This window comes from Cupriavidus basilensis (assembly GCF_008801925.2).
Lineage (GTDB): Bacteria > Pseudomonadota > Gammaproteobacteria > Burkholderiales > Burkholderiaceae > Cupriavidus > Cupriavidus basilensis.
The window spans coordinates 2664068-2777505 of sequence record NZ_CP062803.1 but is presented as its reverse complement, the minus strand read 5'-3'; the positions used below and the strand labels follow the sequence as shown (position 1 = coordinate 2777505).

The 113438-nt window shown below is 64.0% G+C and carries 108 protein-coding genes, 5 tRNA genes, 1 other RNA gene and 1 pseudogene (1 of these 115 cut by a window edge); 90 read left to right on the top strand and 25 right to left on the bottom strand.

Features of this window, described 5'->3' with window-relative positions; translation table 11 throughout:
* Position 1 precedes the first annotated feature (1 nt).
* From F7R26_RS12620 to F7R26_RS12580, 9 genes are all read right to left on the bottom strand, one after another.
* The gene (locus tag F7R26_RS12620; protein ID WP_150983256.1) at positions 2 to 241 is read right to left on the bottom strand and encodes a hypothetical protein; all 240 of its coding nucleotides are present in this window, start codon (positions 239 to 241) and stop codon (positions 2 to 4) included.
* The gene (locus tag F7R26_RS12615; RefSeq protein WP_150983257.1) at positions 238 to 801 is read right to left on the bottom strand and encodes an eS19 family ribosomal protein; all 564 of its coding nucleotides are present in this window, start codon (positions 799 to 801) and stop codon (positions 238 to 240) included. Before F7R26_RS12615 ends, F7R26_RS12620 begins: the two co-directional genes overlap by 4 nt.
* Positions 798 to 1082 (bottom strand): hypothetical protein, encoded by a 285-nt coding sequence (locus F7R26_RS12610; RefSeq protein ID WP_150983258.1) that lies wholly within the window; start codon positions 1080 to 1082, stop codon positions 798 to 800. The genes F7R26_RS12615 and F7R26_RS12610 overlap by 4 nt, the downstream gene beginning before the upstream one ends.
* Positions 1083 to 1209: 127 nt before the next feature.
* Positions 1210 to 1380: a hypothetical protein gene (locus tag F7R26_RS12605; RefSeq protein WP_170301720.1), complete on the bottom strand. Its 171-nt coding sequence runs from the start codon at positions 1378 to 1380 to the stop codon at positions 1210 to 1212.
* Entirely contained in the window at positions 1377 to 1526 is a 150-nt protein-coding gene (locus F7R26_RS12600; RefSeq protein WP_170301721.1) for a hypothetical protein, read from the bottom strand. The genes F7R26_RS12605 and F7R26_RS12600 overlap by 4 nt, the downstream gene beginning before the upstream one ends.
* Before the next feature lies 1 nt (position 1527).
* Entirely contained in the window at positions 1528 to 1761 is a 234-nt protein-coding gene (locus F7R26_RS12595) for a hypothetical protein (RefSeq protein WP_150983259.1), read from the bottom strand.
* 25 nt (positions 1762 to 1786) lie between these two features.
* Positions 1787 to 2170, bottom strand: coding sequence for a hypothetical protein (locus F7R26_RS12590; RefSeq protein ID WP_150983260.1), 384 nt, complete (start codon positions 2168 to 2170; stop codon positions 1787 to 1789).
* Positions 2171 to 2701: 531 nt separating this feature from the next.
* A complete protein-coding gene (locus tag F7R26_RS12585; protein WP_150983261.1) occupies positions 2702 to 3544 on the bottom strand; it encodes a hypothetical protein in 843 nt (280 codons plus the stop codon).
* Positions 3545 to 3622: 78 nt separating this feature from the next.
* Complete coding sequence (locus tag F7R26_RS12580) at positions 3623 to 4138, bottom strand: hypothetical protein (RefSeq protein ID WP_150983262.1); 516 nt, start codon at positions 4136 to 4138, stop codon at positions 3623 to 3625.
* A gap of 81 nt (positions 4139 to 4219) precedes the next feature.
* Between F7R26_RS12580 and F7R26_RS12575 the strand changes: the two genes are divergently transcribed.
* The 42 genes and pseudogenes from F7R26_RS12575 to F7R26_RS12375 all read left to right on the top strand — a co-directional run bounded on the left by F7R26_RS12575 (position 4220) and on the right by F7R26_RS12375 (position 37049).
* Positions 4220 to 4453 carry a transcriptional regulator gene (locus tag F7R26_RS12575; protein ID WP_150983263.1) on the top strand — a complete coding sequence of 78 codons (234 nt, stop codon included), beginning with the start codon at positions 4220 to 4222 and terminating at the stop codon, positions 4451 to 4453.
* A 523-nt stretch (positions 4454 to 4976) separates the two neighbouring features.
* On the top strand, positions 4977 to 5375 hold the full coding sequence (locus F7R26_RS12570) for an XRE family transcriptional regulator (protein WP_150983264.1): 399 nt from the start codon (positions 4977 to 4979) through the stop codon (positions 5373 to 5375).
* Positions 5368 to 5556 (top strand): hypothetical protein, encoded by a 189-nt coding sequence (locus F7R26_RS12565; RefSeq protein WP_150983265.1) that lies wholly within the window; start codon positions 5368 to 5370, stop codon positions 5554 to 5556. The genes F7R26_RS12570 and F7R26_RS12565 overlap by 8 nt, the downstream gene beginning before the upstream one ends.
* A 195-nt stretch (positions 5557 to 5751) precedes the next feature.
* The gene (locus F7R26_RS12560; RefSeq protein ID WP_150983266.1) at positions 5752 to 6048 is read left to right on the top strand and encodes a hypothetical protein; all 297 of its coding nucleotides are present in this window, start codon (positions 5752 to 5754) and stop codon (positions 6046 to 6048) included.
* A 2-nt stretch (positions 6049 to 6050) separates the two neighbouring features.
* A complete protein-coding gene (locus F7R26_RS12555; RefSeq protein ID WP_241754314.1) occupies positions 6051 to 6515 on the top strand; it encodes a nuclease domain-containing protein in 465 nt (154 codons plus the stop codon).
* On the top strand, positions 6515 to 7450 hold the full coding sequence (locus tag F7R26_RS12550; protein ID WP_150983267.1) for a hypothetical protein: 936 nt from the start codon (positions 6515 to 6517) through the stop codon (positions 7448 to 7450). The genes F7R26_RS12555 and F7R26_RS12550 overlap by 1 nt, the downstream gene beginning before the upstream one ends.
* 15 nt (positions 7451 to 7465) lie before the next feature.
* Positions 7466 to 7672, top strand: a complete 207-nt coding sequence (locus tag F7R26_RS41950; RefSeq protein WP_463675064.1) for a DUF7696 family protein — start codon at positions 7466 to 7468, stop codon at positions 7670 to 7672.
* Positions 7648 to 7959: pseudogene (locus tag F7R26_RS41945) on the top strand (DUF1064 domain-containing protein); the annotation flags it as partial. The gene F7R26_RS41950 and the pseudogene F7R26_RS41945, both read left to right, overlap by 25 nt.
* Entirely contained in the window at positions 7959 to 8240 is a 282-nt protein-coding gene (locus tag F7R26_RS12540; protein ID WP_150983269.1) for a hypothetical protein, read from the top strand. The pseudogene F7R26_RS41945 and the gene F7R26_RS12540, both read left to right, overlap by 1 nt.
* Before the next feature lie 2 nt (positions 8241 to 8242).
* Positions 8243 to 8704: a hypothetical protein gene (locus F7R26_RS12535; RefSeq protein ID WP_150983270.1), complete on the top strand. Its 462-nt coding sequence runs from the start codon at positions 8243 to 8245 to the stop codon at positions 8702 to 8704.
* Between the two features lie 295 nt (positions 8705 to 8999).
* Positions 9000 to 9623, top strand: coding sequence for a hypothetical protein (locus F7R26_RS12530; protein ID WP_150983271.1), 624 nt, complete (start codon positions 9000 to 9002; stop codon positions 9621 to 9623).
* Positions 9624 to 9719: 96 nt separating this feature from the next.
* Positions 9720 to 10319 (top strand): hypothetical protein, encoded by a 600-nt coding sequence (locus F7R26_RS12525; protein ID WP_150983272.1) that lies wholly within the window; start codon positions 9720 to 9722, stop codon positions 10317 to 10319.
* Positions 10255 to 12417, top strand: coding sequence for a phage terminase large subunit family protein (locus tag F7R26_RS12520; RefSeq protein ID WP_150983273.1), 2163 nt, complete (start codon positions 10255 to 10257; stop codon positions 12415 to 12417). The genes F7R26_RS12525 and F7R26_RS12520 overlap by 65 nt, the downstream gene beginning before the upstream one ends.
* A gap of 25 nt (positions 12418 to 12442) precedes the next feature.
* Positions 12443 to 12670 carry a gpW family protein gene (gene gpW, locus F7R26_RS12515; RefSeq protein ID WP_241754312.1) on the top strand — a complete coding sequence of 76 codons (228 nt, stop codon included), beginning with the start codon at positions 12443 to 12445 and terminating at the stop codon, positions 12668 to 12670.
* Positions 12670 to 14331, top strand: coding sequence for a phage portal protein (locus F7R26_RS12510; RefSeq protein ID WP_150983275.1), 1662 nt, complete (start codon positions 12670 to 12672; stop codon positions 14329 to 14331). The genes gpW and F7R26_RS12510 overlap by 1 nt, the downstream gene beginning before the upstream one ends.
* The gene (locus F7R26_RS12505) at positions 14328 to 15206 is read left to right on the top strand and encodes a S49 family peptidase (protein WP_150983276.1); all 879 of its coding nucleotides are present in this window, start codon (positions 14328 to 14330) and stop codon (positions 15204 to 15206) included. Before F7R26_RS12510 ends, F7R26_RS12505 begins: the two co-directional genes overlap by 4 nt.
* Positions 15207 to 15232: 26 nt before the next feature.
* Entirely contained in the window at positions 15233 to 15853 is a 621-nt protein-coding gene (locus F7R26_RS12500) for a hypothetical protein (protein WP_150983277.1), read from the top strand.
* Positions 15854 to 15880: 27 nt separating this feature from the next.
* Complete coding sequence (locus tag F7R26_RS12495; protein ID WP_150983278.1) at positions 15881 to 16813, top strand: head decoration protein; 933 nt, start codon at positions 15881 to 15883, stop codon at positions 16811 to 16813.
* A gap of 107 nt (positions 16814 to 16920) precedes the next feature.
* On the top strand, positions 16921 to 17985 hold the full coding sequence (locus tag F7R26_RS12490) for a major capsid protein (protein WP_150983279.1): 1065 nt from the start codon (positions 16921 to 16923) through the stop codon (positions 17983 to 17985).
* Positions 17985 to 18317 (top strand): head-tail joining protein, encoded by a 333-nt coding sequence (locus F7R26_RS12485; protein WP_150983280.1) that lies wholly within the window; start codon positions 17985 to 17987, stop codon positions 18315 to 18317. The genes F7R26_RS12490 and F7R26_RS12485 overlap by 1 nt, the downstream gene beginning before the upstream one ends.
* Entirely contained in the window at positions 18314 to 19024 is a 711-nt protein-coding gene (locus F7R26_RS12480; protein ID WP_150983281.1) for an ABC transporter permease, read from the top strand. The genes F7R26_RS12485 and F7R26_RS12480 overlap by 4 nt, the downstream gene beginning before the upstream one ends.
* A gap of 9 nt (positions 19025 to 19033) precedes the next feature.
* A complete protein-coding gene (locus tag F7R26_RS12475) occupies positions 19034 to 19228 on the top strand; it encodes a DUF2635 domain-containing protein (protein ID WP_150983282.1) in 195 nt (64 codons plus the stop codon).
* The gene (locus F7R26_RS12470; protein ID WP_150983283.1) at positions 19225 to 20715 is read left to right on the top strand and encodes a phage tail sheath subtilisin-like domain-containing protein; all 1491 of its coding nucleotides are present in this window, start codon (positions 19225 to 19227) and stop codon (positions 20713 to 20715) included. Before F7R26_RS12475 ends, F7R26_RS12470 begins: the two co-directional genes overlap by 4 nt.
* Before the next feature lie 29 nt (positions 20716 to 20744).
* Positions 20745 to 21113 (top strand): phage tail tube protein, encoded by a 369-nt coding sequence (locus F7R26_RS12465; RefSeq protein WP_150983284.1) that lies wholly within the window; start codon positions 20745 to 20747, stop codon positions 21111 to 21113.
* Position 21114: 1 nt separating this feature from the next.
* A complete protein-coding gene (locus tag F7R26_RS12460; RefSeq protein ID WP_150983285.1) occupies positions 21115 to 21408 on the top strand; it encodes a phage tail assembly protein in 294 nt (97 codons plus the stop codon).
* A 112-nt stretch (positions 21409 to 21520) separates the two neighbouring features.
* Positions 21521 to 23542, top strand: a complete 2022-nt coding sequence (locus F7R26_RS12455) for a transglycosylase SLT domain-containing protein (RefSeq protein ID WP_150983286.1) — start codon at positions 21521 to 21523, stop codon at positions 23540 to 23542.
* Positions 23543 to 23562: 20 nt separating this feature from the next.
* The gene (locus F7R26_RS12450; protein ID WP_241754310.1) at positions 23563 to 24978 is read left to right on the top strand and encodes a DNA circularization protein; all 1416 of its coding nucleotides are present in this window, start codon (positions 23563 to 23565) and stop codon (positions 24976 to 24978) included.
* An 11-nt stretch (positions 24979 to 24989) separates the two neighbouring features.
* On the top strand, positions 24990 to 26090 hold the full coding sequence (locus F7R26_RS12445) for a phage baseplate assembly protein (RefSeq protein ID WP_150983288.1): 1101 nt from the start codon (positions 24990 to 24992) through the stop codon (positions 26088 to 26090).
* Positions 26087 to 26674, top strand: a complete 588-nt coding sequence (locus tag F7R26_RS12440) for a phage baseplate assembly protein V (protein ID WP_150983289.1) — start codon at positions 26087 to 26089, stop codon at positions 26672 to 26674. Before F7R26_RS12445 ends, F7R26_RS12440 begins: the two co-directional genes overlap by 4 nt.
* Positions 26671 to 27117 carry a phage GP46 family protein gene (locus F7R26_RS12435; RefSeq protein ID WP_150983290.1) on the top strand — a complete coding sequence of 149 codons (447 nt, stop codon included), beginning with the start codon at positions 26671 to 26673 and terminating at the stop codon, positions 27115 to 27117. The genes F7R26_RS12440 and F7R26_RS12435 overlap by 4 nt, the downstream gene beginning before the upstream one ends.
* A gap of 1 nt (position 27118) precedes the next feature.
* Entirely contained in the window at positions 27119 to 28231 is a 1113-nt protein-coding gene (locus F7R26_RS12430; protein ID WP_150983291.1) for a baseplate J/gp47 family protein, read from the top strand.
* Between the two features lie 7 nt (positions 28232 to 28238).
* The gene (locus F7R26_RS12425) at positions 28239 to 28907 is read left to right on the top strand and encodes a YmfQ family protein (protein ID WP_150983292.1); all 669 of its coding nucleotides are present in this window, start codon (positions 28239 to 28241) and stop codon (positions 28905 to 28907) included.
* Positions 28908 to 28945: 38 nt separating this feature from the next.
* Positions 28946 to 29941, top strand: coding sequence for a gp53-like domain-containing protein (locus tag F7R26_RS12420; protein WP_150983293.1), 996 nt, complete (start codon positions 28946 to 28948; stop codon positions 29939 to 29941).
* Between the two features lie 11 nt (positions 29942 to 29952).
* Positions 29953 to 30348, top strand: coding sequence for a tail fiber assembly protein (locus tag F7R26_RS12415; RefSeq protein ID WP_150983294.1), 396 nt, complete (start codon positions 29953 to 29955; stop codon positions 30346 to 30348).
* 54 nt (positions 30349 to 30402) lie between these two features.
* Complete coding sequence (locus tag F7R26_RS12410; protein WP_150983295.1) at positions 30403 to 33246, top strand: hypothetical protein; 2844 nt, start codon at positions 30403 to 30405, stop codon at positions 33244 to 33246.
* 113 nt (positions 33247 to 33359) lie between these two features.
* A complete protein-coding gene (locus F7R26_RS12405) occupies positions 33360 to 34088 on the top strand; it encodes an FkbM family methyltransferase (protein ID WP_150983296.1) in 729 nt (242 codons plus the stop codon).
* Between the two features lie 394 nt (positions 34089 to 34482).
* On the top strand, positions 34483 to 34893 hold the full coding sequence (locus F7R26_RS12400) for a hypothetical protein (protein ID WP_170301722.1): 411 nt from the start codon (positions 34483 to 34485) through the stop codon (positions 34891 to 34893).
* Positions 34886 to 35434 (top strand): glycoside hydrolase family 19 protein, encoded by a 549-nt coding sequence (locus F7R26_RS12395; RefSeq protein WP_150983297.1) that lies wholly within the window; start codon positions 34886 to 34888, stop codon positions 35432 to 35434. The genes F7R26_RS12400 and F7R26_RS12395 overlap by 8 nt, the downstream gene beginning before the upstream one ends.
* On the top strand, positions 35431 to 35817 hold the full coding sequence (locus F7R26_RS12390) for a ubiquitination-like system serine protease family protein (RefSeq protein WP_150983298.1): 387 nt from the start codon (positions 35431 to 35433) through the stop codon (positions 35815 to 35817). Before F7R26_RS12395 ends, F7R26_RS12390 begins: the two co-directional genes overlap by 4 nt.
* Positions 35818 to 35897: 80 nt before the next feature.
* Positions 35898 to 36389 (top strand): hypothetical protein, encoded by a 492-nt coding sequence (locus F7R26_RS12385; RefSeq protein WP_150983299.1) that lies wholly within the window; start codon positions 35898 to 35900, stop codon positions 36387 to 36389.
* A complete protein-coding gene (locus F7R26_RS12380; RefSeq protein ID WP_150983300.1) occupies positions 36376 to 36795 on the top strand; it encodes a hypothetical protein in 420 nt (139 codons plus the stop codon). The genes F7R26_RS12385 and F7R26_RS12380 overlap by 14 nt, the downstream gene beginning before the upstream one ends.
* A complete protein-coding gene (locus F7R26_RS12375) occupies positions 36792 to 37049 on the top strand; it encodes a hypothetical protein (protein ID WP_150983301.1) in 258 nt (85 codons plus the stop codon). Before F7R26_RS12380 ends, F7R26_RS12375 begins: the two co-directional genes overlap by 4 nt.
* A 1-nt stretch (position 37050) precedes the next feature.
* On the opposite strand, the gene F7R26_RS12370 is transcribed toward F7R26_RS12375, so the two are convergent.
* Positions 37051 to 37347, bottom strand: coding sequence for a hypothetical protein (locus tag F7R26_RS12370; RefSeq protein WP_150983302.1), 297 nt, complete (start codon positions 37345 to 37347; stop codon positions 37051 to 37053).
* Between the two features lie 216 nt (positions 37348 to 37563).
* Here F7R26_RS12370 and gloB point away from each other — a divergent pair, with 216 nt between their 5' ends.
* The 15 genes from gloB to F7R26_RS12295 all read left to right on the top strand — a co-directional run bounded on the left by gloB (position 37564) and on the right by F7R26_RS12295 (position 57309).
* The gene (gene gloB / locus F7R26_RS12365) at positions 37564 to 38367 is read left to right on the top strand and encodes a hydroxyacylglutathione hydrolase (RefSeq protein ID WP_150983303.1); all 804 of its coding nucleotides are present in this window, start codon (positions 37564 to 37566) and stop codon (positions 38365 to 38367) included.
* A 192-nt stretch (positions 38368 to 38559) separates the two neighbouring features.
* Complete coding sequence (locus F7R26_RS12360) at positions 38560 to 40251, top strand: transglycosylase SLT domain-containing protein (protein ID WP_150983304.1); 1692 nt, start codon at positions 38560 to 38562, stop codon at positions 40249 to 40251.
* A gap of 197 nt (positions 40252 to 40448) precedes the next feature.
* Positions 40449 to 42386 carry a propionate--CoA ligase gene (locus tag F7R26_RS12355; protein ID WP_150983360.1) on the top strand — a complete coding sequence of 646 codons (1938 nt, stop codon included), beginning with the start codon at positions 40449 to 40451 and terminating at the stop codon, positions 42384 to 42386.
* A 198-nt stretch (positions 42387 to 42584) separates the two neighbouring features.
* Entirely contained in the window at positions 42585 to 44975 is a 2391-nt protein-coding gene (locus tag F7R26_RS12350; protein WP_150983305.1) for a bifunctional salicylyl-CoA 5-hydroxylase/oxidoreductase, read from the top strand.
* Positions 44976 to 44977: 2 nt separating this feature from the next.
* A complete protein-coding gene (locus tag F7R26_RS12345; protein WP_150983306.1) occupies positions 44978 to 45778 on the top strand; it encodes an SDR family NAD(P)-dependent oxidoreductase in 801 nt (266 codons plus the stop codon).
* A gap of 64 nt (positions 45779 to 45842) precedes the next feature.
* Positions 45843 to 46694, top strand: a complete 852-nt coding sequence (locus F7R26_RS12340) for an enoyl-CoA hydratase family protein (protein ID WP_150983307.1) — start codon at positions 45843 to 45845, stop codon at positions 46692 to 46694.
* 15 nt (positions 46695 to 46709) lie between these two features.
* Positions 46710 to 47873 (top strand): acyl-CoA dehydrogenase family protein, encoded by a 1164-nt coding sequence (locus tag F7R26_RS12335; RefSeq protein ID WP_150983308.1) that lies wholly within the window; start codon positions 46710 to 46712, stop codon positions 47871 to 47873.
* A 63-nt stretch (positions 47874 to 47936) separates the two neighbouring features.
* On the top strand, positions 47937 to 49610 hold the full coding sequence (locus F7R26_RS12330) for an AMP-binding protein (RefSeq protein WP_150983309.1): 1674 nt from the start codon (positions 47937 to 47939) through the stop codon (positions 49608 to 49610).
* Positions 49607 to 50065 carry an acyl-CoA thioesterase gene (locus F7R26_RS12325; RefSeq protein ID WP_150983310.1) on the top strand — a complete coding sequence of 153 codons (459 nt, stop codon included), beginning with the start codon at positions 49607 to 49609 and terminating at the stop codon, positions 50063 to 50065. The genes F7R26_RS12330 and F7R26_RS12325 overlap by 4 nt, the downstream gene beginning before the upstream one ends.
* Before the next feature lie 76 nt (positions 50066 to 50141).
* A complete protein-coding gene (locus F7R26_RS12320; protein WP_150983311.1) occupies positions 50142 to 50552 on the top strand; it encodes a RidA family protein in 411 nt (136 codons plus the stop codon).
* Positions 50553 to 50909: 357 nt separating this feature from the next.
* Positions 50910 to 52046: a glutamine-hydrolyzing carbamoyl-phosphate synthase small subunit gene (gene carA / locus F7R26_RS12315; RefSeq protein WP_043347616.1), complete on the top strand. Its 1137-nt coding sequence runs from the start codon at positions 50910 to 50912 to the stop codon at positions 52044 to 52046.
* 56 nt (positions 52047 to 52102) lie between these two features.
* Positions 52103 to 52783 carry a leucine efflux protein LeuE gene (leuE, locus tag F7R26_RS12310; protein WP_150983312.1) on the top strand — a complete coding sequence of 227 codons (681 nt, stop codon included), beginning with the start codon at positions 52103 to 52105 and terminating at the stop codon, positions 52781 to 52783.
* A 65-nt stretch (positions 52784 to 52848) separates the two neighbouring features.
* The gene (gene carB / locus F7R26_RS12305; protein WP_150983313.1) at positions 52849 to 56097 is read left to right on the top strand and encodes a carbamoyl-phosphate synthase large subunit; all 3249 of its coding nucleotides are present in this window, start codon (positions 52849 to 52851) and stop codon (positions 56095 to 56097) included.
* 224 nt (positions 56098 to 56321) lie between these two features.
* On the top strand, positions 56322 to 56795 hold the full coding sequence (gene greA, locus F7R26_RS12300) for a transcription elongation factor GreA (protein WP_043352072.1): 474 nt from the start codon (positions 56322 to 56324) through the stop codon (positions 56793 to 56795).
* A gap of 10 nt (positions 56796 to 56805) precedes the next feature.
* Complete coding sequence (locus F7R26_RS12295; RefSeq protein ID WP_043419067.1) at positions 56806 to 57309, top strand: DUF4149 domain-containing protein; 504 nt, start codon at positions 56806 to 56808, stop codon at positions 57307 to 57309.
* 77 nt (positions 57310 to 57386) lie between these two features.
* On the opposite strand, the gene F7R26_RS12290 is transcribed toward F7R26_RS12295, so the two are convergent.
* Complete coding sequence (locus F7R26_RS12290; protein ID WP_043347609.1) at positions 57387 to 57884, bottom strand: YhbY family RNA-binding protein; 498 nt, start codon at positions 57882 to 57884, stop codon at positions 57387 to 57389.
* Between the two features lie 195 nt (positions 57885 to 58079).
* Between F7R26_RS12290 and F7R26_RS12285 the strand changes: the two genes are divergently transcribed.
* The 11 genes from F7R26_RS12285 (at position 58080) to phoR (ending at position 70461) form a co-directional block, all read left to right on the top strand.
* Positions 58080 to 58745: an RlmE family RNA methyltransferase gene (locus tag F7R26_RS12285; RefSeq protein ID WP_150983314.1), complete on the top strand. Its 666-nt coding sequence runs from the start codon at positions 58080 to 58082 to the stop codon at positions 58743 to 58745.
* Positions 58746 to 58849: 104 nt separating this feature from the next.
* Positions 58850 to 60733 carry an ATP-dependent zinc metalloprotease FtsH gene (ftsH, locus tag F7R26_RS12280; protein WP_150983315.1) on the top strand — a complete coding sequence of 628 codons (1884 nt, stop codon included), beginning with the start codon at positions 58850 to 58852 and terminating at the stop codon, positions 60731 to 60733.
* Between the two features lie 260 nt (positions 60734 to 60993).
* The gene (gene folP, locus F7R26_RS12275; protein WP_241754533.1) at positions 60994 to 61791 is read left to right on the top strand and encodes a dihydropteroate synthase; all 798 of its coding nucleotides are present in this window, start codon (positions 60994 to 60996) and stop codon (positions 61789 to 61791) included.
* A gap of 88 nt (positions 61792 to 61879) precedes the next feature.
* A complete protein-coding gene (gene glmM, locus F7R26_RS12270; protein ID WP_150983316.1) occupies positions 61880 to 63226 on the top strand; it encodes a phosphoglucosamine mutase in 1347 nt (448 codons plus the stop codon).
* Positions 63227 to 63510: 284 nt separating this feature from the next.
* Positions 63511 to 64545, top strand: coding sequence for a phosphate ABC transporter substrate-binding protein PstS (gene pstS, locus F7R26_RS12265; protein WP_150983317.1), 1035 nt, complete (start codon positions 63511 to 63513; stop codon positions 64543 to 64545).
* A gap of 259 nt (positions 64546 to 64804) precedes the next feature.
* Complete coding sequence (gene pstC, locus F7R26_RS12260) at positions 64805 to 65770, top strand: phosphate ABC transporter permease PstC (protein ID WP_043347594.1); 966 nt, start codon at positions 64805 to 64807, stop codon at positions 65768 to 65770.
* 11 nt (positions 65771 to 65781) lie between these two features.
* Positions 65782 to 66669: a phosphate ABC transporter permease PstA gene (gene pstA, locus F7R26_RS12255; protein ID WP_370565407.1), complete on the top strand. Its 888-nt coding sequence runs from the start codon at positions 65782 to 65784 to the stop codon at positions 66667 to 66669.
* Between the two features lie 53 nt (positions 66670 to 66722).
* Complete coding sequence (gene pstB / locus F7R26_RS12250) at positions 66723 to 67511, top strand: phosphate ABC transporter ATP-binding protein PstB (protein ID WP_043347586.1); 789 nt, start codon at positions 66723 to 66725, stop codon at positions 67509 to 67511.
* A gap of 55 nt (positions 67512 to 67566) precedes the next feature.
* A complete protein-coding gene (gene phoU, locus F7R26_RS12245) occupies positions 67567 to 68271 on the top strand; it encodes a phosphate signaling complex protein PhoU (RefSeq protein ID WP_150983319.1) in 705 nt (234 codons plus the stop codon).
* Between the two features lie 23 nt (positions 68272 to 68294).
* A complete protein-coding gene (gene phoB / locus F7R26_RS12240; protein WP_043347578.1) occupies positions 68295 to 69002 on the top strand; it encodes a phosphate regulon transcriptional regulator PhoB in 708 nt (235 codons plus the stop codon).
* 115 nt (positions 69003 to 69117) lie between these two features.
* Positions 69118 to 70461 carry a phosphate regulon sensor histidine kinase PhoR gene (gene phoR / locus F7R26_RS12235; protein ID WP_150983320.1) on the top strand — a complete coding sequence of 448 codons (1344 nt, stop codon included), beginning with the start codon at positions 69118 to 69120 and terminating at the stop codon, positions 70459 to 70461.
* 75 nt (positions 70462 to 70536) lie between these two features.
* Here phoR and ppk1 read toward each other — a convergent pair whose 3' ends face one another.
* Positions 70537 to 72660: a polyphosphate kinase 1 gene (gene ppk1 / locus F7R26_RS12230; RefSeq protein WP_150983321.1), complete on the bottom strand. Its 2124-nt coding sequence runs from the start codon at positions 72658 to 72660 to the stop codon at positions 70537 to 70539.
* A 145-nt stretch (positions 72661 to 72805) separates the two neighbouring features.
* On the opposite strand from ppk1, the gene ppx reads away from it, so the two are divergent.
* Positions 72806 to 74338, top strand: a complete 1533-nt coding sequence (gene ppx / locus F7R26_RS12225; protein WP_150983322.1) for an exopolyphosphatase — start codon at positions 72806 to 72808, stop codon at positions 74336 to 74338.
* An 84-nt stretch (positions 74339 to 74422) separates the two neighbouring features.
* Here the strand turns inward: ppx and F7R26_RS12220 are convergent, their stop codons facing one another.
* The 4 genes from F7R26_RS12220 to F7R26_RS12205 form a co-directional block, all read right to left on the bottom strand.
* Positions 74423 to 75277, bottom strand: coding sequence for a GNAT family N-acetyltransferase (locus F7R26_RS12220; protein ID WP_082054896.1), 855 nt, complete (start codon positions 75275 to 75277; stop codon positions 74423 to 74425).
* Positions 75278 to 75414: 137 nt separating this feature from the next.
* Positions 75415 to 75891, bottom strand: a complete 477-nt coding sequence (locus tag F7R26_RS12215; protein ID WP_150983323.1) for a SixA phosphatase family protein — start codon at positions 75889 to 75891, stop codon at positions 75415 to 75417.
* A gap of 423 nt (positions 75892 to 76314) precedes the next feature.
* Entirely contained in the window at positions 76315 to 76536 is a 222-nt protein-coding gene (gene infA, locus F7R26_RS12210; RefSeq protein ID WP_006157708.1) for a translation initiation factor IF-1, read from the bottom strand.
* 757 nt (positions 76537 to 77293) lie between these two features.
* A tRNA-Pro gene (locus F7R26_RS12205) sits at positions 77294 to 77370 on the bottom strand.
* 397 nt (positions 77371 to 77767) lie between these two features.
* Between F7R26_RS12205 and F7R26_RS12200 the strand changes: the two genes are divergently transcribed.
* From F7R26_RS12200 to F7R26_RS12190, 3 genes are all read left to right on the top strand, one after another.
* A complete protein-coding gene (locus F7R26_RS12200; RefSeq protein WP_150983324.1) occupies positions 77768 to 78985 on the top strand; it encodes a GGDEF domain-containing protein in 1218 nt (405 codons plus the stop codon).
* Between the two features lie 140 nt (positions 78986 to 79125).
* Positions 79126 to 79202: transfer RNA gene (locus F7R26_RS12195), tRNA-Arg, on the top strand.
* A 163-nt stretch (positions 79203 to 79365) separates the two neighbouring features.
* Positions 79366 to 80253, top strand: coding sequence for an alpha/beta hydrolase (locus F7R26_RS12190; protein ID WP_150983325.1), 888 nt, complete (start codon positions 79366 to 79368; stop codon positions 80251 to 80253).
* A gap of 105 nt (positions 80254 to 80358) precedes the next feature.
* Here the strand turns inward: F7R26_RS12190 and fabI are convergent, their stop codons facing one another.
* Positions 80359 to 81147 (bottom strand): enoyl-ACP reductase FabI, encoded by a 789-nt coding sequence (fabI, locus tag F7R26_RS12185; RefSeq protein WP_150983326.1) that lies wholly within the window; start codon positions 81145 to 81147, stop codon positions 80359 to 80361.
* Positions 81148 to 81385: 238 nt separating this feature from the next.
* On the opposite strand from fabI, the gene F7R26_RS12180 reads away from it, so the two are divergent.
* From F7R26_RS12180 to F7R26_RS12160, 5 genes are all read left to right on the top strand, one after another.
* Positions 81386 to 83266 carry an extracellular solute-binding protein gene (locus tag F7R26_RS12180; RefSeq protein ID WP_150983327.1) on the top strand — a complete coding sequence of 627 codons (1881 nt, stop codon included), beginning with the start codon at positions 81386 to 81388 and terminating at the stop codon, positions 83264 to 83266.
* An 18-nt stretch (positions 83267 to 83284) separates the two neighbouring features.
* Entirely contained in the window at positions 83285 to 84337 is a 1053-nt protein-coding gene (locus F7R26_RS12175) for a microcin C ABC transporter permease YejB (RefSeq protein WP_150983328.1), read from the top strand.
* A complete protein-coding gene (locus F7R26_RS12170; RefSeq protein WP_150983329.1) occupies positions 84334 to 85461 on the top strand; it encodes an ABC transporter permease in 1128 nt (375 codons plus the stop codon). The genes F7R26_RS12175 and F7R26_RS12170 overlap by 4 nt, the downstream gene beginning before the upstream one ends.
* Positions 85462 to 85562: 101 nt before the next feature.
* Entirely contained in the window at positions 85563 to 87203 is a 1641-nt protein-coding gene (locus F7R26_RS12165; protein ID WP_150983362.1) for an ABC transporter ATP-binding protein, read from the top strand.
* Positions 87204 to 87489: 286 nt separating this feature from the next.
* Positions 87490 to 88176 (top strand): C40 family peptidase, encoded by a 687-nt coding sequence (locus F7R26_RS12160; RefSeq protein ID WP_150983330.1) that lies wholly within the window; start codon positions 87490 to 87492, stop codon positions 88174 to 88176.
* A gap of 78 nt (positions 88177 to 88254) precedes the next feature.
* Here F7R26_RS12160 and F7R26_RS12155 read toward each other — a convergent pair whose 3' ends face one another.
* Complete coding sequence (locus F7R26_RS12155) at positions 88255 to 89205, bottom strand: patatin-like phospholipase family protein (RefSeq protein ID WP_150983331.1); 951 nt, start codon at positions 89203 to 89205, stop codon at positions 88255 to 88257.
* Positions 89206 to 89454: 249 nt separating this feature from the next.
* Between F7R26_RS12155 and gltX the strand changes: the two genes are divergently transcribed.
* From gltX to F7R26_RS12135, 4 genes are all read left to right on the top strand, one after another.
* Positions 89455 to 90861 carry a glutamate--tRNA ligase gene (gene gltX, locus F7R26_RS12150; RefSeq protein ID WP_150983332.1) on the top strand — a complete coding sequence of 469 codons (1407 nt, stop codon included), beginning with the start codon at positions 89455 to 89457 and terminating at the stop codon, positions 90859 to 90861.
* A 281-nt stretch (positions 90862 to 91142) separates the two neighbouring features.
* Positions 91143 to 91218: transfer RNA gene (locus tag F7R26_RS12145), tRNA-Ala, on the top strand.
* A gap of 109 nt (positions 91219 to 91327) precedes the next feature.
* Positions 91328 to 91403, top strand: a tRNA-Glu gene (locus tag F7R26_RS12140).
* Between the two features lie 68 nt (positions 91404 to 91471).
* Positions 91472 to 91548, top strand: a tRNA-Asp gene (locus F7R26_RS12135).
* Positions 91549 to 91799: 251 nt separating this feature from the next.
* Here the strand turns inward: F7R26_RS12135 and F7R26_RS12130 are convergent.
* The 6 genes from F7R26_RS12130 to trxA all read right to left on the bottom strand — a co-directional run bounded on the left by F7R26_RS12130 (position 91800) and on the right by trxA (position 98395).
* Positions 91800 to 93152 carry an MATE family efflux transporter gene (locus F7R26_RS12130; RefSeq protein WP_150983333.1) on the bottom strand — a complete coding sequence of 451 codons (1353 nt, stop codon included), beginning with the start codon at positions 93150 to 93152 and terminating at the stop codon, positions 91800 to 91802.
* A 24-nt stretch (positions 93153 to 93176) separates the two neighbouring features.
* Positions 93177 to 94964 (bottom strand): ArnT family glycosyltransferase, encoded by a 1788-nt coding sequence (locus F7R26_RS12125; protein ID WP_150983334.1) that lies wholly within the window; start codon positions 94962 to 94964, stop codon positions 93177 to 93179.
* Positions 94965 to 95151: 187 nt separating this feature from the next.
* A complete protein-coding gene (locus F7R26_RS12120) occupies positions 95152 to 95415 on the bottom strand; it encodes a type B 50S ribosomal protein L31 (protein WP_006157720.1) in 264 nt (87 codons plus the stop codon).
* A gap of 243 nt (positions 95416 to 95658) precedes the next feature.
* On the bottom strand, positions 95659 to 96513 hold the full coding sequence (locus F7R26_RS12115) for a M90 family metallopeptidase (protein WP_150983335.1): 855 nt from the start codon (positions 96511 to 96513) through the stop codon (positions 95659 to 95661).
* 104 nt (positions 96514 to 96617) lie between these two features.
* Positions 96618 to 97880, bottom strand: a complete 1263-nt coding sequence (gene rho, locus F7R26_RS12110) for a transcription termination factor Rho (RefSeq protein WP_043347534.1) — start codon at positions 97878 to 97880, stop codon at positions 96618 to 96620.
* Positions 97881 to 98068: 188 nt separating this feature from the next.
* Positions 98069 to 98395: a thioredoxin TrxA gene (gene trxA / locus F7R26_RS12105; RefSeq protein WP_010814265.1), complete on the bottom strand. Its 327-nt coding sequence runs from the start codon at positions 98393 to 98395 to the stop codon at positions 98069 to 98071.
* Between the two features lie 531 nt (positions 98396 to 98926).
* On the opposite strand from trxA, the gene F7R26_RS12100 reads away from it, so the two are divergent.
* The 3 genes from F7R26_RS12100 (at position 98927) to F7R26_RS12090 (ending at position 105846) form a co-directional block, all read left to right on the top strand.
* On the top strand, positions 98927 to 99193 hold the full coding sequence (locus F7R26_RS12100) for a hypothetical protein (RefSeq protein ID WP_150983336.1): 267 nt from the start codon (positions 98927 to 98929) through the stop codon (positions 99191 to 99193).
* A 117-nt stretch (positions 99194 to 99310) separates the two neighbouring features.
* Positions 99311 to 102232, top strand: coding sequence for a PD-(D/E)XK nuclease family protein (locus F7R26_RS12095; RefSeq protein WP_150983337.1), 2922 nt, complete (start codon positions 99311 to 99313; stop codon positions 102230 to 102232).
* Entirely contained in the window at positions 102229 to 105846 is a 3618-nt protein-coding gene (locus F7R26_RS12090) for a UvrD-helicase domain-containing protein (protein WP_150983338.1), read from the top strand. The genes F7R26_RS12095 and F7R26_RS12090 overlap by 4 nt, the downstream gene beginning before the upstream one ends.
* A 197-nt stretch (positions 105847 to 106043) precedes the next feature.
* Here F7R26_RS12090 and ffs read toward each other — a convergent pair.
* An RNA gene (gene ffs, locus F7R26_RS12085) (signal recognition particle sRNA small type) lies at positions 106044 to 106142 on the bottom strand.
* Positions 106143 to 106258: 116 nt separating this feature from the next.
* Here ffs and F7R26_RS12080 point away from each other — a divergent pair.
* The 6 genes from F7R26_RS12080 to F7R26_RS12055 all read left to right on the top strand — a co-directional run.
* Entirely contained in the window at positions 106259 to 108769 is a 2511-nt protein-coding gene (locus tag F7R26_RS12080) for an adenosylcobalamin-dependent ribonucleoside-diphosphate reductase (protein ID WP_150983339.1), read from the top strand.
* A 93-nt stretch (positions 108770 to 108862) separates the two neighbouring features.
* Complete coding sequence (locus F7R26_RS12075) at positions 108863 to 111172, top strand: DNA polymerase III subunit gamma/tau (protein WP_193692069.1); 2310 nt, start codon at positions 108863 to 108865, stop codon at positions 111170 to 111172.
* An 82-nt stretch (positions 111173 to 111254) separates the two neighbouring features.
* On the top strand, positions 111255 to 111587 hold the full coding sequence (locus F7R26_RS12070) for a YbaB/EbfC family nucleoid-associated protein (protein WP_006157727.1): 333 nt from the start codon (positions 111255 to 111257) through the stop codon (positions 111585 to 111587).
* An 18-nt stretch (positions 111588 to 111605) separates the two neighbouring features.
* Positions 111606 to 111923 (top strand): antibiotic biosynthesis monooxygenase family protein, encoded by a 318-nt coding sequence (locus tag F7R26_RS12065; RefSeq protein WP_150993103.1) that lies wholly within the window; start codon positions 111606 to 111608, stop codon positions 111921 to 111923.
* On the top strand, positions 111920 to 112534 hold the full coding sequence (gene recR, locus F7R26_RS12060) for a recombination mediator RecR (RefSeq protein WP_150993105.1): 615 nt from the start codon (positions 111920 to 111922) through the stop codon (positions 112532 to 112534). Before F7R26_RS12065 ends, recR begins: the two co-directional genes overlap by 4 nt.
* A 52-nt stretch (positions 112535 to 112586) precedes the next feature.
* Positions 112587 to 113438: the 5' portion of a LysR family transcriptional regulator gene (locus F7R26_RS12055; protein WP_043347514.1), read on the top strand. 54 nt of this gene lie beyond the right edge of the window; 852 of the gene's 906 nt are visible here — the first part of the coding sequence; the start codon lies at positions 112587 to 112589; its stop codon lies off the right edge, out of view.

The following is a 113438-nucleotide window of genomic DNA, read 5'->3' as shown; positions in this document are numbered from 1 at the left end:
TTCACTTTCCGTTCGGTGATTCCGCTGCAGCGGATAGCTGGTCGCGGAGGATGGTCAGGCCGGTGAGCGCGTCTTGCGCTGCCTGGGTGTAGAAAGAACCGTGCTTGATGGCAAGGTCGATGGCGCGGGCCATGTCCTGTGGCGTTTCGTAGGTCTGCTGCTGGGTTGGCACCAGGCGCGAGCGCTTCATGAGCTCAAGGTTCGCGGCGAGCGTGCGGGCGCGGAAGTCGGGGAGGCTCATGCTGGACACCCTTCCACGGCCGCGCGCTCAGCCTGTTGGCGAGTCTTCAGCGCGGCCTTGTAGCTGGCCTTGGCCTCCTTCTTGGTCGCCGCCCATTCGCCTTGCACATCACGGTCGCCCGGGATGCCGTAGTGCCGATCCCACGTTAGGCGGAACATTCGGTACTGGCGCAACGACTTCCATTCGCCATAGGGGCGGTGGCAGCGCTCCTCGAACTCAGGCAGACGGATGCCACACAGGAACTCGCCAAACGAGTTGCCCGCGCAGCCGTCTGCCCGCAAATATTCCTCGTAGCGCGTCCGCTTCTTCGGCTCGGGCAGCGCGGCGATCGCAAGCGCGCGGCCAGCATCGGTCACGTGAAACACCACGTCATCGGCAGGCAGAAAGCTCGGCGACCGACCGCGCTCCATGAGGCCGGCGGCTTCCAACTGTTCGAGGTGATCCCGGTCGTGGTGGCCACGGCCGGCGACGAAGTGGTTGCGATACGGCTCGCGCCGGAACTGGCTCACGCCAATCGTGTGTTGCAGCAGGCTGATCTGGTAAGAGCTCGCCGTGGTCATGCTGCTCCTCCGGTAGCTTGGGCGATGACGGCGCGCAGATCGTTCTCCCACAGGTTCATGCCGATGGTCGGATGGTCTTCGTACTCGGCCAGCATCTTGCGGAATAGCGCCAGCATGTCCGGGGCGGCGACGATCAGATCCATGTTGGCCTCGATCTCTGCCTCGGACATGCCTTGGGTCTTCACCGCGGCGACGTGCGTGTTGCGGCCGGCGAAGACAACGTTGTATTTGCTGGCCGGCTTGATGTTCCGGTGCCACGGTCCGGGCGTGTGCGCGCTCATACTCGCTTCACCTGAACGTTAATGGCACCACGGAGGGCGGCTCGATTGAGAGCGCTTTCAAGCGCATCCCACCAGGTCGAAAAGGGGCCGGTGTGGACCGGCTCGTGGTTGATGAAGATGCGGAAGGTCAAGATTGCACCCGATAGGAAGCAGGGTGAATTGAGGCGCCGTCGTCATCGAGGTACGTGGCAAAGCCCGAGGCGGCGACCATGGCCATAGCGATCAGGCAGGCGACGAGCAGGCGGCGGCTCTTGCGTGCCTGACGCTCCAGCCGATCCAGGCGGTTGTTCACGTTCATGCTGCCCTCCAAGCCGACGGGCGTTGCTTCGGCATGTCCTGCTGCTGGTCGAGGTAGGTCTGCAGGTTGAGCAGCGCGACGACGCCCATGGCAACGGCGAACCAGCGGGCTATTCCAATGACGACGGATATGGCGAACTTACGCATATCAGCACTCACCCGTAGCGTTGAAGATGGCCACGGCGCGCTCGTGGAAGCGGGAAGCGCCCTCGCCGGGAACACCGCGCGACTTGTTTGCCGCTGCCCACAGAAGCTTCTGCCCCGGCGTCATGATGGCGGCGGCGGCAAGAATGACCTGGTGGGCGTACTGCAGCTCGCACAGCAGTACCTGCTGCTGGTTGTCGTGAGCGGCTTTGCGCTCGACGGCTTCATCTATGGTCATGAGATTCTCCAAGGGGCCGCTAGTGTTAGGAGGCTTGCCAGTGGTCGAGCCACATGTTGCATTCGTCCTGCATGGCGCAGAACTCCTTGTCCGACGCGAAGTCTCGGATGGAGATGGCGGCGCGGATGGCCGACTCGATGGCGTCGAGCCACTCCGTGAGGAGGGAAAACTCCTCGAGCGTGTTGATGGGGCGGCCTACAGCCCGACAGAAGAATGTGGTGACCTCGTTGGCGAGGTTGCGAGCCTTGCTGTAGGCGGCAATGGCCTGTTGCAGCTCCATCCCGCCATCTGCCAGTGTCAGCACGCCAGGGAGCACCACGTGCACAGGTCCGCGATCCTTGCCTACCGTGCCGGTAAGCACATCAAAGATGCTGGGCTGTTCGTTGGCTTGTCGCGGCTGAATGACCATCTCGTGCTCCATCTGTGCTGCACCGGGTGGTGCGTCGATGGAGGCAGTCTACAAAAGAATTTGTAGATACGCAAGCGCGATGTACAAATGAATTTGTAATTTAGGGAAAGCGCATCTTACGAGCGACCTCCGAGGCGAGATCACTAGCGTGCTCAACGACCAACAAGGGGGATGACGCATAAGCGCCAGAGAGGTGCGCTATGTAGGTTCCGCCATCCATTCTGCGAATGAGAATCGTGTCTTCCTCATCCGTAAGCTCGGGGGGCGAGCGTTGCTCCTGACGCCGACCATCCCTATAGGCATCCAAATACACTACCTTTGTCATACTGACCCCGGGGGTTGCCGCCGGATGTGCCCCCGACGATCTATGGAGTCATTGAGATAGCATTTAAGTTTCCGCTTAATAACCCCGCTGAAGAGGGATGCAGTCGGCTCTGCATGCAGGTGGCAGAGAGGCCTGTCGAGAAAACAGTCCAAAAAAATAAAAAAGCCCACCATTTAGGTGGGCGGTCCGCAGTCTAGATGATTAGTCTATTTTTGCTCAATAACGTCTGCCATTGACCTTGCTTCTCCGCCATTGGCCTTATACTCCTTCCAAAAACGTGGCATCGAGGCTTCGCAGCTCGCAATCATTGAACCATAGTTATAGAGGGAAGCCTTATTTATAACACCTGAGATCCTGCCGATTTGTTGCTCACGCTCTATGCCCTTCCTGGCATATACGATGTTGTTAGCACAACTCCGCATTGAATTTGCTGCCGCGTCAGCCTTGTAGCGTGGGTTTTGCTTGCTCGCTTCCTCCGCGGCGCGTTTCTCATTTTTTTGCTGCTCAGCTCGCCGCAGGAGAATAGGTGCGTCAAGCTTTCGGAAGAATTCTTGTGCCGCCGCAGAACCCGGGCTCGCCGTCTTTACGGCACCATCCAGTTGCCGCCTAACGAAATCCGGCACCTCTGCATCGTCCACGCGACTCGCGCCTGGCGTGAATGCAGTGGTGGAAAACACGACGGGGAATGCACTCAGATAGGACTGCTCTTCGGAGGTCTTACGCTCTACCAAGATCAGGGCTGAGCGGTAGCTGCGCCCTACCAAGCCATCCACCGTTCCTGTGTCCGCCTTATACATGGGCATCGGTTGACGGGTTCCGGCTAACACCTTTTCCCATATTTTTCCGCTGTCATATGCATTATCTGATATTTGCTTTGCGGATTCGTCGTCCACAGTAATGCAGGCGATGCCATCTATCGGAAGCGACTCATTACATAATTGGGTAACCTTGGCAGCGCTCTCTAAGATGATCTTTTCCGCATTGACTGCCGCAATCGCGGTTTGATGGGCAAAGAAAAGTGCCGATGTAACTACAATTGTTTTTTTCATGCAATCATTATCCCGCCCAACCCGCTATGTTAACCCCGCATGCAAATAATGCTTTCCCGAACGTGTTTCGACTATTTATTAGCCGTTTGATTTGTTTTTCGATGGGGGCGCCGGATCCGGCTTTCCCCCTTCTATGACAATAGTTCGCCCTGATTGATTTGGCTCGTCTTCTTGTCGTTCCTCAATGTCCTGGAGCAATGCCAGCGCCCTAGTAAGCAACGACCCGGACAGACCGGCCACGATGGCATGCGCGCGTTGTCGCTGAGCATCCTCAAGATCAATGGCTGTGGGTTTGACCTCGGCCAAGAAGAGCGTTTGGCTTTTTTCGTCAAACGCAACAAAGTCTGGTTCGCTGTCGGCCTCCGGCCGCGGGCCGGTCTCATACGAAAGCCACTGCGGATCAATCCTGAGTACATCAGCAATTCGTGAAGAGTATTTGCTGAACTTGGCGTTTTTGTTGGGATCCAGCAGGTGCTGGATGTTCTGTGGCTTGCAGCCCATCCCAACTCTCCGCGCCAGCTCGCTCTGGTCGGTGTGGGGATTCAGGCCGCGCACGGTCATCGCCAGTGCAAGGCGTTCTGAGTAAGTTGACATACAAAGCATTTTGTTATGTCGCCTTGCAAAAAGGTTTGTAACGTGCTACAAATGAATTTGTAGACATCAGCGAGCAGACCAATGCAAGAAAGCCCGTGGCAAAAGGCCGTCCGACTGGCGCATTCGCAGGAGAAGCTGGGGGCGTTGTTGGGCGTGACTCAGCAGACGATCTCGTACCACCTGGAGAAAGGCGGCCCCATCCCGACCAAGTACTGGCGCGCCATCGAGACTTCGCTTGGCCTGCAACGCCAGGAGCAGCGCCCGGATGACTGGCAAGAGCACTGGCCAGAGCTGGCGGCGCCTGTCAATGCATGACCGGCCATGAAGCTCAATTCCCGTTCTGACTCTCGTCAAGCGCCTGCACGATCCGTTCAAGCTGGGCGAGTAGTACGCGGGTGGTGCGGATGCACTCTCGCAGCGCCGGCCTCTGATCAACAGCTGGTCGCCTTGTCCGACTCGGCTTCCCTTTCCCTGTTGCGAGCCACTGAGAAGACACCCCAAGTGCACGTGCGATTTCGTCCGTGTACCGGCTTCCCTTTGCGTTCCGGTTCGGATCGGCCAGGTACTGGATCGATTGATATTCGACGCCGACACGCTGTGCAAGGGCGCGCCGAGAGGTCGGCGGCTCCGTTTGTTGCATTGCCCAGCGGAGGCGTTCTGCGTACGTGTACATGCGGTGAAGTTTGGCATTGGGCCTATGCAGATGTGTTTGTCATTTGCCGGCAGAACCTTCTGCCAGGCCGGGCGGAACTCGCCGCTCGGTAAAAAAATTTTCGGCTTTCCCCAACTGTGGATTCAACCGTGGAACCGATGAAATTTCTCTATAAGGACAAAGAAAATGAGGACCGCCGACCAGCTTGAAAGCCGCGCCGGTATTGGGATAGCGGCGATTCCCACGGCCGCCGGCACCCCGCCGGCGCTCTTTTTGCCGGACAGCCTGATTGCGCGGTGCGTGACATTCCGTGACGCATGCGCATTGGCCTGGGAATACCGCGCCAACCAGGCACTGACCAAGCAGGTGCTGGCGGTTCACGCGGACCTGTACCCGTCCCACTCCAGCGATTACTTCCATCGAGAGAAGCACAACGCCAACGGCAAGGCGCGTCGCGACCTGCCGGCGGAGAAGATCGCGGACGACGAACGGGTGTTGGGCAACCGGGCTATCAGCCAGTACCTGGCTCGCCGCGGGATGCTCACTCTCATGGAAGAAGTGATTTCTGCGAGGACTCATGGATGAAAGCGATGCGCTCTGCGATGCCCGGGGGGCGGTGCACGACGCGATGAAGAGGCAGGGAGACGATAAGGAACAAGCGATCCAAGAGCTGCATGCGATGGCCAATAAGGATCCGCAATTTTTCGAAGCGCTGCGCGCCGTGGGGCTTATGGACCTCCAGGCGGAGCAGGCGGTAAAGCACTGAAAGGACCCCCGTGATTCACGAACTCATGCCCAGAGAGCACGTCCGGGCCGCCGGCGCCGAGGCCTTCCGCCGCGGGCAGAAGCCTGACGACAACCCGCACTGGCCGCCGGGCACCGACGCACACGTTGAGTGGAACTCGGGGTTCAAAGGCGAGCAGTACCGGGACGCGAAGCCCGTCAATGCATAGGAGGACGCATGCAGACCGCAGTAGCAGACACAAGCATTCGTGCATACCGCCAGGCCAAGAAGGCTGGCGAGATGGAGCCGCGCCAGCGGCAGATCCTGGCTGTGATGGCGCCGTACCCGGCTGACTATTCGCTGCAGGAGTTGAAGAAGCTGACCGGCCTGGAGGTGAACGTGCTCAGCGCACGCGTCAACGAGCTGCGCGAGGAGCTTTGCAAGGTTGAGCGTGGCCCGGCGCGCGCCTGCAAGGTCACGGGCAAGACGATCCGCCCGCATCGCCTACCGCACCCGCAAGGGGCCCTGTTCTGACGATGCTGACCAGACGCAGCCCCATGAAGCGTGGCGCGCAGCTGCAGCGCCGCACTTCGCTCCAATCGAACACCTGGCTGAAGCAGGTGGCTGGCTTGGTGCCGAGCCCCTTCAAGAAGAAGCGGGCAAAGCGCCGGCCGATCGCGCAGCGCCGGTTTGCCGAGGCTTGCCGCGGCGAGCCGTGCTACCTGCTGATTGCCGGCGCCCCGGCGCATCCCCTGGAATCTGTCGTGGCCTGCCACTCGAATCAGCAGATCCACGGCAAGGGAATGGGCCTCAAGGCCGACGACGAGAAGACCGTGCCGGGCTGCGGCTGGTGCCACGACCAGATCGACCAGGGCAATCGCCTGAGCAAGGACGAGCGCCGTGCCTATTGGGACGCTGCATATGCCCGTTGGGCACCCGTGCGAGCGATCAAGCTGGCGAAGCAGGGCGGCGCCGCGCTGCCAGCCGGGGAGGGCGCCTGATGTCCAACCCGTGGTTCCGGATGTATTCCGAGTTCGCAACGGACGCGAAAGTGCAAAGCATGTCCGAGCCGATGCAGCGTCGCCTCATGATGCTGTTCTGCCTCCGTTGCAGCAACGCTCTTGCAACGTTGCAAGAAGATGAATTGGCGTTCGCCCTCCGTCTCAGCGACGAGGAACTAGCGGAAACCAAGGCGCTTTTTGTGCGTAAGGGGTTTGTTGACGAGGGGTGGAACCTGTGCAACTGGGATAAGCGCCAATTCGTCTCAGACTCAAGCACAGGGCGGTCTCGCAAGCATCGGGAGGGGAAGAAGAAGGACGTGCAACAGCCATGCAACGTTGCAGCAACGCCCCCAGATACAGATACAGAAGCAGATACAGATACAGAAACCTCAGTGGTTCATGAGGGTGAGAGCGGGTCGGCTCCGCCACCCGCCGCCACCGGAAAGGCGACACGTCTCCCGAAAGGCTGGGTACTGCCCAAGCCATGGGGCGAATGGGCGCTGACCGAGCACCCGAGTTGGACGGCCGACCACACCCGCAAGGTGGCCGAGATGTTCCGGGACCACTGGCACGCTGCCGGCGGCGCCAATGCGCGCAAGGCCGACTGGGAAGCCACCTGGCGCAACTGGGTCCGGCGCGAAGGGCCGATGGCCGGCTCCGGTGCTGCCGGTGGTGCCACGGCCACGACGAATTCGGGTTCGCAGTGGTGGCGCAGCAACGAGGCCATCGAAGCCGAAGGCGCAAAGCACCGGGTCGTCTGGAAAAGGGCCCAGGGCGAGCATTTCCCCGACTTCAAGGTGCGAGTTTTCAAGGCCGCCGGCGAGGGCCCCTGGCGCGACGAGCTCATGGCCGATCTGTTGCGCACCAAGAGCTCGCGCTATGCCGAGATCCACCAGTACATCTACGGCCATCCGCCGATCGGGGATGCGGAATGACCAAGCGAGGGAGTCGTGGTGCGAGCGGATCCGGACTACCGATACGAGTGCGAGGTGCGCTGGCTGGCGCGGCGCCCGGGGCAGGAGATAGCGGCGTACCTGGAAAAGGTGGAGAAGCACCGCGGGCGGCCGGCGGCGGAAAAACTTCTCTCCGACGTCCGCGCGGTCCGGCAGGCGCCCCGGGGAAGTACGGCAACCAGCGGATCGACTACCAGGGCATGACCTTCGACAGCAAGCGCGAGTTTGCCCGGTATCTGGAACGGGCCCTGCACGAGAAGGTTGGCCAGATCAGCGAACTGCGGCGCCAGGTGGCTTTCGAGCTTGCGCCGGCGGTGGTGATCCAGGGCCGGAAGCGGCCGGCACTGCGGTACGTGGCGGATTTTGTGTATCGGGAGGCCGGCGCCGCGGCGCTGACCATCGAAGACGTTAAGGGCGCCGTAACCGATGTCTATCGCATCAAGCGGCATTTGATGGCTGTGCTTGGGTTTGAGATCAAGGAGACCCGGTAATGAATGGCGAACTGAGCTGTGAGGTGGTGGGCGACGAGCTGGTGATCAGAGTGCCGGTGAGCGCATTGGCGAAGGCGACGGAGATCATGCTGCCCGATCTGCTGATGATCGATCCGGATCTGGTCGAGGTGACGGATCCCCTGGAATGGGCCGAAGCGGTGGTGGATGCCCTGACGGAAGAGGAAGAGGACGGCACCACGCGCATCAATCGGATGTTCGATGACGCTTTCAAGCACGCCAGCGAGCAGGGCGCCGAAGGCATCGAAATCGAGGGGGCGTAGCCATGAAGCTGATCCGCAATCTCCTCGCGCGTATCTTCGGCAACGGCCGCTCGGAGGCCGAAGCTGCGTCCCGCCGAGAAATCGCAATCTCTGCACCCGTCATCAATCTGGCTTCCCGCCTGAATCCGCAGGCGCCGCCGCGCCGCAATCCCACGGCGCCATCACCCCGCGCTGTGGCCGCTGCATCCGTCCCGCGCCGCGCGCCGGCCGCCTCGGCTTCTCGCTCGAGCACGACCGATGACGGGATGTCCATGCTCCCGGCGGCGATGCTGCTCTCCAGCCACTCGGACGATGGGATTGCCGCGGACTCTGGCTCGTTCGGCAACAGCTGGTCGGCGCCGGTGAGCCGGGGCGGATCCTTCGACGGCGGCGGCGCCTCGGGAAACTGGGATAGCGGGTCGAGTTCGTCCTCGGATAGCTGTTCTTCCTCGGACAGCGGCAGTTCATCCTGCAGCTCTGACTGAGGGGAATGACATGGACGTTCCCGCTTTCATTTGGTTTGCGCTGGTGGTGGTGATCGTCGGCGCTCTGGTTGTCTGGGAGAAACGGCGATGACCTGCACCAATTGCGGAGGCAACACCCATACCGCGCCGCATTGCCCCATCGAAGAGGCAGATTTTGGCTTGGCTGGGGCGCGCGCCATTGTGTCGGTGACGGCCTTCCCGCCCGGTGCGCCATCTCGCATGATGCATGACGTGCCCTTGTTCGAGAAGGAGCCGCCGGCCGAGGTGATCCCTGCTGCGTGGTTTAAGGCTTAGCGTGATCAACATCTCTGTCCGCTTCGATGTCAAGGCGCTGCAGCGCAGCCTCGACAACTTCGCGCGTAAGCAGGTGCCGTTCGCTACGGCCCAGGCGCTGAACGTGGTGGCGAAGCAGGTTCAGGCTGCAGAGCGGGCGAACATGGCGAAGGTGCTGGACAAGCCAACACCATTCACCTTGAACTCCGTCGGTGTGAAGTTGGCCACCAAGAGCAGCTTGACTGCAACGGTGTACGTCAAGGACATCGCTGCCGCCTACCTTGAGCCGTACGAGAAGGGGGGCAGCAACAAGCTCAATGCCCGCGCATTGATCAAGCCTGTGGGGCAGAAGGTGAACCAATACGGCAACCTGCCACGCACTACCGTCAAGCGCCTGGCGGCAAAGAAGAATGTCTTTGTCGGCAAAGTCAAGACCAAGGCAGGAGAGGTCGATGGTGTGTGGCAGAGAACGAAGGCGGTCCGCGGCAAGAGCGCCGGGCTGAAGCTATTGGTCAAGTTCCAAGACGCGCACCAGGTGCATCAGCGCCTTGGTTACGTGGACCTTGCCCGCAAGGTGGTTGCGAGCTCGTTCCGTCGGGAGCTAGGCGCGACCCTGGCGCGCGCCCTCGCCAATGCGAGGAAGTGACGAAAGCGCACGGGTCCTTCCCCCTCCTTAATACGGCGGGGGCAATTGCGCACCGCGACTTCCCCCCAGCTATGAATCTTGAAAGGGGTTCGCACCTTGCCCGCTGGCATTTCCCTCCGCGAGTTCGCGCGGCGAGACGGCTGCTCTGACACGCTAGTCCGAAAAGCTCTGAAAGCCAACAGGCTCAAGGCTTTTGAGGATGGCTCGCTTGATCCTGCGCTGGTCGGAACGGCCTGGCGCGAAGCGAATGCGAAGGGTGCGAACCCTGCGAACCCCAGTGCGAACAGTTCGCACCCGGTTCGCAGTTCGCAGCCAGTTCGCAGCGAGCCGGTGATTTCTGACGGTGAGAGCCTGCAGGACGCAGCGAAGCGGCTTGCCGATTCTGGCGCGGTCAAGATGACCTACGCCGAGGCGCTCGAGAAGAAAGAAACATACCTGGCGTTGCTGCGCCAGCTCGAGTACGAGCAGAAATCTGGGGCGCTTGTCGAATTCGACACCGCGCAAGCCATCCTTTTTGAGGAGTTCCGTGCGCAGCGTGATGCATGGCTGAACTGGCCGACGCGGGTAGGCCCGCTCTTGGCCGCTGACCTCGGTCTCGAAGCAGATAAGGTTACCGAGGCCCTCACCGCGTATGTCCACAAGCAAATCACCGACCTCGGTGAGCCGGAGGCCAACTTCACCGAGCGAGAAGGCTGATCGGCTGCGGCTGGCCTGCCGGCGGGCATGGACCCCTCCGCCGCGCATCAGCGTGCCGGCATGGTCGGACAAGTACCGCAAGCTGGCGAAGGAGGCTGGCAGCACGTCTGGCAACTGGTCGACGGCGACAGTGGAGATCGCCCGCGGCCCCATGCTGGCTGTCACGGAACCGGGCGTGCATGTCATCACGACGATGGTGAGCACGCAGTTGCTGAAGACGGCGTTCCTGGAGAACGTCTTCGGCTACTTCGCGCATCTGGACCCTTGTCCGATCCTGCTCCTTCAGCCTAAGGAGGCGGCGGCCGAGCAGTTCAGCAAGGAGCGCATTAGCCCGATGATTCGGGTGACGCCGGTGCTGCGTGACCTGGTCGGAACGAGCAAGACCCGCAACGCGGATGAGACGCTGCTGTTCAAGGCATTCCCGGGCGGGTTCATCGCGCTGGCTGGTGCTGGCAGCCCGGACAACCTCGCGCGGCGGCCAGTCCGGGTCATTCTCGCGGACGAGGTTGATAAGTATCCGGTGACACGGGAGGGTGAGCCGATCGCGCTGGCCGAGGAGCGTACCGCGACATTCGGCGTCAACTGGCTGTCGGTGCGAGCCTGCTCGCCGACGGTCGAGGATGAGAGCCGGATCGAGGCTAGCTATAAGGATTCCGACCAGCGACGAGCGTCTGTGGAGTGCCCGCATTGCGGCCACCGGATGTTCCCGGACTTCTTCAAGCATGTCGATTGGGACAAGCGCCGCGACGAGAGCGGGACGGTGCTGGAGCACTATCCGAAGACGGCGCGCATTGCGTGCGAGAGCTGTGGCGAGATCTGGTCGGAAGGTGATCGGCTGCGCGCGCTGAAGACCGCGCGCTGGCACCAGACGCGACCGTTCGAGTGCTGCGGCAGCCGGCATGTGCCGCTCGATGCGTACGAGCGTGCGTGGCGTGGTCCGGAAGACGAGCGCGGCGCTTCGACTGAGGCTGCATTGGCCCATGTGTGGGATTGGTGGTCGAGCGACCGATACGCCGTGTACCGCGCCAAATGCCCCGACTGCGGGACGTGGCGCGTTGACAACGAACACGCAGGGTTCCAGGCGAGCAAACTGTTCAGCCCCTGGCAAAAGGACAAGCCGTCAGACATCGCCGCGAAATGGCTGGCTGCCCAAGGCGACGAAGACAAGAAGCAGACCTGGTGGAACACGCAGGCGGGTCTGCCGTACCGCCCGCACTCTGGCAAGGCACTCCGCCTGGAAGCGCTTCTTGCGCGCGGCGAGCGCTGGGCTGCGGAAGTGCCGGATGGTGTCGCGGTTATCACGGTCGGCGTCGACACGCAGGACTACCGTTTCGAGGTCGAGGTGGTTGGCTGGGGCCGGAACGAGGAGAGTTGGTCGATTGCCTACGAGGTGATCGAGGGCGATATGGAAACGCCTGACCCTTGGGACCGGCTAGATGCGCTTCTGAACCGAATTTGGCATCGCGCAGATGGTCGCCCGTTCGAGGCGATGGCTGTTTGCATTGACTCGGGTGGTAGCCACACGCAGAAGGTCTATGACTTTTCGAAGGCGAGGCTTGGTCGGAAGATTTGGGCAATCAAGGGTGAGTCTGCGGTAAATGGCAAGCGGAATCCCGTATGGCCGGTGAAGCGGCCGACACGGAAGACGAAGGCATCGTTCCGGCCCGTGATCCTCGGCGTCAATGCCGCGAAGGACACGGTTAGAAACCGGCTGCATGTCGAGGAACCGGGCCCGGGGTTCATGCACTTCCCGAATGACCGCGACCTTGGCTACTTCGAGCAGCTGACGTCAGAGCGCTCCGTCGTCAAGGTGGTCAACGGGCAGAAGTTCAGGGTTTGGGAGTTGCCTTCAGGTCGGGCGAACGAGGCACTGGATTGCCGCGTGTATGCCTATGCCGCCTTATGTGGGCTGACGCATCTAGGACTGAAGTTGAACCGGCGTGCCGACTTGGTAGCGGTTCCGCTCCAGTTCGACGCGGTCCAGGGCGTCTGGACGCCCGCGCCGGTATCCGGGGCCGCCGCTCCTCCGGGGACAGCTGCGGCGCCCCCGTCTGCCGGAAAGCCGGTCAAGAAGAAAGTGACGAGTCGCCTCGCATAGGAATGGAATGGCAATCACGGATGGAATGAGCACCACCGACTTGCAGTCGAGGTTGGCTGCGCTGCAAGCGGCGTACTTTGATCTGTCGGCAGGCGCGAAGATTGTGACTGCCACCTACAACCAGGGCGATGGCGCGAAATCGGTCACATATCAGCAGAGCGACATCGCACAGATTCAACGCAGCATTCTGATGCTGCAGAAGGCACTCGGCATCATCTGCCACTATCCGCGCGCACGAAGGATCTTGTTCTGATGCCCTCACTTATCGTCGACGCTAACGGCAAGCCATTCGGGGATTTGCCCGCCGGCGGTCGTGCGCGCGCTGATACTGGGCTGGGTGGTACGGTGCTCTCCGTGCCGCCATACTCGAATGCGTTTCCCTATGAAGCGTCGAGCTATCAGACGCCCGAGATGGGTAACTGGCAGCCCTGGATTCGCTCGCCGGACTCGGAAATCAACCTGCACCGCGACCAGATGGTCGCGCGTCACAGGGATCTGGCGCGTAACGACGGCTGGGCGTCGGGTGGTGTCACGCGGATTCTCGATAACACGGTCGGAGCACACCTACGGTTGTCGGCGAACCCCGACTATCTTGCCCTTTCCATGCTCTCGAAAGGGTTCGATGCGACGTGGGCGGACGAGTTTCGCCGCTCTGTCGAGGCGCTTTGGCGTGGCTATTCGGAAGACCTTGGCCATTACAACGACGTCACGCGAGAGTTGACAATATCGCAAATGCTTCGCCTTGGTCTGAGGCACAAGCTGGTCGATGGCGATAGCTTGGTCGTCTCGTACTGGAAGCCCGAGCGCATCGGCCGCGGTGCGGCGAAGTATGCGACGGCGTTCCTGCTTGTCGATCCTGACCGCCTGTCGAACCCGTACCAGATGATGGATACGCGGAGCCTGCGCGGCGGCGTGGAGATTGACGATGACGGCGTGCCGATTGCTTATCACATCCGCAAGGCCGAGCAGAACGACTGGTACAACGCCGTCGAGTCGATGGTATGGGAGCGCATCGAGCGCGAAGATCCGGACGGCTGGCGCCGCGTGATCCACGACTTCGAGCGCGACCGCGCCGGCCAGCACCGCGGGATCGGCGTCTTCACACCGGTTCTGAAGCACGCCAAGATGCTGGCGCGCTATTACGGCGTCGAACTGCAGGCTGCCACCGTCGCGACGATCTTCGGCACGTATGTGACGAGCCCGTTTGATCCCAAGATGATCGAATCGGCGATGGACAGCGACGGCGAAGAGCTGGGTTTCTACCAGGACCTGCGTGCGGATTGGTCGAAAGAACGGCCGGCGATGCTGAACAATGTTCGCGTGCCGACCCTGGCGCCCGGCGAAGAGATCAAGCAGGTAGCCGCTGCGCATCCGCATGACGGTTTTTCGGACTTTGCGCACGAAATGCTCCGATCGATAGCGGCCGCATTGGGTGTATCCGCGGAACAAATCACTCAGGACTGGTCGAAGACTAACTACTCAAGCGCTCGCGCTGCATTGCTCGAGAGCTGGAAGACGCTATCCAGGCGGAACACAGAGTTCAAGGTCGGAACCGCGACGCCCATGTATGCGACCTGGCTTCAGGAAGTGATGGAGCGCGGTGATCTTGACGAAGTACTCCCACGCAATGCGCCGGATTTTGTCGAAGCAGCAACGGCATACGCGCGCTGTGATTGGCTTGGCGTAGCGCGCGGCTGGGTTGATCCTGTCAAGGAGAAGCAAGGCGCGATCCTTGGTCTTGATGGTGGTCTGTCGACACTTAAGCGCGAGTGCGCAGAGCAAGGCCTCGATTGGGAAGAAGTTTTGCACCAGCGCTCGATCGAAGTCGCTGAGTTCAAACGACTTGGCCTGCCTCCGCCGAAATGGTTTGGAGAGGCCGCAACGGAAGCTGCCGGGGAGCCACAAGCAGAATGAAAAGCTATCCATTTGCAGCAGCGCGGATCTTCGATGTTCCGTTGGCGATCCACCCATCGAAGGGGCAGGTGATTGCGAAGGCGCTCGCAAGCCGATTCGGCATCGGTGATGTCTCGTTTGCCGGCGACGCGCCGGTTATCGTCAAGCCGATGGCATATGACGATTGGGATGATGGTCCGACTGAGTCCTATGAGGAAACGCCCTACGATCTGAGTCAAGGTGTCGCAATCATCGACGTCTCTGGGACACTGGTCCAAAAGAGCAGTAATCTGCGGCCATATTCGGGGATGCTCGGATATAACGCAATCCGCTACAACTTCCTTGCGGCTCTGAATGATGACCAGGTCAAGGCCATTGTCCTGTCGGTGGATTCGCCTGGCGGCGAGGTGGCCGGCTGCTTTGACCTGGCCGACCTGATTTACAACTCGCGGAGTGTCAAGCCGACGCTGGCAATCCTGAGTGAATGCGCATATAGCGCGGCGTACGCCCTGGCCAGCGCGTGCGAGCAGATCACGGTTCCCCGCACTGGTGGCACGGGTTCAGTAGGCGTGATTTGTATGCACATAGACCAAAGTAAGGCGATCGACAAGGCCGGTATTGCCGTGACAATCATCAAATACGGCGATCGCAAGGCAGACGGGAATCAATTTAGCCCGCTTTCCAAGGAGGCGCTGGAGCGATTCCAGGCCGACGTGGACGAAATGGGTGAACTCTTCGTTGCTACCGTCGCCCGCAACAGAAATCTGCCTATCGAAATCGTTCGAAAGACGCAGGCCACAACGTTTCTCGGTGCCGCTGGCGTCGAGATCGGCTTTGCCGACGCCGTGATGGCGCCGGACGAAGCATTCGAGTCCCTGCTCGTCGAGCTGGGCTGACACTCCCCACCCAAGAGGTTCCAAATATGAGTATTCGCACCCTCGCGGCGCGCGGGCTCTCGTTCGCCCATCTCGTCGGCATTTCCTCCCGCGCTGCTCGCGCAGAAAGTGAAGACGACGAGCGCAAACAGTGCGACGGCGAGTCGGACGATGACTATGCCAAGCGCATGGAAGACAAGGACAAGGAAGAAGAGGAGGCCCGCAAAGCCGAACAAGAGCGCAAAGACGAAGAGGCGAAGGCCGAGGAAGAGCGCAAGAAGGAAGAAGAGGCGCGGGCACGTGGCGAGAACGATGACGACACCGATCCGGACGCCGAAGACGACGATGAAGAAATGCGCGGAAAGAGCGCTGTAGCTCGCGCCCGGCTGCGTGAGCAAGCGCGTTGCGCTGCAATCTTCGCTTCCAAAGCTGCCGCTCGCAATCCCATGCTCGCGGCGAACCTTGCGTTCAAGACACGGATGACACGCGCTGAAGCGATCGCGACGCTCGAGGGCGCGCCGGCTCCCGCATCGGCAGCGCACGTCAACCGAGCATCGCGGAACCCGATCCTTGGCGCCGATGGAGGTGCCAAGCCGTCTCCTCAGCAAGCGTTGGCGGCTCGCTGGGACGCGAACCTTAAGGCCGCCAACCCGTCGAGCCGCCGCTAACCACTTCTGCCCCAAAGGAACTGAACCATGGGTAACCCCACTTACACGCCGTTTCAGGAGACACTCCACAACGGCGGCTTTATCGTCTCGCTGGCCAACGGCCATCAGTCCATCGATCAAGGCACGCTGACCGGTGGCGTCAAGGTATTGGCCGGCACCGTGCTCGGCACCGTCACGTCGGCGCTGACCGCAGCCGCTGCAGCGCTTGGCGCAAACACTGGCAATGGCACGTTCGGCGCGATCACGACGCAGGCTGCGCCAGCAACTGCGATCGGCTCCTATAGCATCCTGTTCACCGCTGCGACGGCCTTTACGGTCACCGCGCCGGATGGCCAGACCGCAACCGGTTCGACCGGCGTGGCATTCAGCGCTCTCGGCATCGGCTTCACCATCGCAGCCGGCGGCACCGCCTTCGTGGCTGGCGACACCTTCACGGTGACGGCTACTGCTGCGCCCGGAAATCCCGGCATTACTTCGGCCGCCGGCGGATCCAATACCGGTAATGGGACTCTGGGCTCGCTGACCGCCGCTGGCTACGCGGCCAAGGCCGGTGTCTACGCTGTCGAGTTCGATGACGCGACGCACTTCATCGTGTCAGATCCAACGGGCGCGGAAGTTGGCCACGGTACGACCGGCGTCGCCTTCAAGGCGGGCGGCCTGTCGTTCACGATCACGGCCGGTGGCACGGCGTTCGTCCCGGGAGACAGCTTCGCGGTCACGGTCGCGGCTGGGTCTGGCAAGTACAAGCCCTTCGACCCGGCCAACGTGGACGGTTCGCAGGTTCCCAGCGGCATTCTGTTTGCCACCAAGGACGTCACCACCGTCGACAAGCCCTGCGCCGTCGTCGTCCGTCAGTGCGAGGTGAACGCCTCTGAACTGGTCTGGCCGACCGGCATGAGTGCCGCCGCGATCGCCACCGCCACCGCGCAATTGAAGGCCCTCGGCATCCAGCCGCGGTAACACGCAATTGATCTGACCAGCAAGCCGCCCACGGGCGGCTTTTTCGTTTCCGCAATTCAATAGGCCGCCAGCGAGGCGGCTTTTCTTTTTCCAAAAAGGAACAAGCCATGGCTGGCGAAATCATTGACATCTTCAACAGCGACGCCTTCAGCGCACTGACCCTGACGCAAGGCGTGCAGCGCAACCCGTACCAACCGGGTGCACTGGGCCGCCTGAACATCTTCGATCCCAATCCGATCCGCACCACTGCGGTCTCGGTCGAAGAGCGTACCGGCACGCTGAAGCTCATCGGCTTCAGCGAGCGCGGCACCGAAGGCACGCAACGTACGACCGAGAAGCGCAAGATGCGCTACTTCGACGTGCCGCGTCTGATGCACGACGACACGGTCCACACCTACGAAATCCAGAATATCCGCGAGTTCCCGGAAGGCCCGACGGGCCAGATCGTGACCGTGCCGATGCAACTCGAGCGCGAAGTCGCGCGTCGGCTGGCCGGCCCGACCGGCCTGCTGGCCAGCGTCGAGTACACGAAGGAGTATCTGCGACTCGCTGCGGTGCAGGGCCTGGTGCTAGACCCGAAGGACGGCTCCGTTCTGTACAACTGGTTCGATGAGTTCCAGATCTCGCAAGCCGCAGAAACCGCCTTCAACCTGGCCGCCGGCGCCGCAAACAGCCTGCGCCCGATCATCAACGGCATCAAGCGTTTGATGGCGCGCAAGGCGCAGGGCGCTTTCACGCAGTCGACCCGCATTATGGCGCTGTGCGGTGACTCCTTTTACGATTCCTTCTCGAACCATCCGGACGTGATCCGTACCTTCCTGAACTGGGAGGGCGCGCGCGACATTCGCGACGATGCATTCGGCGATGCGTTTGCCTCGTTCGAATTCGACGGCATCACCTGGGTGAACTACCGCGGTTCGGACGACAATTCGACCGTCAAGATCGCTGACGACAAGGTCAAGTTCTTCCCGGTGAACGCACCTGGCATCTTTCAGGAAGTCCTGGCCCCGGGCGAGTCGGCTGAATTCATCAACCAGCCAGGCGCCCCGGTATATGTGCTGCCGATCGTGGATCGCGATCGCCGCATGTGGTGGAAGATGGAGGCGTACTCGTACCCGCTGTACCTGTGCACCCGCCCCGAGGTTCTGTTGAGCGGCCGCGCGGGGTCGTAATGCCTATCGACTGGGATGGCTTGGTGCTGGAGCCAAGCATGAAGACCTTCGGTGAGCCGGTGACATACATGCCGGCCGCCGGCGGGGCTTTCTCGATAACGGGCGTGTTCGACGATGCCTACCTCAAGGAAGTGATGTTCGAGGATGCATCGACAGGCGTGACCGAGGTCAGTGCGGTCCTCGGGATCCAGCTTTCCCAGTTCCCGGCGAAGCCAATTCAGGGCGATCAGTTGTTCGTCCCTCGCGCCAACTCGACTTATGTCGTGCGCGACGCGCGACCGGATAGCCACGGCGGCATGAAGTTGCTGCTGAGCAAGGTTAGCTCGCCATGACTACTTCTGCGGAGTTGCGTGGCCTGTTCGTGGACGCGCTGAAAGGTGCGACCGATGCGGGCCAGGCGGTCTATTCGCCATTCGATTGGCCGACTGCACCGACTGCTTACCCTTCGATCCTGGTGCACGCTCGCAAAGAGCGAAAGGTATCGCTGGGGCCCAACGCCCCGCAGTTCGATGTCTACACCACTGTTGAAGTCATCGCGCGCACGAAAGCTCCAGCTGGTCCGGCGGACAGTGGTTCGGCGGTGGCGCTTGCGGCGGCGGAGAGGCTGAAGGCGCAGATCGAGGTAACCCTGATCAATAACCCGGCCATTTGGTCGGATCCTGCTGGCGGACAGCGCGTTGAGCAGTTCACATCCATCGACTCCGAGATCAATACAAGCTCGGAGGGCGATATGCCGATAGCCGAGTTATCGCTGCATATCGAAGCCAAGTTCTACCAGGGGCCGGTGGATTTCTATCCGATCCCAACGGTGCCTCTTCAGACTGTGAATGTTCACTTCGACTCCGTGGAGCCATTCGATTCCCGCGGTCAGTATCCCGACCCTCCATTCCCTGAGGCTGTTCAGCCAGGGGCGCCGGTCACTCTCAGTGATGGGACGCCTGTTGTGCTGGCCGATGGTGACCAGGTAACGCAAGACCAGCGCCTGTCCGGCCCCGATGGCCGAGACGAGGGCGCACTGACCATCACGCTTCCTCAATAGGTGCACCCCATGAAGATCAAACCAGCCCCGGGACTGAAGGTTCGAGACCCGGTGACGAAGCAATTCATCGGTGATGAGCATGAGGCCGACGAGCGCGACCTGTATTGGCATTGCCGCCTTCGCGATGGCGACGTGGTGCCGGCCGACTCACAAGAAGAGCCGGTCGATCCGGTGACCTCGCGAAATAGCGGAGCGAAAGCATGACGATTCCATTCAAGAATGTCCCACAGAACCTGCGGGTCCCACTGTTCTACGCTGAGCTGGACAATAGTAGGGCGAACACCGGGGCTGGCACCCAGCGAGCGCTTATCATCGGCCAGGTGACATCGGGCGGCACGGCCGTGGCGAACACCCCGCAGATTTCGCAGGGCGCGACCGAAGCGAAGGCGGTGGGCGGCCAGGGTTCCATGCTGGCGCTGATGACCGCCGCGTATCGCGTCGGAGATCCGTTCGGCGAGGTGTGGTACTTGCCACTGGCGGACGGTGGTTCCTCGGTTGCCGCGACGGGTGCGCTGGCATTCACTGCGCCAGCTACCGCGACGGGCGTTCTGTCGCTCTATATCGCCGGCACCTTGGTCTCCCTGATCGTCACCGCCAGTCAGACGATCGCACAGTTGGCCACCGCGTTGGCTGCGGCGATCAATGCAAACGCGGATCTTCCGGTGACGGCCGCTGTCGACGGTACGGTCGCGTCGAAGGTCAATATCACTGCGAAGAACAAGGGGCTGGCCGGCAACGACATCGATCTGCGCCTGAACTATCGCGGGGCGCCCGGCGGTGAAGTCATGCCGGCCGGACTCACCACAACGATCACTGCGATGGCCGGCGGACTGGTCAATCCCGATCTGACGGCCGGTCTTGCCAACTTGCTTGACAAGGAGTTCGATTTCATCGCATTCCCGTACACGGACACTGCGTCGCTTGATGCGATGAAGTCGTTCCTGAGCAGCACCACGGGCCGCTGGAGTTGGAGTAAGCAACTGTATGGCGGCGCGTACGGTGCGAGTCGCGGAACGCTCGGCACGCTGACCACGTTTGGCACGGCGCGAAACGACGAGCACATGTCGATCATGGGCTTCAATGACTCGCCGACGCCCAATTGGATCTGGGCGGCGAACATTGCCGGAGCAGTGGCAGTGTCGGCCCGCGCCGATGCCGCGCTGCCGTTGCAGACGCTGGTTCTCGCTGCGGTACTTCCCCCGCCTTTGCAGTCGCGCTTCGCGCTCACCGACCGCAATGTGCTCCTGTGGGATGGCATTTCGACCTTCACGGTGGCCGCAGACGGTACGGTGGCGATCGAGAATCTGATCACCACGTACCAACTTAACAGCTTCGGCCAGCCAGACAACAGCTATCTGCAGGTGGAGACGCTGTTGACGCTCCAGTTTGTTCTGCGCGAGCTCAAGACCGACATCACCAGCAAGTTCTCCCGCGTGAAGCTCGCAGCAAATGGCACTCGCTTCGCGCCTGGCTCCGCGATCGTGACGCCGAACACCATCAAGGCCAGTCAGATCGCGAAGTACCAAGATCTTGAGTACCGCGGCTACGTTCAAAAGAGCGATGAGTTTGCAAAGGCGCTGATCGTCGAGCAGAACGCGACGAACCCGAGTCGTGTCGACATTCTCTACCCGGGGGTGTTGATCAACCAGCTGCGGATCCTCGCGTTGCTCTTCCAGTTCCGGAATAGCTGATCCACTACGCAAACTAGGAGCCAACGAATATGGCAGACAACACCAATCGCATTGCCGGGACGGCGAACCTTACCGTCGACGGCAAGAGCTACATGGTTGCGGGCGATTTTGAGTACAACCCGTCAAAGGTGACGCGCCAGACGCTATCTGGCCAGGATGGCGTTCATGGGTACAGCGAAACCCCCCGGCCGGGATCGATCTCGGCCACGCTACGTGACGCCGGCGGCCTGACAGTCGCAGACCTGAACGATATGACTAACGTTACGGTCGTCACCGAGCTTGCAAACGGCAAGACCGTCATCGGTAGCAGCATGTGGACTATCGAAGATCAAACAGCCAAGTCTACCGACGCGACCATTGAGGTCAAGTGGGAAGGCCAGCGCGTCACGGAGAACTGAAATGGATCAACCCGAAGAAAAAGTCATCACCCTGCGGAAGCCTGTCGTGCTCGGCGCTGGCGACAACGCCATCACCTATGAAAAGCTGACTCTCCGTGAGCCCATGGCCGGCGAGCTGGAGAAGGCCTGGGGATCGGCCAACACAAACGCCGGTATCAGCATCACCCTGATCAGCCTGGTCGCAGGCATCCCCCGGAGCGCCGTGCAGAAGATCGGACAACGCGACCTGAAGGAGGCGAGCGACTACCTCGGGGGTTTTACCGAGGATGGCCCGGAGACTGGACTGACGGAGTAGCGGAGGTCACAAAGTACTTCGGGTGGGGCCCAAACGAAGCGTGGCAACTGCCCCTCACGCGCCTGCTCTGGTGGAGCGAGCAGATGAAACGCATGCTTAAGTCCCCCTCCTGATGGCCAATACCTTCACGATCACCATCGCCGCGGTTGATCGCGCGACCGCTACGGTCCGTAAGATCAACCAGTCTATGGCCCGGCTCACGAGTCCGGTGCGCGACCTGGGCCAATCTCTTGGGAACCTCGGGCGTGAGGTGGGCATTGATAGGGTCAGTCAGTCCCTGGGCAAGGTCGCTTCGTCGGCACGCAGCGCCGTTTCTGGTGTGACGTCGCTCGTGCCTGCATTGGGTGTGATCGGCAGTGCTGCCACCGTCGCTGGCATTGGCGCGCTGGCGAGCAACTGGGGGAAGCTGGGGGCGGAGATCGCTCGGACATCGGCGGTCTTGGGCGTCTCGACGTCGGATCTGCAGGCCTACCAGGCTGCGGCTCGGCTGGCTGGTGGAACGGCTGAGGATATGACCAGCAGCCTGAAGTCCTTGGGGGATACGTTGGAGGACGCCGCCTTCAACCGGAATCCCCAGGCATTGGTGTTGATGAACCAGCTCGGCATCAGCATGACGAAGACGAAGGGTGGAGCGGTGGATGCCACTCGTGCGTTGCGCCAGGTGGCCGAAGCAATCGCACGGCAGAAGGGGAACGTGCAGGCCCAGCGTCTCATTGCGCGTACGTTCGGTGTCGAGCAGCTGCTGCCAATGTTGCAGAAGGGGGCGGCCGGCATTGAGGCCTACGTTGCCCAGGCGCGTTCTCTGGGTACCGTGATGGGTCCTGACAAGATCGCCGCGGCCAAGGAGTATGCCCAGAACATGACGAAGCTGGATCTGGCGATCGATGGTCTCAAGTCATCGGTCGGGAATGCGCTGATTCCAGCTCTGTCACCTCTGCTGCAAGATCTGTCTGAATGGGTCACTATCAATCGTGACCTGATCGCGACCAACGTTGGCGAGTTCGTCAAGGATGTTGCGACGTGGATAAAGAGTGTCGATTGGGGCAAGGTCACTAAGGGTACCGGCGACTTCGTAGACGCTCTCGGTGGTGTGAAGGGGGTGGCGATCGCGATTGCGGCAATCACCTTCGCAGCGCCAATCGCTGGCGTCGCCACGTTGATCGGGAGCCTGTCCAAGCTAGCCTTGGTCGCCATCCCGGCCGCGGCGAAGGGATTGGCTGCACTTGGGGGTGTTGGGGCCGCTGGTCTGGGTACTTTGGGCACTGGTGTCGTTGCCGGTGCCGCTGGATACGGCTTGGGCAGCCTGATTCGCCCCCAGTTTGATGACTACGTGAAGTGGGCATCCGGTGGCGAGCGTTGGTCATTGCGCGACTACTTCACCGGCACCAATCGTCACGCGCTTAAGGACACCGGCGGCTACACGCAGGAAGAGATCGACAGCGTGAAGTCTAGCGGTGGCGTACGCCTAAGCGCCGACGCGAGGAGTCGCTTGGCGGCCGGCGAGGAGCGAAATGCGCCGCCGGCCGGTGCTAGTGGTCAGAAGGGATCGGACTTGTTTTCCCGGCTCGAGTCCCAATACGGCTTGCCTTCCGGCTTGCTAGATAGCGTCTGGGCCACCGAATCTAGCCGTGGGACTGGCAAGATGGTTTCGCCTGCTGGCGCCAAGGGTCATTTCCAGTTCATGGATGCCACGGCGAAGCAATACGGCGTAACGAACCCTTTCGATCTTGGGCAGTCCGCGACCGGCGCGGCCAAGATGTACAGCGATCTGCTTAAGTCGACTGGTGGCGATCTACCTAAGGCTCTCGCGGCCTACAACTGGGGGATCGGCAACGTTCAGCGTCAGGGCATCGAGCATGCGCCGGCGGAGACCCAAGGCTATATAAAGAAGGTCATGGCCGGCATGGGTGCTGAGGCGCCGATGTCCTCGGTCTATGCAAAGTCGCCCGATGCTGCTGGCATGGCCGGCCGAGCTATCGCATCGGGCTCGTCTGACGGCTACGCCGGCAAGGCGCTGGTCGAAATCGTGCTGACCGGAGCCCCGCAAGGGACGCGAACCAGTGTCAAGTCGACAGGCAATGTTGAGGCCACGACCCGCGTCCGGGATTCCATGCTGACAGACAACGTGGTGTAAGAATGGGTCAGGCGAAAGTCTTGAATGCGATCGGCAGCATTGGCGGCGCCGCGTCGGCTCTGTCGAACCTGGCTGGCGCGCTGGGCGGCGGGTTGCCCGGGTCGTGGCGCTCGGCGCTCCGCCAAGCCTCGTACAAGGGCGTCCCGTTCGGTGTTTTTGGTGGTGAGCTGACCTTTGGTCGGCGAAATGCTGTCCATCAATACCCTCAGCGTGACGGCGTTTGGGTTGAGGATCTAGGCCGGAACGCGCGCCTGTATCACCTGAGCGCCTTCCTGGTCGAGGGCAGTGCGAAATATGGTGGCGGTGGAGTTGTCGGTCAGCGCGATCGGCTGATCAAGGCGTTCGAGACGGCTGGGGACGGTGAGCTTGTGCACCCGACCCTGGGGCGCGTGAAAGTATCGGCGCTGGAGGCGCACTGCCTGGAGCGTTGGGATGCCGGACGCTTCTTTGAGGTCACGTTGACCTTCGTAGAGGCGGGGGAGCGCAAATATCCAACCACGGTGACATCCACTGCGGATGCGCTCAGCGCGGCCGCACAGGGGTTGAGCGTCGCATCCCTCATTGCATTTGCCAGAGACACGGCATCGGCAGTTATGTTGGGTGCGGCAATCGTGCAGCAGGCTGTTTCCACGGCGCTAGGGTGGTACCAGACCGCGGTGAGCCTGGTTCACGACGTGAAGCGGTTCTTTGGCGCCGTATCCACCCTCGTCGGGAGCTTCGGTCGTCTCTTTGGGGGCGGGAACAGCGGGTATTCGGCTGCCAAGAAGACCGTAAGGCTGCCATCCACAGTTGACCAGTTGATCCGCAACGATGCAGCGGCGCGGACAGTCGTGACGCAGGCCGGAACCGCGCTGGTGGCCGCGGCAGGGAACGTAACCGACACCGCCACGTTCGGGGCCGCGACGCAAAACATGGCCGCGGCCTTGGCGGTCTCGGCGGTCGACCCTGCCGATCGTATTCGGCTGCTAATCAGCTTGTCAGGCTACCAGGCTGTCGCACCAACAACCTCGTCGGCCATTGGCGCGGGGATGGCGACGATGCAGGGCGCGTGTAACAGCCTGTTCCGTCGGGCTGCCATCGGGCAGCTGATCACGGCCTCCGGTAGCTACCAGCCGACTTCCTGCGATGACGCGGCGGCGATGATCGATGTGATGGCCGGCGTGCTGGACGCCGAGATCACTGCAGCGGCGGACCAGGGTGCCGACGAGGTGTATCTGGCGCTGCTGGACGCCAAGAAGGCCGTCGTCGCGGATTTGAAGGCGCGCGGCGGAGATTTGGCGGCTGTGACCACATATTCCTTCAGTGCCAGCGTGCCCGCATTGGCACTGGCGCAGCGCATTTATCGTGATCCAGGCCGAAGCGATGACCTGGTGACGCAGGCGGACCCGGTCCATCCGGCATTTATGCCGACCACATTCAGCGCGCTGGCATCCTGAGCTGACAACGAATGGCAGATGACAATTTCCCGGACGAGGCCCTCCTCGTAGTCGGAGAGCAGCAGCGCGCGCTAAAGGGTTGGAAGCAAATCAGGATCACCCGCGGTATCGAACGTTTACCGTCCGATTTCAGCATCAGCATGACGGAGCGCTTCATCTCCGGCGAGGAGGTGATTGTCAGCCCAGGCGATCCCTTCCAGCTTTTACTGGGGGGCGATGTCGTTGTGACGGGGTTCGTGGACACCGTGACGGCACAGTTCGATGCGCAGTCACATAGTGTGGCCGTGGCCGGCAGAAGCAAGTGTGCGGATCTTGTCGACTGCGCTGCCGAGTGGCCTGGCATGCAGATCGTCAACAGCAACATTCAACAGATTGCAAAGCAGTTGGCAGTGCCATATGCGGGCCTGGACATTGAATGCGATCTCACGGATCTGCCGACCGTGCAGCAACTGAACATCCTGCTCGGCGAAACGCCGTTCTCGATCCTCGAGCGCGTGTCACGGTATAGCTCAGCGCTGGTGTACGACAACCCGTATGGCAATCTGGTAATCACCAGGGTCAGCGATCGGCAGGCGGCCGGCGGGTTCGCCGAGGGGATCAACGTGGAGGGCGCGCGCAGCGCCTTCTCGATGCTGGATCGATTCTCGGAGTACATGGCGGTCCAGCAGGCGCTCGACATGCTGTCGGATCTGTCCGGCGGCAGCCTGAACGTGATCACCAAGGTGGCAGACACCGGGGTCAAGCGTCGCCGGCAACGCGTCATCGTGGCTGAGAACCTCAGCGCCATTGGCATCGAGGTTACGCAGCGCCGGGCGGTCTGGGAGATGAATCGAAGAATCGCGCGCGGCGCCGCCGTAGTGCTCACCACGGACTCGTGGAGGGATGCGGCTGGCGCCCTGTGGGAGCCGAACACCCTCGTGCATGTGACTCTGCCCACAATCAAGGTGCCTGACGCTACGCTGCTCATTGGTGAGGTGACATATCGCCTTGACGAAACGGGCACGCATGCGGACCTGGTGCTGATGCCGCCTGATGCCTTCGCGCCTGAGCCGTTCCAGCTTCAGCCGCAGTTCGCCGACGTTATCGGCACCGATGTCAGGGGTATCCAATGAGGCAGGCACTCGAAGCGCTGGGCGCGCGGGTTCGCATGCTCGTGGGTCGGGGGCGCATCACCACCGGGAACGATGCTGGTGGTGTGCAGCAGCAGCAGGTGCAGTTGGCGGATGTCGAAACCGGTGACAACCGGCCTCGGGTCGCTGAGTTTGGCTTTACGTCAATGCCGCCGACTGGTTCGGACGCCGTGGTGGTGTTTCTGTCCGGCGATCGATCCGCCGGCGTTATCATCGGCACGAATCACCAGGCGTCTCGGCCCAGAAACCTGAAGCCAGGCGAGACGATGGTCTTCAGCCTGGATGGTAAGTGCGTCTACCTCTCCGATGCGGGGATCGTCGTCGAAGCCAAGGGGCAGGATGTGACGGTGCGCGAGGCGGCGACTGTGACGGTCGAGGCATCAACCGAGATCATTGCGAAGACCCCCCTGCTGAAATGCAGCGGCGACATCCAGGACAACTACGAAACCAACCCGCACACGATGGCGCAAATGCGCGCGATCTATAACACGCACGATCACAACATCGAGGAAGTGCAGACCGGCACCAGCACCATCACCTCCAAACACCCGAACCAGACCGAATGAGCGATACGACCACAGTATGGAACGTCAGCCGGTCCCGCGGAGATTGGGTGCTCGACGGGGCGATGCTAAGAACGGGCAGCGACCTGTCGACCGCGATCTTGATCTCTGTCTTCACCGATCGGGTGGCGAATCCTGATGACGTGATTCCGGATGGATCAAACGACCCGAGGGGATGGTGGGGAGACCTGGGCGAAGTGGTGCCGATCGGCTCGCGCCTTTGGCTGCTCGAGCGCGCGAAGCAGAACGATGACACGCTGCAGCGCGCCTATGACTACGTGACCGAGTGCCTTCAGTGGTTGCTCGACGATGGTGTGGTCGCCAAGTTCGACATTCTAGTGGAGTGGACTCGAGACAGCATGCTCGGCGCGCAGATTCTGGCCTACCGAAAGGACGGCACCACCGAAACGACTGCCTTCACCTGGGCTTGGAAGGGAATTTCTTGAGATGCCATATTCACGCCCGACACTGACGCAGCTGCGCACCACCGTCGCTGCTGATATTGCCGCGAGCCTTGCCGGTTCAGATCCGCTTCTGCGGTTCTCGAATCTCGGGATCATGGGCACGGCCCAGGCGGGGCTTGCGCACCTCCACTATGGGTACCTCGACTGGATCTCGAAGCAGGCCGTGCCGTACACGGCGACCGGTGAGTACCTTGAGGCGTGGGGTGCGCTGAAGGGCGTCTATCGGAAGGACGCGACAGCGGCCGGCGGCCAGGTCATTCTGTCGGGGATGGTTGGCAAGCTGATCGGCGCTGGCACGAATGTAGTCCGTGGGGATGGCCGGATCTACACGGTTCAGGTCTCAGTGACCATCGGTGGCGATGGCACGGCCATCGCATCTGTGGTCGATCAAGCGACCGGCGCGGCGGGTAACTGCGCTGCAGGTACCGTGATGTCTCTGAGCATGCCCATTGCTGGCGTGCAGTCGAACGGCGTCGCAGCAGCGGCCTTCACCGGTGGCGCCGATGTTGAACTGGATGACGATTTCCGGGGTCGAGTGCTATCTGCCTTTCAGCAGCCGGCAGAGGGTGGGAACGAGGGCGACTACGTTCGCTGGGCAACTGCTGTCCCTGGTGTCACGCGTGCTTGGTGCGCGAGAAACGGGTTCGGTACCGGGACGGTCGTGGTCTACATCATGCTCGACCAGGCCAACGCCGTCAGCGGCGGGTTTCCGCAAGGTACCGATGGCGTAGCGACAGATGAGACGCGATCTGGCGTTAAGGCTACCGGGGATCAGCTGACGGTCGCGAACGCCATCTTTTCCCAGCAGCCTGTCACGGCATTGGTCTATGTGGTGTCACCGATAGCAACCGCGATCAATTTCACCATTACTGGGCTCTCCGGGGCCAGCTCGGCCACCAGGGCATCAATCCTAGTGGCCATCGCTGATGTTCTGCTGCGCAAGGGGAAGCCTGGTGGCACCGTGAACCTGTCTGATATTGAGTCGGCAATTGCCGCCATTCCCGGCACGTCTGGGTTTGTGATCACAACGCCAGCCGGGAACATCGTCTGCAGTACGGGCCATCTGCCTGTCCTGGGAACCATCACTTACCCCTGAGATCGGCATGCTCGCTCCGGTTTTGACATCCGCGGACTTCCTCCGCGCGTTCCAGGCGCTCATGCCGCGCGGACGCGTTTGGAATGCTGAACCCGATTCGATTCAGACGAAGGCTGCAGCGGGCCTGTCACCGTCCTATGCAGCGCAGACTGCCCGTAGCAACAACCTATTGATCGACGCCTTCCCGGCGACGACGTACGAGCTACTTCCTGAATGGGAGTCGACGCTGGGCCTGCCAGACCCCTGTGCCGGTCCAGGTGCGTCGACACAGGTCCGCCGCAATCAGGTCGTGGCGCGGCTGGCAAATAGCGGCGGTCAGTCGGCTGCCTACTATGCGGGGTTCGCACAGAAGCTTGGGTACGGCATCTTCATCACGAACTACGCGCCTTTTCGCTGCGGCCAGAGTACCGCAGGTCAAGCGCTGGGCAACGAAGACTGGTTCTTCACGTGGGCCGTCAATGCGCCAATCAATACGATTGTGAGGTTCTCAGCAGGGAAGTCATCGGCAGGCGATCCGCTTGGGTCTTGGGGCAATCATGTGCTCGAGTGTGAGATGAATGCCATCGCACCGGCTCACACGATTCTGCTCTTCAACTATGGGGACTTCCCAACCCTGGAGGACGCCGCTTCGCTCGATGTGATCGTCAACGTAGATCTTCCCGCCGCCTTTGCTTAGACCCATCCATCTGCAACTTCACGTTCATTCGAGGCGATATGTATCAGATTGACAATTCGACCGCTGCAACTTCGCAGCCGGCGTCGACGACTGCTGGGACGGCCGGATTTTTCACCGACGGAAATCCAGCGACCGGAACGCCCGCTACGCTCGTGCCGGCGGAGTGGCTGAATGCCGTGATGATGGAGTTGGCAAACGTCGTGACTGCCGGTGGGCTCACGCTTAACAAGGCAGCCTTTAATCAGGTCCTGCTGGCGATCAGGGCGCTAGGCAGGCAGTCAGTCATCCTTGCAGATGCGGGCGCAGCCAATGCTTACGCGGCAGTCAATCCGACGCCTCTTGTCCCCGGCACGCTGGTGCATGGTGTACGCCAGTCGGTTCAAATCACGAATGCCAATACCGGCGCCTCAACCTATGCGCCGGATGGATTGGCCGCCAAGCCGGTCTACGGCCTGAATCTCACTGCTCTGCAGGGGGGCGAGCTTCCTGTAGCCGGCATCGCAAACTTGATCTATGTGGTCAACGCTGCGATCAACTCTGGCAACGGCGCATGGATCCTGCTCGAATGCACCGGTGGCGCGCTGCAGATCCCAGCCGCCACACAGAGCAACCATGCAGTGAGTCTTGTGGCGGGTGACGCGCGGTATGCGGCCATTGCCGGGCTCGCTAGCCAGTTGTTTGCGGTAGCGGGGCCAACTTCGACTCAGCATGCGGTCAACCTCGGGCAGTTTGCGGCGATCCTATCTGCGAACGGCTACGTGAAGATTCCGGTCATTGCGGCAGGCGTCAAGTACAACTTGATTCTGCAGTGGGGGCAGGTAAACGCTGTGCCAGCCGCTGGGGGCTCCAATGTCACCTTTCCCGTCGCATTTCCAAATGGTTTTCTCTCTGCTGTCGCATCGTTTGTAAACAGTGGTGGTGTTTCGACAGCGTCTGCGGGCGGATGGGGCATCCCGTCAACCACGGGGATGACCCTGTTTAACAACGGGAATGGCGCGGCTTCCGCGATTTCCTACATTGCTATTGGCTGGTAAGGCGCACCACCATGAAAACTTTCTACTCGAAAAGCACTGGCGGCCTCTATCCCGAGGATCTTCAGGATGCGTATGAGGCAGCTGGGACGTGGCCTGACGACCTGGTTGAAGTTCCGCCCGAGATATACGCAACACTCATGGAAGCGCAATCAGCGGGGAGGGTCATCATCGCTGATGCCGCCGGCAATCCAGTGGCAGTCGATCGCCCGGCACCGAGTGATGCAGATCTTGCGGTGACCGCACGCGCGCGTCGTGACGGGCTGCTCCGAGATAGTGATTGGACACAGCTCCCAGACGTCCCGGCAGCGACAAAGGAAAAATTCGTCGCGTATCGCCAGGCGCTTCGTGACGCGCCGGAGCAGACTGGATTTCCGCAGTCGATCGAATGGCCGCCGGCACCCGTCTGACTGATGATGCTTCCCCTGGCCGCCTTCGGGCGGCTTTTTCACGCCTGAGACAAAATGACCTATCCCAGCACTGCAGACGCGATAACCGGCTTTAAGAAAGATGCGGATCGCGCCAACATTTTCGGGAATGGCGACGCTAGTGCGACCTATGTCTCGGCATATGGCGTGATCGTCCCGTCGATTCAGAACCTAATCGGCCAGTGGAACTACACGATCAACGTCGCGGCGAATGGGATCCTCGCGCAGTCTACTGCGCAAGCAAATGCTGCGGCCGCATCGGCTTCTGCATCTGCGGGGAGTGCATCTGCATCGGCAGGGTCAGCGACTAGTGCTGCGTCCAGCCAGGGCGCTGCCGCTGGCAGTGCGGCGAGTGCCGCAGCTAGCGCAGCTGGTGCATTGATCAGCCAGAATGCCGCTGCAACTAGCGAGGCGAATGCCGCTTCGTCAGCGACAAACGTCTCCGCATTGCTCGCATCGTTCCGTGGTGTGTTCCTCGGCGCTTTTGCTAGCGACTCGGCGGCAGCTGCATTTGCCGCGGCAAACGGCATCACCTTGGTCTCCGGGGTGATGTATGAGAATACGACGGGGAACAAGTTCCGCATTTACAACGGTTCCGCGTGGGGTGACTACGACGCTTCGGCGCAGGCCTCTCAATCTGCGGCATCGTTGTCGGCGGCTAATGCCGCAGCCTCGGAATCAACGGCCACCGCCCAAGCCGCCATCGCCACGACGCAGGCGGGGAATGCCGCGACCAGTGCGGGGGCTGCGGCTGGGAGTGCTGCGAGCGCGGGCAATAGCTTGGCGGCCATCACGAACCGCTACTACGGAAACGCTACCAGCGATCCGACTAGTCGTCCCGATACCACGGCCATGCAGGTCGGTGATCGTTACTACAACACGACATCCAGTGTCGAGAAGGTCTACAACGGCTCGATCTGGACGATTCCTAATGTGGGCGCGGCGGATCTCGCAAGTTCGAATCCTGCAAAAGGGGCGTCCCTCGTCTATGCCAGCGATGGGGTAAGTGGGTCTCTGTGGACGACGGTCGCGGGATTCATTGCGAAGATTATATCGAGCGCAGGGTCGTCTGTAATTGGCTTCATTCAGTCTGGCGCGGGCGCTATCGCGCGCGCGGTGCAGGACAAGCTGCGGGATTCCGTCAACCTACGCGATTTTAGTGGGGTTGTAGGCGATGGCGTCAGTAGCGACGTGGTCGGACTGCAGTCGGCGCTGTCTGATGGGCGCGATGTCGAGATCAGTAGTGGCACTTATGTGTGGGACTCGACGATCACTGTGGGCGCCGGCAATCGCCGCATCGTACGAGGCAAGGGGAATGTGACTATCAATGTCCGCCTGCCAGCCAGCGCGAATATGATGAATGCATCCGCTGCGGTGTCGTTTGAAAATATCACATTCGACTACGGTAACGGCTACGTTAAGAACGGTCTCTCCTATGCAATAAATTGCGGGCACGTATCGTATAGGAATGTATATTTCAATAATCTTAAAGACACAAACAATACCTATGGGTCCGTGCTTGTAAACATTAATCCGCAGGGGAACACATTCGACTTGAGCGGTGTGTATTTTAATAATATCCAGAAGGTCGGTAATGGTATTATCACTGATGCCGCTGGAAGCCTGACTTGCATAAACATTGGCGGCACAGGTACCTTTGCCAAGGGTCAGATTAGCCGAGCCTATTTCTCCGAGGTTCACAACATCGATGGATCAGGCAACGTCATTTACGAGGATACGGCTTGCATATACGTAATAACTCCATCTGGAGACACAGATAACAATGTGAGTATTCGGGATGTTTATGGTTATAATTTTGGCAAGCGCCTGATTAAGATCCACGCATCGAACGTAGTGATTGACAATGTGGTTGGAGATTCTACAGCCGGTGATTCCACCGGCGTTGTTACCTTCAACAACGGGCAAGGCCTAGGGAATAAGACCGGTAACGTCGTTTCGAACGGGAAAGCGTACGGTAAAATGGAGGCCGCATTTTCGTCATCCGCCATTGGGACGAAGTGGAAGAACTTGATTGCCTACACTACGCCGGGCAATAAGTCAGGGATGTCCAATGCATCCTTCGGCCTGATCGTTTCGAACGACGATACCGAGGTTGATGGTCTCGAGAGCGGGTCAAACTACCTTCTCTCGATCGGCTCTTCTGCGCAAATCATCCACAACACCAGGATGAAGAACGTCAAACTGGTTATTAATAGTGGCGTTTCTAATGGTTTTGCGGACGGCGTAGGAAACCTTGGTATCGATGGGCTGTATGTCGATGGCCTGACTGTGTCTTTCGATTCCACTGGAACCGTAATTCCTGTATATATTGGACAATATCTGGATGGGTCAACAAAGGTTGCAAGAAACGTGAAGTTTAGTAACGTGCAAATTGCAACTGCCGGCCCAACTAACGCATATGGTTTAAACTTCATATATTGCCAGAATATATCTCTTTCAACCTATCGTTATCTTAATACCAGCGGAAATTCACACTTCCGTGTTGCTGTCTTTGATACGTGCGATACGGTGAATGTTGATGATGTAAAGGTCGAGGGAACGAACCAAGTCGGAGTGCACATAACAAACTGCACTGGCTATAACACAGCCAATAGGGTGCAAAATCCTGGCGCTACCGTTGCAGCGGTTTACAACAACAATTCATCGAATGTGTTTGCCAGTAATTGCGATCCCGCAAAAGTGTCTGGCAACTCCATAAACAATATCGGTCAATCTGTTAGATACACGGTTGGTACCACCGCGCAACGCCCAACGGTTGGCCTAGTGCCTGGCTGGTCTAAGCACTGGGATATTACGTTGAGCAAAACAGTCACATGGAACGGCGCGCAATGGAAGGACGAAACAGGGGCCACCGCTTGATACGCTGTATGGCGGATGGGGCGTTCTTACCCCCCTTGCAGCGGGTAGTATAGGCCGCGCCGGGGAGATAGCCTGCGAAATACTTCAGCTACTACAAAGCAGGCGGTGCTCAAATGAGGAAGCTGGTGCGTTTTGCCCGACATTCCGTGAACGTGGCCAAGGGGGTCGATCTGTTTGTCATCCCCGAAGTCAAGGTTGATCACGTTGTACTGGGGACGGTGTATGGCGGATGGCCTGTGATTCCTGAATTCACAAGCAAGGATTCCGTGGTCTACTCGTTCGGCGTAGGGGAGGATGCATCCTTCGATCTGGAGCTTATTCGGCGGTTCCAGTGCAAGGTTCATGCATTCGACCCCACGCCGAAGTCCATGCAGTGGGTGGCTGCTCAAGCGATGCCGCCGGAGTTCTTGTTTAGCCCAATCGGGATCGGTGCAGAGAACGGTGAGCTGCTTCTTTATCCGCCGGCAGACCCAAATCACGTCTCCTACACGGTGAAGAAGAACGACCAGTCGAAGGGAGTGCCCACGCGGGCTCAGGTATGCGACTTGCCGACTATCATGGAGCGGCTGGGTCACAGGGACATCGACATCCTCAAAATGGATGTTGAGGGTACCGAATATGACGTCATCAAGAAGTTTGCTCAGCAACCCATGCGGCCCAGCCAACTGATGATCGAGTTCCATCACGGCATGTATGGCTACCGGTCAGCGGAAACAAAGACAGCTCTCGCTGAGTTGAAGCGCATAGGCTATCAGATTTACTACGTGTCGCCAGGAAGGCATGAGTTCGCATTTGTACGCTTCCCGACAGCGGCACCATCGGTACTCAGTCGCGCAGCTTGATCTAGCGTAAATCAGCAGAAAAAAAGCCATCTGGAGATGGCTTTTTTTTATACGGGTGCGAGTTGCTACCGCCACAAAGAATTTCCCCCTAAACGAGGGAGTTGACCTACGTTAAAGGCCACACATATGATGCTGCCGGTCACTGAGTGTTCCGGCTGTCAGTAGCAGTTCACTCTTAAGGTGGCACGCCAGCGCGTCCGCACGTGCTGGCACCTATCCCAGAAAAGCCCGCTCTCACGCGGGCTTTTTTACGTCCGCGCGCGGGACTCGAATTCCCCCCCCACCCCTAGCATTTCCTTCATTCAAAGCCGGTTACCGAGCTGCCCGGATAGGCAGCAACCGAAGTAAAACCACAGCCCGCCGCACGCGGGCATTTTCATTTCCGGGGTCACAAATGTCCGAACCAATCAGCGGCGGTGCCGCAGCCGGCGCGGCGGGCGCCGCTGCCTTCAAAGCCTTCGGCGGGCCGGCGGTGGTTGCCGCCGGCGCATCCGGCCTGGCCGCCCTCGTAGTGATGATGATGATGACTCCACGAAGCCCAAGAGAGTGGGCGGTAGGGCTGATCTCTACCGTCGTTTCCAGCGTCGCCGGCGGCGCGGCCGTCGTGCAGAAGTTTGGGCTGCAGGCCTGGACGCACGACTACATCGGCCTGGTGGCGCTGTTCGGCGTTGTATTCGCTTGCGGCCTGCCGGGCTGGGCTATCGTGCGCTGGCTGTTCAACTTCATCGAGCGCCGGCGCGACAAGGACCTGGCCGAGGTGGCGGGGGAAGTGCGCGACGCGGTGACGGGGGGAAATCATGGCTGATGCACTGGTTACCGCTGCGCAGTTGCGCGCCATCATGCCGCTGGCCGGCGCGCGCGCCGACGCGTTCGCTGCGCCGCTGGCCGCCGCGATGCTGCGGTTCGAGGTCAACACGTCCACGCGCGCGGCTGCGTTCCTCGCCCAGGTTGCGCACGAGTCCGGGCAGTTGCGCCTGCTGTGCGAGATCTGGGGACCGACGCCTGCGCAACGCCGGTACGAGGGCAGGGCGGACCTGGGTAACGTCGAGCCCGGCGACGGCAAGCGGTTCATGGGGCGCGGCCTGATCCAGGTCACCGGGCGGAAGAACTACCTGCTGTGCGGCTTCGGTCTGCACCTGGACCTGCTGACGCAGCCTGAGCTGCTCGAGCTGCCCGTGCACGCGGCGGCGTCTGCCGGCTGGTACTGGCACACGCACAACCTGAACCGCTTTGCCGATGCGGGCGACTTCGTGGGGCTGACGCGGGCCATCAACGGTGGGATCAACGGTATCGCCGAGCGGCGGGCGTTCTGGGCGAAGGCCAAAACAGTACTGGAGGTTGCATGAGCGCGCTATCGAAGGTCTTGCAGGACTCGCCCGGCAATGGGCTTTCCTTCTGGTGCCCGGGCTGCCGCACTTCCCACACGATTCAGCATGGCGCCGGGCCTGGCCCACGTTGGGCCTGGAACGGCGATGTCGAGCGCCCGACCTTCACGCCGTCGGTGCTGGTGCGAACCGGTCATCACGTCCAGGGCTACGACGGCGGCGGGTGCTGGTGCGACTTCAACGCCGAACTAAAGGCCAAGGGCGAGGAGCCGTGCGACTTCAATTGCGAGGTGTGCCACAGCTTCGTGTCGGACGGGCAGATCCAGTACCTGGGCGACTGCACGCATGCGCTGGCCGGCCAGACGGTGCCGCTGGCCGAGTTTCCGGAGGGATGGGGCTGTTGACGCCGGCGGCTAACCTCTGATCCACCCCGCACCACTACCAGCCCCGCCGCGCGCGGGGCTTTTGCTTTTCTGAGGCCCCTATGGCTGTCACCGATACCCACGAAGAGAAAGAGACGCTCGCCGTCGATGTCCTGCTCCCCGGGCATGAGGCGCGCACCACCACGCCCCTGTTCCTGCATTCCAAGAAGGCGCTGATCGAGCGCGAGGGCGGGCGCTGCTTCATCTGCGGCGAGACGGCAGAAGAGAGCGGCCATCCGCTCGAGGCCCACCACCATCCTATCGAGCGCTCGCTGGCCAACATGATCGACTGGGCCAGCGTGGCCGAATTTGCGCGCGCCGGCGCGCTGGGGCCACATGCCGCCGCGTTCGACTGGGACGCCTTCGACCCGGCCGACCCGTACGCCTTCGTGGACGACATGACGGTCAACGGCCTGCTGCTCTGCAAGGCCCACCACACCGGCAAGGACGAGGGCATCCACGACATGCCGTTCCCGCTCTGGATCGCCCAGAAGTACGCCCGGGAGGGCTATCAATTCACACCCACGGAGGTGATCCACCATGCTGATTCTTGACGTTATCGGGGCGGCCATCAAAGCCGTCTTCGCCACGCCCGAAAGGATCTTCTTTGCCGCGGTGCTGGTCGTTCTGGCGCTGGCCGGCGGGTCGGTCTGGGTCTATCGGCACGAGCGAGACACGGCGCGCGCTGAGCTGGCGCAGGCCCAGTCCGACCTGATCAAGGCCAAGGGCGACAACCAGGTGCTCGCGGGTTCACTGAAGACCCAGAACGACGCGGTGGCCGCGCTTGATGCGCAGGCCAAGTTGCGGCAGTACGAGGCGGCCAAGGCGGACGCAGCGGCCCAGGCCGTCCAGTCCAAGTACACGCTGCTGGCCGGCAAGATCCAGGCGCAGGTGCCGGGCTCGGACCAGTGCACGTCGCTGCATGGGCTGCGCCAAACCTTTGTGAAGGAGCGCCCATGATCCGCGCGCTGATGGTGTGCCTGGTGCTGGCCGGCTGTGCCGCCACGCCGCAGATGATCGAGAAGCCGGTGGAGGTGAGGGTGCCGGTGGCTGTGCCATGCAAGGCGCCTGAGATCCCGGAGCCTGATTGGCCGCTGGCGAAGGTGCCGGCGACGGCCAGTGACTTCGAATTCTTCCGCGCCGCGCTAGCCGAGCTCGCGCTCCGCGCCGGCCACGAGATTCGCCTAAAGGCAGCGGTCGCCGCGTGCCAGTAGGCTACGACTCGCTGGCGACTGCCTCCGCCCGGTAGGCTGACCAGTAGCAGTGCGAGTGCTTGCCGCGCCGCGCGACCTTGCGCTCGATGTAGAGGCGGACGCGCCCCGCCGGCCCGGCGTCTATCACCACCTGGTGCTCAGCGATGCCATCCCGGGTGGGCTCCGGGAGACCGGCGAGAGCGCTTGCGATGTAGTCGCCCCGGACTGTCGGCAGGATACCGTTCCTGGCCTCGCGCTGCGCCTGGCCGGCGGCGGTTGACGGAATCTGGCAGCCGAAGGCGGATTTGCTGTTGCCCATAGTGGTCTCGAGTGACACTGTACAAATATACAGTGTAGCGTACCGTTGGTAGCAAACTAGGGAGGCTGTAGCATTATGGGTGCGCCCCGTTTCGATCTGCAGTGCTACCAGAATTGCTACCGGGCTTCGATAGTTACCCGGACAGCCTTATAAAATAAGGCGCAGTAATTTTCTTCCGTCCAATTTATAATCGGACGCTTGGACATAGGAGCACGCATGTTGAAGGTGGAGCCGATTCCCGCATTCCAGGATAACTATATCTGGGCAATCCACGACGGTCACTGCGCCGCCGTGGTCGACCCGGGTGAAGCCGCGCCGGTCGAAACCTTCCTGGCACGCGAGGGGCTGACGCTGGGCGCTATTGTAATCACCCATCACCACGGCGATCACCAGGGCGGGGTGGCCGGGCTGCTGGCGGCGCATCCCACCGCGCCGGATGGCGCCCCGTTGCCGGTCATCGGCCCGGCCGGCGAGCGCATCGGCGCCCGTACCGTGGCGGTGCGCGAGGGCGACACCGTGGAGGTGGCGCACCCGTCACTGCAGCTCAAGGTGCTCGACGTGCCGGGCCATACCGCCGGTCATGTCGCGTACGTGGCGGACCTGCCGGGCGCGGGGCCGTCGGTCTTTTGCGGCGATACGCTGTTTGCCAGCGGCTGCGGCCGCCTGTTCGAGGGCTCGCCGGCGCAGATGTTGTCTTCGCTGGACAAGCTGGCGGCGCTGCCCGGCGCCACCCGGGTGTACTGCGCCCACGAGTACACCCGCAGCAATGTGCGGTTCGCCCGCGCGGTGGAGCCGCATAATGCCGAGCTGGCAGCCTGGGAAGCACGCGTGGATGCATTGCGCGCGGCCGGCACACCGACCGTGCCGACCACCATCGCGCAGGAGCGCGAGGTCAATCCCTTCCTGCGCTCGCGCGTGCCCGCGGTGCGCGAGGCGGTGGCGGCACACGCTGGCGGGGTGGCCGGCAATGACGCGGCGGCCTTTGGCGCGCTGCGCGGCTGGAAAGATAATTTCCGCTGATTCCCGTTTGCCGTTACGTCCGTCCCTGTGGCCGCAAGCCTTGGGCGCGCTTGGCCGGGTCGGCGTTTTTCACGTACCCGATACGTCCCTGCTGGCCTCGGCCCCGTGCCGCGGCAGGGAGAATTTCATTGACGCGAAAGCCGCTTTTTCTTAGCATCAGGCAAATTTTTAGCGTCACGATTTGAGAACTTAATGAAAATTGGTCGATTACTGGCGGTAGTTGCGTGTGCCGCGCTGCTTGCAGCGTGTGCCAGCACGCCCCCTCCGCCCGAGGGCGCCGATGGCGCCACAGCGACCGCCTCCGCTTCCAGGCCTGCGATTTCCAAGCCCGATCCGCTCAATTCGATCAACAGCGCAGGCGTCATCAACGTGGACCGCGACAGCCTGGACTGGCTGCGCGGGCCGTCGAGCGACATCTGGGACCGCATCCGCCGCGGCTTCGGCATGCCGGACCTGGAAGGCACGCTGGTTGACGATCGCACGCAGTGGTACGCGCAGCGGCCGGAATACATGGAACGGATGGTGGGGCGCTCGAGCCGCTACCTGTACCACATTGTCGAGGAGCTGGAGCGCCGCAAAATGCCCACGGAGCTGGCGCTGCTGCCGTTCGTGGAGAGCGCGTTCAACCCGCAGGCTGAGTCCACCGCCAAGGCGGCCGGCATGTGGCAGTTCATTCCCAGCACCGGCAAGAGCTACAACCTGAAGCAGAACATGTTCCGCGACGAGCGGCGGGATGTGCTGGCCTCGACCGACGCGGCGCTGGACTACCTGCAGCGGCTGTACGACATGTTCGGCGACTGGCAACTGGCGCTGGCGGCGTACAACTGGGGCGAGGGCGCGGTGTCGCGCGCCATCGCGCGCAACCAGGCGCGCGGGCTGCCGACCGACTACGCCAGCCTGAACATGCCTAACGAGACGCGCTATTACGTGCCGAAGCTGCAGGCGGTCAAGAACATCATTGCCAATCCCCAGATGTATGGGGTGAAGCTGCCGGATATTCCGGATCACCCGTACTTTGTCACGGTGACCACCTCGCGCGACATCGACGTCAAGCTGGCGGCCAAGCTCGCCAACCTGCCGCTCGATGAGTTCAAGGCGCTCAATCCGTCCTTCAACCGGCCGGTGATCCTGGGCGCGGCAAATCCGCAGATCCTGCTGCCCTTCGATAACGCCGAGCGCTTCCAGTACAACCTGAACACCTACCGTGGCGGCCTGTCGAGCTGGACGGCCGTGACGGTGGATAACCGTGAACGCATCGAGGCGCTGGCGGCACGGCTGAATATCGACGCGGACACGATTCGCGAGATCAACCGCATTCCCAAGGGCATGCGGCTGAAGGCCGGCTCCACGGTGGTGGTGCCGCGCTCCGAGGATCACAACCAGGACATCAGCGCCACGCTGGCCGAAAGCGCCACGATGGCCATGGAGCCAGATGTGCCCGACGCGCGCCGCGTGGTGGTGCGGGCCGGGCGGCGCGATACGGTGGCAACGCTTGCGCATCGCTATGGTGTGTCGGCTGGCCAGGTGCAGTCCTGGAACAAGCTCTCCGGCACCAAGCTGGTGGCGGGGCAGAGCCTGGTGCTGATGGTGCCGGCGCGCTCGGCGGCTCGCTTTGCCAGCGCGCCCGACCCGGCGCCCACCGCTTCCGCGCTGGTTCCCGTTCGGGCCGAGCCGGTGCGGGGATCGGCCAAGGGGCATGCCGCGCCGCGCCAGCGCGTGACGGTCGAGGCCGCCCCGCGCAAGGGCGCCGCGGCCACGGCAAGGTCATCTGCCAAGCCGGTGCCGACCGTGTCGGCAGCCAAGGCCAGCGCCAAGCCGGCCAGTGCCAAGGCGGCCAGCAAATCGGCGGCGGGGCCGGCGAAGACCAAGGCGCACGCGCGCTGAAGCGGTAGCGGGTTTGAGCCAGATCAAGGGCGTGCCAATGGCACGCCCTTTTGCCTGGTGCGGCACATCGCGGGTAAGCCTTGCGTAAGGCGGCATGCGCAGACTGCGGGAACCGGTGGCCCGGATCGGCCACGGCATGCCAGGCGCCATGCCGCCCAGGTGGTGGCAAACTAGCGCAAGCAAATCAAAAAACCAACATACCAACAAACCAACAACCCGCATCCAAGCGGAGGAGACAAGCCATGACGGCTACCCGTGCCTTGCATGCCCGCTCGCTGAGCGACCCTGAAGGCTTCTGGGCTGAACAGGCTCGCCGCATCGACTGGGAAACCCCCTTCGACACCGTGCTGGACGACAGCCGCCCGCCATTCACACGGTGGTTCGTCGGTGGCCGCACCAATCTTTGCCATAACGCCGTCGATCGTCATCTGGCCGAGCGCGCGGACCAGGCCGCGCTGATCTACGTATCGACTGAAACCGGCCAGCACCGCACCTACAGCTACGCCGAATTGCATGACGAGGTCAACCGCATGGCGGCGATCCTGCAGCAGCTGGGTGTGGTAAAGGGCGACCGCGTGCTGATCTACATGCCGATGATTCCCGAGGCCACGTTTGCCATGCTGGCCTGCGTACGCATTGGTGCCATTCATTCCGTCGTGTTCGGCGGCTTTGCCTCGGTGAGCCTGGCCGCGCGCATCGACGATGCGCGCCCGCGCGTGATCGTCAGCGCGGATGCCGGCTCGCGCGCCGGCAAGGTGGTGCCCTACAAGCCATTGCTGGACGAGGCGGTGAAACTGGCCACGCACAAGCCGGAGCGCGTGCTGCTGGTGGATCGCCAGCTTTCTCCGATGACGCTCACGCCTGGCCGCGATGAAGACTATGGCGCCTGGCGCGAGCGCGTTGGCGCGGCGCGCGTGCCGTGCGTGTGGCTCGAATCGTACGAACCGTCCTACGTGCTCTACACGTCCGGCACCACGGGCAAGCCCAAGGGCGTGCAGCGCGATACGGGCGGCTACGCGGTCGCGCTGGCGGCCTCGATGGAGTACATCTTCTGCGGCAAGGCGGGCGACACCATGTTCTCGAGCTCCGATATCGGCTGGGTGGTGGGGCACAGCTATATTGTCTACGGCCCGCTGCTGGCGGGCATGGCCACGGTCATGTACGAAGGCACGCCGATCCGCCCGGACGGCGGCATCCTGTGGCAACTGGTGGAGCAGTACCGCGTGAACATCATGTTCAGCGCGCCCACCGCCATTCGCGTGCTGAAGAAGCAGGACCCGGCCTGGCTCACGCGTTACGACCTGTCCAGCCTGCGCCTGCTGTTCCTGGCCGGCGAGCCGTTGGATGAGCCCACCGCGAGCTGGATCCAGCAGGGCATCGGCAAGCCGGTGGTGGACAACTACTGGCAGACCGAGACGGGCTGGCCGATCATCGCCATCCAGCGCGGCCTTGACCCGCTGCCGGCCAAGCTCGGCTCGCCGGGCGTGCCGGTGTACGGCTACGACCTGAAGATCGTCGACGAGGCCACCGGGGCCGAATGCCCGCCGGGGCAAAAGGGCGTGGTTGCCATCGACGGGCCGCTGCCGCCGGGCTGCATGACCACGGTGTGGGGCGACGACGAACGCTTCGTCAAGACGTATTGGTCCGGCGTGCCGGGACGGCGCTGCTATTCCACGTTCGACTGGGGTGTGCAGGACGAGGATGGTTATATCTTTATCCTCGGCCGTACCGACGATGTGATCAATGTGGCGGGCCACCGCCTCGGCACGCGCGAGATCGAGGAGAGCATTTCGTCGCACCCGGCAGTGGCCGAGGTAGCGGTGGTGGGCGTGCACGATGCGCTCAAGGGCCAGGTGGCGATGGCCTTTGTGATCGTGCGCGACGCGGGCCGTACCGCCACCCAGGCGGACCGGCTGGTGCTGGAAGGCGACGTGATGAAGACGGTGGACCAGCAACTGGGGGCGGTGGCGCGCCCGGCACGCGTGTTTTTTGTCAATGCGCTGCCCAAGACGCGTTCCGGCAAGCTGCTGCGCCGCGCCATGCAAGCGGTGGCGGAAGGGCGTGACCCGGGCGACCTGACCACGATTGAGGATCCCACCGCACTCGCGCAGTTGCAGGCGGCGATGCAAGGCTGAAGGCTGAAGCGCCCGCTTTTCGGCGGGCGCTGCACCGCGCAAAAGATTGTCCTTGCCAGGGGAACGCATGCCGACTAATATTTTAAGTATCAAATATTTAAGCATGATCTAGATGCGCTCCCGCGCATCGCATGTGCCGCACGGCGCTCCTGGAACTCAGAATCCCAGGGGCCAGGCCGGCACGCAGGAGACGAAAAAATGCGAGTGCTCTGTATCGGCGGTGGCCCCTCGGGCCTGTACTTCGGCTTGCTGATGAAGCTGCGGGACCCATCCAACGAGGTCTACGTGGTGGAGCGCAACCGGCCCTATGACACCTTTGGCTGGGGCGTGGTGTTCTCCGATGCCACCATGGACAACCTCAAGCAAGCCGACCCTGTCAGCGCGGAGCAAATCAACGCGGCGTTCAACCACTGGGACGATATCGATATCCATATCGGCGGGCGCACCCTGCGCTCCGGCGGGCATGGATTTATCGGCATCGGTCGCAAGCGCTTGCTCAATATCCTGCAGGCGCGTTGCGAGGCGCTCGGCGTGCACCTGGTATTCGAGACCGACGTGACGGACGACCAGGAACTGGCGCAGCAATACCAGGCCGACATCGTGATTGCCGCCGATGGCATCAACAGCCGCGTGCGCGCTCGCTATGCCGAGACCTTTCAGCCCGATATCGATACCCGCCTGTGCCGCTTTGTCTGGCTCGGCACGCGCAAGCTGTTCGACGCCTTCACCTTCGCCTTCGAGAAAACCGAGCACGGCTGGTTCCAGGCCCATGCCTACCGCTTCGACGACAACACGTCGACGTTTATTGTCGAGGCGCCCGAAGACGTGTGGCGTGCCGCCGGCATCGAGCAGATGAGCCAGGAGGAGGGGGTGGCTTATTGCGAACGGCTGTTCGCCCGCTACCTCAATGGCAATGCGCTGATCAGCAACGCCACGCACCTGCGCGGCTCTGCCAACTGGATTCGTTTCCCCCGCGTGATCTGCGGCACCTGGGTGCGCTGGAACACGCTGGCCGATGGCCGCCGCGTGCCGGTGGTGCTGATGGGGGATGCCGCGCATACCGCGCATTTCTCGATCGGCTCCGGCACCAAGCTGGCGCTGGAAGACGCCATCGACCTGGCCAACAATATCCGCGACGCCGGCGCGGGCGGCGCCGACGTGCTGCCGCAGGCGCTGGAGCGCTACCAGGCCACCCGCAGCGTAGAAGTGCTCAAGATCCAGAATGCCGCGCGCAACTCCACCGAGTGGTTCGAGAATGTCGAGCGCTACGCGGGCTTGGCGCCGGAGCAGTTCGCCTATTCGCTGCTGACGCGCTCGCAGCGCATCTCGCACGAGAACCTGCGTGTGCGAGACCCCGGTTACGTCGAGGGTTTCGAGCGCTGGCTGGCGGGGCAGGCGGCTGCCAACGTCGCCAATGCCACCAGCACCGGACAGGCGGCCGAGGCTCGCGCCGTGCCGCCGATGTTCACGCCGTACCGCGTGCGCAATGTCACCTTGAAGAACCGCGTGGTGGTGTCGCCGATGGCCATGTACTCCTGCGAGGACGGCGTGCCGGGCGACTTCCACCTGACGCACCTGGGCGCGCGCGCGCTTGGCGGCGCGGGCATGGTGGTGGCGGAAATGACCTGCACCTCGCCGGATGCGCGCATCACCCCGGGCTGCCCGGGTTTGTGGAACGATGAGCAGCGCGATGCCTGGCGCCGCATTGTCGATTTCGTGCACGCCAACAGCGACGCGCGCATCGCCATGCAGATCGGCCACGCCGGGCGCAAGGGCTCCACGCAACTCGGCTGGGAGCAGATGGACTATCCGCTCGCCGAGGGCAACTGGCCGCTGCTGTCGGCCTCGCCGCTGCCGTATATGCCGGGCATCTCGCAAGTGCCGCGCGAGATGAGCCGCGCCGATATGGATGCCGTGCGCGACGATTTCGTGGCCAGTGCGCGGCGCGCTGCCGAGGCCGGGTTCGACTGGCTGGAGTTGCACTGCGCCCACGGCTACCTGCTCTCCAGCTTCATCTCGCCGCTGACCAACCAGCGCAGCGACGAATACGGCGGCTCGCTGCAAGCGCGGCTGCGCTACCCGCTGGAAGTCTTTGCCGCCGTGCGTGCCGTATGGCCGCAGGAGCGCCCGATGTCCGTGCGGATCTCGGCCCACGACTGGGTCGAAGGCGGCATCACACCCGACGACGCGATCGAGATTGCGCGCGCCTTCAAGGCCGCGGGCGCCGACATGATCGACTGCTCGTCCGGGCAGGTGAGCCCCGACCAGGCACCGGTGTACGGCCGCATGTACCAGACGCCGTTTGCGGATCGCATCCGCAACGAAGCCGGCATCGCCACCATCGCTGTGGGCGCGATCTTCGAGGCGGATCATGTCGACAGCATCATCGCCGCGGGCCGTGCGGACCTGTGCGCGATTGCCCGTCCGCACCTGGCCGATCCCGCGTGGACCCTTCACGAGGCGGCGCGGCTAGGGCATCGCGACCTGGCCTGGCCCAAGCAATACCAGGCCGGCAAGCGCCAGCTCGAGACCAATCTGGAACGCGCGGCGCAACAAGCCAGACAAGCCCGCCAGCCGGAGGATCACTGAGCATGAACGCGCATCTTTCCCTGCAAGGCCGGCACGCGCTGGTTACGGGCGGCGGGCGCGGCATTGGTGCTGCCATTGCGCGCCGCCTGCTCTGGCACGGCGCTAGCGTCACTTTGCTGGGCCGCGACGCGGCTACGCTGGCGGCCACCGCCGATACGCTGGCCGAGACTGTCGTGTCGCCCGCCATGCTCTGCACTGTGGCGGCGGATATCTCGCAGGCCGACAGTGTGGCAGCGGCCTTTGCCGACGCTGCCGGCAAGGCAGGGCCCATCGACCTGCTGATCAACAATGCCGGCCAGGCACGCAGCGCGCCGTTCGGCAAGACCGATCTTGCGCTATGGCAATCGATGCTCGAGGTCAACCTCACTGGCACCTTTCTCTGCACGCAGGCTGCGCTGCCGCACATGCTCGCCAATGGCTGGGGCCGCATCATCAATGTGGCCAGCACGGCCGGGCTGGTTGGCTATGGCTATGTGAGCGCCTATTGCGCGGCCAAGCACGGCGTGATCGGCCTGACCCGCGCGCTGGCGCTGGAAACGGCGAGCAGTGGTGTCACCGTCAACGCGGTCTGCCCTGGCTATACGGAAACCGATATCGTGCGCGACGCGGTCGCCAACATCGTGCGCAAGACCGGCCGTACCGAGGCGCAGGCCCGCGCCGAACTGGCCAAAGGCAATCCGCAGGGGCGGCTGGTGCAACCCGACGAAGTCGCGGATGCCGTGGCGTGGCTGTGCCAGCCATCGGCCAGCGCCATTACCGGACAGTCGATCGCCGTGGCCGGCGGCGAAGTCATGGCGGGGTGATCGCCAACGCATGCAAGCCGACCAGAATCAGAACTAACATCAGAACGAACACGCGAGAAACGAGATGAGCGAAATAGCACTGGACATGCGCCACCACAAGCGCAGCTTCGCCGGCTACCAGCCGCGGCACTTCCTGTGGTCGGTGTCGGCCGACGGCAAGGTCGGCACCGTGACGCTGAACCGGCCCGAGCGCAAGAACCCGCTCACGTTCGATTCCTACGCCGAGCTGCGCGACCTGTTCCGCGGCCTGTGCTATGCCACCGACATCAAGACGGTGGTCATCACCGGCGCCGGCGGCAACTTCTGCTCGGGCGGCGACGTGCACGAAATCATCGGCCCGCTTACGCGCATGACCATGCCGGAGTTGCTGGAATTCACGCGCATGACAGGCGACCTGATCAAGGCCATGCGGGCTTGCCCGCAGCCCATCGTCAGCGCTGTCGATGGCATCTGCGCCGGCGCCGGCGCGATGATGGCGCTAGCCTCGGATATGCGCCTGGGCACGGCGCAGGCCAAGACCGCTTTCCTGTTCGTGCGGGTCGGGCTGGCTGGTGCCGACATGGGCGCCTGCTCGCTGCTGCCGCGCGTGATCGGGCAGGGCCGTGCGAGCGAGCTGCTTTACACCGGCCGCGCGATGACCGCGGCAGAAGGGCTGCAGTGGGGCTTCTTCAACGCGCTGCATGCGCCGGAGGCTGTGCTCGCCGAGGCGCAGGCACTGGCCGCGCAGATTGCGGCTGGCCCGACGTTCGCCCACGGCGTGACCAAGAAGCTGCTGCACCAGGAATGGAATATGGGCCTGGACGAAGCCATCGAGGCCGAGGCCGAGGCGCAGGCCATCTGCATGCAAACCCGGGATTTCCGCCGCGCCTACGACGCGTTCGTGGCCAAGACGCGCCCGGTGTTCGAAGGCGACTGAAAGGAATAACAAGCCATGTCCGACAAAGGTTATCTCCGCCTGCCGTTCTTCGACGACGCGCACCGTGAACTAGAGCAACGGCTCGACGCATGGGCCACGGCCTCGCTCAAGGTCGACCACAGCGACACCGATGCCGCCTGCCGAGCGCTGGTGCGCCAGCTCGGCGCGGCCGGCTGGCTGCGGTATTGCGTGCCAGCCGCCTACGGCGGCGCGCTCGACACGCTCGATTCGCGCTCGCTGTGCCTGCTGCGCGAAACGCTGGCGCGCCATGATGGCCTGGCCGATTTCGCCTTCGCCATGCAAGGCCTGGGCAGCGGCGCGATCACGCTGGCCGGCAGCGACGCCATGCGCGAGCGCTACCTGCCGCGCGTGGCGCGCGGCGAGGCGATTGCCGCGTTCGCGCTGTCCGAACCCGATGCCGGTTCCGATGTCGCCGCCATGCAATGCCGTGCCGTGCAGGATGGCGATCACTACGTGCTCGATGGCGTCAAGACCTGGATCTCCAACGGCGGCATCGCCGACTTCTATTGCGTCTTTGCCCGCACCGGCGAAGCGCCGGGCGCGCGCGGCATCTCCGCATTTGTCGTGGATGCGGACACGCCGGGCCTGACCATCGCCGAGCGCATCGACGTGATGGCGCCGCACCCGCTTGCCACGCTGCGTTTCGAGAACTGCCGGGTGCCCGCCACAGCAAGGCTTGGCGAGGCAGGGCAGGGCTTCAAGGTGGCCATGATGACGCTGGACATCTTCCGTGCGTCGGTGGCTGCCGCCTCGCTGGGCTTTGGCCGCGCCGCGCTCGACGAAGCGCTGGCCCGTGCCACCGCGCGGCCGATGTTCGGCGGCGTGCTGGCGGACCTGCAACTGACGCAGGCCGCCATCGGCGACATGGCCACCGCAATCGACTCGGCGGCGCTGCTGACCTACCGCGCCGCATGGCTGCGCGATGTGGCCGGCGTGCGCACCACGCGCGAAGCCGCCATGGCCAAGATGGTGGCTACCGAGAACGCGCAGCAGGTGATCGACCGCGCGGTGCAGATGTTCGGCGGCCTCGGCGTCAAGGTCGGCACCCGCGTGGAAAGCCTGTATCGCGAGATCCGTTCCTTGCGGATCTACGAGGGCGCGACCGAAGTGCAGAAGCTGATCATCGCGCGCGAAACGCTGGCGCAGCACCGCGCCTGACGCGGCCGGCGCGAGCGGATAGCCCTTACCAGCATCACCAGAATGAAGGAAGCGGAGACAACCATGGCGAGCACAGCCCACCTCGATACCTATGCACTGGACCGCCTGCCGCCCCCGCAGCAGTGGCCGGCGTTCCTCTTCAACGCCGATACCCGGTATCCGGAGCGCATGAACTGCGCGCTCGAACTGGTCGAGCGCCACGTGCGCGAGGGGCGCGGCGAGCGCGTGGCAATCCGCTACGAGCAAGACGGCGCGCACCGAACCGTCAGCTATGCCGAACTGGCTGCGCTATCGAATCGCATTGCCCATGTGCTGACCGGCGACATGAAGCTGGTGCCGGGCAATCGGGTGCTGCTGCGCGGCCCAAACAACCTGATGATGGCGGCATGCTGGCTGGCCGTGGTCAAGGCGGGCCTGATCGCTGTGCCGACCATGCCGCTGCTGCGCGCGAAGGAACTCAAGCAGGTGATCGACCGCGCGGCAGTCAGCGCTGCGCTGTGCGACGAACGCCTGCGCGAGGAACTGGAGGCCAACCTCAAGCCAGGCGGCGAGCACCATTGCCCGAGCCTGACCCAGGCGCTGTACTTCAACGGCAGCGGCGCCGGTTCGGTGGAGGCCGCGATGGCGAACAAGCCCGACAGCTTCGAAGCCTGCGATACCGCGGCCGATGATATCTGCCTGATTGCCTTCACCAGCGGCACTACGGGGCAGCCCAAGGGCACGGTGCATTTCCATCGCGACGTGATCGCGATGTGCGACCTGTTTCCGCGCCACGTCCTCAAGCCCGGCCCGGACGATATCTTCTGCGGCACGCCGCCGCTGGCCTTTACGTTTGGCCTTGGCGGCATCCTGTGCTTCCCGCTGCGGGTCGGGGCTTCCACCGTGCTGGCGGAACGGCTCACGCCCGAAAGCCTGCTGGCGCTGATTCAGTCCTGGCGCGCCACCATCGTGTTCACCGCGCCGACCTTCTACCGGCAGATGGCCGCGCTGGCGCCGGGCTACGATCTGTCCAGCTTGCACAAGAGCGTGTCGGCAGGCGAGGCGCTGCCGGACGCCACGCGCCAGAGCTGGAAGGCGGCCACGGGCATCGAGATGACCGACGGCATCGGCGGCACCGAGATGATGCATATCTTTATTTCCAGCGCGGGCGCCGACGTGCGGCCCGGTGCCATCGGCAAGGTGGTGCCCGGCTATATCGCGCAGATCGTCGACGAGCAGATGCAACCCGTGCCGCATGGCACGGTTGGCAAGCTGGCGGTGCGCGGCCCCACCGGATGCCGCTACCTGGACGACCCGCGCCAGGCCAACTACGTCAAGGACGGCTGGAACCTGCCGGGCGATACCTTCAAGGCGGATGCTGACGGCTATTACTACTACCAGGCACGCTCCGACGACATGATTGTCTCGGCTGGCTACAACATCGCCGGGCCGGAAGTGGAGAGCGCGCTGATGCGCCACGAGGCGGTGGCCGAGTGCGGCGTGGTCGGCATGCCCGACCCCGAGCGCGGCCAGATTGTTGCTGCGTATGTGGTGCTGCGCCCCGGCGTGGCGGCAAGCGACGAGACTTGCGCGGCACTGCAGTCCTACGTCAAGGCCGAGATCGCACCGTACAAATACCCGCGCAAGGTGATTTTTGTCGATGCGCTGCCGCGCACCGAGACCGGCAAGCTGCAGCGTTTCCGCCTGCGGCAGATGGCCGAGCAGGGCGGGGCACCAGAGGGTGCGAGGCAGCCGTGAACGCGTTCTTCAGCAACAGCGCGCGGGTGCGCTTCAAGGATTGCGATGCTGCCGGCATCGTGTTCTTCCCGCGCTACTTCGAGATGCTCAATGACCTGGTCGAGGACTGGTTCCGCGATGCGCTTGGCTGGTCCTTCGCCGACATGCATGGCGCAGGGCAGGCCGGCGTGCCGACGGCAGAATTGTCGACCCGCTTTGTCGCGCCCAGTCGCCTGGGCGAATTGTTGACGCGGGAGCTGCGCGTGACCCAACTAGGCCGCAGCAGCTTTTCGTTGCAGGTGCGCTTTGTCGGGCCGGCAGGGGACGTGCGGGTGGAGATCGCCCAGCGGCTGGTATGCGTGGATACCGGGCAGATGACGTCGCGCGCACTGCCGCCGGAAGTCCGCTCGGCCATGGAGCGCTTCCTGGCGCCCGATGCCCCGGCGGCTGCGCCGATGCGCCCGTCCGGCGTGTAGGGCGAAGCTGGCCAGACAAAAAAACAAGATCCCAATCCTGGATCCTGATCACTTCTTACGTTACGGAAAACCGACCATGAAGATTCTCCAGCCACCAGACTGGGCCGCGCCGCGCGGCTACTCGAACGGCACCATGACCGAAATGCAGGTGGGCAGCCGCCTGCTCTTCGTCGGCGGCCAGATCGGCTGGAACGGCCAGTGCGAGTTCGAGACCGATGACTTCGCCGAGCAGGTCGGCCAGGCGCTGCGCAATATCGTCGCGGTGCTGGCGGCGGGCGGCGCCCGTCCGGAGCACATCGTGCGCATGACCTGGTATGTGAAGGACAAGGTGGAATATGTGGCGGCCTACCGCGCCATCGGCGAGCACTACCGCGCCACCATCGGGCGTCATTTTCCGGCCATGACGGCGGTGGAAGTGGCCGATCTGGTGGAGGCGCGCGCCAAGGTGGAGATCGAGGTGACCGCAGTGGTGCCGGCAGGCGAATGACGACGTTGGCCTGGCATGCCGCCGGGCTGCCGGGCCCGCCGAAGAGGGTGGAGGCGTCCGCAAGTCCTTGATAACTTGAGAAAATGGGTGGCGCGGGGTATAATCCAAAAGTTTCGCTTTCAGAACCCCTCACCCTAGCGCCTACCGAATTCCACCTTCCGCCGCCCCCATTTCGCCCTGGCTCCGCCGCATTGTTTTATGTGGCGTATCGAGCACCGAGCGAACGGCCCCGGCGACAAGCATCGTGCCCAGTCGACGAAATCGACAATCCGCGCGCTGCCTGTCGCCCCGCCGGACAAACGGGGCAAGAGGCGTTGAGCAGGTCGGTCACGGGGTGAATCCAGCAGGAGCCTACCCGTGTTACCGTCTTTTCCGTCCGCCATTCTCGCGCTTGCAGACGGCACGGTCTTTCGTGGCTATTCCATTGGCGCTTCCGGCCATACCATCGGCGAAGTGGTGTTCAACACCGCGCTGACCGGTTACCAGGAAATCCTCACCGACCCCAGCTATTCCCGGCAGATCGTCACATTGACGTATCCGCATATCGGCAATGTCGGGGTCAATACTGAGGATGTCGAAGCCACGAAAGTCCATGCCGCCGGCCTGATCATCAAGGATCTGCCGCTCCTGGCCTCCAATTTCCGCAAGGAACATTCCCTCGGCCATTACCTGAAGCAGGAAAAGGTGGTGGCGATTGCCGGCATCGACACCCGCAAGCTGACCCGTATCCTGCGCGAGAAGGGTGCGCAGAACGGCTGCATCCTGGCTGGCGAGGACAATGTGCAGAAGGCCATCGACCTGGCGCGTTCCTTCCCCGGCCTGGCCGGCATGGACCTGGCCAAGGTGGTGTCGGTCAAGGAGCCGTACGAGTGGAACCAGACCGAATGGGTGCTGGGCCAGGGCTACGGCAAGCTGGAGTCGCCGCGTTTCCACGTGGTGGCCTTTGACTACGGCGTGAAGTTCAACATCCTGCGCATGCTGGCCGCACGCGGCTGCAAGGTGACCGTGCTGCCGGCGCAAGCCAGCGCGGAAGATGCCCTGGCGCTCAACCCGGACGGCGTGTTCCTGTCGAACGGCCCTGGCGATCCCGAGCCCTGCGACTACGCGATCCGTGCCACCCGTGAGTTCATCGCCCGCGGCATCCCCACGTTCGGCATCTGCCTGGGCCACCAGATCATGGCCCTGGCCGCCGGCGCCAAGACGCTGAAGATGAAGTTCGGCCACCATGGTGCGAACCATCCGGTGAAGGACCTCGACGACGGCCGCGTGGTGATTACCTCGCAGAACCACGGTTTTGCGGTGGACGCAGACACCCTGCCTGCCAACGTGCGCGCCACCCACGTGTCGCTGTTCGATGGCTCGCTGCAGGGCTTCGCGCTGACCGACAAGCCGGCATTCTGCTTCCAGGGCCACCCGGAAGCCTCGCCGGGCCCGCACGACGTGGCTTACCTGTTCGACCGCTTCACCAAGATGATGGCGGACGCACGCCAGTAAGCACGTTCGAGCCAACACGAGAAGTTACGTAGACAAGCAGACCGCAGGACGACCCGATGAACGCCTTCATGCATACCGCGCTGGGCATTACCGATTTCTGGACCTTTGTGCTCGGCACGATTTTTATCGTGCTGCTGCCGGGGCCGAACTCGATGTATGTGCTATCCGTTGCGGCGCAACGCGGCGTGCGCGAAGGCTACAAGGGTGCCTGCGGGGTGTTCCTGGGGGACGCCATCCTGATGGTGCTGTCGGCGGCGGGCGTGGCCTCGCTGCTCAAGGCCAGCCCCGCCTTGTTCTACGTGGTGAAGGCTATCGGTGCGGCCTATCTGGGCTGGATCGGTTTCCAGATGCTGCGCGGTGCCGTGCGCGCCTGGTTGAGCCGTGGCAGCGATGGCGGGACGGCGGCGCAGGCCGAAACGCCTGTGGACCGCGCGGTCAGCCCGTTTCGCAAGGCGCTGGTGGTGAGCCTGCTCAACCCCAAGGCCATCCTGTTCTTCATCTCCTTCTTCATCCAGTTCGTCGATCCGCAGTTCGGCTACCCGGCGCTGTCGTTTGTCGCGCTGGGGCTGGTGTGCCAGTTGTGCAGCTTCGCCTACCTGACCGCCATCATATTCGTGGGCGCCAGGCTGGCCGAAGCATTTCGCCGCCGACGACGCCTGTCGGCGGGCATGGCGAGCGGGGTAGGCGCCATGTTCATCGGCTTCGGCGCCAAGCTGGCGACGGCCACCCTGAACTGAATCGAATCCTGATATCCGGTGCGGCCCGCGCGATTGTGCGGGCCGGCCAAAAATGAGAGCGTGCAATGCCAAAGCGCACAGACATAAAGAGCATCCTGATCATCGGCGCCGGCCCCATCATCATCGGGCAGGCGTGCGAGTTCGACTATTCCGGCGCCCAGGCCTGCAAGGCGCTGCGCGAGGAAGGTTTCAAGGTCGTGCTGGTGAATTCGAACCCGGCCACGATCATGACCGATCCCAACACGGCCGATGTGACCTACATTGAGCCGATTACCTGGGAAGTGGTCGAGCGCATCATCGAAAAAGAGCGCCCCGACGCCATCCTGCCGACCATGGGCGGCCAGACCGCGCTGAACTGCGCGCTGGATCTGCATCGCCATGGCGTGCTGGCAAAGTACAACGTCGAGTTGATCGGCGCGTCGCCGGAAGCCATCGACAAGGCCGAGGATCGCCAGAAGTTCAAGGAAGCGATGACCAAGATCGGCCTGGGCTCGGCCAAGTCCGGCATCGCCCACTCGATGGAAGAAGCGCTGGCCGTGCAGACGCAGATCGCCAAGGAAACCGCCACCGGCGGCTACCCGATCGTGATCCGCCCGTCGTTCACGCTGGGCGGCTCCGGCGGCGGCATTGCCTACAACCGCGAAGAATTCGAGGAAATCTGCAAGCGCGGCCTGGATCTCTCGCCGACCCGCGAACTGCTGATCGAAGAGTCGCTGCTGGGCTGGAAAGAGTATGAGATGGAAGTGGTCCGCGACAAAAAGGACAACTGCATCATCATCTGCTCGATCGAGAACCTGGACCCGATGGGCATCCACACCGGCGACTCCATCACGGTGGCGCCCGCCCAGACCCTGACCGACAAGGAATACCAGATCCTGCGTAACGCCTCGCTGGCGGTGCTGCGCGAGATCGGCGTCGATACCGGCGGCTCCAACGTGCAGTTCTCGATCAACCCGGCCGACGGCCGCATGATCGTGATCGAAATGAACCCGCGCGTGTCGCGTTCGTCGGCGCTGGCCTCCAAGGCTACCGGCTTCCCGATCGCCAAGGTCGCCGCCAAGCTGGCGGTGGGCTACACGCTGGACGAGCTGAAGAACGAGATCACCGGCGGCGCGACCCCGGCCTCGTTCGAGCCGTCGATCGACTACGTGGTCACCAAGGTGCCGCGTTTCGCCTTCGAGAAATTCCCGCAGGCCGACAGCCACCTGACCACCCAGATGAAGTCCGTGGGTGAAGTGATGGCCATGGGCCGTACCTTCCAGGAATCGTTCCAGAAGGCCCTGCGCGGCCTGGAAGTGGGCGTGGACGGCCTGGATGACAAGTCCACCGACCGCGACGAGATCGTCGAGGAAATCGGCGAAGCCGGCCCGGACCGCATCTGGTACGTGGGCGACGCCTTCCGCATCGGCATGTCGCTGGAAGAAGTGCACGCCGAGACCGCCATCGACCCGTGGTTCCTGGCCCAGATCGAAGACATCGTCAAGACCGAGACCCTGGTCAAGGCACGCAAGCTGGACAGCCTGTCGGCCGCCGAGCTGCGTCACCTGAAGCAGAAGGGTTTCTCGGACCGCCGCCTGGCCAAGCTGATGGGTGCCGAGCCCAAGGCCGTGCGCGCCGCGCGCCATGCCGCGGGCGTGCGCCCGGTGTACAAGCGCGTGGACACCTGTGCTGCCGAGTTTGCCACCAATACCGCCTACATGTACGGCACGTATGAGGCCGAGCATGGCGAGTGCGAAGCCGACCCCACCACCAATCGCAAGATCATGGTGCTGGGCGGCGGCCCGAACCGGATCGGCCAGGGCATCGAGTTCGACTACTGCTGCGTGCACGCCGCGCTGGCGCTGCGCGAAGACGGGTACGAGACCATCATGGTCAACTGCAACCCGGAAACCGTGTCGACCGACTACGACACCTCGGACCGTCTCTACTTCGAGCCGCTGACGCTCGAAGACGTGCTGGAAATCGTCGACCGCGAAAAGCCCGTCGGCGTGATCGTGCAGTACGGCGGCCAGACCCCGCTGAAGCTGGCGCTGGACCTGGAAGCCAACGGCGTGCCCATCATCGGCACCAGCCCCGACATGATCGACGCCGCGGAAGACCGCGAGCGTTTCCAGAAGCTGCTGCATGAACTGGGCCTGCGCCAGCCGCCCAACCGCACCGCCCGTGCCGAGGACGAAGCTCTGCGCCTGGCCACCGAGATCGGCTATCCGCTGGTGGTGCGCCCGTCGTACGTGCTGGGTGGCCGCGCGATGGAAATCGTGCACGAGCCGCGCGACCTCGAGCGCTACATGCGCGAGGCCGTCAAGGTGTCGCACGACTCCCCGGTGCTGCTGGACCGCTTCCTGAACGACGCCATCGAGTGCGACGTCGATGCCCTGTGCGACGGCCAGCGCGTGTTTATCGGCGGCGTGATGGAGCATATCGAGCAAGCCGGCGTGCACTCGGGCGACTCCGCCTGCTCGCTGCCCCCGTACTCGCTGGCGCAAGCCACCGTGGACGAGCTCAAGCGCCAGACCGCGGCGATGGCCAAGGCCCTCAATGTGATCGGCCTGATGAACGTGCAGTTCGCCATCCAGCAAGTCAATGGCGAGGATATCGTCTACGTGCTGGAAGTGAACCCGCGCGCCTCGCGTACCGTGCCTTATGTGTCCAAGGCCACCGGCCTGTCGCTGGCCAAGATCGCCGCGCGCTGCATGGCAGGCCAGACGCTCGACTCGCAAGGCGTGTTCGACGAAGTGGTGCCCCCGTACTTCAGCGTCAAGGAAGCGGTGTTCCCCTTCAACAAGTTCCCCGGTGTCGACCCGGTGCTTGGACCAGAGATGCGTTCCACCGGCGAGGTGATGGGCGTGGGCAAGACCTTCGGCGAAGCCCTCTTCAAGAGCCAGCTCGCCGCGGGCTCGCGCCTGCCGGAGAAGGGCACCGTGTTGCTGACCGTCAAGGACAGCGACAAGCCGCACGCGGTTGGCGTGGCGCGCATGCTGCACGACATGGGCTACCCGATTGTCGCCACCCGCGGCACCGCGTCGGCCATCGAAGCCGCCGGCATCCCGGTGCGCGTGGTCAACAAGGTGAAGGACGGCCGTCCGCACATCGTCGACATGCTCAAGAACGGCGAGCTGGCGCTGGTCTTCACCACCGTGGACGAAACCCGTACCGCCATCGCCGACTCGCGCTCGATCCGCATCTCGGCGCTGGCCAGCCGGGTGCCGTACTACACCACCATCGCCGGCGCGCGCGCCGCGGTGGAGGGCCTCAAGCACATGCAGAGCCTGGAGGTCTATGACCTGCAAAGCCTGCACGCCTCGCTGCCCTGAGGCGCGAAGACGGAAAGACGGTAGACTGGACGGCTGAAGGCCTCCGGGCCGCCCGCAGTTGCTGCGGGCGGCCGTCTTGGCCTAAACTAACAGCAATTTCGTCGATCTAACCGTCGATACAACCTGACAACCTCAAAGCCGCGGTTGAGCGGAAGTGCCCCGGGCAGTGATGCCGGCGCATGGTTCCTGCTCCGCTGCGGCTCATTTTTTTGCTGAACGAAGACATGAGCATTCCGATTACCAAGCGCGGTGCCGAGCTGCTGAAAGAGGAACTGCAGCGCCTGAAGGCCGTCGAACGTCCCGCCGTGATCAACGCCATTTCCGAAGCACGTGCGCAAGGCGACCTCTCCGAGAATGCCGAATACGATGCCGCCAAGGAAAAGCAGGCCTTTATCGAAGGCCGGATCATCGAGGTGGAGTCCAAGCTGTCGGCGGCGCAGGTCATCGACCCGACCCAGCTCGATACGGATGGCCGCATCGTGTTTGGCGCGACCGTCGACCTCGAAGACCTGGAATCGGGCAAGCCCGTGAGCTACCAGATCGTCGGCGACGACGAGGCCGACCTGGATAGCGGCAAGATTTCCGTCAGCTCGCCGATCGCGCGTGCGCTGATCGGCAAGTTCGAGGGCGATGTGGCGATCGTGCTGGCCCCTGGCGGCGAGCGCGAATACGAAGTCATCACGGTTCGCTACGTCTGAACGAGGCTGCGTGTTCTCTTCTTCCTATTCGAGCCTGCCGCCGCTGCCGCATCGGATCTTCCTGCTGCTGACCGTGGTCTGGGCCGGCAGTCTGTGGACAGTGGGCTACATGGTGGCCCCGACGTTGTTTTCCGTGCTGCCCAGCCGCGAGACGGCAGGCTTGATCGCCGGGCAGCTGTTCCGGACCGAGGCCATCCTGGGCGTGGTGGTCGGTGTGCTGCAGCTAGCGCTGTGCAACCTGATGATTCGTCGTGGCGCGGGACGCTACCGCGGCCTGCGCTGGCTTGTGCTGGGCATGTTGCTGTGCGTGCTGGCGGGGTATTTCGGTATCCAGCCCTTCATGGAAAACCTGAAGGAGAAGGCAACGGCGCTTGGCGTGGGCGTGTCCGAGTCGCCCTATAAAGGGCAATTCGGCATGCTGCATGGCGTGTCCAGCGTGTTCTACCTGGTGCACAGCTTGCTGGCGCTGGTCACCGTGTGGCGCGCAGCGGCGCCGCGCTCGGCTGGCGAGTGAGACGCAAGGGGCGAGCCCGGGTGGCCGTCCCTTGCCATGCCGGCGGCCCGGGCGGGCGCGCTGGCATGGCTTCGACATTAGTCGAGCGCTTTCTTCTTCTGGCTGGTCGGGCGGACGCGCGCGCGCTTGACGTTGCCGCCGGCGGTGACGCGTTCATTGCCCAGCACCGTCACTTGCGAGCGCTTGGGGCGCCGGTTGGGCGCGGCGCTAGGCTTCTTGACCGTGACAGTGCGCGGGGCGGCGCCGCCCCGCGGGGCCAGGCGGCCCAGTTCCTGCGGGCGATTTTCCTTCAGGACGGCCGGACCCGGGCGCCATACCACCAGCAGCTTGCCGATATGCTGGATCGGAGCGGCGTCCAGATCTTCGCAGATGGTTTCGTACATGGCGATGCGGCTTTCGCGGTCGTCGCCGAACACGCGGATCTTGATCAGGTCGTGAGACGCCAGGCTACGGTCGATTTCGGCCAGGACGGGACGCGTCAGACCTTCGCCGCCGATCATCACGACCGGATTGAGGCCATGGGCACGGGAGCGGAGTTCTGAACGCTGGGCGGGAATAAGTTGAAGAGCGGGCATAAGTAAAGCGCAGGCGAGGGCGCAAATGGGCGCGCAAGTGGTGCGCAAACCAAGGCACCGAAGTGCCGAAAAAGCGAATCGGCGCGTATTATCCGTCAAACTGGCGCGGTCAGGCTGCAAAAACAGCAAAACGAGTGAAAAACGCACGGGCGGCCGCGGGCCGGCGGCGTTTTTCTCCATACAGATGTATCCGGAATGGCCAAGAACAAATTCAATCAGGCGTGGTTGCACGACCATATCAACGATCCCTACGTCAAATTGGCGCAGCGCGAGGGCTACCGAGCCCGCGCAGCGTATAAGCTGAAGGAGATCGACGAGCAGGACAAGCTGATCCGCCCCGGCCAGGTCATTGTCGACCTCGGCGCGGCCCCCGGCAGCTGGAGCCAGTACGCCCGCAACAAGCTGGCGGCATCTACGCGCGCCAAGGACGGCGGCATCGACGGCGCGGTGATTGCCATCGACCTGTTGCCGATGGAAGCTGTCGCCGACGTCACATTTATTCAGGGTGACTTCCGCGAGGAGGAGGTTTTCCGGCAGTTGGAGGAAATCGTGCTGCAGGCGTCCGGCGGCGCGAAGATTGATCTTGTTTTGTCGGACATGGCCCCCAATTTGTCCGGTGTAGCCTTTGCCGATGCGGCCCGTATCGATTACTTATGTGACCTGGCGCTGGAATTTGCCCAGGCCCATCTGAAGCCGGAGGGCTCATTGCTGGTAAAGTGTTTCCATGGCAGCGGCTACAGCCAGATCGTGGAGAAGTTCAAACGCCAGTTCAAGGTGGTCGCCAAACGCAAGCCCAAGGCGTCACGCGATAAGTCTTCCGAGACCTTCATTCTTGGGCGTTTCCTCAAGTCGGCGGGGTGAGGCGGTGCCTATCGCTTCGATGAATTTGCTTTTTACCCCGACGCCGGGCGCTGCATTACAATGCAGCTATCCCGTTGGCAAGGCGTTCGTAAAGGAGTTTGGCCTTGAATAACAACCTGTTTCAAAAGGCGGCAATCTGGCTCGTGATCGCGCTGGTGTTGTTTACCGTCTTCAAGCAGTTCGACAAGCCCCGCACGCAGGAAGGCGTCACCTATTCGCAGTTCATGGATGATGCCAAGGCCGGCAAGGTGGGCCGGGTTGACGTGCAAGGCCGCAATCTGGTGGTGACGCCCAAGGAAGGGCAGAAGTACACCATCATTTCGCCGGGCGATATCTGGATGGTTGGCGACCTGATGAAGTTCGGCGTCCAGGTTACCGGCAAGGCAGACGACGAGCCCAACATGCTGGTGCAGGCCCTGTATTACCTTGGGCCCACCCTGCTGATCATCGTGTTCTGGTTCTACATGATGCGGCAGATGCAGGGCGGCGGGAAAGGCGGTGCCTTCTCGTTCGGCAAGTCGCGCGCGCGCCTGATCGATGAAAACCAGAATGCAGTCACTTTCCAGGATGTCGCCGGTTGCGACGAATCCAAGGAAGAAGTGATCGAACTGGTGGACTTCCTCAAGGATCCGCAGAAATTCCAGAAGCTGGGCGGCCGTATCCCGCGCGGTGTGCTGCTGGTTGGCCCTCCGGGCACCGGCAAGACGCTGCTGGCGCGTGCCATCGCCGGCGAAGCCAAGGTGCCGTTCTTCAGCATCTCCGGCTCGGACTTCGTTGAAATGTTCGTCGGCGTGGGCGCGGCCCGTGTCCGCGACATGTTCGAGAATGCCAAGAAGCAGGCGCCCTGCATCGTCTTCATCGACGAAATCGATGCGGTCGGCCGTCACCGCGGCGCCGGCATGGGCGGTGGCAACGACGAGCGCGAGCAGACCCTCAACCAGATGCTGGTGGAGATGGACGGTTTCGAGGCCAACTCGGGCGTCATCGTGATCGCCGCGACCAACCGTTCGGACGTCCTGGACAAGGCGCTGCTGCGCCCGGGCCGTTTCGACCGTCAGGTGTATGTCGGCCTGCCCGACATCCGCGGCCGCGAGCAGATCCTCAAGGTCCACATGCGCAAGGTGCCGATCGGCAACGACGTCGACGCCTCGGTGATCGCACGTGGTACCCCGGGCTTCTCCGGCGCCGACCTGGCCAACCTGGTCAACGAGGCCGCACTGTTCGCCGCCCGCCGCAGCAAGCGCGTGGTCGACATGCAGGACTTCGAGGACGCCAAGGACAAGATCTACATGGGCCCGGAACGCAAGTCCACGGTCATGCGCGAGGAAGAACGCCGCGCAACCGCGTACCACGAGTCCGGTCATGCAGTGGTGGCCAAGCTGCTGCCCAAGGCGGATCCGGTGCACAAGGTCACCATCATGCCTCGTGGCTGGGCACTGGGCGTGACCTGGCAGCTGCCGGAGCACGACAAGTACTCGAAGTACAAGGACAACATGCTTGACGAGATCGCCATCCTGTTTGGCGGCCGCGCGGCGGAAGAGGTCTTCCTCAACGCCATGAGCACCGGTGCTTCCAATGACTTCGAGCGCGCTACCAAGACGGCTCGCGACATGGTCACCCGCTTCGGCATGAGCGACACCCTGGGTACCATGGTGTACGTGGATACCGAGCAGGATGGCATGTTCGGCAAGATGTCCTCCAAGACGGTGTCGGAAGCTACCCAGGTCAAGGTCGATGCGGAAATCCGCCGCATCGTCGACGAGCAATATGGCCTGGCAAAGCGCCTGCTCGAAGAAAACCGCGACAAGGTCGAAGCCATGACTGCGGCCCTCATGGAATGGGAAACCATCGATGCGGACCAGGTCAACGACATCATGGCGGGCAAGCCGCCGCGGCCGCCGCGTGGTGCGTCCAGCCAGAACGGTGGTGGCAACACCCCGTCGGGTGGCTCGCCGGTGGCCCCGACCAACGCTCCGGCCACGGCCTGAGCGGATGGCCGGCACGATGATGTCACCGGCGCTCCGGTAATCCGTAGCGCGCTGGCGCGGTTGTCGTGGTTGTAGCGGTCGTTCACCAAGCCTGAAGCCGGCGCCTTGTGCGCCGGCTTTTTTCTTTGCAGGCGCGTACGTCGCGCTGCGGTTTTCCATTTTCCTGGCTTTTGTCCTTTCGCATCTTGTCGCCGATCTCAACCGCTTCGAGTTTCCAGTGCGGCCGCTACCGCTTCGCGCGCGACCGCCGTCCGCTGGTGATGGGCATCCTGAACGTCACCCCCGATTCCTTTTCCGATGGCGGCCAGCATGCTGGCCGCGATGCCGCCTTGCGCCATGCCGAGCGCATGATTGCCGAGGGCGTGGACATCATTGATATTGGCGGCGAGTCCAGCCGGCCGGGGTCGGCGGCATTGCCGCTGGACGAGGAGCTGGCACGCGTACTGCCGATGGTCGAGGCGCTGCGCGACTGTGGCCGGCCGCTCTCCATCGATACCTACAAGCCGGAAGTCATGCGCGCGGCGCTGGCTGCCGGGGCGGACCTGATCAATGACATCTGGGGCTTTCGCATGCCTGGCGCCGTCGAGGCGGTGAGCGAGGCGCAGGCGGGGCAGGCCGGACTCTGTGTGATGCATATGCAGCGCGATCCGCAGACCATGCAGGAGCAACCCCAGTACGAGGATGTGGTGCAAGAGGTGGCTGGTTTCCTGCGCGAGCGGGTGGACGCGCTGCGCGCTGCCGGCGTGGCTGAAAGCCGCATCACGCTCGATCCGGGCTTTGGCTTTGGCAAGACGCCGGATCATAATCTGCGGTTGCTGGGCCAGTTGCCGCAACTGGCGGTGGACGGCCTGCCCTTGCTGGTTGGCCTGTCGCGCAAGTCGACGCTCGGCGCGATCCTGGATGGGCGGCCGCCGCAGCAGCGGATCGCCGCCAGCCTGGCAGCGGCGGTATGCGCCGCGGAACGCGGGGCGTATATCGTGCGTGTGCACGACGTGGAACAAACTGTGGATGCGCTCAAGGTCTGGTGGGCCATCCGTCATGAAACTATTGCCTGTTAACATTTGTTTTGATTACGGGCATCCAGCATTGCGCGCTTAGCCTTTAGCATTCGGCATCCGCAACACCGAACAACGGGAGATTGACCATATGACACGCAAGTATTTCGGCACGGACGGGATTCGCGGCAGGGTTGGCGAGGCGCCGATCACGCCCGACTTCGTGATGCGCCTGGGCTATGCGGCGGGCATGGTGCTTGCCCATGGCGCAAAGCAGCAAGATCAGGCGCGTCCGACCGTCCTGATCGGCAAGGACACGCGCATTTCCGGCTATATGCTGGAGGCCGCGCTGGAGGCCGGCTTTACCTCGGCAGGCGTCAACGTGCTGCTGACCGGGCCGCTGCCGACACCGGGCGTGGCCTATCTCACACGTGCGCTGCGCTTGTCGGCAGGCGTGGTCATCTCCGCCAGTCACAATCCGTACTACGACAACGGCATCAAGTTCTTCTCCGCCGATGGCGACAAGCTGCCGGACGCCGTGGAAATGGCGATCGAGCAAGCGCTGGAAGAGCCGATGGTCTGCGTGCGCTCGGACGATCTCGGCCGCGCGCGCCGCATCGAGGATGCCGCTGGCCGCTACATCGAATTCTGCAAGAGCACGTTCCCCTACGAGCAGGACCTGCACAAGCTGAAGCTGGTGGTGGACTGCGCGCATGGCGCCGCCTATCACATTGCTCCGCACGTCTTCCATGAGCTTGGCGCCGACGTGATCTCGATCGGCAACCAGCCGGACGGGCGCAACATCAACGCCGGCTACGGCGCGACGGCCCCGGAAAAACTGATCGAAGCGGTCAAGGCCAATGGCGCCGATCTCGGCCTGGCCTTCGACGGCGACGCGGACCGCCTGCAGGTGGTGGACCGCGACGGACGCCTGTTCAACGGGGATGAACTGCTGTACCTGATCGTCCAGGACCGCCTGCAGGCGGGCCAGGCCGTGGAGGGCGCGGTGGGCACGCTGATGACCAATATGGCGGTGGAACTCGCGCTCAAGCGCCAGGGCGTGGAGTTCGTGCGCGCCAAGGTGGGCGACCGCTATGTGCTGGAAGAGCTGAACAAGCGCAAGTGGACGCTGGGCGGCGAGGGCTCGGGTCATCTGCTCTGCCTGGACCGCCACACTACCGGCGACGGCATCGTCTCCGCGTTGCAGGTACTGGCCGCGTTGCGCCGTAGCGGCAAGACCCTGTCGCAATTGCTCGAAGGCGTTTCGCTGTTCCCGCAAACGCTGATCAATGTGCGCGTGGAAAAGGGCTTTGACTGGCAGTCCCACGCGGGCCTGAGCGCGGCGCGCGCCATGATCGAGCCGCAGCTCGAGGGCCGGGGCCGGGTATTGATCCGCGCATCGGGGACCGAGCCGGTGGTGCGGGTGATGGTCGAAGCCGAGAAGGTCGAGACCGCGGAGCAGGCAGCGCAGACGCTGGCGGACGCCTTGCGGGCCTGAGCGCCGCCGGTTCTGCTTCATCGTCACTAGCTGTTGCTAAGACGCCGGGCTGCTGCCCGGCTTTTTTTCTTTAAAAAAGCAATTAACCGTAAAATTTTTGGGCTTGCGGAAGGCCGGAGATGGGTCGAAACGGACATGGCTGGCGCGCCGATCGATGTGCTGAGAGAGGCTGGCCTCGCAAACTTTAGAGAAGATTTCGTGATGTCATGGAATTGTCATAGTCGGGGCTTACAGTTCGAGTTGTCAAAAAATTGTCATTCCCCAACCATGTCTCTGGAGGACATATGAAGCTGGTCAAGACTGCCGTAGCAGGCATCGTGTCGTTGGTGGTGGCGGGCACTGCGTTCGCGGCGGAAATTACCGGTGCTGGCGCTTCTTTCCCGGCGCCCGTATATTCCAAATGGGCCGACGCATACCAGAAAGCAACGGGTAACAAGGTCAACTATCAATCCATCGGCTCGTCCGGCGGCATCAAGCAGATCGGCGCCAAGACTGTCGATTTTGGCGCTTCCGACGCGCCCCTGAAGGACGAAGAACTGGCCAAGCAAGGCTTGGTGCAGTTTCCCACGGTGATCGGCGGCGTGGTGCCGGTGATCAACCTGCAAGGCATCAAGCCGGGTGAGCTGACCATCACCGGCGAAGTGCTGGCGAACATCTACCTGGGCAAGATCAAGAAGTGGGACGATCCCGCCATCAAGGCGCTGAACCCGCACGCCAAGCTGCCGAGCCAGGACATCCTGCCGGTGCGCCGCGCCGATGGTTCGGGCACCACCTTCATCTTCACCAACTATCTGTCCAAGGTCAGCCCGGACTGGAAGAGTTCGGTGGGCGAGGGCACCACGGTGAACTGGCCGGGCGGTGGCACCGGCGGCAAGGGTAACGAAGGCGTGGCCGCTTTCGTGCAACGCCTGAATGGCGCCATCGGCTACGTCGAGTACGCCTACGCCAAGCAGAACAAGATGACCCACCTGAACATGAAGAACGCTGCAGGTGCAGTGGTTCAGCCTGGTGACGATGGCTTCAAGGCAGCAGCAGCAGGCGCTGACTGGAGCAAGACCTACTACCAGATCCTGACCAACGAACCGGGCAAGACGGCATGGCCGATCGCCGGCGCGACCTTCATCCTGGTGCACAAGAACCAGGAAAAGGCAGCGCAGGGCGCCGAAGTGCTGAAGTTCTTCGACTGGGCGTACAAGAGCGGCGGCAACATGGCCAGCGAACTTGACTACGTACCGCTGCCGGACGCCGTGGTGAACCAGATCCGCGCGACCTGGAAGAGCTCCGTCAAGGACGGTTCGGGCAAGGCGTTGTACAACTAACCGGCAGGCTGCCATGGCAGCCGCGCCGTGCCGGTCCGGCGTCCCAGGGGCGCCGGACCGGCGGCATTGAAGACAGCAAAGCAGTAGAAGCAGAAGCAGTAGAAGAAGCGCAGAAAACGCGGCAAACGCGGCAAACGCGGCAAACGCGGCAAACGCGGCAACCCGCGCGAGCAAGCATGACGCAATGCAAGGAGCCGATCGGCCCGAGCGGTCGGCGCGGCTAGCCAGCAGCCTACTAAACGAACTCCAATACCACATCATGGCGACTACATCCGATCTATCCGCAGTACGGCCGCCTAGCCGTACCGGTGACATCCTGTTTGGTGGCCTGACGCGCGGCGCCGCCATCGTGACCTTGCTGCTGCTTGGCGGCATCATCGTTTCGCTCGCGATCAGCGCCTGGCCTTCCATCGAGGCCTTCGGCCTGCGCTTCCTGTGGACCGCCGAGTGGGATCCACCCGCGGACGTCTATGGTGCGCTGGTGCCGATCTACGGCACAATCGTCACCTCCCTGATCGCCCTGATCATCGCGGTGCCCATCAGCTTTGGCATCGCGCTGTTCCTGACCGAGCTGTCGCCGGCATGGCTGCGCCGCCCGCTCGGCACCGCCATCGAATTGCTGGCCGCCGTACCCTCGATCGTCTACGGCATGTGGGGCCTGCTGGTCTTCTCGCCGATCTTCGGCGAGTACTTCCAGAAGCCGCTGGCCGCCACCGTGGGGCAGGTGCCGCTGATCGGCAAGCTGTTCCAGGGTGCGCCCCTGGGCATCGGCCTGCTGTGCGCCGGCGTGATCCTGGCCATCATGATCATTCCCTACATCGCGTCCGTGATGCGCGATGTGTTCGAAGTGACCCCGGTGTTGCTCAAGGAATCGGCCTATGGCATCGGCTGCACCACGTGGGAAGTGATGTGGCGCGTGGTGCTGCCCTTCACCCGTGCCGGCGTGATCGGTGGCGTGATGCTGGGCCTGGGCCGCGCGCTGGGCGAGACCATGGCGGTCACCTTCGTGATCGGCAATACCAACCTGCTGGACAATGCCTCGCTGTTCTCGCCGGGCAACAGCATTACCTCGGCGCTGGCCAATGAGTTCGCCGAAGCCGGCGCTGGCCTGCATACCGCCGCATTGATGGAGCTTGGCCTGATCCTGTTCTTCATCACGTTCGTGGTCCTGGCGCTGTCCAAGATCCTGTTGCTCCGCCTGGCCAAGAGCGAGGGTGCAAAATGAGCCAAGCCACCATGTCTTCCTCCTCTACGTCGATTCCGGCAGTCAGTCCGGATGCGGATGCCACGCGCACGCGCCTGCAGGCACGGCGCCGCCGCACCAACTTCTATGCCCTGACCGCGTCGCTGGGCGCCATGGGGTTCGGTCTGTTCTGGCTGGCCTGGATCCTGTGGACCACCATTTCACTGGGAGTGGGCGGTCTGTCGATGGATCTGTTCACGCAGATGACGCCGGCGCCGAATACCGCCGGCGGCGGCCTGGCCAATGCGATCTACGGCAGCTTCGTGATGGTGGGCCTCGCCACGCTGTGCGGAACGCCCTTGGGTATCCTGGCGGGCATCTACCTGGCCGAGTACGGCAAGACGTCGCCGCTGGCCAGTTTCATCCGCTTTATCAATGACATCCTGCTGTCGGCGCCGTCGATCGTGATCGGCCTGTTCGTCTACGCGCTGGTGGTGACCCGCATGGGCCATTTCTCCGCCTGGGCCGGCATCTGCGCGCTGGCGTTGCTGCAGATTCCGATTGTGGTGCGCACCACCGAGAACATGCTGAACCTGGTCCCCAATGCGCTGCGCGAGGCCGCCTTCGCGCTCGGCACGCCCAAGTGGAAGATGGTGCTGTCGATCACGGTGAAGTCGTCGTATGCAGGCATCGTCACCGGCGTGCTGCTGGCGGTTGCGCGTATCGCAGGCGAGACCGCGCCGCTGCTGTTCACGGCCTTGTCCAACCAGTTCTGGACCAGCGACCTGAACAAGCCGATGGCGAACCTGCCGGTGACCATCTTCCGCTTCGCCATGAGCCCGTTCGTCGAATGGCAGCAACTGGCCTGGGCCGGCGTGTTCCTGATTACCGTTGGTGTGCTGGCGCTCAATATCCTGGCACGCATGCTGTTCAAGAAATGACCGGCAGCGCGATAGCCGCACGGCCTACCCCAAATACTTTGCGAGAGACGAGCATGACCTCGACCGTCATCGACATTCCCGACACGACCCGCGCCAAGATCGACGTGCGCAACCTGAACTTCTACTACGGCCAGTTCCATGCGCTGAAGAACGTCAACATGTCGATTCCCGAGCGCAAGGTAACGGCCTTCATTGGTCCGTCCGGTTGCGGCAAGTCGACGCTGTTGCGCACCTTCAACAAGATGTACGCGCTCTATCCGGAGCAGCGTGCCGAGGGCGAGATCAACATGGATGGCGAGAACCTGCTGACCGCCAAGAAGGACATCGCTTTGCTGCGTGCCAAGGTTGGCATGGTGTTCCAGAAGCCCACGCCGTTCCCCATGTCGATCTATGACAATATCGCCTTTGGGGTGCGTCTGTTCGAGAAGCTGTCTCGCTCCGAGATGGACGACCGCGTGGAATGGGCGCTGTCCAAGGCGGCGCTGTGGAACGAAGCCAAGGACAAGCTCAACCAGTCGGGCTACGGCCTGTCCGGCGGCCAGCAGCAGCGCCTGTGCATCGCGCGCGGCATCGCCATCCGCCCCGAAGTGTTGTTGCTGGATGAACCGTGCTCCGCACTTGACCCGATCTCGACCGGCCGCATCGAAGAACTGATCGCGGAACTGAAGGACGAGTACACGGTGGTGATCGTGACGCACAACATGCAGCAAGCCGCGCGCTGCTCGGACTACACCGCGTATATGTACCTGGGTGAACTGATCGAGTTCGGCGAGACCGAGAAGATCTTCATCAAGCCGCATCGCAAGGAAACCGAAGACTACATCACCGGCCGTTTCGGCTGATTGAGCGTTGCGCACATAACGCATAGCATACGAATAGAGCGGCTAGGAGAACAACATGTCTGACAAGCATCTGTCGACCCAATTCGACGCCGACCTCAACGCCATCAGCACGAAATTGCTGCAGATGGGCGGTCTGGTCGAGTCGCAGATCGAAAACGCCATGCGGGCGCTTTCTGAGTTCGACGCGGGCCTGGCCGACCAGGTCATCGCGCGCGAGCAGCACCTCAATGCCCTGGAACTCGAGATCGATGCCGATTGCGGCAACATCATCGCGCGCCGGCAGCCGACCGCGCGCGACCTGCGCCTGGTGATGGCGATTTCCAAGACCATCACCAACCTGGAGCGCGCCGGCGACGAGGCGGAGAAAATCGCCAAGCGCACCAAGCACATCATGGAAGACGCGGGCGCCCACCAGATCAATTACTCCGAGGTGAAGCTCTCGGGCGATCTGGCCATCGCGCTGCTGCGCCAGGCGCTCGACGCCTTTGCGCGCCTGGACACCGTGGCTGCCGCCCGGATCGTCAAGGATGACAAGGCCATCGACGACGAATTCCGTGGGTTCGTGCGCAAGCTCATCACCTACATGATGGAAGATCCGCGCACGATCTCGGTCGCGCTGGATTTCCTCTTTATCGCCAAGGCGATCGAGCGCATTGGCGACCACGCCAAGAACATCGCTGAATTCATCATCTACATCGTCAAGGGAACCGACGTCCGCCACGCCTCGCGTGAGGACATGGAGCGCGAAGCGCTGAGTTAAGGCGCCACCGCGGAGAAAATTACATGCCAAGCAGCATTCTTGTTGTCGAAGACGAACCCGCGATTGCCGAACTGATTGCGGTCAACCTGCAACACGCGGGACATTATCCGATCCGGGCCTATAACGCCGAGCAGGCGCTGTCGCTGATGAGCGACGTGCTGCCCGACCTGGTGCTGCTCGACTGGATGCTCCCGGGCAAGTCGGGAGCGACCTTCGCCAAGGAACTGCGCAATAACGACCGCACCAAGCAGATTCCGATCATCATGCTTACCGCGCGCAGCGAGGAGCAGGACAAGGTGCTGGGGCTCGAGGCCGGCGCGGACGACTACGTCACAAAGCCGTTCTCGCCCAAGGAACTGCTGGCCCGCATCAAGGCCGTGCTGCGCCGCCGCGCCCCGCAACTGACCGATGACGTCGTTGCCATCAATGGCCTGCGCCTTGACCCGGCCACGCATCGGGTCACCGGCCAGGATGAATCTGGCCTGATCAAGCTGGACCTGGGTCCTACCGAGTTCCGTCTGCTGCACTTCTTGATGACGCATCCGGAGCGCGTTCACAGCCGTTCGCAGTTGCTGGACCAGGTCTGGGGCGATCACGTGTTCGTGGAAGAGCGGACCGTCGACGTGCACATCAAGCGCCTGCGCGCCGCGCTGACCCCCGGCGGCTACAGCAACATGATCGAGACGGTGCGCGGCAGCGGCTACCGCCTGGCTCGCGCGCCGAGCCACTGATCGCAGGCTTGCCACGTCGCTTCCGGCGTGGCGCCTGTTACAGTTTGCCCGTTTCATGGCACACTCCACCGCATTCCATGCGGTCTTGCCGCCTGCCTGACCTTCTCACTTCTTCATGAACGTCATCTGGGCCCGTTCGGCGGCCATCCTGATTTTCCTGGCCCTGGCTTCGGCGGGGCTGTACTTCTTGCTTGGCCCCGTACCCGCGCTGGCCGTGCTGTGCGTCGGGTTGCTGGGGCATCTGCTCTACTACATCTACCAGATCAACCGGCTCTGGAAAGTGCTGGATGCGCCAGCCTATGGCGAGATTCCCAGCGCGCTGGGGCTATGGGGCGAGGTGTATTACCGCCTGCATCGCCTGGTCAAGCGCTGGCGCACCCAGGTGTTGCAGGTCGAGCAGCAACATACCCGTTTTATCCAGGCTATCCAGGCGTCGCCCAATGGCGTTCTGATGCTGGATGATGCCGACCAGATCGAATGGTGCAACGATGTGGCCGAGCAGCATTTTGGGCTCAATGCGCGGCGCGACGTGCGCCAGCGCATCACCCACCTGATCCGCCGGCCGGAATTCGTCCAGTACCTGCACTTGCAGCGTTTCGATGAGCCGCTGGTGATGCGCGACATGGGCGAGCACAAGCGCAGCGTGATCGCTGTGCAGATCCTGCCTTACGGCGAAAGCCGCAAGCTGGTGCTGACACACGACATCACCAAGGTGGAGAACACCGAGGCGATGCGCAGGGATTTCGTCGCCAACGTCTCCCACGAACTGAAGACACCACTGACGGTGCTGACCGGCTTCCTGGAAACGGTGCGCGACCTGCCGGTGTCGGAGCAGGATCGCAACCGCTACCTCGACATGATGCTGGTGCAGTCCATGCGCATGCAGCACCTGGTCGAGGACTTGCTGGTGCTGGCCAAGCTGGAAAGCGACGAGCAGCCGCCGAGCCAGGACCGGATCGACCTGGCCGAGCTGGTTGCGCACCTCGTGCACGACGCCGAGGCGCTGTCCCAGGGCGAGCACCAGATCTCCGCGCAGATCGATCCGGCCGTCACGATCCGGGGTGCGGAGCGTGAACTGCTGTCGGCCTTCGGCAATCTGGTTTCCAATGCGGTGCGCTATACGCCGGAAGGCGGGCGCATCAGCATCGCGCTGAACTACGAGAACGAGCACGCCATCTTTTCGGTCACCGATACGGGCCTGGGCATTGCCGCCGACCATATCCCGCGCCTCACCGAGCGTTTCTACCGGGTCGACCGCAGCCGTTCGCGCGACACCGGTGGGACCGGCCTCGGGCTCGCCATTGTCAAGCATGTGCTGTCGCGCCACCATGCCGACCTGCGCATCACCAGCGAAGTGGGGCGCGGCAGCGTGTTCCGCGTGGTCTTCCCGGTCGATCGCAGCGGCTATATGCCTAGCGCCTTGCCGCGGCCGGGACAGTCGCCGCAGAAGGCGGCCTGAGCAGCGGCAGCGCCTGCTCGCCGCGTCGTGCATGGCACGGCGCACGCGAGGCGCGCCGTGCCGACCTCCTCACCCTCAGGCGCTACCGAACAGGGCCAGCAGGTCGTTCTGGCTGACGTGCGGCTGCTTGGACTTGGTGTGCTTGCGGATGTAGCTGCCGTCGGGCTGCATGAGCCATGCGGAGGCATTGTCTTGCAGATGCACCCGCAGGCTCTCCTTGATGACCCGCGCCTTCAGTACCTTGTTCAGCACCGGGAATGCCACCTCGACGCGACGGAACAGGTTGCGGTCCATCCAGTCCGCGCTGGACAGGTAGACCACCTCCGTGCCGCCGGCCAGGAAGTAATAGACTCGGTGATGCTCGAGAAAGCGCCCGACGATGGAGCGCACTGTGATGTGCTCCGACAGCCCGGGCACCCCTGGGCGCAGCGCGCACACCCCACGGATGATCAGGTCGATCTTCACACCGGCGCGTGATGCCTTGTAAAGCTCGTCGATGATGGATGGTTCCAGCAGCGCATTCATCTTGGCCATGATGCGCGCGGGCTTGCCGGCGCGGGCGTTGCGGGCCTCCGCTCGGATATGCTCCACCAGATTGCTCTGCATGGTGAACGGCGACTGCCACAGGTGATTCAGGCGGATGGTGCCCGCAGTGCCCGTTAGCAGCTGGAACACGTGCTGGACGTCCTCGCAGATCTTCTCGTTGGCGGTGAGCAGGCCGAAATCGGTGTAAAGGCGCGCGGTGCGCGGATGATAGTTCCCGGTGCCCAGGTGCGCGTAGCGGCGCAGCTTGAACTGCTTGCTCTTGGCACCTTCCAGTTCGCGGCGCACCATCAGCAGCATCTTGGCATGGCACTTGTGGCCAACCACACCGTAGACCACATGCGCGCCGGCGGATTCGAGCCGCTCGGCCCAGTTGATGTTGGTTTCCTCGTCAAAGCGCGCCAGCAGTTCCACCACCACCGTGACTTCCTTGCCATTGCGCGCCGCGGTCATCAGCGCCTCCATCACCGGCGACTCGTTGCCGGTGCGGTAGACGGTCTGCTTGATGGCTACCACGGCAGGGTCGACAGCGGCCTGCTGCAGCAGGTCAAGCACGGAGCTGAAGCTCTCGTAGGGATGGTGCAGCAGCACGTCCTGCTGGCGGATCGCGTCGAACATCGAAGCGCCGGGCGCAAACACCTTGACCGGCGCCGGCACGTGCGGCGGGTACTTGAGGGCAGGGCGGTCGACCAGGTCGGGGATCTGCATCAGCCGCACCAGGTTGACCGGGCCGCTCACGCGGTACACGTCCTGCTCGCCCAGGCCGGATTCGAGCAGCAGGCGGCGCGCCATGGCCGGCGGGGTGTCGGACGAGATTTCCAGGCGCACGGTGTCGCCGAAGTGGCGGGTCGGCAGCTCGCCTTGCAGTGCCTCGCGCAGGTCCGTGATATCGTCCTCCGACACGAACAGGTCAGAGTTGCGGGTGACGCGGAACTGATAGCAGCCGTTGACCTTGATAGCGGGGAACAGCTCATGCACGAAGGCTTGCATGAAGGACGACAGCAGCACAAATCCGTAGGGATAGCCCGAGAGTTCCTCGGGCATCCTGACTACGCGCGGCAGCGCGCGGGGCGCCTGCACGATGGCCAGGTCGGCCTCCCGGCCAAAGGCATCCTTGCCCGACAATTCAATGACGAAATTCAGGCTCTTGTTGAGCACCCGCGGGAAGGGGTGGGCCGGGTCCAGCGCGATCGGCGTCAGGACCGGGCCGAGTTCGCGCGTGAAGAAGCTGCGCGCCCATTCGCGCTGCGCCTCGTTCCAGGTGGAGGCGAGGTGAAAGAACACCCCTTCTTTCTCCAACAGGGGGAAAATCACGTTTTGCAGCATGTCATACTGCATGGCCACCAGCTTTTGCACGCGCTCCGTGACAATCTGGTATGCCTGCTGCAAGGAAAGGCCGTCGGGCGTGATGCCGGAAGGATTGTCGCGCATCTGCTCCTTCAAGCCGGCCATGCGGATCTCGAAGAACTCGTCCAGATTACTTGAAACAATACAGATGAATTTCAGACGTTCGAGCAGCGGCACGTTGGCGTCAGCCGCCTGTGCCATGACTCTCGTATTGAATTCCAGAATGCCCATTTCGCGGTTGAGCAGCGTGCCGGGTGGGCTTGTCGACATAGGCATGACCTTCTTTTGGTAATGCGGCGACTTTTTCATAGAATCATGTCAAATTGATGACAATGTGATTTTGTCACGATGCAGACATGATAAAGACATATTTTCTACGGTTGGGCAAACCTGACTGCCCGACATCGTTATTTATGCCGCGGCTTGCGGCTTTTACCCACATTCCCCTACCGCGATGAACCAAACCCCTCGCTTGCTGGCCGCCGTCGACATGGGCTCAAACAGCTTCCGCCTGATGATCGGGCGGGTGGATGAGAGCCTGACCGCATCCGGGCCGGCCAGCCAGCTATTCCAGGTCGATGCGCTGCGCGAGCCGGTGCGCCTTGCCGCGGGCCTGACGCCGGACAAGTACCTGGACCAGCCCGCCCGCCGGCGTGGCATCGACGCCTTGCGGCGTTTCGGCGACCGACTGCGCGATTTTTCCCCTGACCAGGTGCGCGCGGTGGCAACCAATACGCTGCGGGTAGCCAAGAACGCGTCGGAATTCCTGATCGAGGCCGAGCACGCGCTTGGATTCCCGATTGAAGTGATTGCCGGGCGCGAAGAAGCGCGGTTGATCTACCTGGGCGCCTCGCACGATGCGCCGGCCTGCGCGGGCAACCGGCTGGTGGTTGATATCGGTGGCGGCTCGACCGAGTTCATCATCGGCAGCGGCTACACGTCAAAGCTGATGGAGAGCCTCTATATCGGCTGCGTCTCGCACAGCCGCCAGTTCTTCCCCAGCGGGAACGTCGATGACTACGCGATGAAGCAGGCGGAACTGGCCGCGCGCAGGGAGATCCAGGTGCTCGTGCGCCAGTACCGGGCGGCCGGCTGGCAGCAGGCGGTGGGTTCGTCCGGTACGGCGCGGGCGCTGGCCGAACTGATCGAGCTCAATGGCATGAACGACAACCCGGCCGAGCATGGCATCACCCGCGAAGGGCTGGAGCGCCTCAAGCGCGCGCTGGTCAAGGCGGAGAATGCCAACCGGGTCAAGCTGGTGGGCCTGAAGGCGGACCGCATTCCCGTGCTGCCAGGTGGCCTGTCGATCATGCTCGGCGTGTTCGCCGAGCTCGACATCGATCGCATGGACGTCACCGACGGTGCGCTGCGCCTGGGTGTGCTTTACGACCTGCTGGGCCGCACGCACCACGAGGACATGCGTACCATCACCGTGGATCAGTTCATGCGCCGCTATGGCGTCGACCGCGCGCAAGCCCAGCGCGTGCGCCAGGCGGCACTGGGTTTGCTGGCGCAGTTTCCCGAGCCGCGCAATGAGCGCCGCGACGACAACCTGGCACTGCTGGGCTGGGCTGGCGGGCTGCATGAGATCGGCATGACCATCTCGCATAGCGGCTACCACAAGCACTCGGCGTACATTGCTACGCACGCCGACATGCCGGGCTTCTCGAAGACCGACCAGGCGCGGCTGGCAACGCTGCTGCTCGGGCATGCCGGCAAGCTAGGCAAGCTTTCCGGCAGCGGCAAGTTCCTCGACTGGCGGATGCTCTTCAGCCTGCGCCTGGCGTTCGTGCTGTGCCGGCGCCGTGCCGACGAGCCGCTGCCCGAGATCACCGTGGGCCAGCGTTCGGATGGGCTGGACGAAGGTTTCGAGGTGCGCTTGCCCAAGGCCTGGATCGAGGCCAACCCACTGGTCGAATACAGCCTGGCGCAAGAAGCCGACGAGTGGGAGCGGATCGGCAAGCGCTACAAGGTGGTGTACGCCTAAGCAAAGCGCAGGGGCGGCCAGACGGCGGCCCCCGTTTCGATCGGCAGGCCCAGGCCAATGCGGGCGGCAAGCGCCCGCACAGGCTCAGGCGTCGCGGTTCAGGCCAAGGAAGTGGCGCGCATAGCGGGGGTTCATGTCGTTTACGCGCAGCAGCGTGAGAAAGTCCGCCACGTTGAAGTCGGGATCCCACGCCGGCATGCCGCAAATTCGCGCGCCTAGCCGCAGGTAACCCTTGATCAGCGCCGGCGGCTCTACGTCCAGCGTCTGATTGAGCTCGTCGATCGGCAGAGGCAGGCGCGGGAACGCGTGATATTCGATCGGCGCCAGGGCGCGCTCGGCGAAGACCCGGTACAGGCTGGCTGCATAGTGGCCGCCATCGCTCATCGGCACGCTCGCGCATCCCAGCATCGACTCGATGCCCCAGCGCTGCAGGTACTCGCCCAGGCCACCCCACAGCGCCATGATCACGCTGCCCGAGCGGTAGTCGCGGTGCACGCACGAGCGGCCCAGTTCCACCATCTTGGGCTTCAGGTGAGCCAGGCGCACCAAGTCGAATTCCGACTCGGCATAGAGGCAGCCGATGCGCTTGGCCTGGTGGGGCGCCATAACGCGGTAGGTGCCAACCACCTTGAGCGTGGCCGTATCGCGAACAATCAGGTGGTCGCAATAAGCGTCGAACATATCCACGTCGAGTTCAGGCCTCGACGGGTTCAGCCTTGCACCCATTTCTTCGGCGAAGACCTTGTAGCGCAGGCGCTGCGCTTCTTCTACTTCATCCTGGTGGCGCGCCCACGCCACGCTGAAAGCAGGCTGGTCATGCGCTTGTTCATGTGCTTGTGCAGGTTGCTGGCGATGAAGACGCCTCCGCGCCGAATGGCCTGACAGGCCACTGGGCAGGGAATCGAACAACGGCTGGGTGGGCGTCGGGAGCTCTCGCATCAGTATGTCCTTTCGGTGACGAAACTGTTGCGGTCGAATGTAGAGAGGGCAAGTGACAGTGCCGTGAAGCGGTCGTGACGGTTCAGTGACGGCGGCCCGAAAGGCCGGGCCGCACCGTTGCGGGGTGCCAGAAAATGCTAGAGAAATTCCGGATTGATGACAGCGCGCAACACGACCTGCGACTCACTTTCGCGCGTGCGCCCCGACAGCCACCAGATGCCGCTCTTGCGCACGCTCCAGTTCATCTCCGAGCCCGCCAGCAGCAGGCTGGCGAGTTGGCCAAGCCAAGGCTGGTGCCCGACCAGCACGGTGTGCTCGGCGCCCTGGGGCCAGTCGATCGCGGCCAGCACCGCGCTGACATCGGCACCCGGCGCAAGCTCGGGCAGCACCTCTGCATTCTCGCGCAGGGCGGCGGCGGTTTCGCGCGTGCGCAGGGCCGGGCTGCAGACCACCCGCGTACCGGGAGGCAGATGGCTGCGCAGCCATGCGGCGGAGGCATCCGCCTGCTTATGCCCGCGTTTGGTCAGGGGTCGTTGCAGGTCGGCATTGCGGGAAAAGCCAAGCGCGCCAGACAACTCTTCGGCTTCGGCATGACGCCACAGGATCAGGTTCATGAGAGCGGTGTGCTCAAGCTAAAGGGGAAAAGGGGAGAGGGAAATCGGGAAATGGATAGTGCGAGTATGGCCACGCGCGCAGGTGCGTGCAAGACGGGCAAACACCGGGCGGGAACGCAGCATGGCACTGCCAAATGACACGCACGTGGCGAGCCATGCATGGCGGAAGCTGCCGCAGCCTGGGATGAAACGATAGGGGGCAATGGCCGACAAGCCACCGGCATCGACCAGCGCTCCCGGCCTGAGGCATCAGGATGGATCAGGATGGAATAGCCATCATGATTGTTCCAGTGGAGCCGCCAATGCACGATGCGTGCAGGTAGCAATGGCCAGATGTTTCCCAGGGCGGGACCGCCGCGATGCGGTGCCCTGGAATGCGGTCTGGCGCAACGCTCGCCGGGGGAGGGCGAGTGTGGAAGAAGATCAGACTTTGTGGCGGAAGTTGATGCGGCCCTTGGTCAGATCGTAGGGCGACATTTCCAGCGTCACGCGGTCACCAGCCAGAATGCGGATGCGGTGCTTCTGCATCTTGCCCGAGGCATAGGCCCAGATTTCCACGCCGTTTTCCAGCGTCACGCGGTAACGATTGTCCGGCAGGGCTTCCGAGACAACACCGCCAAATTCGATAAGTTCTTCCTTAGCCAATCTTCTTCCTTTACGGCAGCCTTGAGCTGCATGAATTTAGGTAAATCCGGTGAGGCGAGCGCCGGCATGCCTGCATGCTCGCGAGGTCCGGGTGCCAGCAGTGACAAGCGCCGGCTTGCTTGGTTGCGCCTTGAAGTTGCGGGAGGCAAGCTGACCCGGACCGGCACGGCAAAAAAGCGCGTGCAAAAAAGTCCACGTTAGGGAATCGCCGGGGGGCGCGTCAGTGCCCGGCAGATTGCCTTGCCGGTTGCGGCCCAAGCTAATGCGGCCGTGCTACCGTGATAGGCGCGGGGGCAATGAAGCGGGCAAGATGTTCCCGGTGGCTTGCCGAACTGCGCTGGATACTGCGCTGCAGTGTGATGGCTGCATTTTTCGGCAAGGGCGCCCGGTTACAGGGCATGCTGCATAAACCCCGGGCTAACGCGCGATTATATCATGGGTGTGCAGTTCAGGCGTGGCGTGCGCGTGGTCGCCTTACCCGGATATGGCCGCGAAAACAAGAGAAAAAGCCCGCCGCCGGGTGGGTTGCGGGCTTAAAAGTGGTGCGGGCGGTTCGCGGACCCGCCCGCTGCCAGTGTCTGTGTTTCAAACGCGCAGGGGATCCCATATTCATGGCATTGCCATTGGGTGCTGCGGTGCAGTGAAGTGGGTGGCCGTGGTGGCCGGCGCAGTGGCTGGTACTGCGCCCGGACAAAATCAGGCGACAAAAAAAGGCTTAGACCTTACGGTCTAAGCCTTTGATCTTATTGCTAAATACTGGTCGGGGCGACATGATTCGAACATGCGACCCTCTGATCCCAAATCAGATGCGCTACCAGGCTGCGCTACGCCCCGAAGCTGTGGATTGTAGCCCGGGCCCGGGGCCGGGGTCAAATTTTACTTTTGCATCGGCCAAGCGAGGCGCCGGCCGATGTGGGGGCACCGTAGGATTTGGTGGATAAAAGGTTCGCTTGACTTGGTCGCAAGCGCTGACATAATCCGCACACCGCAGCGGCCAGGCACCGCGCCCGGTCAGGCGCACAGGCAATCCGTGCCGCTAGCGGGACTGGCGCCGAACATGAGAATAAGAGTGCCCTCGCCACGATCGCGAGGCCCAGCCCCTGTCCGCCGGGGCGCATGAAGACGGTCAGAAGCTTAAAAAGAAAGTATGGCGAAAACCTCGGGTCCGCGCGGGTCCCGGGGCGCATGGTGGCGTGACGGAACGCTGCCTGCCAAGTTGGACGGGAAAATCATGTTTCAGTCGCAGGTTAGTGTGCTGGTCGCGGGCCTATTCGGGTTGCAGATGGCGGTGGTGTTCGCAGTCTTGCAGCGCACACCCGGCATGGGCCGCGCCGGTTTGAATTCTTGGGTGGCCGGCGCGTTGCTGGTCACCGCAGCCACCGTCTTGCTCGCTGCGCAGGACTATCTGCCGGAATGGCTTTCGCTCAATCTGGTGGATCTGCTCATGACGGCGGCTTTGTCCTTGATGGTCTATGGCACACGCCGTTTTTTCGGCAAGCGCGGGGGCGCGGTTGCGCTCACTTTGCTGAACCTTGCCGTGCTGGCCAACGCCGCCTACTTCGATTGGACGGGCGTGTCGCCGGCAGAGCCGGCGCTCGTCTTTATCCTGGCCAATACCTATCTTCCGCTGTCGCTGCTGCGCGTGGTGGCGCCGCAAGTGCGCGCCAAGCGCGGCACCGGCCGCCTGGCGGCGCTATCGCTCGGGCTGATCGCGCTCGCTTGCGCGACCATGGGCCTCTATCAAGCCATCGACCTCAAGCTGCTACCGGCTGGCCTTGCCTGGCTTGCAAAGCGCCCGCCCCGGGAAACCTTTGCCGTCCTGCACGCCTTTGGCATTGTCAGCCTGGCCGTGAGCTTCGCGCTGCTTGCCCACGATAGCCTGCGCCGACGTCTGGAGCGCCGCGCCAGCTATGACGACCTGACCGACGTCCTGTCGCGCGGGCCTTACTGGGAGGCGCTGGAAGAGGCCTGCAAGCAAGCGGACCGCCAGCAACGCCCGCTGACCGTGGCGTTCATCGACCTGGATCATTTCAAGGCTATCAACGATCTCTACGGCCATCTGGCCGGCGACAGCGTGCTGCGCCACTTCAGCGGCCTGCTGCGCAAGTCGGTGCGCGCGGACGATTTCGTCGGCCGGCTGGGTGGGGAGGAGTTTGGCATCGTGATGCCCGGCACCGCGCTGGACCAGGGCCGGGCGATCAGCCTGCGCTTGAGTGCGCTGGTGCGCACCACGCCGTGCCCGTCCGAGCCGGATGCGATTTCCTACACGGTAAGCATCGGCATGGCGGAGCGGCTGCCGGGGGAGGGGGCGGATACGCTCATGCGCCGCGCCGACAATGCCCTCTACGATGCCAAGACCATGGGGCGCAACTGTGTGTCCACGCAGCCCATTGAGCGGCTTGCCGGCATGGCCACGACGCCGCGAATGCGGGTTTCGCAGGCATCCTGAGCCCGGCTGTGCCAGAGCGCATGACAACACGGTAGGATCGGCCGCAGGGCTGAGGTAGAATACTGGGCTTCGCATGCTAAGCGCCCGGCAGCACGTTTCGCAGCATGCCAAGTCCTCTGCATTTCAGTAGTTCCTCCTGTCCGCCCTTAGCTCAGTTGGATAGAGCACTCGCCTTCTAAGCGAGCGGTCACACGTTCGAATCGTGTAGGGCGGACCATTTTCTCCCGCGTTCCCCAGCGTTCCCCGGCATCCTCCATCGCCCAGAGGCGCCATCGCATCGCGAACTCAGGCGAGGCGCTGCCAATGGCGGCCAGTCCGGTCTAAGATTTCGGGGCTGCCGTGGCGTTTTCTGGCGCGGTGCCTTTCCCGAGGCGATTCCCATGGCGAAGTTCAACACAGGTGCTGGCAGGAAGCTCCGTTACTGGCTGGCCGGCGGCGCGTGCCTGCTGATGTTGGCCGCCATTGCCCGCCATGCCTTGTTCCTGGCGGTCGAGGAGGACGCGTTCGAGCCCAAGCCGGCCGGTGCGGCCGACGCGATGACGCCGGATCGCCTGGGCGTCGCATCGCGCCAGTTTGCGTTTGCCAGCGGCGCGCGCATGCTGCGCGCCTCTTGCGTCCTGGCGCAGGGCGGTGACGCGCCCGCCGTGCTGATCTACCACGGCGACGAGGAAAACTTATCCGACTGGGCCAGCGCGCAGGCACTGCTCTACCGCGACGGGATTTCGTCCTGCGTGTTCGATTACAGCGGCTATGGCGCTAGCGGCGGCAAGCCCGGCGTGGTCAATCTGCATGAGGATGGCCTGGCCGCGTATGGGCAGTTCCTCGCCATGACGCCGCGAGCCAGCCGGCGCTATGTGATGGGCTTTTCGCTGGGTTCCGGGGTGCTGCTGGATGTGATCTCCGCTTTGCGCCCGGCGCCCGCAGGCCTGGTGATTGCCGCAGGCTTCACGTCCGCACGCGAGGCGGCGGTGGTGACCGGGCGGGTGCCGGCGTGGATAGCCAGGCTGCTTCCGGAGCCGTGGGACAACGAGGATCAATTGCGAAAATCGATGCTGCCGCTGCTGCTTGTGCATAGCCGCGCGGACGAGGTGATTCCCTTCGCGCATGCCGAGCGGCTGGAGCGCGCTGCCGGTGGCCCCAGCCGGCTGGTGGCGCTGTCGGCGCTGCCGCACGATGCGGCGATCCAGCCGGAGCGGCAGGACGCGTTCTGGGCGCCTATCGTCGCCTATCTGCGCTCGGGCCGCCTGGCCGGGGAGGGTGCCGAATAGGCCGCGCGCACGCTGTGCCGTCGGGTAGGCACGAAAAAGGGGCGTCGGCCAAAGCCGCACGCCCCTTTTTAGCGATGGTGGCCGTGAGAGGCGGCCGCGCCGGTATTACGCTTCTTCGGGCAGGCTCGCGCCGACCGTATTGAAGCCGGCGTCCACGTAGGTGATCTCCCCGGTCACGCCGCTGGACAGGTCCGACAGCAGGAAAGCGGCCACGTTGCCGACCTCGTCGATGGTCACATTGCGGCGCAGCGGCGCTGCCTCCTCGATGTGGCCCAGCAGCTTGCCGAAGCCCTTGATGCCGGATGCGGCCAGGGTCTTGATCGGGCCGGCGGAAATGCCGTTGGCACGAATGCCGCGCGGGCCCACCGATGCGGCCAGGTAGCGCACGCTGGCTTCCAGCGATGCCTTGGCCAGGCCCATGGTGTTGTAGTTCGGGACCACGCGCTCCGCGCCGAGGTAGGTCAGCGTCAGCAGCGAGGCCTTGTCGGACAGCATGGGCAACGCGGCCTTGGCGAGGGCGGGGAAGCTGTAGGCGGAGATGTCGTGCGCCACACGGAAGGACTCGCGCGAGAGGCCTTCCAGGAAGTCACCGGCGATGGCCTCGCGCGGCGCGAAGCCGATCGAGTGCACCAGGCCATCGAGCTTGTCCCAGCTCTGGCCGAGCCCGGCGAAGGTGGCAGCAATCTGTTCGTCGTTGCCAACGTCGCATTCGAACACCAGGCTGCTGTCGAATTCCTTGGCAAAGTCGTTGATGCGGTCCTTGAACCGTTCGCCGACATAAGTGAAGGCGAGTTCGGCGCCTTCGCGCTTGCAGGCTGTTGCGATGCCGTAGGCGATCGAGCGATTGGACAGCAAGCCGGTGATCAGGATTCGCTTACCTGCGAGAAATCCCATAACTTCTCCAATGATGTTCGAGGTGGACGGGCACGGTTCGTGCGACGGCGTCCGGGTTGCGGCGCGCACCGCGCGGCGGCTGCTTTGCAGCAGGCTGACGACCGGCAAAACAACGGTGCCGCGTACTGGAATGTCCGGATGGCTGGATGCCAGCCGAACCCATGTAAAATTGTCTCATAACTTGACCGCGCCGCCGAAGGCTGCGGACGATCCGATTCAGGTGGAGGACCCAAACCGGATGTATATTCGCGCACGTAGACCGCTTCAGGCGGCATGGCAGCGCTTCCGCACATTTGCGGCGCTGGGCTGTGGATTAGTAGCCCTGTGTACCGCGGGTTTTCCCTTGTCGGTCGAAGCCGCCCATGGCTTCGCACAGTATGGCGGCCTCAAGTATCCCGCCGATTTCACCCATTTCGACTACGCCAACCCGGACGCGCCACGCGGCGGCACGCTGACGCTCGCCAATCCGGACCGCCGCACCAGCTTCGACAAATTCAACCCGTTCACGCTCAAGGGTACCTCCGCCCCGGGCGTGAACACGCTGATGTTCGAGTCACTGCTGATTGCCAGCAGCGATGAAACCGCCAGCGCCTATGGCTTGCTGGCGGATGACGTGACCGTGGCGCCGGACGAACTGTCCGTTACCTTCCACATCCGGCCGCAGGCGCGTTTCAGCAACGGAGATCCGGTGCTGGCAGGCGACGTCAAATACTCCTACGACATGCTGATGAGCAAGGCATCCAGCCCTGGCTACCGCAGCATGTGCACTGACGTGAAAGCCGTCACGGTGGTGGATTCGCGCACGGTACGGTTCGATTTCAGGCAGCGCAACATCGAGCTGCCGCTGATCGTTGGCTCCTTGCCGGTGTTCTCCAAGAAATGGACCGCCACGGTGCCGTTTGACAAGCTGACCTTCGAGGATCCGGTGGCCAGCGGGCCCTACCTGATCGAGCGCTACGATGCCGGGCGTGGCATCACCTTCAAGCGCGATCCGTCATACTGGGGCAAGGACCTGGCGGTGCGCCGCGGCACCTTCAACTTCGACCGGGTGGTCTATCGCCTGTACAAGGACGAGACCGCCAAGCTCGAAGCCTTCAAGGCTGGTGAGTTCGACGCCATCGTCGAGTACAAGGCCAAGAGCTGGGCCAAGAGCTACGAGGGCAAGCGCTTTTCCAATGGCGAGTTGCTCAAGACTGATTTTCCGCACCGCAACGGAGCCGGCATGCAAGGCTTCGTCATGAACATGCGCAAGCCGATGTTCCAGGACGTGCGGGTGCGGCAGGCCCTGATCTTGGCGCTGGATTTCGAGTGGCTCAATCGCCAGCTGTTCTATGGCGCGTATCGCCGCCTCGATAGCTGGTTCTCCAACAGTGAGCTGGCCGCCAGTGCCACGTTCGACGGCCGTCCCGGTCCCGGCGAGCTGGAACTGCTGGAGCCGCTGCGCGCGCAGCTGGCACCCGAGGTATTTGGCCCCATCGTGGCGATGCCCACCACCAATCCGCCCCGTTCGCTGCGCGACAACCTGCGCGACGCGCGCCGGTTGCTGGCCCAGGCCGGCTGGACCTACGCGGATGGTGCGCTGCGCAATGCCAAGGGCGAGCCCTTTGTCTTCGAGTTCCTGGACGACGGCGGTGCCATGAGCCGCGTCATCACCACCTACGTGCGCAACCTGGAGAAGCTGGGGATCGAGGTGAACCAGCGCACCACCGATTTCGCGCTGTACCAGAAACGGCTGGAAGACTTCGATTTCGACATGGTGTCGATCCGTTTCCCGGATTCGCAGAGCCCGGGCAACGAGCTGCGCGACCGCTTCAACAGCGAGGCGGCGGGCACGCCCGGGTCCGACAATCTGTTCGGCCTGAAATCGCCGGCGATCGACCGCTTGGTGGACAATGTCCTGCATGCCCATACTCGCGAAGAGCTGGTCAATGCCGGGCGCGCGCTGGACCGCGTGCTGATGCACGGCTACTACATTGTGCCCAACTGGTATAGCGCGTCGCATCGGGTGGCATACCGAAAAGAGCTGGTCTATCCGCAGCGCCTGCCGTACTACTACACGGCGGAAGGCTGGATACTGAGCAACTGGTGGCGTGCCGATGCCCGGCCCGCCGCTCAATAAGCGCGACGAGGAAACAAGATGCTCGCCTATCTGCTCAAGCGCGTACTGTTGATGATCCCGACCCTGCTCGGCGTCATTACCCTGACGTTCGCGGTGATCCAGTTCGTGCCGGGAGGCCCGGTCGAACAAATGATGCTGGAGCTCAAGGGGCGGGGTGGCGGTGGCGGGGAGGCCAGCGGCGGCGGCGCGGAGTATCGCGGCCGGCGCGGCGTGGACCCCGACAAGATCAAGGAAATCCAGGCCTTGTATGGCTTCGACAAGCCGCCGCTGGAGCGCTATTTCATGATGCTCAAGCGCTTCGCCCAGTTTGACCTCGGGCAGAGCTATTTCCAGCACCGCAGTGTGTGGGAGCTGGTGAAGTCGAAGATGCCGGTCTCGGTCAGCCTGGGGCTATGGACCTTTTTCCTGACCTACCTGATATCGGTGCCGCTCGGCATATCCAAGGCGATCCGGGCGGGCAGCCGCTTCGACGTCGTGACCAGCATGGTGGTGCTGGTGGGCTATGCCATACCAGGCTTCGTGCTGGGCGTGTTGCTGCTGGTGCTGTTCGGAGGCGGCACCTTTGTGCAGTGGTTCCCCTTGCGCGGCCTCACGTCGGACAACTGGGACCAGCTCACGCTGATGGGCAAGGTGATGGATTACCTGTGGCACCTCGTGCTGCCGATCACCGCCTCGGTGGTGGGCAGCTTCGCGGTCGTCACCATGCTGACCAAGAACGCGTTCCTGGAGGAGATCCGCAAGCAGTACGTCCTGACCGCCCGCGCCAAGGGGCTGGCGGAGCGGCGCGTGCTTTGGAAACACGTCTTCCGTAACGCGCTGATTCCGCTCGTGACCGGTTTCCCGGCGGCCTTCATCGGCGCTTTCTTTACTGGCTCCCTGCTGATCGAAACCTTGTTTTCGCTCGACGGGCTTGGCCTGCTGTCCTACGAGGCGGTGCTGCGGCGGGACTATCCTGTCGTGCTGGGCACGCTCTACCTGTTCACCTTGATCGGCCTGGTGACGCGGCTGATCTCTGACGTTTGCTATGTGATGGTCGACCCGCGCATTCACTTCGAGGCGGTGCACCGATGAAATTCAGCTCGCGCACGCTTCCCAACGGGCTGCCGCATTCCCTGTCGCCGCGCCAGCGCGCCTGGCAGCGCTTTCGCCGCAATCGCCTGGGCTACTGGAGCCTGATCCTCTTCGTCGCCATTTTCCTGCTGAGCATGGTCGCCGAGACCTTGTCCAGCGACCGGCCGCTGGTGGTGAAGTACAAGGGCGAGTGGTATTTCCCCATTGTCAAGACTTACGCCGAGAGCACTTTCGACGGGGACTTTCCCACCAAGGCTGACTATCTCGATCCGTTTATCCGCGACCGCATCACCAGCAACGGCAATTTCGCCATCTTTCCGCCCAACCGGTACTCGTACGACTCGATCAACTATTTCTCCAAGGAGCCAAATCCGGCGCCGCCTTCCGCGGAGAACTGGCTAGGCACCGATGACCGCGGGCGCGACGTGCTGGCACGGCTGCTCTATGGGTTCCGCGTCTCGGTGCTGTTCAGCCTGGCGCTGACGTTGATCGGCGTGGTGATCGGCACCTTGACGGGCGCACTGATGGGTTTCTTCGGCGGGCGCTTCGACCTGATCTCGCAGCGCGCCATCGAGATCTGGAGTTCGATGCCCGAGCTCTACCTGCTGATCATCTTCGCGTCCATCTTCACGCCGAGCCTGGCGCTGCTGATTATCCTGCTTTCGCTGTTCGGCTGGATGGGTTTGTCGGACTACGTGCGCGCTGAGTTCTATCGCAACCGCTCGCTCGATTACGTCAAGGCGGCGCGGGCGCTGGGACTGTCCAATGTACAGATCATGTGGCGCCATATTCTTCCCAACAGCCTGACACCGGTCATCACCTTCCTGCCATTTCGCATGAGTGCAGCCATCCTGGCCCTGACCAGCCTCGACTTCCTCGGCCTTGGCGTGCCACCCACCACGCCGAGCCTGGGCGAGCTGCTGGCGCAAGGCAAGGCCAACCTCGATGCCTGGTGGATTTCCTTGTCGACCTTTGCCGTACTGGTGGTGACGCTGCTGCTGCTGACGTTCATGGGTGACGCGCTGCGCGATGCCTTTGATACGCGCCTGGGCCTGGCCCAGCTGCGCGGCCGTGTTGAGCCGAAGGCGCCAGAAGGCTCTCCCGCGGCCGAGGCGGTGTCATGAGCGCAATGCAACAAGCCACGCAGTCCACACGGGCCACGCAAGCCAGCGCCAACGACCCAACGCAACCCGCGCAAGCCAAGGGGGATGCCACCGGCCCGCTGATGTGCATCGAGCGCTTGTCAGTTACCTTCGGCCATGGCGAGGATGCCACCCGGGCGGTGCGCGATGTCAGCTTCGACCTGCGCGCCGGCGAGCGCTTCGCGCTGGTGGGCGAGTCAGGCTCGGGCAAGACGGTCACTGCGCTGGCCATGCTGCGCCTGGTGGAGGACGCGCGCTACCAGGGCTCGGTGCGTTTCGAGGGGCGCGACTTGCTCAAGGTGTCGGAGCGCGAGATGCGTGGCATCCGCGGCGCCGACATCGCCATGATCTTCCAGGAGCCGATGACCGCGCTCAACCCGCTCTACACGATCGGCAACCAGATCGTGGAGACGCTGGCGCTGCATGAGGGCCTGGACCGGCGCGCGGCGCGCGAGCGCGCCATCGCGCTGCTCGAGCGCACGGGCATCAGCGACGCGGCGCACCGTTTCGACAGCTTTCCCCACCAGCTTTCGGGCGGCCAGCGCCAGCGCGCCATGATCGCCATGGCGCTTGCCTGCCGGCCCAAGCTGCTGCTGGCCGACGAGCCCACCACGGCGCTGGACGTGACCATCCGGGTGCAGATCCTGGAGTTGCTGCGCGACCTGCAGGCGGAGTTCGGCATGGCCGTGATGCTGATCACGCACGACCTCAACCTGGTCCGGGCCTTTGCCCAGCGGGTGGGGGTGATGGAGAAAGGCGTGCTGGTCGAGGTGGGCGAGACCGCCGCGGTATTCGCGGCGCCCCAGCATCCCTATACCCGTAAGCTGATCGACAGCCGGCCGCGGCGTGAGGTGCTGCCGCTGGTGCCGCTAGCCCCCGTGTTGCTGGAGGCGCGCGGCTTGTGCGTGAACTATGCGCGCAAGCGCCGCGGCCTGGCCGGATGGTTTGGCCGCGACCAGTTTGCCGCCGTCAAGGACGTGAATTTCGCGCTGCGCGAGGGCGAGACCATCGGCATCGTGGGCGAATCGGGCTCCGGCAAGACCACGTTGGCCCATGCCGTGCTGAACTTGCAGCGCCGCAGCGCCGGGGATATCCAGTTCCTGGGCAAGAGCCTGGACGAGGTCTCGCGGCGCGAGCGCAGCACCTTGCGCTCGCGCCTGCAGGTGGTGTTCCAGGACCCGTTCGGCTCGTTGTCGCCGCGCATGACCATCGAGCAGATCGTGGGGGAGGGCCTTGCCCTGCACCAGCCTGGCTTGTCGCGCGATGCCATGCGCCAGCGCGTCACCGAGGCGCTGCGAGAGGTAGGCATGGACCGCACGGCCCTGGGGCGGTATCCGCACGAGTTCTCGGGTGGCCAGCGCCAGCGCGTTGCCATTGCGCGCGTGCTGATCCTCAAGCCGCAGGTGCTGGTGCTCGACGAACCCACCTCGGCGCTCGACGTGTCCATCCAGCAGCAGGTGCTGGCGCTCCTGACACAATTGCAGCGCAAGTACAACCTGAGCTATCTCTTCATCAGCCACGACCTGGCGGTGATTCGCGCCATGGCGCACCGCGTCATCGTGATGAAGTCCGGCGAGGTGGTCGAGGCGGGCGATACCGAGACCGTGCTGGGTGCGCCGCAGCACGCATACACCCGCAAACTCATGATCGCGGCCGAAATTGGTGCAAGCGATCCGACGCCGCCACAAATTGGTGCGGTCGAACTCAGGGTGTCACCCGATTGACCTGCGGTTGACATAATCAAACCGAGAAAGCATCTGCGACTTTCGTCGTATGGCCTTGATTGCAAAGCGTTTTATTTGAATTTTGTAACGAACTTTGACATGTGGATGACAACCTTATACCATCCGGCGAGAACTATTTTCGGGGGTGGTTCGCGCGTCGCTTATGCATGTGGCGAGTGGTTTGCATCACTTGGTCTGCTTTTTGCGTGCGAGTCATCCCATTGATTTCAAGCCCGCCCGGTGCGTTTTCCCGGGGCCGGTCAAGAACGATTCATCAGGAGAACCAATGCAGCGAATGCTTCATTCCCTGGCGCGCGGCGCCGTAGGAATTGCCATTGCCTGCGGTGCCACTCTATCGAATGGAGTGCTGGCTGATACGGTGTTCAAGGATCCCGACGCCCGCATCGATGCACGTACCGAACTGAGTGCGGACCCACATCCGGAAGGCAAGCGTGGCTTGCTCTCTTCGGTCATGAATTCCACCAGCCATGTGGCCAGCAAGGCTGGCGACCTGGTCATGAATGCCCTCGGGCTGATTGGCGTGCGCTACCGCTTCGGTGGCAACAGCCCCGAATCGGGCCTGGACTGCAGCGGCTTCGTTCGCTACGTGTTCAATGACACCTTTGGCTTCGTGCTGCCGCGCCGCTCGGTCGAGATGAGCCAGGTCGGCACGACCGTGGCATCCAACGACCTGCGCCCCGGCGACCTGGTGTTCTTCAACACCATGCGCCACACCTTCTCGCATGTTGGCATCTATATTGGCGACAACAAGTTCGTGCACGCACCGTCCACCGGCAGCAAGATCCGCGTCGACGACATGCGTGCCTCATATTGGGTGACGCGCTATAACGGTGCGCGCCGAATCGACGACGCGCCGCAGGACAGCGGCAGCGCCAACAACCTTGGCAATATGGTCGAGACCCTGAAGCGTTTCGATCCGAATGCAGTCAACCGCCCGCTCTACGGCGGCTGATCGGCTCGCGGACCCGGGTCCGCGCCAGTCAAGAAAAAAGGACTGCCACGCAGTCCTTTTTTCGTTTGTGCTTTGCCCTTACTGCGCGGCTACCGTTCCGGCAGGCCGCAGTCGAGCCTGGGCGAGCTTGTCGCGCAGGCTCGCCATCACGGCGGCGGCGGCTTGCTCGCCGGCCAGGATGGCACGGTTGCGCGAGTTGAAGTCGCTGCCGCCCATGTCCGGCAGGTCGGGGCGGATCACAATGTCGGCTCGCGCCAGCGCCATTTTGCTGATCGACTGCCCCATGATGGCGGTGGTCTGCAGCAATACCCCGCTCTGGCCATTGCTTTTCTGGCTGGAAGGCTCGGCGGAGATATTCACGGCAATCACGAAGTCCGCGCCCATGGTGCGCGCAGAGTCCACCGGCACGGGCTCGACCAGGCCGCCGTCCACGTAGTCGTGTCCCTGGATCGAGACCGGCTGGAACACCCCCGGTACGCTACTCGACGCGCGCACCGCCTGGCCCGTGTTGCCGCGCCGGAACAGGATGCCCTGGCCGGTCTTGAGATCGGTGGCGACGATGCCCAGCGGCAGTTTCATGGACTCGATGGGGCGATTGGCGACCAGCTTGTTCACATAGTTCTGCAGCGCCTCGCCCTTGAGCCAGCCGCCGAAACGGGTGCCGAAGGGCAGGGCCCAGTCGGCGATGGCGGCTTCGTCCATCGTCAGCGCCAGCTTGTTAAGCTGGAAGCCGCTCATGCCCGAGGCATAGAGCGCTGCGACCACCGCGCCCGCGCTGGTGCCGGTAACAAGGTCCGGGTGGATGCCTTGTGCCTCCAGTGCCTTGATCACGCCGATATGGGCGAAGCCGCGCGCGGCGCCGCCGCCAAGCGCGAGGCCGATCCTGATGGGGCGAGGTGGCACCACGGGCACCACGGACGGCAGGGCCGGTGTTTCCGGTGCGGCGGTGAGGGTGCCCGGCTTGGGGCCAAAGGAGCAGGCGGCCAGCAGTGCTGCCGCGCCGGCGCCAAGGAAATTGCGTCGTTGCATGGATAATCGAGGGAAGGGAAGTGGCGCATTCGACACGGCTAGCGGCGCGGACGGCAGGAATGTGCCGTCCGCGCCGGCCACGCGTCCCGCGCGACAGCATTCAGACCGGGCAGAGCATAAATGATTCCGCCCGGCCGGGCATCCCGGCGCCGGATGGGGCGGGATGCCGCGCCCTGCTTGCTATAATGCGGCGATCCTACACCCAGGCCTGCGCGCATTCGTGCGCGGGCTTTTTTGTTTCATTCCTCTATGACACAACAACGCGTCCGCACCCGCTTCGCGCCGAGCCCGACCGGCTTCATTCACCTCGGCAATATCCGCTCCGCGCTCTACCCCTGGGCCTTTGCGCGCCGCATGAAGGGCGATTTCATCCTGCGCATCGAGGACACGGACGTCGAGCGCTCGTCGCAGGAATCGGTGGACGTGATCCTGGAAGGCATGGCCTGGCTCGATCTCGATATCGACGAAGGCCCGTTCTACCAGATGGAGCGCATGGACCGCTATCGCGAGGTGGTCAAGCAGATGCTGGACAGCGAGCTGGCCTATCCGTGCTACATGAGCACCGAAGAGCTGGACGCTCTGCGCGACGCGCAGCGCGAGCGCGGCGAGAAGCCGCGTTACAACGGGTTCTGGCGTCCCGAGCCGGGCAAGGTCCTGCCGGCGCCGCCGGCCGGCGTGCAGCCGGTGATTCGCTTCAAGAACCCGATTGGCGGCAGCGTGGTCTGGGACGATGCGGTCAAGGGCCGGATCGAAATCTCCAACGACGAGCTGGACGACCTGGTGATCGCGCGCCCGGACGGCACGCCGACCTATAACTTCTGCGTGGTCGTCGACGATCTCGACATGCGCATCACCCACGTGATCCGCGGCGACGACCACGTCAACAACACCCCGCGCCAGATCAACATTATCCGTGCGCTGGGCGGCGTTGCCCCCGTGTACGCTCACTTGCCGACCGTGCTCAACGAGCAGGGCGAGAAGATGAGCAAGCGCCATGGCGCCATGCCCGTGACCGGCTACCGCGACGAAGGCTATCTGCCCGAGGCCGTCCTCAACTACCTGGCCCGCCTGGGCTGGGCACATGGCGACGCAGAGATCTTCTCGCGCGAGCAGTTCGTTGAATGGTTTGACCTGGAGCACCTGGGCAAGTCGCCGGCGCAGTACAACCCGGAAAAGCTGGCCTGGCTGAACAACCACTACATCAAGGTAGGCGACAACGCGCGCCTGGCCGGGTTGACCCAGCCGTTCATCGAGGCGCTGGGCGGCAAGGTGGAGGGCGCAAGCCTGGAGGGCGTCATCGGGCTGGTGAAGGACCGTGCCAATACCCTGAAGGACGTGGCTCAGGCCGCGCTGCTGTTCTACCGCGGCGAGCCGCAGCCGGATCCGGCGCTCAAGGCAGAGCACCTCAACGCCGACATCCTGCCGGCACTGCAGGCCCTGGCCACGCGGCTGGCGGCACTCACCGAGTGGAAGCGCGAGGAGATCAGCGCGGCCTTCAAGGCGGTGTTGGCCGAGTTTGGCCTGAAGATGCCCAAGCTGGCTATGCCGGTCCGCCTGCTGGTCGCAGGGCAGTTGCAGACGCCTGCCATCGATGCCGTGCTGGAGTTGTTTGGGCGCGATACGGTGCTGCGCCGCATCCAGGCCGGGCTCGCCTGAAATAATTTGCAGAAATTCCTGACAGGGGCTTGCGCTCCTGCCAGGAATTCAGCATAATCTTGTTCTCCCTGCAGCGCGGACAAAAACCAAGCGGGCATAACGGATGGAAGCGATAAGAAGTAATCCCGCAGTAATGCGGATCGCAGAAAAAAGTTAAAAAAAGGGGTTGCAAAAAAGCAAGGTTGTTTATATAATCTTGTCTTCGCTGAAACGAAGAAACAAACGCGAAACACTGCGAAAGCAGTGGTAGTAAAAAGAAGTAAGCGGCAACGTAGTACCATGGGGCTATAGCTCAGCTGGGAGAGCGCTTGCATGGCATGCAAGAGGTCAGCGGTTCGATCCCGCTTAGCTCCACCAAAATGCCGGAAGTTTCGAGTGTGGTAAATCGGGATTTCCAGGGTGCCGTGAAAATATTGTTGTTAAGTATTCATGGTGTCAGACGGAATAAGTCGAAAGACAAGTTTCTGTCCCCATCGTCTAGAGGCCTAGGACATCACCCTTTCACGGTGAGTACAGGGGTTCGAATCCCCTTGGGGACGCCAAATAACGAACGTAACCAAACGTTCGGTTTGTCGTCGAAAGCATTGCTGTCGATGATATGTAAGAGTATGGAGTGGTAGTTCAGTTGGTTAGAATACCGGCCTGTCACGCCGGGGGTCGCGGGTTCGAGTCCCGTCCACTCCGCCAAAACTAAACCCGCATGGTTATGCCATGCGGGTTTTTTCTTTTGCTGTGCTGTCCGGCATTTGCTCGGGCAGTTTCCGATAATCCCCGCTATTTGATTCGGCTCGCACACGGTGGTGCAGCGCCATTATGTCGGGCTTCGCCTGCTCGCCGGGCAGGCATTATGGCGTTCGGCTGGCTGTGGTCTGCGCTTGTCCGGCCATATGCCCTTGTCGCAGGGGAGATAATCCATCCGCTACGCGTTCCGGGCTTGCTCAGCTTGTACGGCGCCGGCTGACTGTGACGAAGTAGCGCACCAGCAGCGAGCCGGCGATGGCCAGGCTGATGCTGTTAGCCAGCCAGAACCCCGCGGCTCCCCGCGTGAAGGCGGGCAAGGCATCGATCAGGCCAAAGCCCAGCACGTAGCCGCCCCCCAGGCCGATTCCCCAGAGAGACACCGCGTAGATCAGGGTCGGCACCAGTGCGATCTTGTAGGCGCGCAGGATGAATGCCGTCATGACCTGGACCGCGTCGAATGCCTGGTAGAAGGCGATGAACAACATGAGCGGAAGGGCGGCGCGTACCACTGCCGGATCCTTGGCGTAGGCATGCAGCAGCGGTTCCCGCAGGATCCACAGCAGGCCGCCGACCATGATCGCCAGCGTAGCTGCCAGGCAGATGCCGCGGCGGGCAATGCGGCGTGCGCTGTCCTGATCGCGCGCGCCGATGGACTGTGCCACCAGCGTGGAGGTGGCAATCGCCAGCGACAGCGGCAACATATAGGCCACGGCCCCCAGGTTGGCGATGATCTGGTGGCCAGCCAGCACCACGGTGCCCATACGCGTGATGAAGATCGACATCAACGTGAACGAGGTGATCTCGATCAGGTAGGTGAGCCCCATCGGCACGCCCAGGCGCAGCAGTGCGCGGATCGGCCGCGCTTGCGGCCACGCCCAGCTGGAAAAGATCTGCAGCGGGCGGTAGGCCGTGTTGCGCCGCAGGATCAGGATGCCGGAGATGCACCAGATCCAGCTGATCAGCGCCGAGGCCAGCGCGCAGCCCGGCCCGCCCATCGGCGCCAGGCCGAAGCCACCGTCAATGAACCAGGCATTGAGCGGAATCTTTACCACCAGCCCCACGAGCTGCAGTACCGTCACCATGACCGGGCGCGACAAGGCGTTGTTGAGCGCGGAGTAGATGCGAAAGCCCAGTGCGGCCGGCAAGCCAAACGCCTGGATATGCAGGTAGTGCGTTGCCTTTTCGACCAGCTCCGGCGGTGCCTGGGCAAACTCCAGCAGCGGGCCGGGGAACAGCAGCAGCAACATGCCGGGGATGGCCAGTGCCAGTCCGAGCCAGGCGGCCTGCCTGACCTCGCTGCCAATTTCCGCCGCGCGCCCGGCGCCATGGAGCTGACCGGCGATTGGCGCCAGCGCCTGCAGCACGCCCATCAAGCTGATGTAGACCGTGATGTAGATGGACCCGCCCAGCCCCACGGCGGCCAGGTCGATGGCAGAGGCTCGCCCGGCCATGATGGTGTCGATCACGCCAAAGGCGATCACCGCAAGCTGGCCGACCAGGACCGGCGCGGCCAGCACGGCAATGCGGCGGATATCGTGGAACATGTTCATGCGGGCAGGCGTGGCGCCGCCACGTCAGGGGTGGCTTGGCAGCCGGCGTCCGGGCAGGCTGGGACGGGGTGGCGCGACCCGGGACATATCGACCAGGCGATACATGCGAAAGCGCTCGTCGCGATCGGAGGGGCGTCGGCCTTCCCAGATCAGGCGCCATTCAAAGTGCGAGATGCTGGTAGGTTCGCCGTAGTCGACGGGGTCGTGGCGCAGCAGGACGTCGCAGCCGTCATCCGGGCCGCCAAAGCGGATATGGCCGAAATAGGCAAACGAAGCCAGCTGCGCGTCGCCCATGCGAATCGGCTGCACGCAGTTATATGCCGTGGGCAGCGCCATCGAGGCGGCCTGGGCCACGTCGCGATAGGTCTTGCCGTAGTTGATCGATGGCATCCACAGCGTCATGGCCAGCACCCACATCAGCGTGGTGCCGGCGGCCGAGATCACCACCGGGCGCCAGATCTGCTTAGGCGCGCGCGACAGGCGCCAGCGCACGATCAGAATCCAGGCTGCCGTCACCAGCAGCGCATAGATGATCGCGCTGACTGTGAAGTCTTGCTGGAAGCCCGGCAGCAGTCGATAGATATTGGCGGCGACGCGCGGCGGCTGGCCCGTCGTCCTGGCGATCCACATGAACCAGACGAAGCCGCCGAAGATGGTGAAGAACAGCAGGGCGAACCAGTCGATCGCGTTGATGGCGGCGCGCGTGAGCGTCGGCAACCCGAACGCGGCAAGCACGGCCATCGGCGGCAGCAGCAGGATGAACTGTACGTCGCCCGGCGCACGCAGCAGAAACAGCAGCAGCAGCGGCGGCAGCAGCATCGCCAGTGGCAGCGCCACATGCGGCGCACGGCGCATGCCCGACCAGCTCAGCCAGGCCCAGCAGGCAATTGGCCACACCGGCCAGGTAAACAGCAGCAGGTTGCGCGCGATGAAGTTGAGCGCAGCGGCGTTCGGCGCGCCGTAGGTGCGGCGATCGTAGCGCGACCACTCGCGGATAAAGGTCACGGCGTCGTTGTGGTCGGTCGCGCCGAAGTAGGCGGCGGCCATCCAGGCGGCCACCAGCGCCAGCGCCAGCGGCACGCTGGCCAGCAGCACGCGCGGCAGGGGCAGGGGCTTGCAGGCCAGGCCGCAGATGATGACGGACGCGAGCAAGACCAGCGGGATGACCGGCCCGCTGGACAGGGTCAGCGCACCCAGCCCGACGCCCAGCCAGATGCCGCCCTGGATTGGCTTGTCCAGGCTGCGCACCATGCCATACAGGCTCATGGCGACAAAGCAAACCTGCCCAACCTGTGGCGTGGTTTCGTGGCCGCGCATGGCCAGGCCTACGCAGGCCAGGAAGATCAGCAGGGCGCCGTCGGCCAGCGTGCGGCCGTAGTCGCGCGCGTTGGGCTGGCCGCCGAAGACATAGGCGAAAGGCTGCACCTCGGCGCGTCGGCCGAGCAGGTAGGTCGCGTACCAGATCAGTGAGCAGGTGCCAAAGTAAAAGAGTGCCGTGGCGATGCGCGACGCGTCCGGCGCGCCGAGCCAGCCGCCAAACAGGCGGATCATCAGGGCGCCAACCCAGAACACCAGCGGGCCGTCTTCGCCGTAAGGGCGGCCCACGATATTGGGCATCAGCCAGTCCTGGGTGCCGCCGGTGGCCAGTTGCCACATCACGCCGAAGCCGGCCGCATCCTCGTTTTTCCACGGGTCGCGGCCGAACAGGCCAGCCAGGCCGTAGATGATGCAGATGGCCAGCAACAGTGCGCGCGGGAGCGTACCGGTGGCGGCTGCGGTCAGGTGGACACGGGAAGTCTTGGCTGCGCTCATTGATTGGTGGGTCTTGGGGGCCGCCGGGGCGGGGCGCTCCCGGTTAGCTGCGTCCACAGGGCGCCGGCTGGTGCCGATCGCGCGGAGGCTGCAAAAGCAAAGAGGCAGCCGATGCTGCCTCTTTGCTTGGGTGCGCGGCGCCGGAGCATCTTGTCCGAGGCCATGCAGCGAGCGGGCTCGCGGCGAATTACTTCGCGGTGAGCTTGTTCAGCTTGCTGCCGAACTTCTGGCGGAACTTCTCGACGCGGCCGGCCGTGTCCATGATCTTCTGGGTGCCGGTGTAGAACGGGTGCGATTCCGACGACACTTCGATCTTGGCCAGGGGGTATTCCTTGCCGTCGCGGGTGATCGTGTCGCGCGTCTGGATGGTCGAGCGGGTCACAAAGCTGAAGTCGTTCGACACGTCGAGGAATACGACTTCGCGATAATTCGGGTGAATGCCTTCTTTCATGGTGTTTCCTTTCAGGTTGGGTAGCCAGTCCGTTGTTTGCCGTGCTGCTGCTGCTGCCATTGCCAAAAGCGCTAAGAAAAGCACCAGAAGCTGGATGCGCTGATTGCACTGGCAGCGTTGCGGCGAACGAACCACTTGCCGATAACGGACAATCCGGGATTATCGCAGAAAAACAAAAAGCTGGGCAAGTTTTGAGTGCGCGATGCGCAAGGCGGCCGAGGGTGCCGAAAGGTTGATTTTCGATCACATCGAGGCCGGATCCTGGCGATAGAACGCCGCGAGCGAATCATAGAGGACCGGCCAGTGCCTGCGCAGGCCGGCCGGCTCGACAAAGAAGGTCTCGGAGGCCACCGCGAAGAACTCGCTCGGCGCCTCGCAGCCATATGGGTCGATCACCCGCAGCGCCGGCGGCAGCCGTTCCGGATGGTCCCAGGCATGGTCGGACTGCTGCTCGCAGGCGTCCGCGAAGCGGTCGTACTCGGTGAGGAAGGACTCGGCCCATTGCTCGCGGTCGATGCCCGGATGGAGCACGCGTGAGAAGGGCGGCACGCCGTCCGGCTCGCCGTCGAGCATGTCGAGCTTGTGGGCGAACTCGTGGATGACTACGTTGTAGGTGTCATCGGGGTGGTGGGCATGCCGTGCATTCAGTCCGGCGCCGGGCGTCTGCACGTCAGGCCAGGAGAGGATGACCGGCCCGTGTTCCCAGGCTTCACCACTGGCTTCCTCTACCACGCCATGCACCAGCCCGATTTCATCCTCGACGGTACGGCGGATGACGAATTCGCCGGGGTAGAGCACGATGCCGCGCCACCCGCGATACCACTCGATGCCCAGCTTGAGAATGGGCACGCAGGCTTGCAGCGCGACGCTCGTCACCATCTCGTCGGTGAGCGGCAGGTCGTGCGCGGTTGAGTATTCCTTGTCGGCGATGAACAGCGTGGCGAGTTCGCGCAAGGCGGCGAGGTCGGCGGCGCCATAACGCTGCACGAACGGCAGTGTGGCCACCGTGTGCGCCCACAGCGCGTCGGGAATGGCGTAGTGTTCGAGTTTGCGCACGCGCGAGCGCGCACGCAGGAAGTGGCTCAGTCGGCCGAACATGGGACTCCTGCAGGCACAGGGCGGAAATGCAAAAGGGCGCGCCGAGGCACGCCCTTCCAGTGCATTGCCAGCGCGCGAACCGCAGCGCGCGGCATAGCGAACGATCAGCCGCCTCTGCGCATCATATCGAAAAACTCGGCGTTGTTCTTGGTCGCCTTCATCTTGTCGAGAATGAACTCCATGGCCTGCACTTCGTCCATGTCCGAGATGAACTTGCGCAGCACCCAGACCTTTTGCAGGATCTCGGGCTTGATCAGCAGTTCTTCGCGGCGCGTGCCGGACTTGTTCAGGTTGATCGACGGATAGACGCGCTTTTCCGCCAGGCGGCGTTCCAGGTGCACTTCCATGTTGCCGGTGCCCTTGAACTCTTCGTAGATCACGTCGTCCATGCGGCTGCCGGTTTCGATCAGCGCAGTGGCGATGATGGTCAGCGAGCCGCCTTCTTCCAGGTTGCGCGCAGCGCCGAAGAAGCGCTTGGGGCGTTGCAGCGCGTTGGCGTCCACACCACCGGTCAGTACCTTGCCCGAGGCCGGCACTACCGTGTTATAGGCACGTGCCAGGCGGGTGATCGAGTCCAGCAGGATCACCACGTCGCGCTTGAGTTCGACCAGGCGCTTGGCCTTTTCGATCACCATTTCAGCGACCTGCACGTGGCGGATGGCGGGTTCGTCGAAGGTCGACGCCACCACTTCACCGCGCACCGAGCGCATCATTTCGGTCACTTCTTCCGGGCGTTCGTCGATCAGCAGCACGAACAGGTCCGCTTCCGGATGGTTGTTCGCAATCGCGTGGGCGATGTGCTGCAGCATCACGGTCTTGCCGGACTTGGGCGAGGACACCAGCAGGGCGCGCTGGCCACGGCCGATCGGCGCGATCATGTCGATGATTCGGCCGGTGATGTTTTCCTCGGCGCGGATTTCGCGCTCCAGCGTCAGCGGCCGGTTCGGGTGCAGCGGCGTCAGGTTCTCGAACATGATGCGGTTCTTGACCGCTTCAGGCGCTTGACCATTGACCTTGTCCACCTTCACCAGCGCGAAATAGCGCTCGCCGTCCTTGGGGGTCCGTACTTCGCCCTCGATCGTGTCGCCGGTATGCAGGTTGAAGCGGCGGATCTGCGAAGGGCTGATGTAGATGTCGTCCGTGCTTGCCAGGTAGGAGGTCTCGGGCGAGCGCAGGAAGCCGAAGCCGTCAGGCAGGACTTCCAGGGTGCCGTCACCAAAGATGATTTCGCCCAGCTTGGCGCGCTTCTTCAGGATCGCAAACATCAACTCCTGTTTGCGCATCCGTTGTGCGTTGTCGATCTCGAGGGTCGCGGCCATTTCGAGAAGCGCAGACACGTGAAGCGATTTGAGTTCTGTCAGGTGCATAGACGAGGGGTACAGAGGCGCCCGGACGGGCTGGACCTAAAGGAGGGGGAGGAAATGAGCGAACGCTCGGGGAAGTTGTTGATGCCATCTTAGCACAATCCGGACGGTGCGCCAGGGAAGGCGCACGCACGTCGGATTGTGGCTACACCGGGGGGGCGCCTGATGGCGCCGCGCCCCGGGTCGGCGTATTACAGATTGCCGTCGAGGAATGCGGTCAGTTGCGACTTGGACAGCGCGCCGACCTTTTGCGCGGCAACCGCGCCATTCTTGAACAGGATCAGCGTGGGGATGCCGCGAATGCCGAACTTGGCCGGCACTTGCTGGTTCTCATCGACGTTGATCTTTGCGATCTGCAGCTTGTCGCCGTAGTCCTTGGCCACTTCGTCCAGGATCGGGGCGATCATCTTGCAAGGACCGCACCATTCTGCCCAGAAGTCGAGCAGGACAGGCTTGTCGGACTGGAGCACGTCTGCGTCGAAGGAGGCGTCGCTCACATACTTGATTTGTTCACTCATGGCGGAAAACCTCTGGTTTCGCTCTGATTAATTTGAAGGCGGGATTTGCCGAACCGCTACCTTACACGAGTTTGCGCATACCTGTAGGCACGCGCCTTACCCGGTGCGGACTTGTCCCGAGCGACGGGACAGCCACGATTGGCGGGATGTTGCTCATATATTACCAGTTGATGGGAATTCAATACCCTGCTCATCAACCTCACGGTGCGCTGCCGTACGCGGCGATGAAACCCGGCCGATGCGGCTGCGTGTAACGCCATTCTGCCCGCGAAGCCAAGCCTGGTGGGATCATTGTATTAATCGGCGCAAGAGCTTTTATCAATCGGGAGCCGCGCCGGAATTCGCCGGGAGGCGCCCGACGTGTGACTTATGGGTAACGCCACTTCTGCTGCGGCACGCGGCGCGAGGGCTTTGCGCAAACGCAATCCAATGCGATGCAAAGGTCGCGCGGCGCCCCCGGGCGCGTAGAATAGAATCACGCGCCCGGCCTCGGCCCGGCGCCTTCCCGCGCAACAGACAAGGCTACAGACCATGACGCCAGACACCCCTTCCAAGCCGGATCCGCAGCAACCCCCCGAAGTGGAACACTTGAGCGACGCGCTGGATCACATCAATGCCGCGGTCGAGCAGGAGAGCATTGCCGGTGGCGCGGCCAAGGGCCTCCTTTACAGCGTCATCGAGACCCTGGGCACGCTGGTGGGCGATCCCGACCTGCCAGAGCACGCACGCTCCGGCTATCAGGGCCTGCTGGAGACCGCGCGCGAAATCCGCTCGCGCCTGGAGGCCGGCAGCCACTGAGGGCTCACCGGTTATTCCCGCGTTTTTCGCGCATCCCGTGCGCGATGACTGGCTGCGCGCGGTGACCACCGCGAGCCTGGTCGCCATGGCATCCGATCCGGCCGTTACTCTCGCTTCATGACCTCGCTGCAATTTCGTCCCGGCCCCGACTTCCTGCCGCAGGCCGCCGCCGCGGCCTGGTATTTCCTCGACCATTGCGGGGAGCAGCAAGCCGCCGCGCATGTGGTGGTGCCCACCGCTGCGCAGATCCCCGGCGTGCGCCAGGCGCTGGATGCCGCCGCGCGCGCGGCAGGCAAGCCGCGGCTGCTGCCGCGGGTCGTCACCATTGGCCACTGGCTGCTCGACCTGCCGCCCGACCCGATCCCGGTGCGCAGCCATGCGGCGCGGCTGCTGGCCGTGCAGCAGGCCATCCGCGCGCAGGACTGGCTGCGGCGGGCATTTGGCGCGCAGACCGAGGCCGCGGCGTGGGGGCTGGCGCAGACGCTGCTCGCCATCAGCGACGAACTGAGCGCACGCTGGCTCGACGATGACGCCATCCGCGATGAAGACGTCGACGGGGACGATCGCGCGGCCCTGCTGCAAGGCGCGCTGGAGCGGACCTACGCGCATCTGTCCTCCCGCTTCCTCGGTGAGGAAGCCCGCATCGTGATGGCCTTCTGGCAAGCCTTGTCCGGCCCGGACGATCCGCTGCCCGCGCGCCGGCGCGCGCTGCACCGGCTGGCCCAGCATCTGGACGGCCCGGTCATCTGGCTCGGGCCAACGCCGCCCCAGCCGATCGAGGAAGCGTTCCTGCGGCAGGCCGCCGAGCTCGTGCCGGTGATCCGCATCGGCTACGACTGGACCGCGCAGGCGCCGAGCAGTGCGCTCGATGCCGATTCGGGTGATGAGGACGGGGGGCTCGACTGGTACGACACCTTGCTGGCACTGTGGCCCGAAGCGCGGCTGCCTGGCGCGAACGAAGCCGCCGCGCGCCGCGCGCCACGTAGCCTGCTGGCCGAGCGCCCGCGCGTGCGCGTGATCGGCAGCGCGCGCTTCGAGGACGAGGCCAGCGCTGCCGCCGAGCAGCTGGTGCAGTGGCTCAACGAAGGCCGCCGCCACGTGGCGCTGGTGGCGCACGATCGCGTGGTAGCGCGGCGCGCGCGCGCGTTGCTGGCGCGGGCCGGCGCGCCGGTGCGCGACGAAACCGGCTGGAAGCTCTCGACCACGCGAGCCGCGGCTGCGCTGATGCGGTGGTTCGACCTGCTCAACCAGGACGGCGATACCTCGGCCCTGCTCGACCTGCTGAAGAGCCCGTTTTGCCTGCCAGGCTTTGCGTTGCGCGGCGAGGCCATTGCCGCGCTGGAGCGGCAGATCCGGCGCGACGGCATCACGGGCGGCTGGCGCCGCTTGCAGCAGCGCTTTCGTCCTGATACGGCCGACCAGGCCAGCGGCGATAGCAATGCCGGCGACGCCGCGCAAGACGAGGCCGCGCAAGACGCCGCGCGCCGCGCCGCCCGGCAGGCCGCTTGCGAGTTGGTGCAGCACCTTGCGGCCGAAGCGGGCGCCTGGCCGCGCGGCAACGCGCAGCATCCGGTCTCGACCTGGCTGGAGCGCCTCGATGCCACGCTGGATGTGCTCGGCATGCGCGAGGCATTGTCTGCCGACGATGCGGGCACACAAATGCTCGATGCGCTGGCGCGTCTTGCCGACCTGCCGCAGGACGAGACGGGGGCGGGCGCCACGCTCGATCTCGGCGAATTCCGCTCCATGCTGTCAGCCTTGCTTGAGTCGGTTGCCTACAAGGAGCCCTCGGCCAGCGGCGCCGCGCGCATCACCATCCTGCCGCTTAACGGCGCGCGCATGCGCCGCTTCGATGGGGTCGTGGTGGTGGGGTGTGACGACACGCAGCTTCCCTCCAGCGCGGCCGAGCTGATGTTCTTCTCCAACCAGATGCGGCGCGAGCTGGCACTGGAAGACCGCGAGGTGCGCTTCGCCCAGCAGGCGCGCGACCTGGCCGAGGTCCTGCTGAACAACGACGACGTGGTGCTCACCTGGCAGCGCCTTGGCGCGCGTGGCGAGCCCAAGCATGTGTCAGGCTGGATCGAGCGGCTCAGCGCGCTGTGCGCGCGCGCGGGCGCGCCGATCGAGGCGAGCGCGCAGGCGGTGCTGCACGAGACCTTCGCCGAGGTGGGCGGCATGCCCGCGCCGGCGGCATCGGAGCTGGTGCCTGCGCGCTGGAGCGCGCAGGCGTACAACATGCTGCGCCGCTGTCCCTACCAGTTTTTTGCCAGCCGCATGCTCGGGCTGGCGGGGCTGGAAGTCGTCAGCGACGACCTGGAAAAACGCGACATCGGCGAGCTGTTGCACCGCGTGCTGCTGCGTTACCACCGCGAAGCCTCGCAGGACGGCTTGCGCCGTGAAGATGCTCGCCTGGCGCGCCTGCGCGAGATTTCCGATCACGAGTTCGGCGCGCTGATGAAGGAAGACGGCAACGCCATCGGCTACTACCGCCGCTGGTGCGAAGTGCTGCCGTCCTACGTGGCATGGCAGGCGGAACGCGAGGCGCAAGGCTGGTTCTGGGACGATGGTGAGCTTGATGCCACGGTCGACCTGCCCATGCCCGACGGCCAGCCGCTGCGCGTCAATGGACGCATCGACCGGCTCGATCGCGCGCGCGATGGCAGCCGCGCGGTACTTGATTACAAGACCCAGACCGTGCTGCGCTTGAAGCGCAAGGTCGGGGACGTGGAAGAGGATTGCCAGTTGCCGTTTTATGGATTGCTGCGCGCCGACGTTGCCGCTGGCAGCTGGGTGGCGCTCGAAGGCGCGAAGGACGGGCCGCCGGCGCCCCAGCGCGAAGTGAGCCTGCCGGACTTTGACGCCGCAGTGGCGTGGCTCGAACAACAACTGCGCAGCGACGTGATGCGCCTGCGCCAGGATGCGCCGCTGCCGGCCTTCGGGGACGCCAGCGCATGCACCTACTGCACCGCCCGCGGCCTGTGCCGCAAGGGCTTCTGGGAAAGCACGGCGTTGCCGCCGGGGATCGGAGGCCGCGCATGAGCATCCACGCCTATCTGCGCGATGGCCAGCCGGTGGCCGAGGCCGAGTTCACGCGCGCGGCCTGCGACCCCGCCAGCTCCGTGGTGGTCGAGGCTTGCGCGGGCAGCGGCAAGACCTGGCTGCTGGTGGCGCGCCTGCTGCGCCTGCTGCTGGCCGGCGCGGCGCCGCACGAGATTCTCGCCATCACCTTCACGCGCAAGGCCGCGGAGGAAATGCGCGAGCGCTTGCTGGAAGTGCTCGCGCAGCTCGCGCGCGACGATGACGAGGCGGTGATCGCCGCGCTCACGCAGCGCGGGCTGTCGCCCGATGCCGCACGCGCCGCGCTGCCGCGCGCGCGCGGCCTGCATGCGCAGGTGCTGGCCGCGCCCGGGCGCATGGCCATCGATACCTTCCACGGCTGGTTTGGCACGCTGCTGCGCGGCGCGCCGCTGGCGTCGGGCATCGTGCCGGGCGCCACGCTGCGCGAAGACGCACTGCGCATGAAGCGCGAGGCCTGGGCGCCGTTCTGGCAGGCCCTGGCCACGCCGCCGTATGCCAACCTGCGCGCCGCCTTCGAGCGGCTGGTGGATGCCATCGGCGAGTTCCAGGCGCGGGCCTTGCTCGACGCCATGTTCCATGCGCGCAGCGAGTGGTTTGCGTTCCGTGAAAACGCCGATCCCGCCGAGGCGCTCGCCGCGGACCTGGGCGAGGATGCCCAGGTCGACGTGCTGCTGGAAGTGCTGGCCGATGACGGCTGGCTTGACGCTTGCCAGGGCATGGCGTCGCAACTGGGCCGGGGCGGCAAGACCGAGCAGGCTCACGCTACGCGCCTGGCCGATGCGATCCTGGCGATCCGCGCCTGGCGCGAGGCAGGCTCCGAAGGGGGCGAGCCCGCCGAGCGCACCTTCGCGATATTGCGTGACGCGTTTTTTACCGCCGCCGGCAAGCCGCGTTCGCTACGCGCCACCACGGCGCTGACCAAGGCGCTCGGTGGTGAGGCGATGGTCGATGCGTTCCTTGCCGAGCACGGCGACATGTGCGCCGCGTTGGAGCAGGTCGCGCAACGCCGCTGCGAGGCCGCGGTGCTGGCGGTCAACCTGGCGCTGTACGAACTCGGCGATGCGCTGCTGACGCGCTACCAGCACCATAAGTCCGAGCAGCGCGCGATGGACTTCGCCGACCTCGAATGGCTGGCCGCGCGGCTGATGCGCGACGAAGAGACCGCGACCTACCTGCAGGTCCGGCTTGATGCGCGCTACCGCCACCTGTTGCTCGACGAGTTCCAGGATACCAACCCGCTGCAATGGCGCATCCTGCAGGGCTGGCTGGCCGGCTACGCAGGCCTGGGCGAGCGGCCCACGGTATTCCTGGTGGGCGACCCCAAGCAATCGATCTATCGCTTCCGCCGCGCCGATGCGCGCCTGTTCCAGACCGCCGGCGAGATGCTGCAGTCGGGTTTCGGCGCCACGGTGCTGCGGACCAACCGCACCCGCCGTAACTGCCCGGAAGTGCTCGATTGGGTCAACGCGGTGTTCGACACCGCGCGCGCCGACGGGCGCTATCCGCTGTTCGAGACGCAGACGACCGCGCTGGACGAGCCCGGCGGCCCGGTGTGGCTGTTGCCACTGGTCGAGCCCGAGGCGGAGCCGGCACCGCAAGACGATGCGGCTAGCGATGACGAGGAGGCAGAGCGGGACCCTGCCACCCACCGCGATACGCTGACGCAGCCGCGCCAGCACGAAGGCGATTCGCTGCGGCTCGAAGAGGGCCGGCGCGTGGCGGCCTGGCTAAAGCATGTCCGCGCCACGGTGCCGGTTGCCGACAGCGATGGCCCGCGGCCCGCGCGCTGGAGCGATGTGCACTTGCTGGTGCGCCGCAAGACGCATCTGGCGGAGTACGAGCGCGCCTTCCGCGAGGCCGGCATTCCCTGCCTGAGCCCGCGCCGCGGCGGTTTGCTGGCTACGCTGGAAGCGCTCGACCTGTCCGCGCTGCTGGCGTTCCTGATGACGCCGGAGTCTGACCTGGACCTGGCCCATGTGCTCAAGAGCCCGCTGGTGGGCGCGACCGACGAGGACCTGATCGCCATCGCGCAGATGGCCCAGGCGCGCGAGCCGCGGCCAGGCTGGTGGGCCTGCCTGCGGGAGCAGGGCCTGCCCGAGTTCGGCAGCCCGGCACTGCGCGATGGCGTCGCGCGCCTGCGCCACTGGCTGGAGGTGGCGCCGCATCGCCCGGTGCATGACCTGATCGACCACATCTACCATGGCGGCGAAGTGCGCCGGCGCTACGCCGAGGCCGCGCCGGCCGAGATCCGCGACCAGGTACTGGCCAACCTCGATGCCTTCCTCAAGCTCTCGCTCGACCTCGATGGCGGGCGCTACCCGAGCCTGCCCAAGTTCATCGATGAGTTGCAGGAAATCCGGCGCGGCGAAGAAGGCGAAAGCCCGGATGAAGGCGGCATGGCCGATAGCGCCGAAGACGCGGAAGGCGAGGCCGATGCCGACGACGCCACCGACAATACGCTGGACGCGGTCCACATCCTCACCGTGCACGCCGCCAAGGGGCTGGAGGCTCCGTTCGTCGTGCTGCTGGACGCCAACCACAGCGACGCCGCCGCGGACCGGAGCGGCATCCTGATCGACTGGCCGCCGTCCTCAAGCGTGCCGGTGCATTTTTCCGCCTATGGCAAGCGCAGCACGCGCGGGCTCGCTCGCGCGCCGTTGTTCGAGGCTGAGGCCGCCTTGGCCGAGCGCGAGAACTGGAACCTGCTCTATGTGGCGATGACGCGCGCGCGCCAGGGCTTGCTGGTGAGCGGCGTCAAGGGGCGCGCGTCGCGCAGCGCCGATAGCGCCGAGGGCAACCGCGAGATTGCCGGTAGCTGGTATGCGCGGCTGCTTGCGGCCGGCGTCGGCGTGGAAGTCGAGCCGTTTCCGGCGGCGACGGCGCAGGACGTGGCGGATGCCGCCGCCGGCCACGATGCACGCGTGCGCTTCACCGATTTTCGCCAACGTTACCGTGAGGCGGCCGAGAGCCTGGCGCCGGTGCTGGCGTGGGAGGACGAGGAAGCGGAGCAGGGCGCCGCCACGGGCGAGGACGGCGACCACACCATCGTGTTCGATGCCGACGCGGCGCGCCATGGCGAACTGCTGCACGCGCTGCTGGAACGCGTGACGCGCTACCCGGAGGCGTTCGAGGGCTTGCCCACGCCCGAGGTGGTGATGCGCTGGTTCCCGCTGGCGGGCGCCGGTACGGCGCAGGCGCGCACGCTGTGGCGGGACCAGGCGTATGCCGCGGTCGAGGGCGCACGGCTGATGCTTGAGGCGCCGGCATTGCGGCCGTTGCTGTTCCCGCAGGGCGCGCTCAGCGCCCGCAACGAGGTCGAGCTTTACGATGCGCGTGGCCGCCTGCTGCGGATCGACCGCCTGGTGGAGTTTGCCGATCGGGTGGTGATCATCGATTACAAGCTGCGGCTGCTGCCGCAGGAGCACGCGGCCTACGCGCAACAGCTCGCGGGCTATGTGGCAGCGGTCAGGCCCATGTTCCCCGGGCGGCGGGTCGAGGCCGGCGTGGCCACGGCCGACGGGGAGTGGATTGCGGCGGATGCGCTGCGAACGTCGCGCCAGGGCACGCTGTTTTAGGCGAGTCCTGGATCATGGAAAACGGGAGGGCATTGCGTGGATGCGGATTCAGCGAGGCCCTGCCTAGCACGATGCTATCGGCGGCCTGATGCGCAGACTTGAAGAAAGCGCGATGATGCGAGGGGAGTTACTGCTGGACAGCTGCGGCTGGACAACTGCGGCCGGATTGCTGCGGATACAGCTAGGGGGGATGTTAGGGGGACGAGCCTGACCCTCGGCACTGGCGGAAAACGGCTGTGGCTGCTTCGTTCCCGACCTGACCAGGTTGACCGCGCCACCATGCGAGGAGGCCCGTCCGGTCGGCATTGTAACCCAGAGCGGGCGGGTCCGGCGGTTTTCCGCGAAATTGATTGCGTAAATTGATTGAGTCGCTTGATTGAGCCATGCAACCCAGACACCTGCGAGATCCACGATGAATGCCAAAGACCAGATGCTCCGCGCCACGCTGCCGCCCCAGGACATCTCCACGGAAGTCCTGCTGGAGAAGTACGCCAAGGGTGAGGAGGCGACCGCCGCCGACGTGCGCCAGCGGGTGGCGCGCGCGCTGGCCGAGGCTGAGCCCGAGGCCCAGCGCGCGCAATGGGCCGAGCGCTTCCTGTGGGCGCAGGAGCAGGGCTTCGTGCCGGCGGGGCGCATCAATTCGGCGGCTGGCACGCGCATCGAGGCCACGCTGATCAACTGCTTCGTGCAGCCGGTGGGCGACTCAGTGTCCGAGGCGCGTGGCGGCAAGCCGAGCATCTACACCGCGGTGGCGCAGGCGGCGGAGACCATGCGGCGCGGCGGCGGCGTGGGCTACGACTTCTCCGCGATCCGCCCAGCCGGCGCGCTGGTGAGAGGCACGCACTCGCGCGCTTCGGGGCCGGTGTCGTTCATGAAGGTGTTCGATGCCTCCTGCGCCACGGTGGAATCTGCCGGTTCGCGCCGTGGCGCGCAGATGGGCGTGCTGCGCTGCGACCACCCGGATATCGAGGCCTTCATCCACGCCAAGGACCGCGGCGACCTGACCAACTTCAATATCTCGATCGGCGTCAGTGATGACTTCATGCGTGCAGTCGAGGCCGATGGCGAGGTCGAGCTGGTGCACGAGGCCGAGCCCGCGGCGGAGACCATCGCCGCGGGCGCTTACCGGCGTGACGACGGCCAGTGGGCCTATCGCCGTGTGCCGGCGCGCCAGTTGTGGGACCAGGTGATGCAGGCTACCTACGACCATGCGGAGCCCGGCATCTTGTTTTTGTCGCACATCAACGACGACAACAATCTCTATTACTGCGAGCGCATCGAGGCCACCAATCCCTGCGCGGAGCAGCCGCTGCCGTCCTATGGTTGCTGCGATCTCGGCTCGATCGACCTGACCCGTTTCGTACGCCAGCCCTTCGGCGCGGACAGCCGCTTTGATTTCGAGGCCTTCGCCGAGGTGGTGCGGCTGGCGGTGCGCATGCTCGACAACGTGCTCGACGTCACCTACTGGCCGTTGCCGGAGCAGCAGGCCGAGGCGCATGCCAAGCGGCGCATTGGCCTGGGCTTTCTCGGGCTGGGCAGCGCGCTGGTGATGATGGGCATCCGCTATGACGCCGAGGCGGGGCGCGCGCTGGCTGCGCGCATCGCGCAGACCCTGCGCGACACAGCCTACCTGGCATCGGCCGGGCTGGCGCGGGAGAAGGGCGCCTTTGCGCTCTTCAATGCCGAGGCCTACCTGGCCAGCGGCTTCGCACGGCGCCTGCCGCCGGCGGTGCGCGAAGCCATCGGCCGCGATGGCATCCGCAACTCGCACCTGCTGTCGATCGCCCCGACCGGCACCATCACGCTGGCGTTTGCGGACAACGCGTCGAACGGCATCGAGCCCGCTTTCTCGTGGACCTACAACCGCAAGAAGCGCATGGCGGACGATACCTACAAGGTGTTTGAGGTGGCGGACCATGCCTGGCGCCTTTATCGCCACCTCGGCGGCGATACGGCGCAGTTGCCCGACAGTTTTGTCACGGCGCTGCAGATGTCGGCGCTCGATCATATGAAGATGCTTGAGGCGGTCCAGCCCTATATCGACACCAGCATCAGCAAGACGGTGAACGTGCCGGAGGACTATCCATACGAGGCCTTCCGCAACCTTTACCTGGAGGCCTGGCGCGCGGGGCTGAAGGGGCTTGCCACCTATCGCCCCAACAGCGTGCTGGGCGCGGTGCTGTCGGTGACGCCGCCGCCGGCCGGCGCCCCGGCTGCGCCCGCCACGGCCGCCGTGACGGACGACCCGCTGCGCAAGCCATTCGCGAGCCGGCCCGTGGGCGACCTCGAAGGGGTGACGTCCAAGGTCGAGTACATGACCTATGAGGGGCACAAGACGGTCTACCTGACGGTCAATTTCATGCGTGTGGCCGGCCAGCTCGACGGCAAGCCGGTGGCCGTGGAGCGTCCGGTGGAGTTTTTCATGCCGGCCGGGCAACGCAACGACGGCCAGCAGTGGATCACGTCCACCATGCGGCTGCTGTCGATGGTGGCACGCTCCGGTGGCTCGATCGCCAAGGCACTAGCCGACATGCGCAGTGTTGTGTGGGATAAGGGCACGGTGCGTTATGGCACGCTGGTGCGCCAGGACGGCACCGAGGTGCCGCGCTTCCACGATTCCGAGGTGGCGGCGATCGGCTATGCCCTGCAGCGCATCCTGATCAAGCGGGGGTTCCTCGATGCTGAGGGCGTCCAAGTGCCGGTGGCGGCGCTTGCGGCCCGCCTGGCCGGGCTGGAGGGAGCCGGCGGGCGTGCCGTTGACGGTGGTGGCGCGGCCCCGGCAGCGGGTGGCGCTGGCATGCCGGCAGCCGGGATGGGGCTGCGCTCGGGCAAGCCATGCCCGGAGTGCGGCGCCCATGCCCTGCACAAGGTCGATGGCTGCGCCAAGTGCGCCAACTGCGGGTATGTCGGGGAATGTGGCTAGGGGCCTGGGGCGCAGGGCAACGCACCTGGCCACGCTGTGAAGCGGGCGTGAATCCCGCCTGAAGGGCGGCCGCCTTTTGCTACAATCGCCGCCATGAGTTATCAAGTGCTAGCGCGCAAATGGCGCCCCCGGGATTTCACCACGCTGGTCGGCCAGGAGCACGTGGTCCGCGCGCTCACGCACGCGCTGGAACAACAGCGGCTGCACCATGCCTACCTGTTTACCGGCACACGGGGCGTTGGCAAGACCACGTTGTCCCGGATTCTCGCCAAGGCGCTGAACTGCATCGGGCCGGACGGCACGGGCGACATCACCGCGCAGCCTTGCGGGGTGTGCAAGGCCTGCACCGAGATCGATAGCGGGCGTTTCGTCGACTACATCGAGATGGACGCGGCCTCCAACCGCGGCGTCGACGAAATGGCGTCGCTGCTGGACAAGGCGGTGTACGCACCCACGGCGGGGCGCTTCAAGGTCTACATGATCGACGAAGTGCACATGCTGACCAACCACGCCTTCAACGCCATGCTGAAGACGCTGGAAGAGCCGCCCGCGCACGTCAAGTTCATCCTGGCCACCACCGATCCGCAGAAGATCCCGGTCACGGTGCTGTCGCGCTGCCTGCAGTTCAACCTCAAGCAGATGCCGCCGGGCCATATCGTCAGCCACCTCGACCACGTGCTGGGCGAGGAGGGCATCGTGCGCGAACCCAATGCGCTGCGCCTGCTGGCGCAGGCCGCCCACGGCTCGATGCGCGACGCGCTGTCGCTGACCGACCAGGCCATCGCCTACAGCGCCGGCCAGGTGTCCGAGGCCGCCGTGCGCGGCATGCTGGGCGCGATCGATCAGAGCTACCTGGTGCAGTTGCTGGATGCGCTGGCCGCCGAAGACGGTGCCGCCATGCTGGCGGTGGCGGACGGCATGGCGGATCGCAGCCTGTCGTTTGCCGGCGCCTTGCAGGACCTGGCCTCGCTGCTGCACAAGATTGCGTTGGCGCAGGCGGTGCCCGCCTCGGTCCAGGAAGAGTGGCCGGAAGCCGCGGAAGTGCGCCGCTTTGCCGCCGCCTTCGATGCGCAGGAAGTGCAGTTGTTCTACCAGATCGCCAACCTTGGCCGCAGTGAACTGGCGCTGGCGCCCGACGAGTACGCGGGCTTCACCATGACGCTGCTGCGCATGCTGGCGTTCCGCCCGTCGGCCAGCCCCACACCTGCGGTGGCGCAGGGTGGCGGCCAACAGGTGCCGCGCGCACGCGGCGGCGCCGCGCCGGCGGCCCGGGTTGCGGCAGATGCGGCAGCAGCCAGCGCCGCCGTGGCGCCGGTTGCTCCGAGTTTGCGTGCAGCCGCGCCGATGCCGGCCGCCGATCCCTCGCCAGTCCAGGCACAACAACCTGTGCCGGCGCCGACGCCGGCAGCACCCGCAAGGACGCTGAGCCCGGCTCCGGCAGCCGTCGCGCCCGCAGCCGCTCCCGCCGCGGGGGCGCCGATGTCGCCGGCCCGTGCCGCGCTGGCCGCGGCGCGCCTGGCCTCCGCCGCGCGCGCAGGGGGCAGCCCGCGCATGCCGCCGCCTGCAGCCGCAGCGCCTGCTGCGCCGGCTGCGCGCCCGCCCTCGGCCCAGCCCTTGCGTCCGCCCGGCCCACCCGCTGCGGTGTCGAGGCCGGCGGCCTCGATGCCTGCCGCCCAGGCCGCAGCCCCAACGCACAGGGAGCCAGCGTCAGCGCGGCAAGCCGTCGCGGATGCGCGCCATGTGCGCGATAGCGGCCCAAGCGACGACGTCCCGCCGTGGGAACACGCAGGCAGCAGCGACGTGCCGCCCTGGGAGGACCTCCCGCCCGACCTGCCCGTGATCGGGCCGTACGACAGCGATCCCGAGCCGATGCCCTCGCGCCAGGCCGCGCCCCGGCGCGAACCCGCCCCGCGCGCCGCGCCGCCTGCTCCCGCTGCCGTGCAAGCCGCCCCGGCCGAGCCGGTGGCCCCGGTGCGGCTCACGCCGCCTAAGCCGCCCGTGGCCGGCGAAGATGGCACCCCGCCGGTGTTCACCGGCGCGTGGCCGGCACTGGCCGCCAGCCTGCCGCTCAAGGGCCTTGCGCAGCAACTGGCCTACCAGAGCGAGCTTGTCCAGGTCGTGGGCCGTACCTTCCACCTGCGCGCGCCGGTGGCGCCCATTACCGAGGCCGGCGTCGTCGAACGCCTGCAGCAGACGCTGGCCGAGCACCTCGGCACCGACGTGCGGGTGCAGTGCGAGATTGGCGCGGTGGCCGATACCGCCGCCGCCGCGGATGCGCAGGCTCGCGCCGAGCGCCAGCGCGAAGCCGAGGCCACCATCGAAGGGGATCCCTTCGTGCAGGGTCTGCTGCGCGAGTTCGGTGGCACGATCCTGGAGGGATCGATCCAGCCGCGCGCCGCCTGACCTCCTATTTTTGCCAGGCCGCCGGCGCCCATGACGCGCGGCGGCCCGTAACTTCTATCCAAACGCTAATCAGGAGCACTCCATGATGAAGGGCCAACTGGCCGGGCTGATGAAGCAAGCCCAGCAGATGCAGGAAAACATGAAGAAGATGCAGGAGCAGCTTGCCCTGATCGAGGTCGAGGGCCAGTCCGGCGCCGGCCTGGTCAAGGTGGTGATGACCTGCAAGAACGACGTCAAGCGTGTCTCCATCGACCCCAGCCTGCTCGCCGAAGGCGAAGACAAGGAACTGCTGGAAGACCTGGTTGCCGCTGCGTTCAACGACGCCGTGCGCAAGGCCGAGGCCACCTCGCAGGAAAAGATGGGCTCGATGACCTCCGGCCTGCCGTTGCCCCCGGGCTTCAAGCTGCCGTTCTGAGCCTGACACGGAGCCCGCATGATTCTCGAATCCGCAGTGCTGCCGGTGCGCCCCGGCCAGGAAGCCGCCTTTGAAGCGGCCTTCGGGCAGGCGCGTCATATCATCGCGGGCATGCCGGGCTTTCTTGGGCTTGAGTTGCATCGCGGCATCGAGCAGCCGTCGGAGTACCTGCTGACAGTGCGCTGGCGCAAGCTGGAAGACCACACCGAGGGTTTCCGCGGCTCGCCCGAGTACCAGCAGTGGAAAGCCTTGCTGCATCATTTCTATGAGCCGTTTCCCACCGTGCTGCATCATTTGCCGGTGGTGAGCATGGCTGCATCCGGGGGGGCGGCATGAAGGGTGCCCCCCCGACCTCGCTGCAGGCGCTGATCGAGGCGCTGCGGGTCTTGCCGGGCGTGGGGCCGAAGTCGGCCCAGCGCATGGCTTACCACCTGCTGCAGCACGACCGTGAAGGTGCCCGCAAGCTGGGCGACGCCTTGCGCGGCGCGGCCGACGGCATCAAGCATTGCTCGCGCTGCAATACCTTCACCGAGCAGGAAATCTGCTCGACCTGCCTGGACGAGCGGCGCGACGCCTCGCTGCTATGCGTGGTGGAGACGCCGTCCGACCAGATCATGATCGAGCAGACGCTGACCTACCGCGGCCAGTATTTTGTGCTGATGGGCCGGCTCTCTCCGCTCGACGGCATCGGGCCGCGCGAGATCCACCTGGACCGGTTGCTGGCGCGCGCCACCGACCCCGCCATGGGCGGCCCGGTGACGGAGGTGATCGTCGCCACCAATTTCACGAGCGAAGGCGAGGCCACGGCGCACTATGTTGGCGAGATGCTGAAAGCGCGCGGCCTCAAGGTGTCGCGCCTGGCGCGCGGCGTGCCGGTGGGCGGCGAGCTCGAATACGTCGATGCCGGCACCATTGCCCGCGCGGTGATGGACCGGCGCGCGGTGTAGCCGTGCCCGATCGCATTGCCATGCCCGGGTCCGTGCGCGGGGCCGCAGCCGCATGAATCTCGCCCGTTTCGACCTTGTCACGCTTGGCCTGTTCGTGGCCGTGGCCCGCCAGGGCAGCATTTCCGCCGGCGCACGCCAGTCGCACCTGGCGGTGGCGGCGGCCAGCAAGCGCATTTCCGACCTGGAGGCCGCCGTTGGCGCGCCGCTGTTCTTTCGCCACGCGGCCGGAGTGCAGTTGACGGAGGCCGGGCAGGCCTGCTTCCACCATGCGCTGACTATCCTGCAGGACGTGGAGCGCATGGCCGGCGTGATGTCGGACTATGCCAGCGGCGTGCGTGGCCAGGTGCGCGTGTGCGCCAATACCTCGGCCATCACGCAGTTCCTGCCCGACGACCTGGCGACCTTCATGGCGCTGCATCCCACCATCCGCATCGAGCTCGAAGAGCAGAACAGCAGCGAGATCGTGGCCGCGCTGGTCGAAAACCGCGCGGACGTGGGCATCTTTGCCGACCGCACGCCCAGCGCGGGCCTGGTCACGGTGGAGTACCGTCAGGACGAACTGGTGCTGGTCACGCCGCCGGGCCATCCGCTGTCCGAGCGCGGGCCCGTGCGCTACGCGGACACGCTGGAATACGACTTCGTCAGCTTGCCGCAGGTCACCTCGCTGGCGGCCCGCCTGCTGGAGGAAAGCAGCCGGCTGGACCGGCCTTTCCGCCTGCGCATCCAGGTGCGCAGCTTCGACGCCATGTGCCGCATGGTGATGGCGGGGCTGGGCGTGGGCGTGCTGCCGCGCATCGCGGCCGAGCCGCACGTGCAGTCGATGGGTTTGTCGCTGGTGGGGCTGCAGGATGCATGGGCCCGCCGCACGCTGCTGATCGGCATGCGTGACCCCGCGGGGCTGACA

Bases quoted from the DNA above. Each gene is read 5' to 3' on its own strand.
- F7R26_RS12620 (WP_150983256.1), bottom strand. From the start codon at position 241: ATGAGCCTCCCCGACTTCCGCGCCCGCACGCTCGCCGCGAACCTTGAG.
- F7R26_RS12575 (WP_150983263.1), top strand. From the start codon at position 4,220: ATGCAAGAAAGCCCGTGGCAAAAGGCCGTCCGACTGGCGCATTCGCAG.
- F7R26_RS12590 (WP_150983260.1), bottom strand. From the start codon at position 2,170: ATGGTCATTCAGCCGCGACAAGCCAACGAACAGCCCAGCATCTTTGAT.
- F7R26_RS12330 (WP_150983309.1), top strand. From the start codon at position 47,937: ATGGCGAGCACAGCCCACCTCGATACCTATGCACTGGACCGCCTGCCG.
- phoU (WP_150983319.1), top strand. From the start codon at position 67,567: ATGTCTGACAAGCATCTGTCGACCCAATTCGACGCCGACCTCAACGCC.
- rho (WP_043347534.1), bottom strand. From the start codon at position 97,880: ATGCACCTGACAGAACTCAAATCGCTTCACGTGTCTGCGCTTCTCGAA.
- F7R26_RS12080 (WP_150983339.1), top strand. From the start codon at position 106,259: ATGAATGCCAAAGACCAGATGCTCCGCGCCACGCTGCCGCCCCAGGAC.
- F7R26_RS12500 (WP_150983277.1), top strand. From the start codon at position 15,233: ATGAGTATTCGCACCCTCGCGGCGCGCGGGCTCTCGTTCGCCCATCTC.
- F7R26_RS12485 (WP_150983280.1), top strand. From the start codon at position 17,985: ATGCCTATCGACTGGGATGGCTTGGTGCTGGAGCCAAGCATGAAGACC.
- F7R26_RS12470 (WP_150983283.1), top strand. From the start codon at position 19,225: ATGACGATTCCATTCAAGAATGTCCCACAGAACCTGCGGGTCCCACTG.
- F7R26_RS12455 (WP_150983286.1), top strand. From the start codon at position 21,521: ATGGCCAATACCTTCACGATCACCATCGCCGCGGTTGATCGCGCGACC.
- pstA (WP_370565407.1), top strand. From the start codon at position 65,782: ATGTCTTCCTCCTCTACGTCGATTCCGGCAGTCAGTCCGGATGCGGAT.
- F7R26_RS12290 (WP_043347609.1), bottom strand. From the start codon at position 57,884: ATGCCCGCTCTTCAACTTATTCCCGCCCAGCGTTCAGAACTCCGCTCC.
- F7R26_RS12420 (WP_150983293.1), top strand. From the start codon at position 28,946: ATGTATCAGATTGACAATTCGACCGCTGCAACTTCGCAGCCGGCGTCG.
- F7R26_RS12320 (WP_150983311.1), top strand. From the start codon at position 50,142: ATGAAGATTCTCCAGCCACCAGACTGGGCCGCGCCGCGCGGCTACTCG.
- F7R26_RS12555 (WP_241754314.1), top strand. From the start codon at position 6,051: ATGCTGACCAGACGCAGCCCCATGAAGCGTGGCGCGCAGCTGCAGCGC.
- gpW (WP_241754312.1), top strand. From the start codon at position 12,443: ATGAGCACCACCGACTTGCAGTCGAGGTTGGCTGCGCTGCAAGCGGCG.
- F7R26_RS12385 (WP_150983299.1), top strand. From the start codon at position 35,898: ATGGCTGTCACCGATACCCACGAAGAGAAAGAGACGCTCGCCGTCGAT.
- F7R26_RS12400 (WP_170301722.1), top strand. From the start codon at position 34,483: ATGTCCGAACCAATCAGCGGCGGTGCCGCAGCCGGCGCGGCGGGCGCC.
- F7R26_RS12070 (WP_006157727.1), top strand. From the start codon at position 111,255: ATGATGAAGGGCCAACTGGCCGGGCTGATGAAGCAAGCCCAGCAGATG.
- F7R26_RS12390 (WP_150983298.1), top strand. From the start codon at position 35,431: ATGAGCGCGCTATCGAAGGTCTTGCAGGACTCGCCCGGCAATGGGCTT.
- trxA (WP_010814265.1), bottom strand. From the start codon at position 98,395: ATGAGTGAACAAATCAAGTATGTGAGCGACGCCTCCTTCGACGCAGAC.
- F7R26_RS12360 (WP_150983304.1), top strand. From the start codon at position 38,560: ATGAAAATTGGTCGATTACTGGCGGTAGTTGCGTGTGCCGCGCTGCTT.
- recR (WP_150993105.1), top strand. From the start codon at position 111,920: ATGAAGGGTGCCCCCCCGACCTCGCTGCAGGCGCTGATCGAGGCGCTG.
- F7R26_RS12615 (WP_150983257.1), bottom strand. From the start codon at position 801: ATGACCACGGCGAGCTCTTACCAGATCAGCCTGCTGCAACACACGATT.
- F7R26_RS12370 (WP_150983302.1), bottom strand. From the start codon at position 37,347: ATGGGCAACAGCAAATCCGCCTTCGGCTGCCAGATTCCGTCAACCGCC.
- F7R26_RS12440 (WP_150983289.1), top strand. From the start codon at position 26,087: ATGAGGCAGGCACTCGAAGCGCTGGGCGCGCGGGTTCGCATGCTCGTG.
- F7R26_RS12375 (WP_150983301.1), top strand. From the start codon at position 36,792: ATGATCCGCGCGCTGATGGTGTGCCTGGTGCTGGCCGGCTGTGCCGCC.
- F7R26_RS12340 (WP_150983307.1), top strand. From the start codon at position 45,843: ATGAGCGAAATAGCACTGGACATGCGCCACCACAAGCGCAGCTTCGCC.
- folP (WP_241754533.1), top strand. From the start codon at position 60,994: ATGGGCATCCTGAACGTCACCCCCGATTCCTTTTCCGATGGCGGCCAG.
- F7R26_RS12410 (WP_150983295.1), top strand. From the start codon at position 30,403: ATGACCTATCCCAGCACTGCAGACGCGATAACCGGCTTTAAGAAAGAT.
- F7R26_RS12285 (WP_150983314.1), top strand. From the start codon at position 58,080: ATGGCCAAGAACAAATTCAATCAGGCGTGGTTGCACGACCATATCAAC.
- F7R26_RS12475 (WP_150983282.1), top strand. From the start codon at position 19,034: ATGAAGATCAAACCAGCCCCGGGACTGAAGGTTCGAGACCCGGTGACG.
- F7R26_RS12065 (WP_150993103.1), top strand. From the start codon at position 111,606: ATGATTCTCGAATCCGCAGTGCTGCCGGTGCGCCCCGGCCAGGAAGCC.
- F7R26_RS12090 (WP_150983338.1), top strand. From the start codon at position 102,229: ATGAGCATCCACGCCTATCTGCGCGATGGCCAGCCGGTGGCCGAGGCC.
- gltX (WP_150983332.1), top strand. From the start codon at position 89,455: ATGACACAACAACGCGTCCGCACCCGCTTCGCGCCGAGCCCGACCGGC.
- F7R26_RS12570 (WP_150983264.1), top strand. From the start codon at position 4,977: ATGAGGACCGCCGACCAGCTTGAAAGCCGCGCCGGTATTGGGATAGCG.
- F7R26_RS12175 (WP_150983328.1), top strand. From the start codon at position 83,285: ATGCTCGCCTATCTGCTCAAGCGCGTACTGTTGATGATCCCGACCCTG.
- F7R26_RS12540 (WP_150983269.1), top strand. From the start codon at position 7,959: ATGAATGGCGAACTGAGCTGTGAGGTGGTGGGCGACGAGCTGGTGATC.
- F7R26_RS12595 (WP_150983259.1), bottom strand. From the start codon at position 1,761: ATGACCATAGATGAAGCCGTCGAGCGCAAAGCCGCTCACGACAACCAG.
- F7R26_RS12155 (WP_150983331.1), bottom strand. From the start codon at position 89,205: ATGCAACGACGCAATTTCCTTGGCGCCGGCGCGGCAGCACTGCTGGCC.
- F7R26_RS12510 (WP_150983275.1), top strand. From the start codon at position 12,670: ATGCCCTCACTTATCGTCGACGCTAACGGCAAGCCATTCGGGGATTTG.
- F7R26_RS12380 (WP_150983300.1), top strand. From the start codon at position 36,376: ATGCTGATTCTTGACGTTATCGGGGCGGCCATCAAAGCCGTCTTCGCC.
- F7R26_RS12435 (WP_150983290.1), top strand. From the start codon at position 26,671: ATGAGCGATACGACCACAGTATGGAACGTCAGCCGGTCCCGCGGAGAT.
- F7R26_RS12600 (WP_170301721.1), bottom strand. From the start codon at position 1,526: ATGCGTAAGTTCGCCATATCCGTCGTCATTGGAATAGCCCGCTGGTTC.
- F7R26_RS12445 (WP_150983288.1), top strand. From the start codon at position 24,990: ATGGCAGATGACAATTTCCCGGACGAGGCCCTCCTCGTAGTCGGAGAG.
- F7R26_RS12495 (WP_150983278.1), top strand. From the start codon at position 15,881: ATGGGTAACCCCACTTACACGCCGTTTCAGGAGACACTCCACAACGGC.
- F7R26_RS12405 (WP_150983296.1), top strand. From the start codon at position 33,360: ATGAGGAAGCTGGTGCGTTTTGCCCGACATTCCGTGAACGTGGCCAAG.
- F7R26_RS12115 (WP_150983335.1), bottom strand. From the start codon at position 96,513: ATGTTCGGCCGACTGAGCCACTTCCTGCGTGCGCGCTCGCGCGTGCGC.
- glmM (WP_150983316.1), top strand. From the start codon at position 61,880: ATGACACGCAAGTATTTCGGCACGGACGGGATTCGCGGCAGGGTTGGC.
- F7R26_RS12550 (WP_150983267.1), top strand. From the start codon at position 6,515: ATGTCCAACCCGTGGTTCCGGATGTATTCCGAGTTCGCAACGGACGCG.
- F7R26_RS12120 (WP_006157720.1), bottom strand. From the start codon at position 95,415: ATGAAAGAAGGCATTCACCCGAATTATCGCGAAGTCGTATTCCTCGAC.
- F7R26_RS12215 (WP_150983323.1), bottom strand. From the start codon at position 75,891: ATGAACCTGATCCTGTGGCGTCATGCCGAAGCCGAAGAGTTGTCTGGC.
- greA (WP_043352072.1), top strand. From the start codon at position 56,322: ATGAGCATTCCGATTACCAAGCGCGGTGCCGAGCTGCTGAAAGAGGAA.
- F7R26_RS12415 (WP_150983294.1), top strand. From the start codon at position 29,953: ATGAAAACTTTCTACTCGAAAAGCACTGGCGGCCTCTATCCCGAGGAT.
- leuE (WP_150983312.1), top strand. From the start codon at position 52,103: ATGAACGCCTTCATGCATACCGCGCTGGGCATTACCGATTTCTGGACC.
- F7R26_RS12395 (WP_150983297.1), top strand. From the start codon at position 34,886: ATGGCTGATGCACTGGTTACCGCTGCGCAGTTGCGCGCCATCATGCCG.
- F7R26_RS12350 (WP_150983305.1), top strand. From the start codon at position 42,585: ATGCGAGTGCTCTGTATCGGCGGTGGCCCCTCGGGCCTGTACTTCGGC.
- phoB (WP_043347578.1), top strand. From the start codon at position 68,295: ATGCCAAGCAGCATTCTTGTTGTCGAAGACGAACCCGCGATTGCCGAA.
- phoR (WP_150983320.1), top strand. From the start codon at position 69,118: ATGAACGTCATCTGGGCCCGTTCGGCGGCCATCCTGATTTTCCTGGCC.
- F7R26_RS12345 (WP_150983306.1), top strand. From the start codon at position 44,978: ATGAACGCGCATCTTTCCCTGCAAGGCCGGCACGCGCTGGTTACGGGC.
- ppk1 (WP_150983321.1), bottom strand. From the start codon at position 72,660: ATGAAAAAGTCGCCGCATTACCAAAAGAAGGTCATGCCTATGTCGACA.
- F7R26_RS12095 (WP_150983337.1), top strand. From the start codon at position 99,311: ATGACCTCGCTGCAATTTCGTCCCGGCCCCGACTTCCTGCCGCAGGCC.
- ppx (WP_150983322.1), top strand. From the start codon at position 72,806: ATGAACCAAACCCCTCGCTTGCTGGCCGCCGTCGACATGGGCTCAAAC.
- F7R26_RS12200 (WP_150983324.1), top strand. From the start codon at position 77,768: ATGTTTCAGTCGCAGGTTAGTGTGCTGGTCGCGGGCCTATTCGGGTTG.
- F7R26_RS12430 (WP_150983291.1), top strand. From the start codon at position 27,119: ATGCCATATTCACGCCCGACACTGACGCAGCTGCGCACCACCGTCGCT.
- F7R26_RS12100 (WP_150983336.1), top strand. From the start codon at position 98,927: ATGACGCCAGACACCCCTTCCAAGCCGGATCCGCAGCAACCCCCCGAA.
- F7R26_RS12165 (WP_150983362.1), top strand. From the start codon at position 85,563: ATGTGCATCGAGCGCTTGTCAGTTACCTTCGGCCATGGCGAGGATGCC.
- gloB (WP_150983303.1), top strand. From the start codon at position 37,564: ATGTTGAAGGTGGAGCCGATTCCCGCATTCCAGGATAACTATATCTGG.
- F7R26_RS12460 (WP_150983285.1), top strand. From the start codon at position 21,115: ATGGATCAACCCGAAGAAAAAGTCATCACCCTGCGGAAGCCTGTCGTG.
- F7R26_RS12610 (WP_150983258.1), bottom strand. From the start codon at position 1,082: ATGAGCGCGCACACGCCCGGACCGTGGCACCGGAACATCAAGCCGGCC.
- F7R26_RS12125 (WP_150983334.1), bottom strand. From the start codon at position 94,964: ATGAGCGCAGCCAAGACTTCCCGTGTCCACCTGACCGCAGCCGCCACC.
- pstC (WP_043347594.1), top strand. From the start codon at position 64,805: ATGGCGACTACATCCGATCTATCCGCAGTACGGCCGCCTAGCCGTACC.
- F7R26_RS12480 (WP_150983281.1), top strand. From the start codon at position 18,314: ATGACTACTTCTGCGGAGTTGCGTGGCCTGTTCGTGGACGCGCTGAAA.
- F7R26_RS12580 (WP_150983262.1), bottom strand. From the start codon at position 4,138: ATGTCAACTTACTCAGAACGCCTTGCACTGGCGATGACCGTGCGCGGC.
- F7R26_RS12170 (WP_150983329.1), top strand. From the start codon at position 84,334: ATGAAATTCAGCTCGCGCACGCTTCCCAACGGGCTGCCGCATTCCCTG.
- F7R26_RS12605 (WP_170301720.1), bottom strand. From the start codon at position 1,380: ATGAACGTGAACAACCGCCTGGATCGGCTGGAGCGTCAGGCACGCAAG.
- F7R26_RS12130 (WP_150983333.1), bottom strand. From the start codon at position 93,152: ATGAACATGTTCCACGATATCCGCCGCATTGCCGTGCTGGCCGCGCCG.
- fabI (WP_150983326.1), bottom strand. From the start codon at position 81,147: ATGGGATTTCTCGCAGGTAAGCGAATCCTGATCACCGGCTTGCTGTCC.
- F7R26_RS12565 (WP_150983265.1), top strand. From the start codon at position 5,368: ATGGATGAAAGCGATGCGCTCTGCGATGCCCGGGGGGCGGTGCACGAC.
- F7R26_RS12335 (WP_150983308.1), top strand. From the start codon at position 46,710: ATGTCCGACAAAGGTTATCTCCGCCTGCCGTTCTTCGACGACGCGCAC.
- pstB (WP_043347586.1), top strand. From the start codon at position 66,723: ATGACCTCGACCGTCATCGACATTCCCGACACGACCCGCGCCAAGATC.
- F7R26_RS12180 (WP_150983327.1), top strand. From the start codon at position 81,386: ATGTATATTCGCGCACGTAGACCGCTTCAGGCGGCATGGCAGCGCTTC.
- F7R26_RS12585 (WP_150983261.1), bottom strand. From the start codon at position 3,544: ATGAAAAAAACAATTGTAGTTACATCGGCACTTTTCTTTGCCCATCAA.
- F7R26_RS12490 (WP_150983279.1), top strand. From the start codon at position 16,921: ATGGCTGGCGAAATCATTGACATCTTCAACAGCGACGCCTTCAGCGCA.
- F7R26_RS12220 (WP_082054896.1), bottom strand. From the start codon at position 75,277: ATGCGAGAGCTCCCGACGCCCACCCAGCCGTTGTTCGATTCCCTGCCC.
- F7R26_RS12075 (WP_193692069.1), top strand. From the start codon at position 108,863: ATGAGTTATCAAGTGCTAGCGCGCAAATGGCGCCCCCGGGATTTCACC.
- carB (WP_150983313.1), top strand. From the start codon at position 52,849: ATGCCAAAGCGCACAGACATAAAGAGCATCCTGATCATCGGCGCCGGC.
- F7R26_RS12520 (WP_150983273.1), top strand. From the start codon at position 10,255: ATGTCCACAAGCAAATCACCGACCTCGGTGAGCCGGAGGCCAACTTCA.
- F7R26_RS12535 (WP_150983270.1), top strand. From the start codon at position 8,243: ATGAAGCTGATCCGCAATCTCCTCGCGCGTATCTTCGGCAACGGCCGC.
- F7R26_RS12465 (WP_150983284.1), top strand. From the start codon at position 20,745: ATGGCAGACAACACCAATCGCATTGCCGGGACGGCGAACCTTACCGTC.
- F7R26_RS12160 (WP_150983330.1), top strand. From the start codon at position 87,490: ATGCAGCGAATGCTTCATTCCCTGGCGCGCGGCGCCGTAGGAATTGCC.
- pstS (WP_150983317.1), top strand. From the start codon at position 63,511: ATGAAGCTGGTCAAGACTGCCGTAGCAGGCATCGTGTCGTTGGTGGTG.
- F7R26_RS12425 (WP_150983292.1), top strand. From the start codon at position 28,239: ATGCTCGCTCCGGTTTTGACATCCGCGGACTTCCTCCGCGCGTTCCAG.
- F7R26_RS12560 (WP_150983266.1), top strand. From the start codon at position 5,752: ATGCAGACCGCAGTAGCAGACACAAGCATTCGTGCATACCGCCAGGCC.
- F7R26_RS12190 (WP_150983325.1), top strand. From the start codon at position 79,366: ATGGCGAAGTTCAACACAGGTGCTGGCAGGAAGCTCCGTTACTGGCTG.
- F7R26_RS12505 (WP_150983276.1), top strand. From the start codon at position 14,328: ATGAAAAGCTATCCATTTGCAGCAGCGCGGATCTTCGATGTTCCGTTG.